Below are 114,027 nucleotides of genomic sequence, written 5' to 3'. Positions count from 1 at the left end.
GCGGCAGGCACCTTAAATGGCATTGACTGCATACCTCGCGAAATTTTTTTGACCCCGGGTTTGCAGGTTTGGCGTGCCTTGAGCGGCATACCAATGAACCCGCTGAGCGCCCAGAAGAATCCATGCCATCCGCCACCCCTGCCTGCCTGGCCCGTGCCGCGCTGCTGAGCGCTGCGCTGTGCGTGGCCGTGGCCGGCCCGGTGGCCCAGGCCCAGCCGGCCCCGGCCGCAACTGCAGACCAGGCGCCCGGCGGCGACACGGCGCGCGCATATGCCATTGCCCCCGGGCCGCTGGCCGTGGTGGTAAGCCAGTTTGCCCATGCTGCTGGGGTGGCGCTGTCGTTCGACGCGGCCCAGCTGGGGCCACAGCAATCGCCCGGGCTGCAGGGCCGGTACACGGTGGAGGCCGGCTTTGCCCGGCTGCTGGAGGACAGCGCCCTGCAGGCCGTGCGCGCATCGAGCGGCGTCTACACCCTGCGCGCCATCCCAAGAGCAGTTGCGCCCGAGGCCAGCGGCGCGCAGGTGCTGGCCCCGGTCACGGTGACGGCCACCGCGCCTACCGCCCGCACCGAGCAGTCGGGCTCGTACACCGCCAGCACCGCCACAGTCTTTGCGGGCCCGCAACCGGTGCGCGGCATAGCGCAGCCGGTCACCGTGCTCACGCGCCAGTGGCTGGACGACCGCGCCCTGCCGGACCTGCACGCGGTGATGCAGCACACCCCCGGCATCACGGTGGACTACACCGACAGCGAGCGTGTGAACTACTACGCCCGGGGTCACCAGATCGATGCGCTGCAGGTGGACGGCATGGCGCTGAGCCAGAACACCTCGGCCTCGATCTTCATCCAGCCCGACACCGCAGTGCTCGACCGGGTGGAAGTGCTGCGCGGCGCGGCGGGCCTGTTGCGCGGCGCGGGCAACCCCTCGGCCACCGTCAACATGGTGCGCAAGCGCCCTGAGCGTGGATTCGAGGCCTCTGCAGGTGTGACGCTGGGCACCTGGAGCCGCCGCCGTATCGACGCGGACATGTCCACCCCGCTCAACGATGCAGGCAGCGTGCGCGGCCGGCTGGTGGCCGTGGCCGACGGCAAGAAGTTCTTCCAGCAGGCGCGGGCCGAGGACCGCCAACTGCTCTACGGCGTGGTCGAGGCAGACCTGGCCCCAGGCACCACGCTCACGGCGAGCCTGCAGCACACCGCACTGGATGCGACCGGCGCCTGGGGCGGGCTGCCCGCAGGCATCGACGGCACGCAACTGCACCTGCCGCGCAGCACCTACCTGGGCACCGACTGGAATCGGTGGGACCGGCACAACGACCAGGCCTTCATCGAGCTGGCGCACCGCGCCGGCAACGGCTGGAGCATGCGCCTGAGCGCCGCCCACAACCGGCTGCGCTCAGACGGTTTCAAGCAAACCTCGTTCACCAGCGCGAGCAGCACCGACCCGTACCTGGTCGACGTGAGCACCTCCATCTACGGCGCAGAAGCCAGCGACCAGGGCGCCCTGGCCCTGTCGACCACCGGCCCGTTCGAGCTGCTGGGCCGCACCCACACCCTGAGCCTGGGCGCCGACACCCTGCACATCCGCACCACCGGCACCAGCGGTCACTGGGACGTAAGCCCCCTGCAGGGTGTGGACCTGCGCACCTGGAACCCCGCCACCAGCTACCCCGAGCCCTTCTACAGCCCCGGCAACGGCACGGCCTACACCGCGCCGTCGTCGCGCACAGGGCAGCAGGGCGCGTACGCCATGGCCCGCGTGTCGCTGAGCGACCCGCTCTCGGCGATCGTCGGTGCGCGCATCAGCGGGTGGCGCTACCGCGTGCCTGCCGCCCCCGCCAGCAACTACAGCGTGGCGCACGAAGTCACGCCCTACGCAGGCCTGGTCTACGACCTGGGCGACCACCTGAGCCTGTACGGCAGCTACGCCGAAACCTTCACGCCGCAGGACGCCAAGGGCGCGGACGGACGGCTGCTGGCTCCCATCCGTGGCAAGGACGTCGAGGCGGGCGTGAAGGGCGAGTTCATGGACGGCCGGCTCGCGGCGTCGCTGTCGCTGTTTCGCATCCACCAGGTGGGCCGGGCCATGGACGACCTGGGCAGCCCGCAAGGCTGCCCCAGCAACCCCGCCGGCCACTGCCAAGTGGCGGGCGGCAAAACACGCAGCCAGGGCCTGGAGCTGGAGGTGTCCGGCGAGCCACGGCCCGGCTGGCAGGTGCTGGCGGGCTACACCCACACCCGCACCCGTTACCTGCGCGATGCGGACCCCGCCAATGCCGGCCAGCCACTGCGCAGCATCGACCCGCGCCACGCGCTGCGGCTGTTCGCCAAGCACCGGCTGGACGGCGCACTGCGGGGCTGGAGCATCGGCGCCGGCGCGCGGGTGCAGAGCGATGGCTATGTGACCGCTGGCGACGTCACGTCGCGCCAGGGCGGGTATGCGGTGATCGACGCCATGCTCGGCTACCGCATCGACGCCAAGTACTCGGTGCAGGTCAACGTGAACAACGTTCTGGACAAGGTGTACTACGCCAAGTTCGCGCCCAACGCCCGCTATTTCAACAACTACTACGGCGACCCGCGCAACGTGGTGGTCTCGCTGCGCGCCAACTTCTGACATGGGGACTGTAGACCACCACCCTCCCCCCGCATCCGTCATCCCGGTTGCCGCTCTGGCACCTCTGACCGCGGCCGTCCCCATTCCGTTTTCTTCAACCCAACCATGACTGTCATGAACCACCCTTCACACGCCCGCCACGCCCGCCGTGCCGACTTGCACTTCGCGCCCACCCGCCTTACCCGCCTGGTCCGGCAATGCCTGGGCGCGGGCTTTGCCATCGCCGCGGTCGGCGTGGGCGCGCAGACCGCCAGCAAGACGGCCCTGGACGAAGTGGTCGTCTCCGACCAGGCCGAGGCCATCGGCGGCCTGCAAAAGACCTACTCCGGCGGCCAACTGGCGCGCGGCGGCGACCTGGGCCTGCTGGGCAAGGTGGATCTGATGAACGTGCCCTTCAGCACCACCAACTACACGTCCGAACTGATCCAGAACCAGCAGGCACAAAGCGTCTCCGACGTGGTGATGAACGATGCCTCGGTGCGCCCCATGGCGTCGCGCGGCGGCTTCGGCGACGATTTTCAGGTTCGCGGCTTCACCGTGGGCAATGGCGACCTCGCCATCAACGGCCTGTACGGCCTGGCCCCGTCCACGCGCATTCCCCTCGAAATGATCGAGCGTGTGGAAGTGCTGAAGGGCCCCGGCGCGCTGACGAGCGGCGTCGGCCCCAATGGCAGCGTCGGCGGCAGCATCAACACGGTGCTCAAACGCGCGGGCGACGCGCCGCTCACGCGCCTGACCAGCACCTACATGAGCAAGTCCAATTTTGCAGCCCACCTGGACATGGGCCGCCGCTTCGGCCAAGACAACGAATGGGGCGTGCGCCTCAACGGCCTGGTGCGCGGTGGTGAAGGCACCACCGACAACGGCAAGCAGAACCTCAACCTCGGCTCCATCGCGCTGGACTACGCGGGCGCACGCACCCGCTGGTCGCTCGACGCCACCGCCACGCGCGGAGAGACCGACAACTTCCGCAACCACATCACGCTGCCCACCGCCGGCGGCATCCCTGCCGTGCCCGACACGCGCTCGGTCTGGTACCCAGGCACCGAACTCAAGGACAACTTCAAGCTCGTGACCTCACGCCTGGAGCACGACCTCAACGACAGCACCACGGTCTACGGCAGCGTGGGCTGGTCCAAGCTGGATTACATGCAGGACTTCCCCGGCGGTTCGGGGCTGGCCGCCAACGGCAACTTCAGTGTGCGCAACGCGTGGTACGACCAGTACACCGACTCCAAGGCCGCCGATGTGGGCCTGCGCAAGCGCTTCAACACCGGCGCCGTCAAGCACACCGTGGCCATAGGCATGAACTACATGGCGCAGGAGACCGGGTATTTCTATGCCACCTCGGCCGGCACCAATCCGTCCAACCTGTACAACCCCGTTCCCGCCCCGGCCATGACGGGCGTGCGCGGCGCACCGGCCAAGAGCGTTGACAACCACCAGCACAGCTTCGCCATCGCCGACACCATGGGCTTCTTCAACGACAGCCTGCTCGTGACCGTGGGCCTGCGCCGGCAGACGATGGACTACGAAGGTTTCAACGTGGCAACGGGCGCATCGACCAGCCAGTACAAGGCCAGCAGCACCACGCCGTTGGCAGGCGTGGTGTTCAAACCCGCCAAGAACATCTCTGTCTACGCCAACTACACGGCCGGCCTCTCGCGCGGCAGCAAGGTGTCCGAGACAGCGACCCCCGCCTACGACAACGCAGGACAGACCATTCCACCCTTCAAGTCCAAGCAGATCGAAATGGGCGTGAAAGCAGACTGGGGCCGCATCACCACGCAGGCCGCGGTCTACGAAATCAAGCGACCCAGCGCCTACACCACGACGTCGGCCATCGACCCGAGCCTGAACCACTACGGCTTTGACGGCGAGCAGCGCAACCGCGGCCTGGAACTGACGGCTTATGGTGAAGTGCAGCGCGGCCTGCGCCTGATGGCCAGCGTCGCCTTCACCGACGCCAAGCTCACCCGCACGCAAGGCGGCGTCAACCAGGGCAAGAAGGTCTCGGGTGTGCCTGAGCACAACTTCAACCTGGGCCTGGACTGGGACACGCCCTGGATGCAGGGCCTGAGCCTCAATGGCCGTGTCGTCAGTTCCTCGTCCGTATACCGCAACGCCGACAACACGCTCAGCACGCCGTCCTGGACGCGGCTGGACATCGGCGCACGCTACACCACCAAGCTGTCGGGCAAGCCGCTCGTGCTGCGCGCCAATCTGGAAAACGTGAGTGAAAAGGCGTACTGGATTACCGGCATCAACGGTTACTCGACCACCGGCCTGCCGCGCACGCTGACACTGTCGGCCCAGATGGACTTCTGAGCACCCGGTTCGACCGAGAAACCCAGCTGAGGGCCGCTGCTTGACCTGGTGGAGGCAGCGGCCCAATGCGAACGCTTCTGATCCCCGGACGCATGCAAAGCGCAGGTACGGGGACATTGCATCGAATGATGCCTTCTGGCGCGATACTCCCTGCCCTGAATCCAAGGACAACAACATGCAGGGAAACCCCCAAGTCATCGACTATTTCAAGGATCTGCTGCGCGGCGAGCTGGCCGCGCGCGACCAGTACTTCGCGCATTCGCGCATCTACGAAGACCAGGGCTTCACCAAGCTCTTTACCCGTCTCGACCATGAGATGCAGGAAGAAACCCAGCACGCAGACGCCCTGCTGCGCCGCATCCTGATGCTGGGCGGCCGCCCCGACATGCGCCCCAAGGAGTTCACGCCCGGCGAGACCGTGCCCGAGATGCTGCGCAAGGACCTGGCCACCGAATACGAAGTCCGCGCCGCCCTGCAGCAGGGCATTGCACTGTGCGAAAGCGTGCGCGACTACGTGAGCCGTGACCTGCTGCTGCTGCAACTGCGGGACACGGAAGAGGACCACGCCTACTGGCTGGAAAAGCAGATTGGTCTGATCGAGAAGGTGGGCTTGCAGAACTATCTGCAATCGCAAACGGTTTGATCTGCCGCCGGGCGCATGCACCTTCCGATGATGGACACAGGGGAGCGATGACATTGATTTTTTGGGAAAGTCATCAACACCCAAACTGAGGAAGCGCCCGAGTTTCCGACATTGAAAGTTCGATTCGCGCGCCATTGCAGATGCGTTTGTGCAGATTGCTCCACTGATCTTCAGGCCCTGTTGGAGGTTCGGCGTGGGTCTTGAACAAACAGCAATGCCGACGCCGATGCGATGACTCAGATCGGCCAGCGGACACAGCAAAAACCTGTCCAAATTGGACGCCAAGGGCGATCATCTCTCCACCACCGAGCGAATACCATTCGCCCGCAAGCAGTCATTGACAGGATAGGTCTCGCATGTCGGTCGCTTGGTCTTCGCTCACATTTACTCCTCCGCTCGAGGCCCTCCAAGAACTCGCAGCGTCGTGGGGCTGGCTCCTTCGCGAGCCGTTCATGCCGGTGCTCTTTTCATCGCTCGGCGACGTGTTCATCGAGCCCGATTCCGGGGGCGTCTGGTGGTTGAACACAGGTATCGCCGAGCTGACGCAGGTAGCCGACTCCGTCGAGCATTTCGAAAGCCTTCTGAAATCGGAACTGGCGGACGAGTGGTTCCTGCCGAACTTGGTCGAGCAGCTCCACGCTGCCGGCAAGGTGCCCGGACCTGGCGAGTGCTACACGTTCGTTACCATGCCGATTTTCCGCGAAGGAAAGTACGAAGTTGACAATATCAACCCGGTCCCAGCGCGCGAACACTACGGACTTACCGGCTCAATGCACAAGCGGCTGCGCGAGCTCGTGGACGGCGCGCACGTGCAAGTCAAGGTGGCCACGTCGTGACAAGTGTGATGACCAGCCGGCCGGCAGGACGCGGCCAGAAGCCGTCTGTGGCAACCGAAAAAAACGGACACTCAACGCTTAAGCGGCAGTTTAAGCATCGCGACCTCTCCGCAAATAGTCGGCGTACTCATCTTGGACCATGAACTCGTTTGTCAATCGCGATGTGGCGCTAGACCAGCGAGTTTCGAGCGTTTTTAGGCACTCCTCAAAACTCGAAAAGGTCAGCACCTCATTTGCCTCGGACTGCTCCAGTTCTGGGTCCAACGGACCGAACTCATACACGTCCGTGTAGTCCTCTGACCCAAGATCCGCCGTCTCATAAAGATGAAGTTCGCACCCATTTGGCAAACCTCGAATCTGCACCCAGCGAATGCCGTGACAGTCTGAGCGTGAACACGCACCGAGAAACACTTCGATGGCCTTACCACGGCGAAGCGCAGCATGTGCTTCGCTGGAGGTGAGATAGCGGCGTGGCATGTCACGAGTCATAACGATTGAGTTCCGCTGACCAGGGTTGAATGCAATGCAAGATGAGATTGCATTTATAGCGCCCCTTTGGTTGAACTGATTCCATTTTGAGTGCCAACTCAGACCAGATAAGGCCTGCGGCTCGATGCGCTCTACATTACGATAGGCCACATCATGCTATCTAAAGATCGCCGCCGGACACTTTACGTGATTCTCGTCTTTGCAACCCTTGTGGGCCTCATGCTGTTATTCAGTTTTATTCCGTCCACGGAACAACGATGCAAGGCAACCTGTAGTCAAACGGGGAGTGATTCACGCATCGTTTTTAAATATCCGCCGGAGATGACCGCGGGAATGAGTGGCAGGGGACCGTCTGAATGTCAGTGCATTCGTCAAACGCCCTGACCCGCCTACGGTGGGCCGCTTACCTACTTCGTTGAGCGTCTGCTTTGACTAAACGTCACCGGCTGCTTCTGGCCGATAGCGGAAGTCTAGCCCCGTCGCACGCCTGCTAGGCGGCACTAACCGGGCGCCGCCGTCTCGCAAGGTACCTTTTTTCAGGCTCTGCCAAAGCTAAGACGAATTTGGCCAAATGTGTGGGATGGTTGTCATTGCAGTCAACAGGGCAAACACCGACACTGATTCCATGCCCCCATCCATCCGCACCGTGGCGTGCTTGATCTACCCCGACGTGATGAGCCTGGACGCGGTCGGCCCGCTGCAGGTCTTCGGCTCAGCCAATGCCGAGCGCACGGGCCACGGCCTGCCACCTGCGTATGCACTTCACGTGGTGGCCGAGGCCGCGGGGCCCGTCACCACATCGGCAGGGTTCGCGCTGGTGGCCGATGCCGGCTGGGCCACGCTGGACCCGGCGCAGCTGGACACCGTGCTGGTCGCTGGCGGCGATGGCGTCATGGCGCAATTGGGCAACACCGCGCTGCAGCAATGGCTGCGCGGCGCAGAGCCGCAGGTGCGCCGCATGGGCTCGGTGTGCTCGGGCGCGCTGCTGTTGGCGCATGCCGGGCTGCTCGATGGGCTGCATGCCACCACCCACTGGTGCCGTACCGACCTGATGCGCCGCAACTACCCTGCGGTGCAGGTGGACGATGACTGCCTGCACACCTACGATGCGGCCAGCGCGGTGTACGGCCACCTGTTCACATCGGCTGGTGTCACGGCGGGCATCGACCTGGCACTGGCGCTGGTGGAGGCCGACCTGGGCCGGCCCATGGCGCTGGCCGTGGCGCGGCGGCTGGTGATGTTCATGCGACGCCCGGGCGGACAGGCGCAGTTCAGCGCGCTGCTGGCGCCCGAGACGCGGCATGCGCCGCGGCTGGCGGCGCTGCTGGAATGGATCCCTTCACAGCTGGGCGGCGACCTGTCGCTGGATGCACTGGCCGAGCAGGCCTGCATGCCGCCGCGCACTCTGACGCGCGTGTTCCAGCGCGAGCTGGGTACCACGCCCGGGCGGTATGTGGAGCGCGTTCGCGTCGAGGCCGCCTCCAACCTGCTTTCGCAGGCCCAGGCATCGGTCTCCACCGTCGCGCGGTTGTGCGGCTTCGAGCACCCCGAGAACCTGCGCCGCAGCTTTCACAAGCACCGCGCCGTGAGCCCGCAGGCGTATGCGCAGCGCTTTGGCGCGGGGGCGCTGCTCGACTGACTCTCGCCCCACCGCGCCCTCTCTCTCACCCACCGCCCTTGCTTTGCGCCCGTACGGCGCGCCATCGAAAGTCGATCCATGCTGCTCTTGCGCAATGCGTCCGTTCGCCTGCTGTTCGCGGGCCAGGCCCTGTACTGGGGCTGCTCCATCATCGGCATCACGCTGACCTCCATCGTGGGCGCGCGGCTGGCGCCCTGGCCGGTGCTGGCCACGCTGCCGCTGGCGCTGCTGGTGCTGGGCAACCTGGTGGTGGTGCAGCCGCTGTCGCTGTTCATGCAGCGCCGGGGGCGGCGTGCGGGGCTGCAGGCCGGCGCGCTCTTTGGCGTGGCGGGCGGGCTGGTGAGCATGGTGGGCGTGCAGTGGGGCAGCTTTGCCGTGTTCTGCGCGGGCACGCTGGCCATCGGCGCGTATCAGGCCTCGTCGGGCTACTACACCTATGCGGCGCTGGAGGCGGTCGATCCCATGCAGAAAGGCCGTGCCACGGCCTGTGTGGTGGCGGGTGGCCTGTGTGCGGCGGTGTTTGCGCCGCCGCTCGCGTTGTGGTCGCGCAATGTGCTGGCCACGCCGCTGGCGGGCGCGTACCTGGCCATTGCGGTGCTGGCCGCGCTGGGCTGGGCGGTGATGGCGCTGCTGCGCGAGGGCGTGGCGCCCAAGCCGGCGGCGGGCGGCATGGCAGCCATGCGCAGTCTGCTCGTGCGGCCCGGCCTGCGGGCAGCGGTGGTGATGACGGCCATCGGCCACGGACTGATGATTCTGGTGATGAACGCCACGCCGCTGGCGATGGAGGTGTGCGGGTTTTCGGCAGCATCGGCGGCGCAGGTGATCCAGTGGCATGTGATCGGCATGTTCGCGCCTGCGCTGTTCTCGGGTGTGCTGGTGGACCGCTTCGGCAGCCGCAGCGTGGCGGCGGTGGGCGCGGCGTGCCTGGCGGCCAGCGCGGTGGTGGCGTTGTCGGGCCTCTCGTTCACCGAGTTTTTGGCCAGCTCTTTTCTGCTCGGCACGGGCTGGAATCTGATGGTGATCTCGGGCACCACCCTGCTGGCGGAGAACCACGCACCCGGGGAGCGCGGACAGGCCCAGGCGCTGATGCAGCTGGCCAACGGCATCGTGGCGGCGATGATGTCCTTTGCCTCTGGCGCGCTGCTCAGCGGCGCGGGCTGGACGGCGATCAACGCGGTGGCGCTGCCGCTGCTGGCCGTGGCGGCGGGCCTGCTGTTCGTGCGGGGGCGCGGCGCACCGGCTGCCGCGGGCTGATCAGGCCGCCATCGAACGCTCGCGCACGAAGTCGATGAAGCGCGCGAGGGCCGGGTTGTTGAGCGCGGCGGGCCACACCAGGCTGGTCTCACACACGGGCAGCAGCGGCTCGGCAGGGGATTTGGCTGCCTTAGCCCTGGCCTTGGCGGGTGCAGGCCCAAAAGCATCGGCCCCGCGGTACACCACGCCCTCGCGGCGGAACTGGGTCACGCTCTCGGGCACCCAGGCCACGCCCAGGCCGCCCCACACTAGGTTGACGATGGTCTGCATCTGGATGGCCTCTTGCGCCACCACGGGCACGCGGCCCGCCGCGTGGTACAGCGCGAAGACGGCATCGTGCAGCGAGGGGACGATGCGGCGCGGAAAGATCACCAGGGGCTCGGCCAGCACCTCGGGCAGATCCAGGCGCGGCGCCAGCGCCAGGGGGTGGCTGGCCGGTAACGCCAACACCAGCGGCTCTTCGGCCACGGCCAGGCGCGCGAGTTCGGGCGGCGCGAAGCCCGGCGAATGCAGCATCAGCCCCGCATCGAGTTCACCGCGCGAGAACAGCGCACGCTGCACATCGCCCGTGGCCTCCACCAGCTCCAGCGACACCTGCGGGCACAGCACCCGAAAGTCGCGCACCCATTCGGGCAGCCGCTCAAAGCCGATGGTGGAGACGAACGCCAGCCGCACCCGCCCCACCTCGCCCGCCGCTGCCGCACGCGCGCGCACCGGAAGCGCCTGCGCGCGCTCCAGAAAGTCGCGCACATCAGGCAGCAGCGCCTCGCCCGCCGGTGTCAGCGCCACGCGGCGGCGCGTGCGGTCGAACAGCATCACGCCCAGCGACCGCTCCATCTGCGCGATGGCCTGGGTCAGCGGCGGCTGGGTCATGTGCAGGCGGATGGACGCGCGGCCGAAGTGCAGCTCTTCGGCCACGGCCACGAACTGGCGCCAGGCGCGCACGTCGATGAGTGGTTCTTTCATGCGGTTTTGATCCAGTGATATGTTTTATATATTACTGAAGCAGTCGAAAGGGATTGGAAACGCCCGTCCAAACCTCGCATACTTGCACCCCGACAGCCAAAGACCCGCGCGCCCGTCCCTGCGGCGTCTTCCCACTACAACGATTCACTCCCCCACCAGGACCAACGCCATGGCAGACAGCAAGACCATCCCGATCCAGCCCATCAACCACCGCAGCGCCAACATCACGCAAGGCAAATCGCGCGCGCCCAACCGGTCCATGTACTACGCCATGGGCTACGAAGAGGGTGACTTCGTCAAGCCCATGGTCGGCGTAGCCAACGGCCACAGCACCATCACCCCGTGCAACAGCGGCCTGCAGAAGCTGGCCGACGCAGCCATCGCAGGCATCGAGGAAGCAGGCGGCAACGCCCAGGTGTTCGGCACGCCCACCATCTCGGACGGCATGGCCATGGGCACCGAAGGCATGAAGTACAGCCTGGTGAGCCGTGAAGTCATCAGCGATTGCATCGAGACCTGCGTGGGCGGCCAGTGGATGGACGGCGTGCTGGTGGTCGGCGGCTGCGACAAGAACATGCCCGGCGGCCTCATGGGCATGCTGCGCGCCAACGTGCCTGCCATCTACGTGTACGGCGGCACCATCCTGCCGGGCCGCTACCAGGACAAGGACCTGAACATCGTGAGCGTGTTCGAGGCCGTGGGCGAGAACGCCGCCGGCAAACTGAGCGACTTCGACCTCAAGGAGATCGAAAAGCGCGCGATCCCCGGCACCGGCTCGTGCGGCGGCATGTACACCGCGAACACCATGTCCAGCGCCTTCGAGGCCCTGGGCATCAGCCTGCCGTATTCGTCCACCATGGCCAACCCGCACGACGAGAAGATGAACTCGGCCAAGGAATCGGCCAAGGTGCTGATCGAGGCCATCAAGATGGACCTGAAGCCCCGCGACATCGTGACCAAGAAGGCCATCGAGAACGCCGTGGCCGTGATCATGGCCACCGGCGGCTCCACCAACGCCGTGCTGCACTTCCTGGCCATCGCGCACGCAGCGGGCGTGGAATGGGACATCGACGACTTCGAGCGCATCCGCAAGCAGACCCCCGTGCTGTGCGACCTCAAGCCCAGCGGCAAGTACCTGGCCGTGGACCTGCACCGCGCAGGCGGCATTCCGCAGGTCATGAAGGTGCTGCTCAATGCTGGCCTGCTGCATGGCGACTGCATCACCATCAGCGGCAAGACGATTGCCGAAGTGCTCAAGGACGTGCCCGATGTGCCGCGTGCCGACCAGGACGTGATCCGCAACATCGACAACCCCATGTACGCGCAGGGCCACCTGGCCATCCTGAAGGGCAACTTGAGCCCCGAAGGCGCTGTCGCCAAGATCACCGGCCTGAAGAACCCTGTCATCACTGGCCCGGCCCGCGTGTTCGACGACGAGCAATCGGCCCTGGAAGCCATCCTGGCCGGCAAGATCAAGGCGGGCGACGTGATGGTGCTGCGCTACCTGGGTCCCAAGGGCGGCCCCGGCATGCCCGAGATGCTGGCCCCCACGGGCGCGCTGATCGGCGCCGGCCTGGGCGAAAGCGTGGGCCTGATCACCGACGGACGGTTCTCCGGCGGCACCTGGGGCATGGTGGTCGGCCACGTGGCGCCCGAAGCGGCAGCGGGCGGCACCATTGCCTTTGTCAACGAAGGCGACAGCATCACCATCGATGCGCGCCAGTTGCTGCTGGAGCTGAACGTGCCCGAAGAAGAAATCGCCAAGCGCCGCGCCGCCTGGACGGCCCCCGCTCCGCGCTACACCCGCGGCGTGCAGGCGAAGTTTGCCTTCAATGCATCGAGCGCGAGCAAGGGTGCTGTCCTGGACGCCTATTGAGCGTTTATCGATGGATGGGCGGGTAGGCAGGCCTCGGGGCCAGCCCGCCGTGCACACCGGAAACAAAAAAACGCCCACGGCACGTTGTCATGGGCGTTTTGTTTTCTAGCGGTTGTTCGCGGCAGCCTTGCGCACTGCAACGGTAAGCAAAACTGCCCGACGGACGCGCGGCCCCGGGGCGAGACCGCAGCGCGCCTCAGCGAGGCTTGCGTGGACGAATGCCCAGGGCTTCCTTGTTCTTGTTGATCCGGTCCTGCTTGCGCTGGTCCATCTTTTCCATGGCTTTACGTTTGGTATATCCGGTGGAATCAGCCCAGGCCCACCATAGGACAGTGGCACCGAAAGGCGCCATGATCCACCACCAGGACCAGTTGGCGACAGGGCCGATTTCGAAGTATTTCAGCGCCAGCAAAATCAGTGAAAGGCCCAGCAGATACATCGCAATCTCCAGAAAATGCCATCAAAGGCTCGATTGACCGGGCACGCAGGCATGTCAACCCAAGTCACTACAATCCCATTAAAAGAACTGTAACCCAACCCACAGGAAAACCCACCATGAAGCGCACCCTGATCACACTCGCGATGACACTGTCGGTTGCGGCCCCCGCGATGGCCGACCAGGCGCTGGCCACGGCCAAGAACTGCATGGCCTGCCACGCGGTGGACAAGAAGCTGGTGGGTCCGTCGTACAAGGACGTGGCAGCCAAGTATGCAGGCCAGAAGGACGCCGTGGACAAGCTGGCCGCCAAGATCATCAAGGGCGGCGCGGGCGTATGGGGCCCGGTCCCCATGCCCGCTAATGCGCAGGTCAACGATGCCGATGCCAAGAAGCTGGCGGCCTGGGTGCTGACGCAGAAGTAACCACCACTGCCGGTTTGACGGCCATCTTGAGCCCGACGGCCTGAACCTCGTTAAAAAACAGCCGCGTCACTTGAAAAGGTGACGCGGCTGTTTTCATGGTGGTTGGCCATGTTGAGGTGGCTGGCTGCTGGCCAGCCACACTTGCGGCTACACGATGGGCGTGACCACCTGATGTGCTTGATCGCGCGTGCGCAGTTGATGCTCCAGCTGGCCCACATAGGCGGCCGTGGCGTTGTCCGACTCTTCGACGCGGGTGGCCAGGCGCTGCTCCAGGGTGTCGAGCCGCGCGAGCACGGCCGTGTGGGCCTGGCCCTGCTGGATTTCCAGGAAGTGCCGCAGTTCAGTGAAGCGCGAGGCCTCGGCCTTGTCGGCCAGTTCACGCTGGACCTGCATTTCCTTGGTGTGGCGGCGCGTCTCCAGCAGCACGGAGCCCTGCAGCGACAGCACGTAGGCCACGAAGAAGATGGCAAGCAAGGTGGTGAGGCCGAGCATCAACAGGCCCAGGGGCGCCTCGACCGTGGTCAGCCCGAGCGACACCGTGGTGGGGACGGCCAGCATCGGCCAGTTGAGGAAGGCCAGTGCGGCGATGGCCAGCACGACGAGAAACAGGACGGCAGAACGAAAGTGCATGGTGAAATCTCCGGTAGGCAGCGTGCGACCTTGCCAGAATGGGCGGGCCGGTCACGCGGTGCCGCCGTTGTAACGCATGCCAATGGGGTTGGCGCGGCCGGGCCGGCGATTTCAGATGGTGTCCTACAGGGGCAGCAGGATGTGCCGGCTGTGAAGCTCCGACATCGCACTTTTCGATCCATGGGCTGCGGCGTCGATCACCGTTGGTGGGTGATCGAGCCGGGTTTTGTGGCCACGTCACATCGCTGCGCGATATGAGTGGCCACGCACCCTGCAAGCGCTCCGCGCGGGCGCCGTTGCACGGCGCCCTTCTCGATCAGTTGGCCTTGGCCAACTGATCGAGAATTGCAGGATTCTCCAACGTACTGGTGTCCTGCGTGATGGCCTCGCCCTTGGCAATGCTGCGCAGCAGCCGGCGCATGATCTTGCCGCTGCGGGTCTTGGGCAGGTTGTCGCCGAAGCGGATGTCCTTGGGCTTGGCAATCGGGCCGATTTCCTTGGCGACCCAGGCGCGCAGTTCGTTGGCGATCTGCTTGGCCTCCTCGCCGGTGGGGCGCGAGCGCTTGAGCACCACGAAGGCGCAGATCGCCTCGCCGGTCACGTCGTCGGGGCGGCCCACCACGGCCGCTTCGGCGACCAGGTCGGTCTTGGAGACCAGGGCCGATTCGATCTCCATCGTGCCCATGCGGTGACCCGACACGTTGAGCACGTCGTCGATGCGGCCGGTGATGCGGAAGTAGCCGCGGTCCGCACTGCGCACCGCGCCGTCGCCGGCCAGGTAGTAGCCCTTGAGCTCTTCGGGGAAGTAGGCCTTCTTGAAGCGCTCGGGGTCGTTCCAGATGGTGCGGATCATGCTCGGCCAGGGCTTCTTGATGACCAGGATGCCGCCCGCGCCGTTGGCGACGTCGTTGCCGGTTTCATCCACGATGGCGGCTGCGATGCCGGGCAAGGGCAGCGTGCAGCTGCCAGGCACCAGCGGGGTTGCGCCAGGCAGTGGGGTGATGACGTGGCCGCCGGTTTCGGTCTGCCAGAAGGTATCGACGATGGGGCAGCGCTCGCCGCCCACGTTCTTGTGGTACCACATCCAGGCTTCGGGGTTGATGGGCTCGCCCACGCTGCCCAGGATGCGCAGGCTCGTCAGGTCCGAGCGCGCGGGGTGCACCGCGGCGTCGCCTTCGGCGGCCTTGATCAGCGAGCGGATGGCCGTGGGTGCGGTGTAGAAGATCGAGACCTTGTGCTTCTCGATCATCTGCCAGAAGCGGCCTGCGTTGGGGTAGGTGGGGATGCCTTCGAAGACCACCTGCGTCGCACCCGCCGCCAGCGGACCGTAGGCCACGTAGGTGTGGCCGGTGATCCAGCCGATGTCGGCCGTGCACCAGAACACATCGTCGGGGCGCAGGTCGAAGGTCCAGTCCATCGTGAGCTTGGCCCACAGCAGGTAGCCGCCCGTGGCGTGCTGCACGCCCTTGGGCTTGCCGGTGGAGCCGCTGGTGTACAGGATGAACAGCGGGTGCTCGGCACCCACGGGCACGGGAGCGCACTCGGTGCTGTGCCCGGCCAGGATCTCGTCGAAGGTCTTGTCGCGCCCGGCCACCATGTTGCAGGCGGTGGCAGTGCGCTGGTAGACGAACACGTTGCGGATGGTGTCGCAGCCGCCGGCAGCCAGGGCCTCGTCGATGATGGCCTTGAGCGGCAGTTCCTTGCCGCCGCGCATCTGGTAGTTGGCGGTGATCACGGCAACCGCGCCCGCGTCGATGATGCGCTCCTGCACGGCCTTGGCACTGAAGCCGCCGAACACCACGCTGTGCGTGGCGCCGATGCGCGCGCAGGCCTGCATGGCGACCACGCCCTCGATGGTCATGGGCATGTAGATCAGCACGCGGTCGCCCTTGGCCACGCCATGGGCCTTGAGCGCGTTGGCGAACTGGCTCACGCGGGCCAGCAGTTCCTTGTACGTGATCTTGGTGACCGTGCCGTCGTCGGCCTCGAAGACGATGGCGGTCTTGTTCTCGGTGGGCGTACCGATGTGGCGGTCCAGGCAGTTGGCGCTGGCGTTGAGTTCGCCGTCGTCGAACCATTTGAAAAACGGGGCGTTGGATGTGTCGAGCGTGCGGGTGAAGGGCTTGCTCCACTGCACGTTCTCGCGCGCCAGGCGGGCCCAGAAGCCTTCGAAGTCCCTGTCGGCCTCGGCGCACAGGGCGTCGTAGCCCGCCATGCCCGAGACGCGGGCGGCTTTGACGATGGCGTCCGACGGCGGGAACACGCGGTTCTCAACCAAAACGGATTCGATCGCGGATGTGGGCGCACTCATGGTGTTGTCTCCTGGTTTTTGATGGAATGGTCTGACAGGCACCGGCCGGCGGGAGCGGCTGTGCGCGCCCCGCGTCGCCTGCCCGGCCTGTCTTTTCTGTGAATTGGGCGGTACTGTCGGACGCCGCACTTACAAGCCACTGACTGGCACGAAGCTTACAGAAAGAGCGCCCCCTGCGCGCCGCGCCGCCATGAAAACTGCGTTGTGGCCTTCGCTGCCTGCGCCTTCGCCGCCAGCCGCTATCCCAAGGCCGGCGAGCGGTCATGCGCTTCTTCTAGAATCGCGCGACCCGATCCAACCCCACCGCCCATGTCCCTCCCCAAAAAATCCGGCACGCCGGTCGCTATGCGTCCCCTTCCTTCCTTGATCTTTGCCAGCCGCTGGCTGCAGCTGCCCCTGTACCTGGGACTGATCCTGGCGCAGGCGGTGTATGTCTTTCACTTCTGGGTGGAACTGGTGCACCTTATCGAGGCGGCGTTCGGCAACACCGCCGCGCTCAAATCGCTGGTCTCCAGCATCGGCTACAAGAGCGACTTTGAAGTCACCGCGCTCAACGAGACCATCATCATGCTGGTGGTGCTGGCGCTGATCGACGTGGTGATGATCTCCAACCTGCTGATCATGGTGATCGTGGGCGGGTACGAAACCTTCGTGTCGCGCCTGCACCTGGAGGACCACCCCGACCAGCCCGAGTGGCTCAGCCACGTGAACGCCTCGGTGCTCAAGGTCAAGCTGGCCACCGCCATCATCGGCATCAGCTCCATCCATTTGCTCAAGACCTTCATCAACGCCGCCAACTACGACGTCAAGGTGCTGATGTGGCAGACCATCATCCACGTGGTGTTCCTGCTCAGCGCACTGGCCATCGCGGCAACCGACCGGCTGATGGCGCACTCCACACCGCCGGTTCGCCACTGAACTGCTGCAGCAGGACGAGGTGCCTGCGTCTTCAACGCCTCCGGCGCGCTGGTGCGGCCCCAGGCGCTTTCCCCCGCGCCAAACTGCAACAGAACGCTTCACCTTCCCGAAGCGTCGATCTCGACCTGAGCGCCCCGGACCGAACCGCCAATGCTGCTGACACACAGCATCGGCCGGGATACCGGGGCGTTTTGTCGTCTCCGCAGCTCCTTGCCAAGCGTAGGCAACGCGCGGATTGCCGTACATCTGATTACGCATTGGCAGCGGTCGAGAGGAACTTTGAGCCTTCATCAACGCAGAATTCTGGCGCCACGCCCATGACCATTGGACGTGGGCACGAGGCACCCGCCACCCTTTTCTGCGCTTTTCCTTGAATCCCATGCACACCAAGTTCTCTGCCCAGCGTTTCCTGGGTTTAGCTCCGCTTTTGCTGATCGCCTTGATGGGATGCGGCCCCAAGCCGGACGCGGCCACAGCCGACACCCCGGCGGCCCCTTCCGCCAACCCAGCCGCTGCCAATTCGGCCACAGCCAACACCGCCGCCGAGCCCGCCCCGCCCGCTGCGGCAGACAACCTCAACGCCAAGCTGCAGACCTACATCAACTGCTACAACCGGCTGGACGAGCGCGCCCACCGCGCCATCAGCCGGTATGCCAGCTGGGTCAAGAACATGCAGGCAGGCCCCACCGGCAACGAAATGGTGGTCTACGGGCTGTACTCCATCTCCAGCGACGACGTGACCGCCTGCGCGGCCCAGTTCACGCAGGCGGCCGCCCTGTCCCCGGCCCTGCCCGCACTCGACGCCGCTGGCAAGAACTACATGGCCTCGCTCTCGGCCATGGACAAGCTCGTGGCGGACGCCTACACCTACTACGACCGCGAAAACTACAAGGACGACAAGTTCGCCAAGGGCAAGGCCATCCACGGCCCCCTGGTGGCCAGCTTCGAAAGCTTCGACCAGGCCAGCACCGTGTTCTCGAAAGCGCTGGATGCCGAAAACGACAACCTGCTGGCCGCGCAGCTCGCGCAGATCGAAAAGACCCAGGGCCGCAAGCTGCCGTACTACCAGATGGCGTTGATGAACAAGGCCAAGGGCCTGGCCGATGTGCTGGGCGACGAGACCTTCGATGCCGCCGCTGCTGCGCCGCGCCTGCAAGCCTACGAGGCCATGGCCGATGAGGCCATGGCGTTCGCCAAGCCGATCAAGGACGAGGTGCCGCACGGCTGGTCGAGCTTCGAGCGCAGCGCCGAAGAGTTCCGCAAGGCGTCCAAGGAGCGCTTTCGGCGCGTGCGCGACAAGGTGCCCTACAACGACGGCGAGCGCATGATGCTCAAGCCCGGCAGCGGCTGGATGGTGGAAGGCAGCAGCGAAAAGCTGGTCAAGGCCTACAACGACCTCGTGAACGCCAGCAACGCGCTGTAGCAGTGGCACCCGGGCCCCGGGCACCTGCGCAGGCGGGCGGCCCGGCTCCCAGATTTCTCCGCAATCGGTGGGCACAGTGCAGGCCATACCCACTTGCAGGAGAACTACCATGGCCCGATTTTCTGCCGCCATTGCGCCCACCACCACTTCGTCATCGCCGGCCGCGACAGTCGCACCACCGAGTTCAACACCCGCCAGCCGCCGTTTCGCCCTGAACGCCCTGGGCTCGCTGGGCATGGCCACCTTGCTGGGCTGCGGCGGCGGGGGCAGCGACAGCGAGTCCACCGACACCGCCGGTAGCGGTAGCGGCACGGACACTGGCACGGGAACGACCACCGATACGGGCACCGGTACGACAGGAACGGGCACCACGACCACCTGCTCGGTCGTGCCCGAAGAGACCGCCGGCCCCTACCCGGCCGATGGCTCCAACGCCAGCAACAACACCTACAACGTGCTCGCGCTCAGCGGCATCGTGCGCTCGGACATCCGCTCCTCCATCGGCTCGTCCACGCAGGTCAGCGGCGTGCCGTTCACCATCACCATCACGCTGACCAACACCAACGCCAGCTGCGCCGCGCTGTCGGGCTACGCCATCTACCTATGGCACTGCACGCAGGACGGCAACTACTCGGTCTACAGCTCCAACAACATCGCCGACAACTACCTGCGCGGCGTGCAGGCCACCGATGCCAACGGCACGGTCACCTTCACCACCATCGTGCCGGGCTGCTATGCGGGCCGCATGCCGCACATGCACCTGGAGGTCTACCGCAGCCTGTCTGCGGCCAGCAATGCCAGCAACAAGATCAAGACCACGCAACTGGCCTTCCCCACCGCGCTGCTGAGCACCATCTACAACGCCAATTCGGGCTACAGCGCCAGCGTGCGCAACCTCGCGTCCATGTCGTTCGCCACCGACAACGTGTTCAGCGACGGCACCACGCTGGAGATGACCACCATGCAGGCCAACAGCGGTGGCGGGTACTCGGCCCATATCACGATCTCTGTGGCTGCATAGGCTCCCCCTGAGTCGCCTTCGGCCCCCCGGAGGGCGACGCGCCCGATCGCCCGGCAAAGCCGTTTCAGTCCCTGACCCCCCTGAGTCGCCTTCGGCGCCTTCCCCCGGAGGGGGACGCACCCGATGGCCCGGCGAAGCCGGTTCCATGGGTGCACGTGGCTGGGGCGCGCCGGTTTCGACCAGTGTGCGGAGTGTGCGGACCGTCGCTCCTCGCCAAGCGTCGCCAGCGCCGCTGCCGCCCACAACGGCTCACCAGTTCACCAATCCATGCGGGCCGCGACGGTCTCGCTTTTTTCTTTTCTTCAACCACCTCAAGGAATCTGCACCATGCTTCTTCGTTCTCTTCACCACTGCAGCCTCGCACGCGCAGCGCTCGTGGCCGTGCTCGCCGCAATGTCCGCGACACCGGTGCTCGCGCAACCCCAGGGCCGCCAGGGTCCGCCCGCGCCGCCGCCCGAGGCGTATGCCGCCTGCCAGGGCAAGGCCGAGGGCGCCAGCGTCACGCTGACCATGCCGGACGGCAAGTCGCTCGCGGGCACATGCCGCACAATGGACGGCACCCTGGTGGCCATGCCTGCGGGCGGGCCCGGCGGTGCAGGCGGCCCGCCGCCCGCACGCTGACCTCCTTTGAAGCCGTTTCGCTGTCCCGATGCCTTCACTCACCCTGCACCGCAAAGCCTTTCTGGCCCTGGCCGCCTTGCTGGTGGCCTTGCTGCTGATCTTTGCGGGGTTTTCGCGGCTGGGGCTGCAGCGCGGGCTGGGGCCGTATGTGGCCGAGATCGAACTCGCCCGCATGGACTGGCTGGCAGAGCGCCTGCAGGCACACTACCTGCAGGTGGGTGGCTGGGACACGCTGCGCAACCAGCCCGGCCTGTGGGGCCGGCTCAGCCACCCGGGCGGCGGCCAGCGCAGGGCGGGTGGTGGCGCGGCCGACGGCTTCGCCCCGCCCCCGTCCATGGGCAACGCGCCCTCCGGCACCACTTCGTCGGCCGAGAGTGCCAACCCATTTGCGGGCCCGTACGGCGGCCCTCCCCGCGCCGCCACCGGCGAGCGCAGCGGTGGCTGGCAGCCCCCACCCCAAGGCGCCGCGCCGCCGGACGGGCCACCGCCCGACCAGCGCGGCAACAGCATGGGAATGACGGGCCCGTCGGCCGACGGCCGCCCGCCCCTGCCGCCGCAGCGCCACCCCGACGACCTCTTTCCCCGCCTGGGCCTGCTGGATGCGCAGGACGGGCTGGTCGCGGGCACCGCACCACAGCCCGGCGGCGCACGCCTGGCCTTGCGGGGTGCCAACGGCGCCACCATCGGCCACCTGGTGCTGGCGCCACCCCAAGGCGTGCGCAGCGAAGCCGACCAGGCCTTTCTGGCGCAGCAACTGGGCTTTGTGGTCTGGACGGGCCTCGCGGGGCTGGTGCTGGCGCTGCTGCTCTCGGGCTGGCTGGCACGGCGGTGGCTGGCACCGGTCGATGCGCTGGCCAGCGGCGCACGCGAGATTGCACAGGGCCACCTGCACACCCGCGTGCCGGTGCACGGCCACGACGAAATGGCCCAACTGGCCCGCACCTTCAACACCATGGCCGAACAGCTCGGCAGCATCGAGGCCTCGCGCCGCCAGTGGCTGGGCGACGTGGCCCACGAGCTGCGCACGCCGCTGGCGGCCATGCGCGCAGAGATCGAGGCCGTGCAGGACGGCGTGCGCACCTTCGACGACAAGACCGCGCTGCGCCTGCACCGGCAGGTGATGCGCCTCATCCAGCTGGTGGGCGACCTGCGCGCCAGCCTGGACGCAGCGGGCACCAGCGCGCCGTCGGCCCAGGTGCCGGTGCACCCGCTCTCGCTGCTGTCCGAAGCCCTGGCCTCGATGCGCCCGCGCCTGGCGCAGGCCCGCATCGCCGTGGACACCATGGGCCTCGACGCGCTGGCCACGCAGTCGCCCGCGCCGCTGGTGCGGGGCGACGCGCAGCAACTGCACCAGGTGTTCCTGAACCTGCTGGAAAACAGCCTGCGCTACACCGATGCGGGGGGCCTGCTGCGCATCGCGGCATTCGAAGCCGAGGCCCCGGGCGGCGCACCGCTGCTGCGTATGCAACTGGACGACAGCGCGCCTGGCGTCGCCGCACACGAGCTGCCCCGCATCTTCGAGCGCCTGTACCGGGCCGACACCTCGCGCAACCGCGACCACGGCGGTTCAGGCCTGGGCCTGGCCATCTGCCGGGCCATCGTGCTGGCGCATGGCGGCACCCTGGCGGCCGAGGCGTCGCCCCTGGGCGGCCTGCGCATCACGCTGGACCTGCCCCTGCTGGACAACTCCCCATCCACCCCGTGACATGACCCACCGCATCCTCGTCGTCGAAGACGAACCCGACATCGCCGCCATCGTGGTCGACTACCTGCGCCACGCGGGCTACGCCGTCGAGCACCACGCCGACGGCCGCACGGCGCTGGCCAGCATGCTGGCGGCGCCGCCCGCGCTGACCCTGCTGGACATCATGCTGCCCGGCATGGATGGCCTGGAGGTGCTGCGCCAGGCCCGCCGCCACACACAGCACCCCATCATCATGCTGACCGCCCGCGTGGAAGAGGTGGACCGCCTCATCGGCCTGGAGCTGGGCGCCGACGACTACATCTGCAAGCCGTTCTCGCCGCGCGAGGTGGTGGCCCGCGCCAAGGCCGTGCTGCGCCGCGCCGCGGCCACGCCGCCGCCGCCGCCGGGCACCACCACCACCGTGGCGGCGCTGGTACTCGACGAGCTGCACTGGCAGGCCACGCTGCACGGCACGCCGCTGGGCCTCACGCGGCGGGAGTTTCGGCTTCTGCAGGTGCTGGCCCGCCACCGCGGGCGCATCTTCTCGCGCGCGCAGCTGCTGGACCAGGCGTACGACGACACGCTCGATGTGAACGAGCGCGCCATCGACAGCCACATCAAGAACCTGCGCAAGAAGCTCAAGGCCGCCAGCGCCGACGGCAGCGACTGGATCCGCTCGGTGTACGGGGTGGGCTTTGCGCTGGACCCGAGCGCGACTGCAGGTGAGTGACAGGGCGCGCAGCGGGACGCACAGGCCGCGGCATGCGGGCAGGAGCGCCCGCGCAGGGGCTGCTTGCGCAGACCCGCCCACACAGCACGCATCCCATCGACGCTGCCGCATCCCCGGTTGCTATCAATTAAATAGCTGGTAGCGCCCGTCCATCAAGCGGCAGGGCCATTTTTTACTCGGATGGATGGCGCCATCATCGAAGAGTCCGGCCGATGTCTCACTTTGCCGCACGCAGCGCACCTACACCGCCGCAGACCAGGCACGGGTCTGATCGGGCCACACATTGGTCCATCCTCCATACCGCCCCGATGCCCGCTACATCCTCTTCGACCCGCGCATCTGCGCCCCCCAAAACCACAACCCCCCGCCAGCCCAGGCTGCCCGGCGGCCTGGTGTACGTCACGCCCGACATGCCCGGTCTGTCGCGGGTGCCCAGCGGCGAAAAGGCGTTTCGCTACCGCCAGCCCGATGGGCAGTGGCTCAAGGATGCGGAAGAGATCGCCCGCATCCAGCGCCTGGCCATCCCGCCGGCGTACACCGACGTGTGGATTTGCCCGCGGCCCAACGGCCACCTGCAGGCCACCGGGCTCGACGCGCGCGGACGGCGCCAGTACCGCTACCACGCGCAGTGGCGCGCGCAGCGCGACGAGGGCAAGTTCGAGCACATGCAGGCCTTCGGGCGTGCCCTGCCGCGCATCCGCGCCCGTGTGGCACGCGACCTGGCCGCGCACCGCAGCGGCCAGCCGCTGTCGCGCACGCTGGTACTGGCCACACTGGTGCGCCTGCTGGACACCACCTATCTGCGCGTGGGCAACGAGGAATACGCCGCCACCAACAAATCGTACGGCCTGACCACGCTGCGCACGCGGCATGTGCAGGTCAAAGGCAGCCAGCTGACGCTGCGGTTTCGCGGCAAGAGCGGCGTGCAGCAGGAGGCCGAACTCAGCGACCCCCGTGTGGCCCGCGTGGTGCGGCACTGCCAGCAGTTGCCGGGGCAGGAGCTCTTCCAGTACGAAGATGAGGACGGCACCCCGCGCACCGTGGGCTCGGGCGACGTGAATGACTACCTGCGCGAGATCACGCACGGCGCGTCCGACACCGACGGCGATCACTTCACCGCGAAGGACTTTCGCACCTGGCACGGCACCACGCAGGCGCTGGAGCTGACGCGCCTGGCGTGCACACAGGCCGACGCCGCAGACCCCACCGACAAGAGCGTGCGCTACACCGCCAAGACCATCCTCGCCGAGGTGGCGCGCCAGCTGGGCAACACGCCCGCCGTGTGCAAGAAGTCGTACGTGCATCCCGCGGTGCTGGAGCTGGGCTCGCGCCTGGCATCCGACGCCGGGCCCGGCATGCAGGACGTGTGGGACCGCATCGGCGGCAGCGCGTCGCCACGCGGCCTGAGCGCGGCAGAGCGCCGCTTGCTGGCGTTCTTGCGCAAACCGCGCAAGACACCCAAGACGCCGAAAGCCTCCAAAGCCGGCAAGGTACAGGTGCGCGCACAAGCCAAGGCATAGGTGACACGCGGGAGGCAGGCACGCAGGCAATTTTCGTCAACAGGCCGCGGGGTGTCGCGCAGGTGCCGCGCGCCCCCTGATGCCGCAAGCCGGATCGCTAAACTGCGAAGCTGCGCTTTTCTCCACCGCCCTTCAGCCCGGCCCTGCGCACAGGCCGGCTCCGTTCATCTGCAGCCTGCCGCCATGTCCACAGACACGCTTTCCACGCCAGAGTCCGCGAATCTCCTGGCCGACCGCCACCAGCAACGCCCCTTCCTGAGCCTGCCCGAACGCGAAGCCATCAACCGCGGCCGCTGGTTCGCCGCGCTCACGCCATCGCTGCGGCACGACATCTTTCGGCTGGGCCGCGTCACACGCTACACCCACGGCCAGATGATCGTAGAGCAAGGTGACCTGGCGCAGGACTGGTTTGCGTGCGCGAGCGGCGCCATCCGGTTTCGGCGCACCACGCCGTCGGGCAAGCAGGTGACGCTGGCCTATGTGGAGCCCGGCATCTGGGTGGGCGAGGCCGAGGTGCTGCACCGCGGCCCCAACACCTACGACGCGCACGCCCATGGCCCCACCACGGTGCTGAGCGTGGCCGAGGGCGTCTTCCGCCAGTTGCTGCGCGAACATTCGGAGTTCGGCGAGGCGCTGCTCACGCTGCAGGCGCGCCGCATGCGCTACCTGTACTGGATGATGGAAGACATGGCCACCCTGCCCCTGCGCGCGCGGCTGGCCAAGCAGCTGCTGCACGTGCTGCGCCGCTTTGGCGAGCGCGCCGCCGTGCCCGGCCAGCGCGGCGCCATCGGGCTGTCGCTGGTGCAGGACGAGCTGGCGCAGCTGCTGGGCGGTTCACGCCAACGCATCAATGTGGAATTGAAGTGGATGGAGCGCGAAGGCATCATCGGCATCCACCAGCGCAGCATCGTGGTCTACCAGCAGGAGCAGCTCGAAGCACTGGCGCAGCAGGAAGCGTCGCAGCACGGTGACTGACGGTCACGGCACTGCACGAGCGCACGAATGGCGAGGACGGCGGATATCGCGCCAACAGTGTGCGGCCCCGATACCCTGGCTCTTTTCTCGACCCCGGCCTGCGATCAACGCCCGACCATGTGGCCCGGCACCACCCACTGGTCGAACTGCTCGCCCGTCACGTGGCCCGAGGCCACAGCCGCTTCGCGCAGGCTCGTGCCTTCCTTGTGCGCCTTCTTGGCAATATAGGCCGCCTTGTCGTAGCCGATGTGGGTGTTGAGAGCGGTCACCAGCATGAGCGAGCGGTCCACCAGCTCGGTGATGCGCTCGCGGTTGGGCTCGATGCCCACGGCGCACTGGTCGTTGAAGCTCACCATGCCGTCGGCCAGCAGGCGCACGCTCTGCAGGAAGTTGTGGGCCACCATGGGGCGGAAGACATTGAGCTCGAAGTTGCCCGAGGCACCGCCGAAGTTGATGGCCACGTCGTTGCCGAACACCTGGGCAGCCAGCATGGTCACCGCCTCGCTCTGCGTGGGGTTGACCTTGCCGGGCATGATGGACGAGCCGGGCTCGTTCTCGGGGATGCTCAGCTCGCCGATGCCGCTGCGCGGGCCGCTGGCCAGCCAGCGCACGTCGTTGGCGATCTTCATCATGCTGGCCGCCAGCGTCTTGAGCGCGCCGTGGGCGTGCACCAGGCCGTCCACCGAGGCCAGTGCCTCGAACTTGTTGGGTGCGGTGACGAAGGGAAGGCCCGTGAGGCGCGCCAACTCGGCTGCGGACTGCTCGGCATAGCCCTTGGGCGCGTTCAGGCCCGTGCCCACCGCGGTGCCGCCCAGGGCCAGTTCATACAGGTGGGGCAGCGCGGCGCGCACATGGCGCTCGCCATGGTCCAGTTGCGCCACGTAGCCCGAGAACTCCTGGCCCAGCGTGAGCGGGGTGGCATCCTGCAGATGGGTGCGGCCGATCTTGACGATGCCATCGAAGTCCTGCGCCTTCTTCGCCAGCGTGGCGCGCAGCTTGGCGATGGCGGGCAGCAGCTTGTGCGTGAGGGCCTCCACCGCGGCCACGTGCATGGCAGTCGGGAACACGTCGTTGCTCGACTGGCTGCGGTTCACGTCGTCGTTGGGGTGGACCAGGCGGCCTTCGCCGCGCTCGCCGCCCAGGATCTCGCTGGCGCGGTTGGCCAGCACCTCGTTGACATTCATGTTGGTCTGCGTGCCCGAGCCCGTCTGCCACACCACCAGCGGGAACTCGCCCGCGTGCTGGCCGGCGATGACCTCATCGGCCGCAGCCACGATGGCGTCGGTCTTCTTCGCATCCTGCAGGCCCAGGGCCTGGTTGACCACGGCCGAGGCACGCTTGACCTGGGCCAGCGCCTTGATGATCTCGCGCGGCTGCTGTTCGCCCGAGATGTCGAAGTTCTGCAGCGAGCGCTGCGTCTGCGCGCCCCAGAGCTTGTCGGCAGGGACCTCGATAGGGCCAAAGGTGTCGCGTTCGGTACGGGAGGTCATGGGCAGCGGTTCTCCAAGAAAAAAACAGAAAGCGGGCGGGCAGACGGCGGGGCCCCGGCGAGGCCGCGATGGGGACCGGGGGGAGGGCTTGCGTCTGACGCCCAAGAGCAGCCGGAACACCGGCGCGCCCGGCAGCATAATGCAAAAACGAACCATTCTCATTTGTTAGCCTGGATGGCCTGTGCACGAGCATGGCGCGGCCAGTGTGCGGCAAGCCCCGCCACAGCGGGCAGCCGACCGCGCCGCCACCACTGCTGGCGGGGGCATGGCCGGCGAACGGTCCCTTCAGCACCACCCAGCCCGCCAAGCCCCCACGCCAGCGCGCCTTGGCACCGGTCGATACACTTCGACGCGCGCGGACGTGCCCTGACCCCTGCATGGCGCTGCCGCTGCGTATCTGCCCTGGGCCCCTTGACGGCGCCGCGCGCCCGATGCACCCTGCCCACTCCATCACAGCTTTCTTCGCACCATGAACACGTTCATGCCCTCCAGCTACAACCTGTTCGTGGTGGCCGCCTCCTTTGCCATTGCCATGCTGGCGTCGTACGTGACGCTGGACCTGGCGCGCCGTGTGCGCACGGCACAGCGCCGCGTAGGGCTGGCCTGGTGGGCCGCAGGCTCCATCGTCATGGGCACGGGCATCTGGGCCATGCACTTCCTGGGCATGCAGGCGTTTCGGCTGCCCATCGAGATCGGCTTTGCCGGCGGCCCCACCCTGCTGTCGTGGCTGGCCGCCGTGGCCGCGTCGGCCATGGCCCTGCAGCTGGCCAGCCGCGAAACCTTTGGCCGTGTGCAACTGGCCATGGGTGCGCTGGTGATGGGCGCGGGCATCAGCGGCATGCACTACATCGGCATGGCGGCGATGGAGATGGCGCCGGGCATCGTGTGGGACCCGCTGCTGGTGGCGCTGTCGGTGCTGATCGCGGTGCTGGCATCGGCCACGGCCTTGCTGATCTTCAAGCTGCTGCGCCGCGTGCAGCCCGGGCAGCGCCTGGCGTACCAGGTGGCCGCATCGTTCGTGATGGCGGTGGCCATCTGCGGCATGCACTACACCGGCATGGCGGCGGCCAGCTTTGCCAAGGGTGCGGTGTGCCTGAGCGCGGGCCAGCTCGGCGGCCCGGGTCTTACGGCCATGGTGCTCATGGCCACGGGCATGCTGTTGGTGAGCACGCTGTTCACCTCCATCCTGGACGCGCGCCTGCAGGCCACGGCCGAGCGCCTGACGAAGTCGCTGACCGACAGCAACACCCGCCTGCAGGCCGCCAATGACGAGCTGCAAAAACGCGCTTTCGCCGATGCGCTGACCGGCCTGCCCAACCGGCTGCTGTTCGAGGACCGCTTGATCCACGCACTCCTTCGGCTGGACCGCACCAACCACCACCGCGTGGAAGACCGCCTGGCGGTGCTGTTCGTGGACCTGGACGGCTTCAAGCCCATCAACGACTCGTTCGGCCACGCGGCGGGCGACGTGATCCTGCGCAGCGCGGCGGAGCGGCTGCAGCGCCAGGCGCGCGAGTCCGATACCGTGGCCCGTGTGGGCGGCGACGAATTTTTGATCCTGCTCGAAGACGTGACCGACGTGGCCGCCTGCGTGACCATGGCCAACCGGGTGCTCGCGGCCCTGTCGGAGCCGTTCGAGGTCTCGGGCAAGAAGGTGCAGATCGCGTGCTCCATCGGCATCGTGGTGCATCCCGACCATGGCGAGCGCGGCAAGCTGGTCGCCAATGCCGACGCGGCCATGTATGCGGCCAAGCGCGCTGGCGGCGGCTGTTATGCGCTGTTCGAGCCCCACATGGGATCGGACGCGTCCGAACAGCTGGAGCTGCAGAACGACCTGCGCCAGGCCATCGACCGCGGCCAGCTGGCCCTGCACTACCAGCCCAAGATCGACGGCACGCGCGGCCAGATCAGCGGGGTGGAGGCCCTGCTGCGCTGGAACCACCCCAAACACGGCATGGTCAGCCCGCTGGTCTTCATCGCGCTGGCCGAACGCTTCGGGCTGATCGGGCGGCTGGGCAACTGGGTGATCAACGAAGCCTGCCGCCAGACCGCAGAGTGGGCCGACAGCGGCCTGCGCATGCGCGTGGCCATCAACCTGTCGGTGCACCAGCTGCGCGAGGCCGGGCTGGCCGAGCGCATCGAGCAGGCGCTGCTGCGCCACGGGCTCGATGCCTCGCAGCTGCTGTGCGAGATCACCGAATCGGTGGCCATGGAGGACATCAAGGCCACGCAGCGCACCTTCGAGGGGCTGGCGCGCATCGGCGTGTTCCTGTCCATCGACGACTTCGGCACCGGGTATTCGAGCCTGAACTACCTGCGCCAGTTGCCGGCGCAGCAGCTCAAGATCGACCGCAGCTTCGTGAACGACCTGGAAAGCAGCGAAGACGCCCGCGCCGTGGTGGCGGCGGTGGTGAGCCTGGCGCATGCCCTGGGCTTGCGCGTGGTGGCCGAGGGCGTAGAGACCAGCGGCCAGCGCGACATCCTGCTGGGCATGGGCTGCGATGAACTGCAGGGCTTCTTCTACGCCCGCCCCATGCCGGCCGACACCCTGCTGGCCTGGTCGCAAGGCGACAAGCCCGCCGGCGGTGCGGACTTCACGCCATCCGTCATCGGGTCGCTGCCGGACCTGTAGCCCGCCCTGCCCCGGGTCTGGCGGAGGCTCCGGCGAAGATGGACGACGCCCATGTCAGCGGCGCCTGACATGGCGCGGCGCGTGGGAGGCCGACGATGGACTGATGGCGGTTTTCCCGCCCCGCAGCGCGCCCTTCCCGGGCCCGCGGCGCATCACCCATCCATCGGAGCACACCATGGCCACCAGCAGCCTTCTCGGCATCGACAGCGACAACCTTCCGCCCGCGCACAGCGCGACCGGCATCGACAGCCTGGGGCCCAGCGATGCGTCCGATTCGGGCAGCGACAGCGCAGGCGCCTACAGCGCCGACTCCGACAGCGACACCGACCGATTCGGCACCGGTGAGCGCAGCAGCGTGAACCCCGACACCGAAGCCACGGCCCGCGACATCCTGCCCGACCATGTGGAATCCATGGCCACCGGCGGCCCCGGTGAAGACGACGCCGATGCCGATGACGGCATGGTCGGCGACGACGAGGGCCAGGACGTGGACACCGAGCGCGGCGGCCGCGAGGCCCAGGCCCCCTTGAGCGCGGACGACCTGCCCGGCGGCAACGACACCGATGACGCGGTCGAGGCCGACGAGGACGACGCCAACGGCACCGCCTGAAGCCCCGCCCGGCGCGGTGGCAAGGGCCACCGGCGACCACCGTGGGATCTCACCAAAGGCCGAACGCAGGCGGCGGCCTTTGGCATCGCGCAGGGCGCCTGCGGTGGGGTCTGTCAAAATACGGTCCGCCTGCCTTCGGCAGTGCGGTCTGCGGCCCAGCGCTGGTTGCCGGACGGCGCTTGCGGGGGGTGGGAGAGGGGTGCATCAGCGCCCTCCATAAAAGACTCCCCACGAACCGCCATGACCACCTCCATCCGCCAGGACGATCTCATCGAATCCGTAGCTGCCGCGCTGCAGTACATCAGCTACTACCATCCCACCGACTACATCGCCCACCTGGCCCGCGCCTACGAGCGCGAGCAAAGCCCCGCGGCCAAGGACGCGATCGCGCAGATCCTCACCAACAGCAAGATGAGCGCCACCGGCCAGCGCCCCATCTGCCAGGACACCGGCATCGTCAACGTGTTCCTGAAGGTGGGCATGGACGTGCGCTGGGAAGGCTTCACGGGCAGCCTGGACGACGCCATCAACGAAGGCGTGCGCCGCGGCTACAACCACCCCGACAACACCCTGCGCGCCAGCGTGGTGGCCGACCCGCAGTTCGACCGCAAGAACACCAAGGACAACACGCCCGCAGTGATCTTCACCGAGATCGTGCCCGGCAACACCGTGGACATCACCGTGGCGGCCAAGGGTGGCGGCTCGGAGAACAAGTCCAAGATGTACATGCTCAACCCCAGCGACAGCGTGGTGGACTGGGTGCTCAAGACCGTGCCCACCATGGGCGCCGGCTGGTGCCCGCCCGGCATGCTGGGCATCGGCATCGGCGGCACGGCGGAAAAGGCCGTGCTGATGGCCAAGGAAAGCCTGATGGACGACCTGGACATGTACGAGCTGCAAGCCAAGGCCGAAGCCGCCAAGACCGGCGGCCCCGCGCTCGACAAGGTCGAGGCGCTGCGCCTGGAGCTGTTCGAGAAAGTCAACGCGCTGGGCATTGGCGCCCAGGGCCTGGGCGGCCTGACCACCGTGCTGGACGTCAAGATCAAGATGTACCCCACGCATGCGGCCAGCAAGCCCATCGCGATGATCCCCAACTGCGCCGCCACGCGCCACGCGCACTTCGTGCTGGACGGCTCCGGCCCCGTGTACCTCACGCCCCCCAGCCTGGACCTGTGGCCCAACGTGAACTGGGCGCCCGACTACAACAAGAGCAAGAAGGTCAACCTCGACACGCTGACCAAGCAAGAAGTGGCCGGCTGGAAGCCCGGCGACACGCTGCTGCTCAGCGGCAAGATGCTCACCGGCCGCGACGCCGCGCACAAGCGCATCCAGGACATGCTGGCCAAGGGCGAGAAGCTGCCCGTGGACTTCACCAACCGCGTCATCTACTACGTGGGCCCAGTGGACCCGGTGAAGGACGAGGCCGTGGGCCCCGCCGGCCCCACCACCGCCACGCGCATGGACAAGTTCACCGACATGATGCTGGAGCAGACCGGGCTGATCGCCATGATCGGCAAGGCCGAGCGCGGCCCGGTCGCCATCGAGTCCATCAAGAACCACCAGAGCGCCTACCTCATGGCCGTGGGCGGCGCCGCCTACCTGGTCAGCAAGGCCATCAAGACCGCCAAGGTCGTGGGCTTCGAGGACCTGGGCATGGAAGCCATCTACGAGTTCGACGTGGTGGACATGCCCGTGACCGTGGCGGTGGACTCCGGCGGCACCAGCGCACACATCACCGGCCCGGCCGAGTGGCAAAAGCGCATCGCATCCGGCGAGTTCAAGGGCATCGGGGTCGCCGCCGCCTGACGCCTGACGCCTGACGCCTGGCGCGTGACGCTTGGCGCTTGGCGCTTGGCGTCGCTGTATTGCAGCGAGCCAGCACCTTGCGCAGCCCGCACGCAGCGCGCAGACCAAAAGACCGCCTTCGGGCGGTCTTTCTACTTGTGGCCGCTCCAGGCCGCCGTGCCGGCACGGGGTCGGTGCCAACCGTCTGCGCTGCCCCGTGGGCCCCGCCGGTCAATCCATGCTGCCGTGCTCGCCGGGCCTGTCTTTTCTACAATCGTGCGTTATGTCCCCCCTTTGCACCATGCCATGCCGCTGACCTCTTCTCCCATCGGTGTGTTCGACAGTGGCGTGGGCGGGCTGAGCGTGCTGCGCGCCCTGCGGGCTGCCCTGCCTCATGAAAGCTTCGTGTACCTGGCGGACAGCGCCAATGCCCCGTACGGCGAGCGCGGCGATGCCTACGTCAGCGCGCGCACGCACGCCATCACCCGGTACCTGCGCGATCAGCACCACATCAAGGCGCTGGTGGTGGCCTGCAACACCGCCACGGCGGCCGCCATCCATGAAGTGCGCAGCAGCTACCCCGACCTGCCCCTGGTGGGCCTGGAGCCGGCCATCAAGCCTGCGCTGGCTGTGACCCGGACCGGGCGCGTGGGCGTCATCGGCACCCGGGGCACGCTGACCAGCAGCAAGTTCGGCAAGCTGCTCGCGTCGCTGGACGGTCAGGCCCGGTTTGTCGTGCAGCCGTGCGACGGCCTGGCCCATGCCATCGAGCGGGGCGTGGACCTGCCCGACCCCGCCCCGGGCAGCGCAGTCGGTGCCACCGAGACCGGCGCCCTGTGCGAACGGTACATCCACGCGATGGGCGCGTTCGGCACCGCGCCGGGGCAGATCGACACCTTGGTGCTGGGCTGCACGCACTACATCTTCGTGGAGCACGAGTTGCGCACGCTGGTGGGGCCTGGCGTGCAGTTCATCGAAACCGGCGAACCCGTGGCACGGCAGACCCGGCGGCTGCTGGAGGCCGCGGGCCTGCTGCGTGCGCCGGTGCAGGCCTTGGCGGGTGCGGGGGCCTCCGGCACCGAAGACGACGCGCAGGACGCACCCGAAACACGCCTGCTGACCACCGGGCCCGTGGCCATGCTGCAGGCCGGCGCGCGCCGCTGGCTGGGTCTGCCTGCGGATTGCTGCGAGACGGTGTCGGTGCCCTGAGCCTGAGCGCCCGGCCAGGGTCCGCACAGCGACCGGACTCCAAGGCTTTTTCAGCACCTACCGCTCGATGGACGGACGCAAGCAGCTATTAAATTTATAGCAATACGCAGGGCGTCGCTTTGATGTGATACCCGTCGCTCACGCAGCAGGCTCCGCCGCGCCCCACAGCCGCTCCCCCGACTGCTCCACGTGCGTGAGGTACAGCCGCAGGTCGAACTCGTACTGGTGGTAGTTCGGCTCCATGTGCGCGCAAAGCTGGTAGAAGGCCTTGCCGTGGTCCTTCTCGCGCAGGTGGGCCAACTCGTGCACCACGATCATGCGCAGGAACTCGTCCGGCGCCTGCTTGAACATCGCCGCGATGCGGATCTCGTGCTTGGCCGCGAGCTTGTTGCCCTGCACGCGGGACACCGCCGTGTGCAGGCCCAGGGCGTGGCGCACCACGTGGATCTTGTTGTCGAACAGCACCTTGTTGATGGTGCCCGCGTTGCGCAGATAGCGCGCCTTGAGCTCCTGGGTGTAGTCGTACAGACCCTTGTCGCTGCGCACCGCATGGGGTCGCGGGTACTTGCCCAGCAGCACGGCGCCCAGCCGGCCCTGCACCAGCAGCGACCGTGCCTGCTCCTGCAGGGATTCGGGGTAGGCGCGCAGGTAGGGAAGGTCAGTGGTCATCGTAAAAAAACCTCGGGCTGTGCAGGGGCGATCAGGGGCCATCAAGTGCCATCAGGCGCCATCGCCAGAGCGGCCCGGGGACTTCGACGATTCATCGCCAGGCCGCTGCACGGCCCCACAAAGCACAATGGCGCTGCCTGTCGCAACGCCATCGTCGGGCGGCCCGCGCTGTCGTGCGACGGGTCAGCGCAGCTCAGCTCAGTGCAGATGCCGCGGACGGCGGCCACCGCCGCCGTGGCCGCTGCCGCCCGCGCCGCCACTGCCGGGGCCACGCGGTGGCTTGCCGATCTCCAGCGAATTCACGAGCGCATCGAAACGCTGGCTGAAGAGCTTGTCGATCTCGGCCACCACGCCGCCGAGCTCGGCGCCATCGAAATGGCGCTCCATCATGTTCACCACGTCCTGCACCAGCAGGTCCCGCTGCACCTGCATGATGGCGGCGGGCGTGGGGCCCACGAACAGCATCACGAAGTCGTCGCGCGACTCGGCGCCCTCGCCCTCTTCTTCCTCGTCGAAGTCGGCGTCGTAGAACGTGACCTCGATGGCCGCGCCCAGCTCGGCCAGCTCGTTGAGCGACATGCACATCTCGTCCAGCGACTGGCGAAAGTCCTCGTCACCGCGCACCGTCCAGCAGATCTGCAGCAGATGCTCCTGCGCGTCGAACTTGATGCCAGGCTCTTCCTCGTAAGCGCTGGCGGCACCATCGGCCAGCGAGCGGGCTCCGGCGTACTTCCACAGGGGCTTGAGCGCCTCCTGCAGCTGCTCGAAACTGGTATCGGCCCGCAACTGGACCTGCCCGTGGACATGGATTTCGAAGGGAGCGTTGTAACTTGACATGGGTTTAGCCTAGAAACGGCAGTGGGGTGCGCGAGCCGGTACGGCTGTCGGAATGCAGGCGAGGCACAGGCACCACGGCGCGGCGGACGGCGCCGCGCGAAGAGGCGCAACACCGCTGCAGGGCGCCATGTGCTTCACGGAGGAAGGCGATCGACACAGGCGAAATGGGCAGCCATGCGGCCTGTGGGAGGTGAGCAAGCAAGCGGTCCATTGCCATTTTCAGGTTCATCGTCGTGGTGCCCCGAGCCGGGGTCGAACCGGCACGCCCCTTTTCAGGAAAGCGGCGGATTTTAAGTCCGCAGTGTCTACCAATTTCACCATCGGGGCGCCGGTTGCCCAACGCACACCTGCGTTGCAGCGTAACCCGGGCGACGCATGCGCGCAATGCCCTGTTTCTTGGAGTTGCGGGTCTGTAGCAACATGCCAGGACCTGCACCGACCAAGAAAAAAGGGAAGCCGAAGCTTCCCTTTGGAATATGGAGCGGGAAAAGAGTCTCGAACTCTCGACCTCAACCTTGGCAAGGTTGCGCTCTACCAACTGAGCTATTCCCGCATTTGCTGTGATTCTTGACGCTTCCGTCAGTGCGAATCAGCAAGCCTCAAATTATATCGCCATTTTTCAGCACTGCAAATCTGCCTGCCAAAAAATTTTCCAATCTCTTTCTCCGACCAGCTCCTGCCTGAGGCAAGGGCCAGATCCGACCTGCACAGCGAACGCTGCAGAGCCCGGAATATCTGGAGGCGCGGTCCGGAGTCGAACCGGACTAACCGGATTTGCAATCCGGGGCATAACCGCTTTGCTACCGCGCCAGGAATTCACATTCCTCTGACAAAAAAGGGAAGCAGATGCTTCCCTTTTTGTGGAAATTGGAGCGGGAAAAGAGTCTCGAACTCTCGACCTCAACCTTGGCAAGGTTGCGCTCTACCAACTGAGCTATTCCCGCATTTACCGAAGCCTAACATTCTACAACGTTTGCTGCGATGGAGTGAATTGTAGCGCATTTTTTGGGGCTCTCCAAAAAATTTGCATCAATGTTTGAGTCCATCGCCTGCAGGTGCCGGAGCACGGGCTTTTTCGGCCGCTGCGGCGGCCACTTCGGCCACCTCTTCGTCCGTCAGCGGCTCGGGCTTGCGCTCCAGGGCCACTTCCAGCACCTTGTCGATCCAGCGCACCGGCACGATCTCAAGGCCGCTCTTCACGTTGTCTGGAATCTCCTGGAGATCCTTCACGTTCTCTTCGGGGATCAGCACGGTCTTGATACCGCCGCGCAGCGCGGCCAGCAGCTTTTCCTTGAGGCCACCGATCGCGGTCACTTCACCGCGCAGCGTGATCTCGCCGGTCATCGCCACATCGCCACGCACCGGGATGCCGGTCAGCGCAGACACGAACGCCGTGGTCATGGCAGCGCCGGCACTCGGGCCGTCCTTGGGCGTGGCTCCATCGGGCACGTGGATGTGGATGTCGCGCTTCTCGAAAATGTCGTCCTTGATGCCGAGCAGCCGGGACCGGCTGCGCACCACGGTGCGGGCGGCCTCCACCGATTCCTTCATCACATCGCCCAGCGAGCCGGTGCGGGTGATCACGCCCTTGCCGGGCATGGTGGCGGCTTCGATGGTCAGCAGATCGCCGCCCACCTCGGTCCACGCCAGGCCCACGACCTGGCCCACCTGGTTTTGCAGCTCGGCGCGGCCGTAGGTGTACTTGCGCACACCCAGGAAGTCGGGCAGGTTGTCGGCCGTCACCACCACCTGGGGCGTGAGCTTCTTGAGCTGCAGGCCCTTGACGACCTTGCGGCAGATCTTGGACAGCTCGCGTTCCAGCGACCGCACGCCCGCTTCGCGGGTGTAGTAGCGCACCATATCGCGCACGGCAGGCTCGGTGATCAGCAGCTCTTCGTCCTTCACGCCGTTGTTCTTGAGCTGCTTGGGCAGCAGGTACTTCATGGCGATGTTGGTCTTCTCGTCCTCGGTGTAACCCGACAGGCGGATCACTTCCATGCGGTCGAGCAGGGCCGGCGGAATGTTCATCGAGTTCGACGTGGCGACGAACATCACGTCGGACAGGTCGAAGTCCACCTCGACGTAGTGGTCGCCGAAGGTGTGGTTCTGCTCGGGGTCCAGCACCTCCAGCAGCGCACTCGATGGGTCGCCCCGGAAGTCCGTGCCCAGCTTGTCGATCTCGTCCAGCAGGAACAGCGGGTTGCGCGTGCCCACCTTCGACAGGCTCTGCAGCACCTTGCCCGGCAAGGCGCCGATGTAGGTGCGGCGGTGCCCGCGGATCTCGGCCTCGTCACGCATGCCGCCCAGTGCCATGCGCACGTACTTGCGGCCGGTGGCCTTGGCGATCGACTGGCCCAGCGAGGTCTTGCCCACGCCAGGAGGGCCCACCAGGCACAGGATGGGCGCCTTCACCTTGTCCACGCGCTGCTGCACTGCAAGGTACTCAAGGATGCGGTCCTTGACCTTGTCGAGGCCGTAGTGGTCTTCGTTCAGCACGTCCTCGGCGTTGAGCAGGTCGTGCTTGATCTTGGTCTTCTTGCTCCAGGGCAGGCCCGTGAGCACGTCGATGTAGTTGCGCACCACCGTGGCTTCGGCCGACATGGGCGACATGAGCTTGAGCTTCTTGAGCTCGGCATCGGCCTTCTTGCGCGCCTCTGCAGACATCTTGGCGAGCTTGATCTTCTTCTCGATCTCCTCGATGTCGGCGCCTTCGTCGCCCTCGCCCAGTTCCTTCTGGATGGCCTTGACCTGCTCGTTCAGGTAGAAGTCGCGCTGGTTCTTCTCCATCTGGCGCTTCACGCGGCCGCGGATCTTCTTGTCGACATTGAGGATGTCGACTTCGCGGTCCAGTTGCTCGAACAGGTTTTCCAGGCGCGCCTTCACGTCGGCCAGATCCAGCACCACCTGCTTGTTCTCGAGCTTGAGCGGCAGGTGGGCGGCGATCGTGTCGGCCAGGCGGCCCGGGTCGTCGATGCTGGAGATCGAGGTGAGGATCTCGGGCGGGATCTTCTTGTTCAGTTTGACGTACTGGTCGAACTGCTGCATCACCGCGCGGCGCAGGGCCTCGATCTCGCTGGGCTTGTTGGCGTCGGGCGTGGCCTCGACCGGCGTCACCGTGGCGGTGAAGTGGGTCTCGCCGTCTTCGATGGATGTGACCACCGCGCGCTGCTGGCCTTCGACCAGCACCTTGACGGTGCCGTCGGGCAGCTTGAGCATCTGCAGGATGGTGGAGACACAGCCCACATCGAACATGTCCGAGACGGAAGGCTCGTCCTTGGCGGCGGCCTTCTGGGCCACCAGCATGATGCGGCGGTCGGCCTCCATGGCCATCTCAAGCGCCTTGATGCTCTTGGGGCGGCCCACGAACAGCGGGATCACCATGTGGGGGAACACGACCACGTCACGCAGCGGCAGCAGCGGCAGGTCGAGTGGGGTGGCAGGCAGGGGGGTATGTCCGGACATGGAAATCCTCAGTTAACTCAGTGGAATATGGTCCACCAGTGGGGATTTTCAACCCCTTCTTCCGGCCGTACCGCAAGAAGGGTTGAAGGGCAGCACCAGCGGCCACCCCGTGCGGTGCATGCCTTCGATGGCGTGCACCGCGGAGACGTCAGACATGAAGGACGCCGCGCGTCATTCATCACAGCGCGTGAGCCTGGCGCGAAGCAGGCCATTGGCCGCCGCGCCAGGGCTGCCCCGCCGCGCTGGCGGGGTTCCCTGGAGGGGAACGCCGCTGCGCGACTCAGGGCGGGCGCCATGTCTTTCAGGCCTTCTTGGCCGCCTCGCGGTACACGAGCAGCGGCGGCTTGTTTTCTTCGATGGTGGACTCGTCCACCACCACCTTCTCGACGTTGCTCGTATTGGGCAGGTCGAACATCGTGCCGATCAGCGACTGCTCCAGGATCGAGCGCAGACCACGGGCACCGGTCTTGCGGGCCAGTGCCTTGCGGGCGATGGCCTTGAGCGCCGCAGGACGGATCTCCAGGTCCACGCCTTCCATGGACAAGAGCTTGCTGTACTGCTTGACCAGCGCGTTCTTGGGCTCGGTCAGGATCTCGACCAGCGCGTCCTCGCTGAGCTCGGCCAGTGCCGTCACCACGGGCATGCGGCCCACCAATTCGGGGATCAGGCCGAACTTGATCAAGTCCTCGGGCTCGATCTCGGTGAACACTTCGGTCAGCGAGCGCTGCTTCTTGCTCTTGACCGATGCGCCAAAGCCGATGCCCGATGCCTCGGTGCGGTTCTCGATGACCTTCTCCAGGCCCGCGAAAGCGCCGCCGCAAATGAACAGGATGTTGGTCGTGTCGATCTGCAGGAAGTCCTGGTTCGGGTGCTTGCGCCCGCCCTGGGGCGGCACGCTGGCCATGGTGCCTTCGATGAGCTTGAGCAGCGCCTGCTGCACGCCCTCGCCCGACACGTCGCGGGTGATGCTGGGGTTGTCCGACTTGCGCGAGATCTTGTCGATTTCGTCGATGTAGACGATGCCGCGCTGCGCGCGCTCGACTTCGTAGTTGCAGCTTTGCAGCAGCTTCTGGACGATGTTCTCCACGTCCTCGCCCACATAGCCGGCTTCGGTCAGCGTGGTGGCGTCGGCCATCACGAAAGGCACGTCCAGCATGCGCGCCAGCGTCTGGGCCAGCAGCGTCTTGCCCGAGCCCGTGGGCCCGATCAGCAGGATGTTGCTCTTGGACAGCTCCACATCGTCCTTGTGGGCCTTGTCCTTGTGGCGCAGGCGCTTGTAGTGGTTGTACACCGCCACTGCCAGCGTGCGCTTGGCCACGTCCTGGCCGATCACGTAGTTGTCCAGGTTGGTCTTGATCTCCACCGGCGTGGGCAGATCGCTGCGGCCTTCACGCGCCACGTCACCGGCCGGCAGCTCATCGCGAATGATTTCGTTGCACAGGTCAATGCACTCGTCGCAGATAAAGACGGACGGACCGGCGATCAGCTTCTTCACTTCATGCTGGCTTTTGCCGCAGAAAGAGCAGTAGAGGGTTTTTTCGCTGGAAGAGCCTTTTTTCTCGGCCATGGGGGCAATGCCTTGTTACGTACGGAAAGTTGTCGGGATGATAACCAAATAAAAAACGGCGTCTTCCCCGGGGGAAAACGCCGCCGCGCCGCCTGGGCGAATCAGGAACGCTTGTTGATCACCTGGTCGACCAGGCCGTATTCCTTGGACTCCTCGGCCGACAGGAAGTAGTCGCGCTCGGTGTCGCGCTGGATCTTTTCCAGCGGCTGGCCGGTGCGCTCGGCCAGGATCTTGTTGAGCTGCTCGCGGGTCTTCAGGATCTCGCGCGCATGGATCTCGATCTCGGTCGCCTGGCCCTGCATGCCGCCCAGGGGCTGGTGGATCATGACCTTGGAGTTGGGCAGCGCGAAACGCTTGCCCTTGGCGCCTGCGGCCAGCAGGAACGCGCCCATGCTGGCGGCCATGCCGGTGCACAGCGTCGACACGTCGGGCTTGATGAAGTTCATGGTGTCGTAGATCGCCATGCCCGCGCTCACCGAGCCGCCGGGCGAGTTGATGTAGAACGACACGTCCTTGTCGGGGTTCTCGCTTTCGAGGAACAGCAGCTGCGCCACGACGAGGTTGGCGGTCTGGTCATTGACCGGGCCCACCAGGAAGATCACGCGCTCCTTGAGCAGGCGCGAGTAGATGTCGTAGGACCGTTCGCCACGGCCCGACTGCTCGATGACCATCGGCACCATGCCCAGGCCTTGTAATTCCAATGCGCTCATTTTTTCTCCAGTCAAGCAGGTACTGTACCCAGAAATGAATTGGGGCTTGTGCCCGAAAGCACAAGCCCCTGGTGTGTCGCCCACCACCGGAAACTCCGACAAGGAGACACCGGCGGGGTGTGGCACAGGCTATCAGCCTTGTTGAGCCATCAGTTCGTCGAAGGATACGGCCTTTTCTACCACCTTGGCCTTGCCCAGCACGAAATCGGTCACGTTGTTTTCGATGACAACGGCTTCGACTTCAGCCAGACGCTGACGGTCGCCGAAGTACCAGCGCACGACGTCTTCGGGCTTCTCGTAGCTGGCAGCCAGCTCGTCGATGTGGGCCTTGAGCTGCTCGGGCTTGGCCTGCAGGTTGTTGGCGCGCACCAGTTCGGCCACCACCAGACCCAGGCGCACGCGGCGCTCGGCCTGGGGGCGGAACACGTCTTCAGGGATCTCGGCCTTGTCGGCGTCCTTGATGCCGCGCTGCTTGAGCTCGGCACGGGCGCCTTCCAGCAGGCGGGCGATTTCAGCCTGCACGCTGGCGTTGGGCAGATCCAGTTCGGCCTTGCCGACCAGGGCGTCCATCACGGCCTGCTTGTTGCGGGCCAGCAGGCGGAACTTGACTTCGCGCTCCAGGTTCTTCTTGATGTCGGCGCGCAGGCCGTCCACGGAACCGTCGGCGATGCCCAGCGACTTGGCCAGGGCGTCGTTCACTTCGGGCAGGTGGGCGGCTTCGATCTTCTTGACGGTCACGAGGAAGTCGGCGGTCTTGCCGGCGACGTCCTTGCCGTGGTACTCAGCGGGGAAGGCCAGGGGGAAGGTCTTGCTTTCGCCGGACTTCATGCCACGCACTGCGTCTTCGAATTCCTTGAGCATCTGGCCTTCGCCGACCAGGAACTGGAAGTCTTCTGCCTTGCCGCCGTCGAAGGGTTCGCCGTCGATCTTGCCTTCGAAGTCCACGGTCACGCGGTCGCCGTCTTGTGCAGCGGCGTCGATGGCGCGCTGGGCGAAGCTGCGGCGCTGCTTGCGCAGGATGTCGATGGTCTTGTCGATGGCGGCATCGGTCACTTCGGCCGACAGCTTTTCGACTTCGGCGTCCGACAGGTCGGCGATCTGGACTTCAGGGAACACTTCGAAGATGGCATCGAACGTGACCTGCCCTTCGGGAGCGCCTTCCTTTTCGGTGATGCGGGGCTGGCCGGCCACGCGCAGGTTGGCTTCGTTGGCAGCCACGGCAAAGGCTTCACCGACCTTGTCGTTGAGCACTTCGTACTGCACCGAGTAGCCGTAGCGCTGTGCCACCACGTTCATGGGCACCTTGCCGGGACGAAAGCCATCCATCTTGACCGTGCGGGCCAGGCGCTTGAGGCGCGTGTCGACTTCGGACTGGATCAGGGTGACGGGCACGCTCAGCGTAATCTTGCGCTCGAGCTTCTCAAGGGTTTCAACAGTAACGGCCATGGCTATTCCTCTTATGGATGTGGATCGTGCTGGCTGCAGCGCAGCAGCGCCGTGTTCCGCAAAGTCTCACAGGGGTGGTGCGCGGGGGGGGACTCGAACCCCCACACCATTGCTGGCGTCAGGACCTAAACCTGGTGCGTCTACCAATTTCGCCACCCGCGCGGTTCTACAACAAACAAACAGGCGGCAACCGGAGCTGCCGCCTGTGTGAAATCGGTCAACCTTCTATTTTACCCTGATGCGGGCAGGCTGGGAATCATCTCCCTCCAAGAAGCTCCGGCGCGGGTCGTTTCACACGGAACCACGCAGCGTACATCGCAGGCAGCGCGAGCAGCGTGAGCACGGTGGCCACCACCAGCCCGCCCATGATGGCCACGGCCATCGGGCCCCAGAACACGCTGCGCGACAGCGGGATCATGGCCAGCACCGCGGCGGCCGCCGTCAGCACGATGGGACGCAGGCGGCGCACGGCCGACTCGACGATGGCGTCCCACGCGGGGATGCCCTTGGCGCGGTCCTGCTCGATCTGGTCGATCAGGATCACCGAGTTGCGCTGGATCATGCCCATGAGCGCGATCACGCCCAGCAGCGCCACGAAGCCGAACGGACGGTTGAGCAGCAGCAGTGCGGCCGAGACCCCCGCGATCCCCAGGAACCCGGTGATGTACACCAGGAACGCACGGCTGAAGCTGTGCAGCTGCAGCATCAGCAAGGTGAACACCAGGAACAGCATGACAGGCACTCCCGCCATGATGGAGCTGGTGCCCTTGGAGCTTTCCTCCACCGCGCCGGCCACTTCGATGCGGTAGGCGCCCTGCCCTGCAGCGTGCCATTTGTCCTCGATGGCCTTGAGTGCCGGCTGCAGCGCCGCCGTCACGGTGGCGCCCTGCAGGCCTTCGGTCACGTCGCCCTGCACGGTGATGGCGTAGTCGCGGTTCTCGCGCCACATCACGCCTGGCTCCCAGGTGAACACGGGCTTGGCGATCTGCGTGAGCGGGATCGACTTGCCCGAGGCCGTGGGCAGGTAGGCGTTGGCGATGTCGGTGATCGCGTTGCGCTCGTCCAGCGGCTGGCGCAGCACGATGTCGATCAGCTTGTCGCCCTCGCGGAACTGGCCCACCTGCGTGCCCGACAGGATGGTCTTGGAGGCCTGCGCGATGGACTGGCTCGTCACGCCCAGAGCGCGCGCCTTGGCTTGGTCGACCTCCAGGCGCAGCACCTTCACGGATTCGTTCCAGTTGTCGTTCACGCCACGCATGTCGGCGTTCTGGCGCAGCACGGCCTTGACCTCGTCGGCTCGCTCGCGCAGCACCAGCGGCTCGGGGCCCACCACGCGGAACTGCACGGGGTATGGCACCGGCGGCCCGTTGGGCAGCAGCTTCACGCGGCCGCGCACTTCGGGGAACTCTTCGGCCAGCAGGGCCGGCAGCTTGACGCGCAGCGATTCGCGCAGCGCCAGGTCCTTGGGCAGCACGATGAACTGCGACACGTTGCTTTGCGGGAACACCTGGTCCAGCGGCAGGTAAAAGCGCGGCACGCCCGACCCCACCCAGGTGCTGACCGACGTCACGCCGGGCTCGGCCATCAGGCGCTGCTCCACGCGCTTGGTGACCTCTTCATTGCCCGCGAACGACGTGCCTTCCGGGAACCAGATGTCCACCAGGATCTCGGGCCGGCTCGAATCCGGGAAGAACTGCTGCTGCACCTTGCCCATGCCGACGATGCCCAGCACGAAGATCAAAATGGTGATGCCGATGGTGATCCAGCGGTGCAGTACGCACCAGTTCACCAGCCGGCGGAACGCGCGGTAGAACGGGCTGTCGAACACCTCGTGCGCGCCCTCGGCGGTGCCGTGGTGCTCCTGCGCATGCAGCACGTGCTCGGGCACCTTCAGCAGCAGCGTCCCCAGGTAGGGCACGAAGTACACCGACACGATCCAGCTCAGGACCAGCGCGATCACGGTCACGGCGAAGATGGCGAAGGTGTATTCGCCCGTCGTCGACTTGGCCAGGCCGATGGGCAGAAAGCCCGCGGCGGTGATCAGCGTGCCGGTGAGCATGGGCATGGCGGTGATCTCGTAGGCGAAGGTGGCGGCGCGCACCTTGTCGTAGCCCTCTTCGAGCTTGAGCACCATCATCTCGACCGCGATGATCGCGTCGTCCACCAGCAGGCCCAGCGCGATGATGAGCGAGCCCAGCGAGATCTTGTGCAGGCCGATGCCCCAGTACCACATGGCCAGGAAGGTCACGGCCAGCACCAGCGGAATGGTGATGCCCACCACCATGCCCGGGCGCGGGTCGATGTACCAGCGCTTCCACAGCGGCTGCTTGCCCGGCCGCCGGTGAAAGCCCAGCGCGATGAAGCTCACGGCCAGCACGATGACCACGGCCTCGATCAGCACCTTCACAAACTCATTGACCGACGTGGACACCGCCGTAGGCTGATCCTGCACATTGACCAGCTTGACCCCGGCGGGCAGCGACGCGGCGATGCGGTCGGTGGCCGTGTGCAGTGCCTTGCCCAGGGCGATGATGTCGCCGCCCTTGGTCATGGAGACACCCAGCGCGATCACCTCGCGCCCCTGGTGGCGCACCTTCACGGTGGCCGGGTCCACATAGCCGCGCTTGATCTCGGCGATGTCCGACAGGCGCAGCTGCGCGCCCGAGGGGCCGCGGATCGGCATGGCGGCCAGGTCTTCCACCGCATTGAACTGCCCCTCGACCCGCACCTGCACCTGGTCCTGCGGCGTCTGGATGGCGCCCGCGCTTTCCACCGCGTTCTGCTGGCCCAGCTGCGCCAGCACTTGGTTCATGTCCAGGCCCAGCTGCGCCAGGCGCTTTTGCGAGATCTCGATGAAGAGCTTCTCGTCCTGCACGCCAAACTGCTCCACCTTGGCCACGTCGGGCACGCGCAGCAGCTGCTGGCGGGCGTCGTCGGCAAATTGCTTGAGTTCGGCGTAGCTGAAGCCCTCGGACTCCAGCGCGTAGATCACGCCGTACACATCGCCGAAGTCGTCGTTGAAGAACGGGCCCTGGATGCCCTGCGGCAGGGTGTAGCGCATGTCGCCCACCTTCTTGCGCACGCTGTACCAGACATTGGCCACGTCGCCGGGCTTGGAGGAGTCCTTGATCTGGAAAATGATCTGCGACTCGCCGGGCTTGGAATAGCTGCGGATCTTGTCCGCATACGGCACCTCTTGCAGCGTGCGCTCGATCTTGTCGGTGACCTGCTCGGCCACCTGCTGCGCCGTGGCGCCCGGCCAGTAGGTGCGGACCACCATCGCGCGGAAGGTGAACGGAGGGTCTTCGTCCTGCCCCAGCTGGAAGTAGGCCATGAAGCCCAGCAGCATCAGCACCAGCATCAGGTAGCGCGTGAGCGCGGGGTGGTCGAGCGCCCACTTGGAGAGGTTGAACCCCTCCTTCGGTTGTACTTGCGTCATGGCAGCGGCCCTTACTTGGCGTTCGCGCTGGCGGCGGGCGCCGTGGCGGGAGCCGCGGCCGGGGCCGGGGCCGGCACGGCGGCCGGTGCAGGGGCTGCTACGGTATTGGTAGCTGCTTGCGCTTTACTGGAGGGCGCTGCAGCCGTTTTTGGCTGGTACACCACGACCTTCTGCCCTGGCGACAGCACATGCACGCCCGTCGCCACCACCTGCATGCCCGGGGTGAGGCCCCCGGCCACCACCGCCTCGTTGCCATCGGCCGTGGCGATCTGCACCGCCTGCGACTTGACGGTGCCGCTGGCGGCGTCGTAGACCCACACCGCCGTGGTCTGGCCTTCCTGGCGCAAGGCGCTGGTGGGCAGCTTGATGGCGGGAATGCCCACATGGCTCAGCGCCTTGGGCTTCACATACACGGTGGAGCCCAGTGGCGGCACGTCGGCGCCGTCGATGGCGACCTTGACCTGGTAGGTGCGGGTGGCGGCGTCGGCGCTGGCGGCCACTTCGCGCACGCGGCCCACCAGCTCGGCCCCGGTGGACCAACCGCGCACCGTCACCTCGGAGTCCGGAGCGATCACGCCGACCTTGTCCTCGGGCACCGCAAACACCACATCCCGCGGCCCGTCCTGCGCAATGCGCACCACCGGAGTGCCGGCGGTCACCACCTGGCCCGGCTCGGCGTCGATGCCGGTGATCACGCCCGACACATCGGCCACCAGCGTCGTGTAGGCGGCCTGGTTGCCCTGCGAGGACAGCTGCGCGCGCGCCTGGTCCAGCGTGGCCTGCGCGGCCTTCAAGGTGGCATCGCGGCGCTCCAGCTCGGCACCGCTGATGAAGTTCTGGTCCTTGAGCGCCTGGTAGCGCTTGTAGTCGGCGGCGGCCAGGTCGCGCTGCGTGGTGGCCGATGCCAGTTGCGCCCGCGCGGCGTCGGTGGCCAGTTGGTAGTCCTTGGGGTCCAGCTGCGCCAGCACCGCGCCCGCGCGCACCCGCTGGCCCAGCTCGGCCTGTCGCTTGACGATCTTGCCCGCCACCCGGAACCCCAGGCGCGACTCCACGCGCGCGCGCACTTCGCCCGAATACTCGAGGCTCGATTGCAGCGCCCCCACGCCCACCGTCAACAGCTTGACGGAGCGCACAGGCTCCTCAGGAGGGGCCGGGCGTGAGCAAGCGGCCAGCAAGGCCGCGGTGGCCAGCACCAGCAGCGACCTGCGGGGCCATGGGGAAGACCGCTTGGCGGAGGGAGTGCGCATGGGAGATCCGTTGAAATTGATGAAAGCAGCCAGGAATTGCACGCACAGCGCAAAGCAGACAGCCCGCGCCGAAGGGCGGACGAACGATCCGCTCAGGATGTGTTTTTGTTTAATGACTGACCGGTTAGTAATCTATGAGAACCGGCCCCGTCTTGTCAAGCGACAATTCGGGGTGTGAACGACCGCCCCAGCCCTCCCCCCTCACCCGCCCAGGCCCCAGCCACGATTGCGGCCTCGCCATCTGCGGCCAACGCTGCCGACGCCGTGGCAGCCCCCGTCACGCACTACGAGAACTTCCCCGTCGCCTCGGTGCTGTGCCCGCCCCACCTGCGCCAGCCGATTGCCGCCATCTACGGTTTTGCCCGCACGGCCGACGACATCGCCGATGAAGGCGACGCCCCCGCCGCCGACCGCCTGGCCGACCTGGCCGCTTTTCACGCAGACCTGATGGCGATTGCCCAGGGCCAGCCGCCATCGCCGCGCTGGGCCAGCGTCTTCCTGCCGCTGCAGGCCGTGCTGCGCAGCCACCAGCTGCCGGTGCCGCTGTTGGCCGACCTGCTCAGCGCCTTTGCGCAGGATGTGGAAAAAACGCGCGACGCCGAGGGCTACGCCGACCGTGCAGAGCTGCTGGACTACTGCCGCCGCTCCGCCAACCCGGTGGGCCGGCTGCTGCTGCACCTGTACGGCGTGCACGGCGACGAGGCGCTGCGCGAGAGCGACGCCATCTGCACCGCCCTGCAGCTCATCAACTTCTGGCAGGACCTGTCGGTGGACATTCCCCGGGGCCGCCACTACCTGCCGCGCGCCGACTGCGTCACCCACGGCGCCAGCCAGGCCGACCTGCTGGCACTGCGCAGCACGCCCGAAAACGTGCGGCTCATCGTGAACAGCGCCCGGTGGGCCCGCGCCAGCATGCACAGCGGCGCGCCCCTGGTGCACCGGCTGCCCGGCCGCGCGGGCTGGGAGCTGCGCTTGGTGGTGCAAGGCGGCCTGCGCATCCTCGACAAAGTCGACGCACTGCAGGGCGGCAGCCTGCACACCCGCCCGCGCCTGAATGCGTGGGACTGGTGCGTGATGCTGGCGCGCGCCGTGGTGATGTGATGGGACCGGAGGCGGCGGCTCGGCGCAGGGCCGCGCCCGCAGCCTCAGGCTGCCGACAGCCAGTCGCAGAACGCCACCGACGCCGGGTCCTGCGCGGCGCGGGCGGGCCGCAGCCAGTAGTACTTCTTCTCGCCCGACAGCACGTCGGCGAACGGCATCACCAGCAGCCCGCTGGCCAGCGCATCGCCCAGGAAACGCGGGTTGCCCAGCGCCACGCCCAGGCCCTGGATGGCCGCCTGCACGCTCAGGTGGGCATGGTCGAACACCAGGTCGCCCGCGGGCTGCAGGCCGGGCGCGCCCGCCTCGCCCAGCCACTGCTGCCACACCAGCGGCGTGGAGCGGCTGTGCAGCAGCGTGAAGCGCGCCAGTCCCTCGGGCGACGCCACGGCCCGGCCGTCCGCCAGCAGCGCGGGGCTGCACACGGGCGTGAGCGCGTCGGGGATGAAGGCGCCCAGGCTCACATCCCGCCACCCGCTGCGCTCGGGCAGCGCCGCCAGGTCGGCATCGGCAAAGCAGCGGATCGACACGTCGTACTGCGCCGGCTCGAAATCCATGAACCCCACCGTCGTGACCAGCTGCACATCCAGCCCCGGGATCTGCGCGCAAAAGCCCGCCAGGCGCGGAATGAGCCACTGCGACGCCAGCGTGGCCGTGGCGTTCACCACCAGCGTGTTGCGGCGGGTGAGCCGCTCGATGCCGGCGGTGGACTGCGCCATCAGGTCGAGCGCGCTGGTGATGCCCGGCAGCAGCGCGGCGCCCGGCGTGGTCAGCGCCAGGCGCCGGCCGTCGCGCCCGACCAGCGCCACGCCCAGCCATTCCTCCAGCGCCTTGATCTGGTGGCTGACGGCGCTTTGCGTCACGCTCAACTCGCGCGCCGCGTGGGTCACGCTGAGCAGCCGCCCGGCAGCCTCGAAGGCGCGCAGCATGTTCAGCGGCGGCAAGCGGCGTGCGGCGCTGCCTGCAATTGGGGTGGATGCGGCAGACCCAGCGGCCAGCCGCGCGTCGGTCACATGAGATGAATTCATGATTGGCGGAAATATTGTCGATAGTCGCGCGCCGCACTGCCTCGTACGATGAGGCCCATGCATGGAAACACGCCGACCGACTGGATAGATTTACTCATTATGTGCCGTGCCTGCACGGCCCCGCTGCGGCCGGCCCGCAGGCCGAGCGGGCCCGGCCCCGCGCAGCGTGCTGCAGGCCCTGATCAGCGCACACGGCCTGTGGGTTGGGCGATGTGGGCGATGTGTGCGGGGGCGGTGCGCACGCCGGCAGCCACGCCCCGGGCCCCTGCTGCATGACGGGCATCGCAACGCCCCTGCCCCCAAACGCGGCCCGGGTGCCGCTGTGCGTGGGCGTGCGGCACACGCCCGGTGCGCTGTCCGTGCGCGTGGCGTACATCGCAGGGGGTGCACCGGCCGGGGCGGACCCGCAGGATGCCCCGCGCCAGTTCGCCCAGGTGCTGGCCGCCACGGAGCGCCTGGTGCACGAGGCCGGAGCCAGCCTGGACCGGATGGTGTCGTGCGAAGTCTTCGTGCGCGAGCCTGCCGCCTGCCCGGCGGTCGAGGCCTTGCTGCGCACCTGGGCCGCACGCCGCTCTGGCTGCACGCGCCTGGTGCGGCAACCACCCGGCGCCACGCCGCACGCCGACCTGGGGATGGCCCTGGTGGTCGCCCGGCCCGCCACCCCGGCGGACTGACCGGCTGCTGACGGCTGAACGACCGATCAGCGCGCCCGCCGGCCGACTGTAAGAAACATTCATGGGCGGCAAGCGCGGCCATTCGGCGGCCGATTTGCGCTGGAAATATTGATCAAAAACCGCCGCTACCGCGCTCCTGGAAAGCGCTAGCTGCTATCATTTTTGACATTTTGATGGGATGCGCCAACAGCATCCGGCGGAACGCCTTCGCCCCACTCAGGGTTTGCGCGTGTGCCGGCCAGCCCCGGCGCAGTTAGCCTCGCGCCCACTCCAGCACCAAGAGCGCTGGCGGTACGAAGGATGTTGTTTCAGACCCTGTTCTCAAAGACAGACAGACCGGCGGTGGCGCCACCCGCGCCACCGCTGCTTTCCATGCCCGGCATGGCATCCACGCAGCCTCGGCCCTACCCGGACCCCCCGGACACCCGCACACCACCATGTCTGTCAGCGTTTTCGACCTCTTCAAGATCGGCATCGGCCCGTCCAGCTCCCACACCGTGGGGCCCATGATCGCGGCACGACAGTTTGCCTGCCACCTGCAGGCCGGCCCGGGCTTGGCCGCGGTGCAGGGCATTGCGGTCGAACTGTTCGGCTCGCTGTCAGCCACCGGCGTGGGCCACGGCACCGACAAGGCCGTGCTGCTGGGCCTGGCGGGCTTCGAGCCCGACACCATCGACCCCGACCAGATCGACCCGACCATCGCCGCCATCCGGGCCAGCCAGACGCTGAACCTGCTGGGCGAGCGCACCGTGCCCTTCATCGAAAAAGAGCACCTGCTCTTTCGCCGCAAGAGCCTGCCCCTGCACCCCAACGGCATGTGCTTTCACGCGTTCGATGCCCAGGGCACGGAGATCGCCCAGCGCGAGTACTACTCGGTAGGCGGCGGCTTCGTCATCGACGCCGCTGGTGCACGGGTGCTGAACCAGGCCGGCAGTGCACAGCCCGGCAGCGCCGGCCACGCGCAGGGCCTGCCCCACCCCTTTCGCACCGGCGCCGAACTGCTGGCCCAGTGCCAGGCCACCGGCCTCACGCCGGCGCAACTCATGGCCGTCAACGAAGCGCACTGGCGCAGCGCCCCCGAGGTGCGGCGCCAGCTGCTGGCCATCTGGCGCACCATGGCCGGCGCCGTGCAGCGCGGCTGCGCCAGCAGCGGCCACCTGCCCGGGCCGATGCGGGTACGCCGCCGCGCGGCCGAACTGCACCGCAACCTGAAGGCCCATCCCGAGGCCGCGCTGCGCGACCCGCTGTCCATGCTGGACTGGGTGAACCTCTACGCCATGGCCGTCAACGAAGAAAACGCCGCGGGCGGCCGCGTCGTGACCGCCCCCACCAACGGCGCCGCGGGCGTGATCCCGGCGGTGCTGCACTACTACGTCAACTTCTTGCAAGGCGCCCGGGAAGGCAGCGCCGCCAACGAGGACGGCATCGCCACGTTTTTGCTCACCGCAGGCGCCATCGGCATCATCTACAAGGAAAACGCGTCCCTGTCAGGTGCCGAGGTGGGCTGCCAGGGCGAGGTGGGCGTGGCCTGCTCGATGGCCGCAGGCGCCCTGGCCGCCGTGATGGGCGGCACGCCCGAGCAGATCGAGAACGCCGCCGAGATCGGCATGGAGCACAACCTGGGCATGACCTGCGACCCCGTGGGCGGCCTGGTGCAGATCCCCTGCATCGAGCGCAACGCCATGGGCGCCATCAAGGCCATCAACGCCGCCCGCATGGCGCTGCGCGGCGACGGCCAGCACGTGGTGTCGCTCGACAAGGTGATCAAGACCATGATGCAGACCGGCGCCGACATGAAGGTGAAATACAAGGAGACCTCGCGCGGCGGCCTGGCGGTGAATGTTGTGGAATGCTGACGCCCGCCACCGGCCACGCATACAACTGACGCGGCGCCGGTACACAATCCGCGCTCAGCACACCGGCCCACTCGGGCGCAGGGTGTCCCATCAGGCGCCCTGCGGCGCCGTTCACAGCTTCGCTGCTTCTTCTGCTTCTTCTTCCTCCGTTGGTCTCCTTCATGAAAATCTCCTCGATGCTGCGCCCGTGGGCGCTGATGGCCGCCCTGGCGTGCGCCGCCGCCGCACCCGCCTGGGCCGAAGACACCCTGGGCCGCATTGCCAGCGCGGGCGAACTGCGCCTGGGCCACCGCGAAAAATCCCTGCCGTTCTCGTACAAGGACGCCAACTCGGGCAAGGTGCAGGGCTACACGGTGGACATCTGCCTGCAGATCTTTGAAGAGATCAAGAAAGAGCTCAAGCGGCCCGACCTCAAGCTGACCTACCTGCTGGTGGACGGCAAGAACCGCATCACCGACGTGAAGAACAACGTGGTGGACCTGGAGTGCGGCGGCACGGCCAACACCGCCGCGCGCCAGAAGGAAATCGCCTTCAGCCACCACATCTTCGTGGCGTCGTCCGCGTTTTTGGTGAAAAAGACCTCCGGCATCAAGACGCTGGACGACCTGCAGGGCAAGAAGATCGCCGTGCAGGGCAAGACCACCAACGAAAACCTGCTCAAGGCCAACGAACGCACCTTTGCGCGCAAGTTCAACTACGTGCCGGTCGACAGCACGCTCGACGCAGTGAACGCCCTGGTCAAGGGCGACGCCGACGCCGCGTTCGCCGATGACGCGGGCATCTGGATTCCGCTCACCCGCCTGGGCAAGTCCATGGACGAGTACCAGTTCCTGGAAAAGCGCCTCTCGGTCGAGCCCTACAGCATCGGCCTGCGCCGCGAAGACCCCAAGTTCAAGGAACTCGTGGACCGCGTCACCCGCCGCATGATCCAGAACGGCGAGTTGACCGCGCTGTACAAGAAATGGTTCAGCTCGGAACAGGGCACGCTGCTGCCCATGAGCGTCTTCATGAAGGAAGCCCTGCGCCGGCCGAGCGACATCGGGGTGGAGCAGATCGCGTTCTGAAGCCCCCCTGAAAGGCGTCGACTCCCCCTGAGTCGCTTCGCGCCTTCCCCCGGGGGGGACGCACCCGGTGGCCTGGCGAAGCCAGTTCCACGGGTGCACTGGCCTGGAGAGTGCCAGTTTCGTAGGCGGCGCGGTGAACGAAGCCTCCGCCACCAAACGGGACGCATCCTGTCTCTGGCACCGCCTCCTTTCCCACGAGAACACGGGCTGCCGGCAATTTGGCTCACCAGCCGCCGCGCCGGCCCATGGGACAATCTCACCCCATGACCCCACAGCAATACGTACAGCAAAAAGCCGTGGCCTCGGGCAGCAGCTTCTACTACGCCTTCCTGTTCCTGCCGGCGCCGCGCCGCGCCGCGATCACGGCGTTTTACGCGTTCTGCCGCGAAGTGGATGATGTGGTGGACGAAGTCTCCGACCCGGGCGTGGCCCGCACCAAACTCGCCTGGTGGCAGGCCGAAGTGGCCAAGTCCTATGCCGGCCAGCCCACCCACCCCGTGATGCAGGCGCTGATGCCGCACACGGCCGAATACGGCATCGAGCAACGCCACCTGCAGGCCGTCATCGACGGCTGCCAGATGGACCTGGAGCAGACGCGCTACCTCGACTTTGCAGGCCTCAAGGGCTACTGCCACCTGGTGGCAGGCATCGTGGGCGAGGTCACGGCGCGCATCTTCGGCCAGACCGACGAGCGCACCACGCAGTACGCCCACACCCTGGGCCTGGCCTTCCAGCTCACCAACATCATCCGCGACGTGGGCGAGGACGCCATGATGGGCCGCATCTACCTGCCCGTCAGCGAACTGCAGCAGTTCGACGTGAAGGCACACGAGATCTTGAAGCGCACGTATTCCGACCGCTTCACCGCGCTGATGCGCTTTCAGGCGGAGCGTGCGCACCGCCTCTACGACGAGGCCCTGGCCCTGCTACCCGCTGCCGACCGCCGCGCGCAAAAGCCCGGCCTCATGATGGCCAGCATCTACCGCACGCTGCTGCGCGAGATCGAGCACGAAAACTTCCAGGTGCTGCACCAGCGCATCCGCCTCACCCCCCTGCGCAAGTTCTGGCTGGCGTGGAAGGTGCAGGCCCTGGGCCGGATGTGAGCGCGTCCCCTCCATCTGAACGACTGGAAGTACTGAGATGAAAGTCGCCGTCATCGGCGCCGGCTGGGCCGGCATGGCTGCGGCCATCGCGCATGCGCAGGCGGGGCGCGATGTCACGGTGTTCGAAGCCGCTCGCACCGTGGGCGGCCGGGCGCGTGCCGTGCCCGCCACCCTGCCAGGGGGCGAGGCTGCCACGCTCGACAACGGCCAGCACATCCTCATCGGCGCCTACGCTGAAAGCCTGCGCCTGATGCGCCTGGTGGGGGTGGACGCCAGCACCGCACTGCTGCGCCTGCCGCTCACGCTGCAGTTTCCGGACGGCCAGGGGTTGCAGCTGCCCGACCTGCCACCACCGCTGGATGCGCTGCTGGGCATCGTGCGTGCCAAGGGCTGGAGCTTTGGCGACAAGCTGGCGCTGCTGCGCACGGCCACCGCGTGGCAATTGAAGAGCTTCCGCTGCCCGCCCGCCACCTCGGTGGCCGACCTGTGCGCGCCGCTCACGCCCCGCCTGATGGCCGAGTTCATCGACCCGCTGTGTGTATCGGCCCTGAACACCCCCGCGCACCAGGCCAGCGGCCAGGTGTTTCTGCGCGTGCTGCAAGACAGCCTGTTCAGCGGGCGCGGCGGCTCCAACCTGCTGCTGCCACGCATTGACCTGGGCGCGCTGTTCCCCGAGCCTGCGGTGCGCTGGCTGACGGCCCAGGGCCGCCACCAGGTCATCACCGGCCAGCGCGCACTGCGGCTGCAGCCGCAGCCCGGGGGACGCTGGCAGGTCATCGGTGCGGCCGGGCTCTTGGGCGCCGCTGACGACGCCCCCGACGTCTTCGACCACGTGACCCTCGCGTGCCCGTCGTGGGAGGCCGGCAGGCTCGTGGCGGCTGTCGCCGGTGAGGCCGGTTTGGCGAGCGCCCGCCCGTGGAGCACGTTGGCAGGCGCCCTGCTTTTTGAGGCCATCACCACGGTCTACGCCCATGCCCCAGGCGCACGCCTGCCCCAGCCCATGCTGGCATTGCGCAGCACGCCGCACAGCCCCGCGCAGTTCGTTTTCGACCGCGGCCAGTTGGACGGCCAGCACGGGCTGCTGGCCTTCGTGGTGAGCGCCAGCGACGGCGAGCGCTCTCACATCGAGCAACAGGTGCTGCAGCAAGCCGCCGCGCAGCTGGGCATCAGCGCCTTGCAGCCCGTGCAGACCGTGGTGGAAAAACGCGCCACCTTCGCCTGCACCCCCGGCCTGGCGCGCCCCGGCCTGCAGGTGCTGCCCGGCCTGACGGCCTGCGGCGACTATGTGGACGGCCCCTACCCCGCCACGCTGGAAGGCGCGGTGCTCAGCGGCACCGCGGTGGCGGCCAGCGTCTGACGGCCGCGCCCCCGGGAAAACCCCAGGCCGACTGACAGCATTCCGAAAGCCCGCAGCGCGCACCATCGCGTTCTGTCATGCCTACCTGGCTTTCTCGGAGACACACATGCCCATCGACCCACAATTCCCCCACCACCTGCACCCCACCCGGCGCCACCTGCTGGGCGCTGGCGGCGCCCTCGCGCTCGGCGGCATGCTGCCCACGCTGGCATCGGCCCAGGCGGCCTGGCCTGCCAAGTCGATCCGCTTCGTCGTGCCGTTTGCACCGGGCGGCAGCTCCGAGATCGTGGCGCGCTCCACCGCGGCCGAGCTGACCAAGACGCTGGGCCAGAGCGTGTTCGTGGACAACAAGCCCGGCGCCGCCGGCAACATCGCGATGTCGGAGGTGGCGCGCGCCGACGACCAGCACACTGTCATCCTGGGCCACATCGGCACGCTGGCCGTCAACCCCTACATCTTCGACAAGCTGCCCTATGACGCCAACAAGGACTTCAAGCCCGTGAGCCTGCTGGCCAAGGTGCCCAGCCTGTACGTGGTGCACCCCGACGTGCCGGCCAAGAACCTCAAGGAGTTCATCGCCTACGCCAAGAAGAACCCCGCCAAGCTCAGCTACGGCTCGGCAGGCAACGGCAGCGCGGGCCACCTCGCGTTCGAATACCTCAAGATGACGGCCGAGATCTTCATGCTGCACGTGCCCTACCGCGGCACCGGCCCCATGATGACCGACCTGCTCTCGGGCCGCCTCGACGCCGCCGCCGTGGGCGCCGCGGCCCTGCTGCCTTTCATCAAGTCGGGCAAGGTGCGCTGCATCGCCACCGGCTCGGCCCAGCGCCTGCCCCAGCTGCCCGACGTGCCCACCGTGGCCGAGCAGGGCTTCCCGGGCTTTGAGATGACGCAGTGGTACGGCATGCTGGCCCCGGCCACCCTGCCCAAGGAGCACCTGGACAAGCTGGCCATCGAAACCGCCAAGGCCGTCAAGGCGCCCGACTCGCTCAAGCGCCTGAACGGCGACGCGGCAGAAGCCATCGGCGGCACGCCCGCACAGTTTGCGCAGTTCATCGCGGCCGAGCAGGCCCGTTGGCAAAAGGTGCTCAAGCGCGCGCAGGTAAAACCAGACTGACCCGGGGCCTTGGCACTGCCCTGGCCTCAACGCAGCAGAGTCCAGAGAATGCTGAGCGCCACCGCATACAGCGCACCGAAGACGGCGCAGGCCGTCAACCAGCCATCGTTGCGCGGCGCCTCGGGCGGTTCACCACCGCCCCAGGCCGCGATCCACCCCATCAGAAAATACGACAGGCCCGCGATGGCTTTGATCAGCATCTCGGGCGCTGCCGCACCGCCTGCGGCGCCGGCCAACGCACCAGCGAGCAACAACGACTGCATCTGCGCAAAAGACTGACCGATGCTCATCCCTACGGCGACGATCAACAGCGCCATCACCAACCCGCACGCCAGCCCCAACAGGCTGCAGGCAGCGCGGAACACCAGGCCCGATGCCCACCAGGTCGCGGTGTCAACCTCACCCGGTACCGCCGACTGGCGCCGCCGAACCTTCGATACCAATCCGTCTTCCTTGCCCATCCGCTGCTCCTGCGCCGTGATCGACAGAGTATGTCCGGTCTCGGCTTTCATGGGCTGCGGTTTCAAGGTGCCGCGTTAGCATCCCACCCATGCGCATCCTCCTGGCCGAAGACGAACACAGCCTGGGCACCTGGCTCAGCCGGGCGCTGGAGCACGCCGGCATTCAGGTGGAATGGGTGAGCGACGGCCGCGTGGCCGACAAGTCGCTGCAGCAGCATGACGACTACGACGCGCTGGTGCTGGACCTGGGCCTGCCGGGCCTGGACGGGCATGCGGTGCTGCAGCGCCTGCGCGATCGGGACCAGCGGCTGCCCACGCTGATCCTCACCGCGCGCGATTCGCTGGACGAGCGCGTGCGGCTGCTCAACGCGGGGGCCGACGACTTTCTGGCCAAGCCCTTCGAGCTGGCCGAGCTGGAGGCCCGGCTGCACGCGCTGGTGCGCCGCGCGCGCGGCACCGACCCACCACGCCTGGCCTGCGGCCCACTGGCCTACGACACCGCCCGCAAGCAGTTCGTGCTGCACGGAGAGCCCCTGGCCCTGTCGCCGCGCGAGCAGGGTGTGCTGCGGGTGCTGGTGCAGCGCAGCGGCGAGCCGTTTTCCAAGCAGCAGATCCTGGACCGCGTGTTCGTGGGCGATGAAGACGTGCACCCCGAGGCGGTGGAAGTGTTCGTGCACCGCCTGCGCAAGCGGCTCGACGGGAGTGGCGTGCGCATCGTCACGCTGCGGGGTCTGGGCTATGCGCTGGAGGCTGGTGATGTTCCCCCCTGAGCCGCTGCGCGTCTTCCCCCCTGGGGGGGGACGCCACCGGTGGACTGGCGGAGCCAGATCCACGGTGGCGCTCGCAGGGACTGAGCGCCCATCGACGGCTGCTGCTGATCGCCATCACGGGGCGTCGCTGTGCCCCTGATGCAGCGCCTTCGCCGTGCCAGCCTCTGGCGCCTTCTCGCCTGCCTGCTGCTGCCGCTGCTGGCGGTGGTGACCGGCGTGGAGCTGTGGATGACGCGGCACGACGCGCTGGAGGCCGCCAACGCGGCGTACGACCGGTCGCTGCTGGGGGCGCTCAAATCCATCGATGCCAACATCTCCACCGCGTCCGGCGGGCTGTCGGCCGAGCTGCCCTACACCATGCTCGAATTCTTTGAGCTCACGGCCAGCGGGCGCGTGTACTTTCGTGTGGCATCGTCCGATGGGCTGGTGGAGCTGGGCAACGCCGACCTGCCCCTGCCGCTTGGCGCGCTGGAGACCGGCGTGCCGCGCTTTTACGACGCCACCTACTTCGGCGAGTCGGTGCGGCTGGCCGCGTACCGCCGCGCGGTGGACGGGCCTGCCGCAGCCACGGGCTCGAACCCCGGCGCGACCACCGCGTCGCCCCCTGAGTCCGCCAGCGTGCTGGTGCAGGTGGCCGAAAGCACGCAGTCGCGGCAGGACTTCACCCGCCGCTTCGTGCGCCGCGCGGCGCTGCGCGACGGCCTGGTGCTGGCGCTGATGGTGCTGGGCACAGGGGCCACGCTGGCCCTGGCGCTGCGTCCCCTGGCCCGCCTGGCCCGCGAGGTCCAGGCCCGCAGCCCCGACGACATGACGCCCATCGCCGGCGATGACCTGCCCGCCGACATCCGCCCGCTGGTCACCGCCGTCAACGCGCAGATGGGCCGCACGCAAGGCCTGGTGGCGCAGCAGCGGCAGTTTCTGGACGACGCATCGCACCAGTTGCGCACGCACCTGACCACGCTGCAGATGCAGATCGACTACGCGCGCCGCGAGCCCGACGCGGCCCGGGTGCAAGACACGCTGGCGGCCCTGGGCAACGAGATCGCGCGCGCCACGCGCAGCACCCAGCAACTGCTGGCCCTGGGCCGCAGCGATACCGCCGCCGTGGACCTGGCCCCGTGCGACCTGGCCGCGCTGCTGCGCACCGTGGCGCTGGAGCTGCTGCCGCAGGCCCGCGCCAAGCAGATCGACTTCGGCATCCACACCGCCACGGCCGACATCGCCGCGGTGGCCGACAGCGGCCTGCTGCGCGAGGCGCTGACCAACCTGGCCGCGAACGCCATCGCCTACACCCCGCAGCGCGGCACCATCACGGTGTCGGCCGCCGGCGACAGCCTGGGCTGGAGCCTGAGCGTGGAAGACAACGGCCCCGGCCTGTCGCCCGAAGAACGCGACGCGCTGGGCCACCGCTACCGGCGCGGCTCGCAGGCCGTGGCCGGCGGATCGGGCCTGGGGCTGGCCATCGCCCGCTCCATCGCCGAGCGCCACCGCGGCCGCCTGCGGCTGGAGGCGCGCAGCGACGGCCCGGGCCTTTTGGCCATACTCTGGTGGCCACGTTCATGAAACATATGGCCCCCGCGCTCCCTACCCTGTCGGATTCGCTGCCCGCGAGGACGCCGTTTTCATCCTGGGGCGGGCCGAACCCGGGCGATACCACCGCGCTGCCGAGCCGCCGAAAGGTGCTGGTCGCAGCGCTGGCTGCGGGCGCAGGCGCCGTCGGCCCCGTGCCGGCCCTGGCGGCGGTGGCCGACGCCTCCACCGAGCCCGCCGAATGCATCGCCCCGTCGCGCCCCGGCGGCGGGTTCGACCTGACCTGCGGCCTGGCCGGGCAGGCACTGCAGGCCGTGCGGCCCACGCGCACGCCGCTGCGCACCCGCTACCTGCCCGGCGGCATCGGCGCGCTGGCATTCGACCAGGTGGCCACCGGACGGCTGGGCGGGCCCGGCACGCTGGTGGCGTTCTCCAGCGGGTCGCTGCTCAACATCGCGCAGGGCCGGTTCGGCCCGCACCCCGTCAGTGCCGTGCGCTGGATCGCGACGCTGGGCACCGACTACGGCGTGGTGGCGGTGCACCGCGATGCGCCCTACCAGCGCCTGCAGGACGTGGCTGCCGCGCTGCGCAAGGACACCAACCGCGTCGTGTTCGGCGCGGGCGGCACGCTGGGCAGCCAGGACTGGATCAAGGCCGCCCAGCTGGTGCGGTCCGCAGGGCAGGATCACAAGCGCATGCGCTTCGTGTCGTTCGAAGGCGGTGGCGAGGCGCTCAAGGCCCTGCGCGGCGGGCACATCGACGTGTTCACCGGCGACGCGGCCGAGGCCATGCAGGCCGCGGCACAGGGCGCACCGCTGCGCGTGCTGGCCGTGTTGTCGAAAGAGCGGCTGGCGGGCAACCTGTCGGGCCTGCCCACGGCCCGCGAGCAGGGCGTGGACCTGATCTGGCCCACCGTCCGGGGCGTGTACATGGCCGCCAGCGCACCAGACGCCGCGGTGCGCGCCTGGACGGCGGCACTGCACGACGCCCTGGCCGCCCCGGGCTATGCCGCCCTGTGTGCCCAGTACGGGCTGTACCCGTTTGCGCTCACGGGCGCAGACCTCGAGGCCTTCGTGCAGCGCAGCCTGGCGGAGTACCGGCGCCTGGCGCAAGACCTCGGCCTGCGGACCTGGGTGCGCTGAGGCCGCGCGATGGCAGCCGTGTAGCGGCGACGTAGCGACGTAGCGACGTAGCGACGTCGGGGCGGCGTGGCGGCGTGGCGGCGTGGCGGTGCGCAGCCGCAGCCCTGAAGGACTGCGCCTGCACGGCACTACAGGCTTTTCCTACTTGCCGCCTGGGCACACCGGGCGAGGCTGCATGAACAGACCGCCCCACGCACACGCCGACCACCGGAGAAGCCCATGTCCGACCATCTGACGCCGGCCACCGAACTGGCCCGCCACGCCCACACCCCCTTCCCCGGCGCATCGCCGCAGTACGAGTCAGCGCGCCGCGCCCTGCTGGCCGACGAGATCGAATTGCGCCGGCACATGACGCGCGTGGCCGAGCAGCGGCGCGCCCTGCCACCCGGCCCGGTGATCCGCAAGGACTACCGCTTCAAGGACGAGCATGGGGCCGATCTGGGCCTGGCCGACCTGTTCGGCGACAAGACCACCCTGATCACCTACTTCTGGATGTACGGGCCGCAGCGCGAGCGCCCCTGCCCCATGTGCACCAACTGGCTGGGCGCGGTCAACGGCAATGCCGCCGACGTGCAGCAGAAGGCAGCCCTGAAGGTGCTGGGCCGCTCACCGGTGGAGCGCCAGCTGGCGTTTGCGCAGGAGCGCGGCTGGCGGGACCTGCGCTTTGTACAGACCGTGGGCGACGACTACGCCCAGGACCTGGGCATCCTGCTGCCGGACGGCAGCGAGTACCCCGCGCTCATCGTGTTCCAGCGCACAGGCAGCGAGGTGCGCCTGTTCTGGGCCAGCGAAATGACGCGCGAGATGGCAGACCCCGGCCAGGACCCGCGCGATGCACCGGACATCGCCGCGTTGTGGTCGCTGCTGGACCTGACGCCCGAAGGGCGCGGCAAGGACTGGTATCCCAAGCTCAGCTACTAGCCGGCCCGCACAGCCCCTCTTTGATCTGCCGTCCACCGGCTTTCACTTGCCACACCACCCTATTACCGGCGCCCCATCATGCCGCCGGAGCACGCACCCGCCATGCCAAGAATTCGCTATTTGCCCCCTACCCTGGCAAGGCTCCATGGCCCTCTCAGCCGCCGCCGCGGCCCGCCCCGCAGCCACGTACCGCAGTCGCACCTGGGCGCTGGTTGGTGGGCGCCCCGCACCAGCCAGCTGGCACGGCACGCTGTGCATGCCGACGGCCTGCCCGCCAGTGCCTACTGGCCTGCGCCGCAAGGATGGCGGGGCCCCGCCCAACCGCGCGTCGCTGCATCGGCAGGGTTGTTGCGCCAGGCCGCACGCCAGGCACAGCACCGGCGCACCGCCACGCGCAGCCCATCATCGAGCCGACCCGTGCGGTCCACATTGCGCAAGCCCAAGGCTGGTTGAGCACAACGCCTCGGTGGCACTTCTGCTGCCGGTCTACTTTTCAAGCCACCACTGGATGACCACCTTGGCCAGGAAACCGATGAAGCCCACGCCCAGCCCCAGAAACAGCACGAAGGTGCCGAACCGGCCGGCCTTGGACTCCCACGCCAGCTGGCCGATGATGAACAGCATGTACGCGATGAACGCGCCCACGCCGTAGGTCAGAAAGAAGCCCGATATCTGCGCCTCGGTGAAGCCGAAGATCACGGCGCCACCCCGCTGTCGCGTGGTGCAATCGCGCCGGCATCCCGCTCGGGCAGGCTCGACGCATCCACCAGGTCCCTGTACGCATGCCAGCTGGCGTGGCCCAGCATGGGCATCACAGCGACCAGGCCGAGCAGCAGCGAACCCAGCCCCAGCAGCGTGAAGCCAAGGATCAGCGCCGCCCAGAACGCCATGGGCAGCGGGTTGCACAGCACGGCCTGCCAGCTGGTCAGCACCGCCTGCCGCAGCGTGGCACGCCGGTCCAGCAGCAGCGGCATGGCCACCACGCTGGACGCAAAAATCGGCGCCGCCATCAGGCTGCCCAGCGCCAGCCAGATCTCGAACAGCCAGCCCTCGCGGGCCAGCACTACATAGCGCAAAAAGTCGAGCGGCGTGGCGATGGGCACGGGCGCCAGCAACGTGATGAGCGCGGCCGACGTCAGCACCCAGCCCGTGGCGGCCAGAGCCAGCAGTGCGCCGAACTGCAGCATGCACCAGTAGTCGCTGCCCCACTTTTTGGTGTGGTGGTTCTGCCAATTGAGCCAGGTCTTGAGCACCACGCCCCAGGTGGCGGGCTCGGCCCGCTCCAGCGCGCGGCTCAGCGCATACAGGCTGGTGGCCAGCACCGGCGCCACCACCAGAAAGCCCGACAGCGCCCCGGCCAGCAGCCAGAACCGGTGGTGGCCCACTGCCAAGATCGCGGCGCCGACCAGCGCCAGTACCAGCCCGTGCGCAAAGCTCACCCAGCCCGCGCGGCCCATGTCGCGCCAGGCCAGCACCAGCCAGGTCATGGGCTGCATGAGCCCGATGGTGCGCACGGTAGGCAAGGCAGGCAGGTCAGGGGGGTTTCGCGGCATGGCCTGCAGTGTGGCCGGGCCGCTGGCCACGATCAAGGCGGCGGATACGGCGTCTGGCGTGTTCTTGACCTGGGACAAGAAAATGCCCCGTCGCGCGGGGCATGGTGCATTGACGGCGCAGCTACAGCGTCAGGCCAGCAGCCGGCACAGTTCGGTCAGGCTGCTCACCGTAGCGTGCGGCGGCGTGTCGTACGGCCAGGCGGCTTCGGCAGGGTTGAGCCACACGGCCTGCATGCCGGCATCCATGGCGCCGCGTGCATCCAGCGTGGCGTCGTCGCCCACGTGCAGTACCTCGTGCGGCTGCACCTGCACGGCCTGCGCAGCCGCCTGGAAGATGCGTGCATCGGGCTTGGCCACACCGAGCACCGACGCACTCAGGCTGTCCTTGAAGTAATGGCCGATGCCCACCTTGTGGATGTCGGCATTGCCGTTGGACACCGCCACCACCGGGTAGCGCGACGACAGGAAGGCCAGCGTCTCGTGCGCATCGTCGAACAGCGTCACGCGCTGGCGCTCGGCAAAGAACAGATCGAACGCAGGCTCGGCCAGCGCGCCATCGTCGCCCGCCTGGGTCAGTGCCAGGCGGATGGATTCGCGGCGCAGCGCGCTCAGGTCGTGCTGCAGGTCGGGCCGCAGGTTCACCATCTGGTTGCGGATGGCGCGCAGCGCCTCGGTGCTCTGAAACAGGCGCGCCGTGGCGGGCGCGTGCTCGGTCATCCACTGCAGCAGCACGGCTTCGGCCCGCTCGATGGTGGGCCAGATGGGCCACAGCGTGTCGTCCAGGTCGATGGTGATGGCGCGGATGCGGGGGATGTCCAGGGAGGGAGTCAGCACGGGGGCGCACCTGCAGAAAATCAGCGTGGGTGGAGGGCCCGGCGGGGGGCCGGACTGCGATGGCACAGCATAACGCAGCGATTTGCTGCGGCGGATGGACTGCGCTGTGCGAGGCTTCGACAAGCTCAGCCCGAACGGCATGGGGTGAACGGTATGGGGCGGTGGTACGGACAGGCTGGTACCGGGTAGGCGGTATGCAATCGAATGACGGACCGCCAATCCCGATCACACGCCCAGTGACGAACCCCGCACGATCAGCGTGCCCGGCAGCAGGTTCTCACGCACGGCGCCCTGCAGCCCGCCAATGCGCTCCAGCAGGCACTGGGCGGCGCGCTGGCCGATGGCGTCGGTCGGCTGGGCCACGGTGCTCAACCCCGGGCGAATCAGCGGCGCCCATTCGGGGTCGTCGAAACCCACAAAGCCCAGCTCCTGCCCGAAGGTCCACTGCAGCCTTGCCACCGCCGCCGCCACGCGCAGCGTGACGACCGAGTTGCCGGCCACCACGGCGCAGCGCCCCTTTGCAACGTTTGCAACGTTTGCACCGGCACGTTCGCGAAAGTCCGCCAGCGCCCGGGCCAGGGCGTCCTCGCCCTGCTGCGCATCGATCTCCAGCACCTCGCCGCGCACATTTGGACCCTGCGCCGAAATGCACGCCCGAAACGCCGCGGTGCGCTCCAGCCGCGAGCTCACGCCCTGCAGGGGCTGGGTGACATACAGCAGGCTCTGCCAGCCCTGCGCCACGAGGTGCGCGCAGGTTTCGCGCATGGCCGCTTCATTGTCCAGCGCCACAAAATCCGCGTCGAGGCCCGCGTGCCGGCGGTCCACCAGCACCGCGGGCTTGCCGTGCAGCGTGTTCACGTCGGCCAGGCCCTCGCCCTGCCCCAGCGTGTTGAGGATGAATCCGTCCACCTGGTAGCTCGCCAGCGCATCGATGGCCGCGCGCTCGCGTTCGCGGTCGTTGCCCAGGTTGAACAGCATCACCAGGTAGCCTGCCTCCTGGCACGCCTTTTCGGCGCCGCGCAGCACGGCCACCGAATACGGGTTGGTGATGTCGGCCACCACCAGGCCGATGAGGCGCGAGCGGCCGTGGCTGAGCGCCTGGGCCATGGGGCTGGGCACGTAGGCCAGCTTGGCGATGGCGGCCTCGACGCGGGCTGCGATGTCGGGGCTGAGCAGGCGCTCGCGGTGGTTGAAGTAGCGCGACACCGTGGCCTTGGACACGCCCGCCTCGGCCGCGACATCGGCGATGGTGGGGCGGGCGCGGGGCGTGCCGGGTGTCGCGGATGGTGCGGGTGTCGGTGAGGTCATGCTTGCGCGGCGTTATACACGGCGGCGGGCCGATCACCGGCCAGCGCCTGCAGCAAGTTGGTGGTGGCCAGCACGGCCATGGCGTGGCGCGTGCCGTGCGTGGCCGAGCCGATGTGCGGCAGCGGCGTCACCCGCGGGTGGGTGCGCAGGGGCGAGTCGAGCGGCAACGGCTCGGTGGCAAACACATCCAGGCCCGCTGCGCGCAGCGTGCCGTGGTCGAGAGCGTGCAGCAGGTCCTGCTCGACCACCGTGGCGCCGCGCCCGCCGTTGATGAAGATGGCGCCGGGCTTCATGGCGGCAAAGACGTCGGCATTGACCAGGCCCCGCGTGCTGCCAGACAGCGGCAGCATGGCCACTACAAAATCGGGCTGCGCCAGCAGTTCGGCCAGCGGCAAGTGCGCAGCCTTGCCCACCAGTTCAGGCGCAGTGGCGGCCAGGTCCACCGGCCGGCGCGCGTGGTAGACCACGGGCATGCCAAAGCCCAGCGCCGCACGGCGCGCGATGGCCTGGCCGATGCGGCCAAAGCCCAGCAGCCCCAGCGTCTTGCCATGCACATCGCTGCCGAACAGGTCTTCGCCGATGTTCTTGGTCCAGCGGCCCTCGCGCACCAGTTGCGCCAGCTCCACCACGCGACGGCTGGTGGCCATGAGCAGGGCGAACACGGTGTCGGCCACGGTTTCGTCCAGCACGCCGGGCGTGTGGCACAGCACGATGCCGCGGGCCTGCAGTGCGTCGAGGGCGTAGTTGTCCACGCCCACCGACACGCTGGAGACCACCTCCAGCCGGGGCGCCCGCGCCAGCAGCGCGGCATCGACGGGGTAGCTCGACCCGATGAGCCCCTGCGCCTGGCCCAGCGCTGCGTCGAACAGTGCACGCTCTTCGGGCTTGCGCGGATTGGCCACCGTCACGTCGTGCAGGGCCTGCAGGCGCGCCAGCTGATCGGGCGGCAGTTCACGAAAGACCAGCACCTTCTTGCGCTCGGGCCTGCCCTGCACCGCCGGTGCGGACACGTTCACAGGCCGGCCTCCTGCAGCTGCGCCCGCGTGGGCAGGCCTTCGGTGTCGCCCAGCACCTGCACCGCCCGCGCGCCAATCCAGGCGCCGCGGCGCACGGCCGCGGGCACGGGCAAGCCTTCGAGCAGTGCGCTGATGACGCCCACCGCAAAGCCATCACCCGCGCCCACGGTGTCCACCACCTGGGCTACGGGCACGCCGGGCACGCGGCCGGTCCCGGCCACGTCGCTGTCGTAATAGGCGCCCTCGGGCCCGAGCTTCACGACCACCAGCCTGGCGCCGCGCTCGCGGTAGAAGCGCGCCACGCCTTCGGGCGTGGTTTCGCCGGTCAGGAACACGCCCTCTTCCAGGCCCGGCAGCACCCAGTCGGCATAGCCGGCCAGGGTGTTGATCCAGTGGCGCATGGCCTCGGGCGATGCCCAGAGCGTGGGGCGCAGGTTGGGGTCGAACGAGATGGTGCGACCCGCGGCGCGCGCGACCTCCAGCGTGCGGATGGCCGCCTGCAGGCTGGTGTCCGAGATGGCCGCGAACACGCCCGTGGCGTGCAGGTGGCGCGCAGACCGCAGCCAGGGCTCGTCCACATCGGCCGGCCCCATCTGGCTGGCGGCCGAGCCCTTGCGGTGGTATTCGACCTGCGGGTCGCGCCCGTCGGTCACGCGTTCCTTGAACTGAAAGCCCGTGCGCTGGGCCGCATCGCACACCACGTGCGAGCAGTCGATGCCTTCGCCGCGCATGGCGGCCAGCAGCGCGCGGCCCATGGAGTCGGTGCCCAGGCGGCTGGCCCAGCCCACCTTCAGGCCCAGGCGTGCCAGGCCAATGGCCACGTTGGTCTCGGCCCCCGCGGTGCGCTTGTGAAAGCCCGTGGCGTTCTCCAGCGGTCCGGGCTCGTTGGCCACCAGCAGCAGCATGGCTTCGCCGAACAGCGCCACGTCGAATGTGGTGTCGTTGGATTTGGAAACAGCGTCGCTCATGCAGCACCTCGCACGGCACGGATGAAGTCCACCTGCTCGCGCGTGACGGCCACCAGGTCGTCGCCCGCCAGCGGGTATTCGATGGCATGCGGCGCATCGGCCGGCAGCGCGCGCAGCACGGCACGCCAGGGCGCCACCGACTCCGCCAACGGCACCGCGATCCACTTGGCCGGCAGGCGCTGCACGCCCTTGCAGTGCACGTAGCGCACATGCTGTGCCAGGGCCTGCGCGGCCTGCAGCGGGCATTCGCCCTGCCAGTGCCAGTTGCCCATGTCGAAGGTCATGCCCAGGTCGAGCCCGGCCTGCGCCTGCGCGGCAAAGAACGCCTGCAGGGCGGCCAGGGTGCCGGCCGTGGCGGTCTGGTCGTTCTCGATGACCAGCTCCACCTGCGGGGCCGCTGCCAGCAGCGCCTTCAGCTGCTGCAGCGATGTCTGCGATGTCTGCAAGCTCGCACCAAAGCCGCCGATGGACATCTTCAGCCGCGGTGCGTGCAGCACGCGCGATGCGTGAATGCCGCGCTGCAGGGCGGCCTCGTCCAGCAGACCGTCATGGGTCCACAGCCCTTCGGGGCTGGAGTACACCGCGGCCCGGCCGGCCAGCGCGGGCAGCTCGGTGGCGGCATCGCGCAGCAGCTCGCCGCGCACTTCCACGCCGTCGGCGCCCGCCTGGCGGGCCAGGTCGGTGCACCACAGCTGGCCGTGGCGCCCGGTTTCGGCGGCGCCGAAGGAGGACAGGGAAATCAATACCTTCATGGGTGTTCTTTCAAGCCCGTGGATCGGGCTTTCACAGGGCTTGGTGTCTGTCGGGACTTGCGCCACCAACGCTCAGCCCATTCAGTGGGCGTTGTGCGAGCTCAATATCTGGCCCAGGAACTGGCGGGTCTTCTCATGCTGCGGCTGGCCGAAGAACTGCGCAGGCGGGGCCTGCTCCAGAATTTTTCCTTCGGCCATGAAGATCACGCGGTCGGCCACGCTGCGCGCAAAGCCCATCTCGTGCGTCACACACAGCATGGTCATGCCGTCCTCGGCCAGGCCGATCATGGTGTCCAGCACTTCCTTGACCATCTCCGGGTCCAGCGCCGACGTGGGCTCGTCGAACAGCATCACCTTGGGGGCCATGCACAGCGCGCGGGCAATGGCCACGCGCTGCTGCTGCCCGCCCGACAGCTGGCTGGGGTGCTTGTGCGCCTGCTCAGGGATGCGCACGCGCGTGAGGTACTTCATGGCGACCTCTTCGGCCTCGGCCTTGCTCATGCCGCGCGACCGCATGGGCGCCAGCGTGCAGTTCTCCAGGATGGTGAGGTGCGGGAACAGGTTGAACTGCTGGAACACCATGCCCACCTCGGCACGCACCGCGTCCACGTTCTTGCCGCCGGCGGTGAGGTCGATGCCGTCGACCACGATGCGGCCCTTTTGCACCGTCTCCAGTCGGTTGATGCAGCGAATCAGCGTGGACTTGCCCGAGCCCGACGGCCCGCAGATCACGATGCGCTCGCCGGCCCGCACCGACAGGTCGATGTCGGTCAGCACCTGAAAGCTGTCGTACCACTTGTTCACACCCTCCATCGTGATGATGGGGGGTGCACCGGCGGTGGTCGTCGTCGTGGCTGCGTCCGTCATTGTCAAAGGCTCCTGGGGTGGCTGGGGCTCACGCTCAAGCGATATGGATTACTGAAGCTTGGGCAGATCCGCGCCCAGCCACTTTTGATACAGCTTGTTCAGCTCGCCGTTGGCCGTGTTGCGCGCCACGAAGTCGTTCACGGCGCGGGTCAGCTCGTCCTGGCCGGGGCGCAGGGCGATGCCCATGGCCTGCTGCAGCAGGTTGAACTTGTTCTCGAAGGTGTTGGCGGGCACGCGCTTGGCGATCTGTGCGGCCACGGTGACCGAGCAGCCGATGGCATCGACCTGGCCGGAGATCAGCGCCTGCATGGCCGATGCGTCGTCGTCGAAGCGGCGGATCTCGGTGCCCTCGGGCGCGGCCTTGGTCACGGCCACATCCTGCGTGCTGGCACGGGCCACGCCCACGCGCACGCCCTTCAGGTCCGCCGCGCTCTTGATGGCGCTGCCGGTCTTGCCGTACAGCACGATGGTGGCGGCCGCGTAGGGCTGCGAGAACTGCACCTGCTTGGCGCGCTCGGGCGTGATGGCGAGCGACGCCACCAGCACATCGACCTTGTTGGTCAGCAAAAACGGAATGCGGTTGGGGCCGGTGACGGGCACGATGTTGGCTTTGACGCCCAGCTCCTTGGCCAGCAGCTTGGCCACGTCGGCGTCGTAGCCGTCAGGCTGGTTCTGCGCGTTGGTCGTGCCGTAGGGCGGAAAGTCCACCAGCATGCCGATGGTGAGCTCGCCCTTCTTCTTGATGTCGGCCACGGACTGTGCCGAGGCCAGCGGCGCAAACGCCGTGAGCGCGGCGCCCAGGCCCAGTGCGGCCAAGGCGGTGGTGACGGTGCGGCGGTGCAGAGAAAAGGTCATGGCATGTCTCCTGGTAGTGGTTGTGAACGAGAGATAAAAAAGCAATGAATGAACGAAGGCGCTGTTGGCGTTGGCGGCGCTGCCGTCAGCGCGCGAGCGCCCGGGCCCGCTTGCGCTCCATGCGCGCCGCCAGCAGCGACAGCGGCCAGCAGATCACGAAGTACAGCGCCGCCACGGTCGTGAACACATGCAGCGGCTGGAAGGTCGCGTTGTTGATGATCTGCCCGGCCCGCGTGATCTCGGTGAAACCGATGATGGCGGCCAGCGAGGTGCCCTTGATGATCTGCACCGTGTAGCCCACGGTGGGCGGCAGCGCGATCTTGAAAGCCTGCGGCAGCACCACGAAGCGCATGCGGTTGATGTAGCTCAGGTTCAGGGCCTGCGCGGCCTCCCACTGGCCGCGCGGCACCGCCTCGATGCAGCCGCGCCAGATCTCGGCCAGGAACGCCGCGCTATTGAGCACCAGCGCCACACCCGCCGCCACCCAGGGGTTGATGTCCAGGCCCAGCACCGGCGCGCCGAAGAAGATCAAAAACAGCTGCAGCAGCAGCGGCGTGCCCTGAAACACCTGGATGAACACCCGCGACGCATTGCGCGCCACGGCGTTTTCAGACGTGCGCGACAGCGCCACCACCAGGCCCAGCAGCGCCCCGCCCACGAACGCGATGGCCGACAGCGCCAGCGTCCACTGCGCGGCCTGCACGATGAAGAGGAATTCGGAGAGTCCGAAGGTACGCATGACTTGATTTCCTCAGCGACGGTCGGGGTAGTTGAGCGCGCGCTGGTAGATCAGCTTGAACAGCGCCGAGAACGACAGCGCCAGCGCCAGGTAGATCACCGCCACCACGATGTAGATCTCGAAGCTGCGAAACGTCTGCGACTGCAGGTTGGCCGCCACCGACGTCAGGTCGTCCGCCGAGATCACCGACACCACGGCCGAGCTGAGCATCAGCAAAATGAACTGGCTGGTGAGCGCGGGGTAGATGGCCTTGAGCGCGGGCTTCAGGATGACGAAGCGAAAGATCTCCCAGGGCTTCAGGTTGAGCGCCTTGCCCGCCTCGATCTGCCCCTTGGGAATGGACTCGATGCCCGCCCGCACGATCTCAGCCGCGTACGCCCCCAGGTTGACCACCATCGCGGTCAGCGCCGCCGTGTAGGGCGACCAGCGCAGGCCGATGGAGGGCAGCGCGAAGAAGAAAAAAAACAGCTGCACGATGAACGGCGTGTTGCGGATGACCTCGATGTACGCATTGATCAAGAACCGCAGCCACGCGGGCCCGCCCGTCTTGCCCCAGGCGCAGAACACGGCCACCACCAGCCCCAGCACGGTGGCGGTGAGTGACAGCTGCACGGTGATCCACGTGCCTTTGAGCAGCAGCGGCCATGCGGCAAAAACGGCGTCGAACTGGAACTGGTAATTCACGGCGTGGGTGGTTCGGATGGAATGCGCAGAGTTTATGAAACCGGTTTCATAGCCGCATTGGGGATTACCCGACTGCCGTCAAAACGGCCCCTGCGATGGCGTTGAAGCCCTGTTGGACACCAGGCACCACGCGTGGGCGAAAATGCCGCATGCCCTCCTTCCGCCCCGAACCCCCTTACACCCACGGCCAGGCCGAGCGAACCGCAGTGCTGCTGTGCAACCTGGGCACGCCCGACGCAGCCACCGCGCCCGCCGTGCGGCGTTACCTGGCGCAGTTCCTGGGCGACCACCGCGTGGTGGAGATCCCCAGGCTGGCGTGGCTGCCCATCCTGCACGGCATCATCCTGCGCACCCGCCCCGCCAAGTCGGCCGCCAAGTACGCCAGCATCTGGACGGCCGAAGGCTCGCCCCTGGCGGTGTGGACGGCCAGGCAGGCCACGCTGCTGCGCGGCTGGCTGGGCGAGGCCGGGCACGCGGTGCTGGTGCGCCACGCCATGCGCTACGGCAACCCCTCCATCGACAGCCAGCTCGACGCCTTGAAGGCCGAAGGCGCCACGCGCATCCTGATCCTGCCGCTGTACCCGCAGTACTCCGGCACCACCACCGCCAGCCTGTTCGACGCGGTGTACGCCTGGGCCGCACGCACCCGCCACGTGCCCGAGCTGCGCTTCGTCAACCGCTACCACGACGCCCCCGGCTACATCGACGCGCTGGCCCGCACCATCGAAACCCACTGGAAGCACCACGGCCAGCCCGACCAGCTGGTGATGAGCTTTCATGGCGTGCCCGAGCGCACCCTGCACCTGGGCGACCCCTACCACTGCGAGGCCCGCAAGACCGGCCGCCTGCTGGCCGAGCGCCTGGGCCTGCGCGAAGAGCGCTACCGCATCACCTTCCAGTCGCGCTTTGGCAAGGCCAAGTGGCTGGAGCCCTACACCCAGCCCACCATCGAGGCGCTGGGCAAGGCCGGCACGCGGCGCGTGGACGTGGTGTGCCCGGGCTTTACCAGCGACTGCCTGGAGACGCTGGAAGAAATCAACATGGAAGTGCGCGAGGCTTTCCTGCACGCGGGCGGCCAGGAGTTTCACTACATCCCGTGCCTGAACGACAACAACCACTGGATCACCGCCCTGTCGCGCATCGCCCAGCAGCACCTGGCCGGCTGGCCCACCGAGATGCCCGGCGCCGCAGCCCTGGCCGACGCCAAAAGCCGTGCGCTGGCCGGTGGCGCCCCTGCGGGCCAATGCCCGGTGGCGCGCGGCTGAGGCCCAGGCCCGCACGCGGTCTGACCGTGGCCCGCTCAGACCAGCGCCCAGACCGCCCTTCGGATTACTATCATTTTGATAGCTGCTACCACCCTACCATCCAGCGGTAGGCAGCTATTTGACTTCATAACCCCAAGCAGGCGCCGTGTGACGCACCCGCCTGCCGCCCGCCCGCCCCCATGCCCGCCTTGCCCCTTGCTCCCCACCAGCTGCGGCTGACCATCGACCCCTCCACCCTCGGCTTTGCCAGCACCGCCGAGCTGCAAGACCTGCCCCTGCCCTGGATCGGCCAGGAGCGCGCCCACGCCGCCGCGCAGTTCGGGCTGAACATGCTGCAGCCCGACTACCACCTGTTCGTGCTGGGCGAAGTGGGCAGCGGCCGCGCGTCGCTGCTGCGCCAGGCCATGCAGACGGCCGCCGCCGCGCGGCCCGTGCCACCCGACCTGTGCTACCTGCACAACTTCGACCAGCCCGACCGCCCCCGCGCCCTGCGCCTGCCGCCCGGCCAGGGCCGCGTGCTGCGCCAACGCATGGCCGACATGGGCAAGAACCTGCAGGCCGACATCCCGCGCCGCCTGGCCAGTCCCGACTTCAAGGCCGACGCCGAGCGCATCGAGCAGGCCTGGCAAGAGCAGGAGCGCAGCGCGTTCGCCACGCTCGACGCCTTTGCCGAAGCCCGCCAGGTGCGCCTGTCGCGCGAGAACGGGCAGATGGTGTTCACCCTCATCGGCCCCGGCGGCCTGCCGCTGTCCGAAGCCGAAGCCCGCGCCCTGCCCCGCGAGCGCCGCGCCGAGATCGACACCGCCGAACACGCGCTGCGCGCCGAGATCACCCGCTTCATCGAGACCACCCGCCCGCTGGAGCGCGCCCGCGACGAGGCCCTGGCCCAGTTGCGCCGCCAGACCGTGCAGCCGCTGGTGCAGCACGCCCTGCACGACATCCGCCAGGGCCTGAGCGAGCCCGTCATCAAGGACGCCGTGAAGCTGGGCCAGTGGCTGGACCAGGTGGAACACGCTGTGCTGCAGAACATCGAACTTTTCGAGAGCGGCGACGACAGCGATGCCGGCGACGATCGCAATGACCGGAACGGTAACGACGGCAGCAGCAGCAACAACAGCAACAGCGAAGACGCCGAGCAGGACCGCCAGGACGCGCTCGACGACCTGCTGGCGCGCTGCAGCGTGAACCTGGTGGTGGACCACCACGGCCAGACCACCGCCCCTGTGCTGGTGGAAGACCACCCCACCCTGCGCAGCCTGTTCGGCGGCATCGAGCACGGCAGCGATTCCGACACCGTGCAGGCCGACCATGCCGCTATCCACGCGGGCAGCCTGCTCAAGGCCCATGGCGGCTTCATCTTGCTGCACTTGTACGACCTGGCCGCCGAAGAAGGCCTGTGGGCGCGCCTGCGCCGCTTTCTGCGCTGCGGCCGGCTGCAGATCGACGAAGGCAATGCCGGATCACATGCAGGCGGCGGTGGTGGCGGCGGAGGCGGCGGTGCTGCCGCGGCCCTGCAGCCCGAGCCCGTGGATGTGGACGTCAAGATCGTGCTCATCGGGTCGGTGGACGAGTACTACGCCATGCAAGAGTCCGACCCCGACGCCGCACGCCGCTTTCGCGCCAAGGTGGACTTTGCCGAGCGCTTTGCCGCCACGCCCGCCACGCGCCAGGCCACCGCGATCTTCGTGGCGCACAGCTGCCAGCGGCGCGGCCTGCCCCACTTTGCGGCCGGCGCCGTGGCCCTGCTGCTGGAGCAGACCCACCGCGACGCCGACGACCAGGGCCGCCAGAGCGCGCTGTTCGCCCACACCGAGGCCCTGCTCATCGAAAGCGCCGCCCTGTGCCGCGCCCGCGGCGGCGCGCTGGTGGAGGCGCCCGACGTCGCGGCCGCGCTGGCCGCCCAGCGCCTGCGCCACAACTACCCCGAAGAGCAGCTGCACGAATCCATCACCGAGGGCGAGCGCCTGATCACCCTGCAGGGCGCCGTCACCGGCCAGATCAACGCCATGACGCAGATCGACCTGGGCGACTACCGGTTCGGCTTTCCGGTGCGCATCACCGCGCGCACCTTTGCCGGGCAAGAGGGCCTGCTCAACATCGAGCGCGAGGTCGACATGTCCGGCCCCATCCACGACAAAGGCGTGCTCATCCTGCACAGCTACCTGACCGCGTTGTTCAGCCACGTGGCGCCACTGGCGCTCAATGCGTCCATCGTGTTCGAGCAGGAATACAGCGGCGTAGAGGGCGACTCCGCATCGTGCGCCGAGCTGTACGCCCTGCTGTCCAGCCTGTCGGGCCTGCCCCTGCACCAGGGCATTGCCGTGACCGGCGCGCTGAACCAGCACGGCGAGGTGCTGCCCGTGGGCGGCATCAACGAAAAGATCGAAGGCTGGTTCCAGGCCTGCGTGGCCGCCGGCCTGGACGGCACCCAGGGCGTGCTGATCCCCACCCGCAACCGCCGCCACCTGATGCTGGACCGCAGCGTGCTCGACGCCGTGGAGCGCGGCCTGTTCAGCGTGTACACCATGGGGCATGTGAGCGAGGGCATTGCGTTGCTGACCGGCGAGGCATCGGGGATGAGCCCGGCGGAGTTGCTGAGCCCCGTGGCCGATGCCCATGGGAATGCCCGTGAGAATGCCGCCCATGCCCCCCATGCTGCGGGCGCTGCGGGCGCTGCGGGCGTTGCGGATGTGCAGGCGACGGCCGTGGAAGCCACGGTGCTGCAGCGGGCCGAGCAGACGCTGCGGGCGTACCGGCGGGCGTGCCAGACTGCGGGGTACACCCGGCGGGCAAGGGGCCAGGGACGGTGAACGGATGCCCGGCGTGTGCGATAAAGTCGTCACTCGACCTTCCCGATACGCCATGAGACCCACACCCCTCGACGCCCCAGCGCGGGACACCGCGCGTGAGCAGGAGCGCATCTACGTCCTCGAGTGCACGCAGCTTCTGGACACGGAAGACAGCGAGACATTCGATCGCATCACCCGGCTGGCAACGCATGTGTTCGACGCGCCCATCGCCCTGGTGTCCCTGGTGCATCAAGACCGCCAGTGGTTCAAGTCACGCTGCGGGTTCGATCTGAGAGAGACGGACCGAGACTCCGCGTTCTGCGACCGCACCATCGAGCTGGGCAGCGTGCTGGTGGTGGAAGACACGACCCAGGACGCGCGCTTTCACGACAACCCGCTCGTCGTGGGCCGCCACGCCATCCGCTTTTACGCCGGGGCGCCCCTGGTGCTGAACTCCGGCCACGCCCTGGGCAGCCTGTGCATTCTCGACCGGCGGCCCCGCACCTTCGACCGTGCGCAGCGCCAGCGGTTGGCAGAGATGGCCGCCATGGTCGTCACGCAGATCGAGCTGCACCAGCGCGCGGGCCGCGTCAACGAAGTGACCCGGCTGCCCAACCGCGCACAGCTGGTGGACGACCTGGAGCACCTGTGCCGGGACTACCCCGGGCAGCAGCGCGTGCTGATGCTGGTGGACGTGATTGGGCAGGCAGCACTGCACGCCGCCGTGCGGGCCATGGGCATCGAGCCCCTGGAGCATGCCCTGCGCAACATCGCGGCACGCCTGGCCGCTGCGCTGCCGCCCGGCACCATGCTCCACCACGTCAGCGAAACCCGGTTCTCGATCCTGCTCGGCGCCGGACCGCGCGAGTCCAGCGAGCGCGCCGCCATCGACCTGCTCAACCACATGCGGGAGCGGTTTGACAGCGGGGGCGTGTCCATCGAGCTGCGCGTGCAGGCGGGCCTGGTCGAGTTCGACCTCAACGCCGCCAGCGCAGCCGACGCCCTGCGCAAAGCCAGCTCGGCCATGCACGAGGCCGCGTCCAGCGAGCAAAGCCACATGTGGCACGACCCGTGTTTCGACACCGCACACCGGCGTGCCTTCAATCTGGCCCGGGGCGTCTCGGCCGGGTTGGTGCGCGGCGAATTCCGGCTGGTCTACCAGCCCAAGCTCAACCTCTCCCTGGGCGCCTTCTCTGGCGTGGAAGCCTTGGCGCGCTGGACCCACCCCCGATACGGTGTCGTGCCCCCGGGCGACTTCGTGCCGCTGGTCGAAGAAACCGCCCTGATCCACGAATTCACCGAATGGGTCTTGAACACCGCCCTGGCGCAGCTGGCCCTGTGGGAGCGCAGCGGCATCTCGCTGACGATGGCAGTGAACGTCTCGTCGAAGAACCTGGAGCGGCCCGGTTTCGTGGACTTCGTCCGCGAGGCCTGCGCACGCCACGGAGTCTCGCCGACGCATCTGCACATCGAATGCACCGAGAACGCGATCATGACCAGCCAGGCGACGCTGGATGCCCTGGGGCACCTGAAGGCCCTGGGAATCCAGATTTCGCTGGACGACTTCGGCACGGGCTACTCCAACCTGGCGTGCCTGTTCGATTTGCCCGTGGGCATGTTGAAGCTGGACCAGTCGCTGGTCATGCCGATCGAGACCAGCCCGAGGGCGCTGAAGCTGGTGCGATCGCTCATAGACCTGGGCCACTCGATGGGCTACCGCATGCTGGCGGAGGGCGTCGAGACACAAGGCGTCCTCGACCTGCTGGTGGCGGCCGGGTGCGACGCCATCCAGGGCTACTTCCTGTCCAAGCCATTGGAGGCAGACAGCATTCCCACGTTTCTCGGCACCCACCGCGTGGGCGACCTGCTCCAAGCCGCCGGCAGCTCACCCCGATCTCCGCTCCCCAACACCTGATCGCCCAGGGCCGGCGTAGCCCGGCCGCCTGCGCAAGGGCTTCGGCAAGGCGCCCGGTTCAGACCCACTGATCGTTGGCCACGGTGCGTGCCCCCGGCGCGCCGTCGCCCGTGTTCACCACGCCCCGCGGCTCGATCAGCAGCATCTTCACTTCGGCATCTGCGCAGGGCTGGTGCTCCACGCCCCTGGGCACCACCGCCATCTGCCCCGCGCGCAGTACGATAACCCCTTCGCCGCCCGAACACTCGCCATCGCCAGCGCCACCGCGGGTGGCGATCTTCAGCTCGCCTTCCAGCACGACGAATGTCTCGTCGGTGTCGGCATGCACATGCCACGGAAACTCGCCCTGCACCTTCACCACCTTGAACTGGTAGTCGTTCATCTCTGCGACGACGCGCGGCTGCCAGTGGCCATCGATGCCGTCGATCTTCCGGACCAGGTCAATGGCCTGGCTTTGACCACGCCCGGCCGGAGCCGCCGTGGGGTTGAGGGGCATGGACATGGGTCGCTCCTTCCTTGGAAAAAGAAGCCGAATCTACGCAGCGTTGTTCACCCTGTATTGAACGTTCGTGGCTCGCCCCTTCATCCATCCATCCATCCATCCGTCCGTTCATTCATCCATCCATCCATCACTGCGCAACCCGCCCGCCGGAGGCCATGCGCAGCCACCGACCCGGGGTCAGCCCGAAGGTCTTGGTGAAGTGGCGGGTCATGTGGCTCTGGTCGGCAAACCCGGCGGTCGCGGCAGCGTCGGCCAGCGACGCACCGCCCATCAACATGCGGCGCACCACATCGAGCCGCCGCATGGTCTGAAAGCGATACGGGCTCGTGCCGAAGAAGATGCGAAAGTCGCTCGACAGACTCCACCGGTCACGGCCCGTGGCTGCCTCCAGCTCGTCCAGCGCAATGACCCGGGCCTGGTGGGCATGCAGATAGTCGTAGGCACGCTGCGCGGCCAGAAAGTCGCCCTGGGGCAGCCGCGCAGGGGCGCCCGCCACGGCTTGCAGCGCATGCGCCAGCTCGGCCACGGCATGGCTGTGTTCCAGCGGCTCCGGCACCGTGTCGATGTGCCGCAGCAGGTGGTGGGTGGCCAGCGCCAGGCGCGGGTCGGTGGTCACGCCCCCTTCGATGAACGGCAACGCGCGCCCCTGGAGCACCGCCTGGATGAGCGCGGGCTCCACATAGACCATGCGGTACTGAAAGCCCTCGTCGGTACCGGCCTGACCATCGTGGACTTCATCGGGGTGCAACACCATCGTGTGGCCCGGCAGGCTGTCGCGCCGGCTGTGGCGGTAGTTGAAGCTTTGGACACCTGCCAGCGTGCTGCCGATCGCGTAGGTGTCGTGGCGGTGCATGGCATAGGCCTTGCCATGAAAGCGCGCCTCGATGCGCTTCATGCCATCGATGGGTTCTGCGTGCCTGACCCACTCGAGGGGTGCGGGTGCTGGGGGCCGGCTCATCACGGCATTGTAGGCAGGGCATGGGGGCAGCGATGTCGATAAGCCAACGCATACCGAGCAAGGTGAACGGCGACACCCGCGCACAGTCGTGCATGCACGCATGCAGAGTCGCCCACCCAGCTTGCACCGGTAGATCGGTACCGCCACGCCACAGGCCGGTTCACCCCTGGCATTCGACACGAGGCGGCTGCGAGCGCTGCACGACGAACCCCACCCTGCACCCGCTGTGCGTTCTGCTCTGCTCGGCTGGGGCCGCATGTGGCCGCGTGTGAAGCCCCGAAGGCTGGTGGCGCCCTTCATAATCCAGCGCCGCCCCCGCCCGTTAGAGATGCCGACGTTTGATGATCATCATGGATAAATTCTTGCTGCAGCAGCAGGTACTGGAACGCCTCGCCGAAGACCTGCTGCAAGCCGAGGAGGCCGTGCGGGCGGCCCATGAAACCGCGACCCACGAAGAGAACATCGCCGAAAACAAGTACGACACATTGGGCCTGGAAGCCGCCTACCTGGCCACCGGCCAGGCCCGCCGCGCCGATGCCATCCGCCAGGCGATGGCCCATTGGCGCCAGTTCCACCCGCACCCCTATGACGCCAGCAAAGGCATACAGCTGGGTGCGCTGGTCTGCCTGGTCGATGCTGATGACCAGCAGCAGCAGCAGCAGCAGCAACAGTTGCTGCTCTTTCTGGGCCCGCAGGGAGGCAGCATGAAGCTGGCCTGCGGCGGTCACACCGTGCAGGTGATCAGCAGCGATGCCCCGTTGGGCAGGGCTGTATTGGGTAAGTGCGAGGGGGATGCAGTGTGGATACAGGTTGCACTGGTCCGGCAGGAGTTTGAGGTGCTGCGGGTTGATTGAGCGGACGGTAAGCGCACGCCGGATTGATCAGCAATGCCGGTCTTGGTTGAGATGGGGCGTGAATTGAGCCACCTTCAAAAAAACAGTCCCGTGGACCGATGGAGGTGTGCTGGCTGAACATCGACCGCGACGATATCTGCAGTGCAGCGATTGCAGACCTTGGCGGTCAGTACCTGTGTACAGCATTGTTCGCTGAAAGCCGTCCTTGCAAGACGCCGGTGCGTTGAGCTTCCGATCCGTCCGGCTCAACAGTGAGCGGTGCAACCGCCACAGATCGATGGCATGCATACCTGGGCGTGCCTGGTTCAAAGAGTCGTGTGTCTATCAATGACGACTAAAGCTGATACGCGCCGACAGGGACTGATTCCTGCGCCGACGCGGCACTGGGCAAACACCACACAGCCCGCTTGAACTCTTTGGTTGACGACCGCTTGAAACTGGTCGAACCGGCGTCACAGGTTCTTGGCATAGAAAGGGGCCAGCTTGGCCAAGACAGCATCCACGTACTTGGGGACCCAGTAGGTCTCGATGTGCGTGGCGCCCTCAACGAGAAACAGTTCCTTGTTTTTCGCGCCCGTTGCCTTCGCAAACGCGGCCTCGGTCATGTAGAGGCTGTCGGCCCTGCTGCCGGCAATCATCAGCAAGGGCTGCTCGATCATGTCGATCTGGTCCGTCGCGTCCCAGCGCATCAGGTCCAGCAGGCTGCTGGTGGTGTACTTGAAGGTCGAACCCGGATGGGCGTGGGTACGCCAGTAGTATTCGTAGCCTTGCCGGTACATCTCGAAGGGCAAGGCAGCGATCTGCGCATCCGTCATATCGGCGTCGCCGGAGTAGAGAAGCTTCCCGCCAGCCATCTGCTGGGCGCGTGCGTCCGAAGCCTGCTTCAGACGCTGCTGAATCGTGGCGAGCTGCGAGTCGGCGAAGCCGTTGCGACGGACCCGACCCGAGTTGAACATGCTGAGCGTGGCCAGCGACTTGAAGCGTTTGTCGGTCTTAGCTGCGGCCAGCGAATAGCCGCCACCGCCGCAGATGCCCAGCAACCCAAGGCGCGCCGCGTCGACGCCGGGGTAGCGGGTGATGAAGTCGGCGGCGCCATGGATATCCTCGGTGCGGTTTCCCGGCGTATCCACCGAGCGTGGCAGCCCGCCGCTGCCGCCCTGGTAGGCGGCATCCATGGCCATCGCGACGTAGCCCAGCTCGGCCAGCCGCTGCGCATACAGGCCGGCGGTCTGCTCTTTGACCCCGCCATTGGGGTGTGCGACCACCACGGCGGGGTACTTCTTGGCCGGATCGAAGTTTGCGGGGGCATAGACGTTGGCGACGATGTCCAGGCCATTGAGCTTGTACGTCACCGGATGGATATGGACCTTGCCCGGCTCGTTGGCGGTAATGGCATCGCCGTACACCAGGGTGAAGGGGTTCTTCTTGTAGTCGGCCGCGGCTGCCGAGGTCGAGAGGGCCATTGCTGTAACGCCCAGGCTTGCTGCGGAAATTGCGAGTGCCGAAGTCCCGAGGAAATCGCGGCGCTTTGCGTTGAAGGCTTCGTGGGTCATAGAGGTTTCAATCGTGTGAGTGAACGGGCTGGGCGCGGGCTCCATCGAGCTTCTTCTGCGCCAGGAAGGCAGACACCAGGTCGGCGATCTGCACGTTGTTCAGGTCGGACATGAGGAAATGGGTGTTCCCGCGGATGCCCGTCTCCGGCAGGTGCACCACGCGCGCATCGCCGCCATGCTTGTTGACGGCGTCCGCCCAGAGGCGAGCCATGGCGAGTCGCACCCGCCAGTTGTCCTGGCCGCGTTCCGTCGTGGGCTCGGTCGGGAAGTTGTCGCCGTAGTAGATGACGATGGGAACCCGGGTCAGCTTCTGGAAGTCCTCGGCCGACACCGCCTCCGGTGCCAGGGTTCCCGCCGCGCTGGGCATGGCTGGCGGCAGTTCACCCGGTGGAAAGATGAATCCACTTCCAGGCTCGAACGCAACGATGGCCTTCACGTTGGGGCTCTTGATGGCTGTCAGCCAGCCTGGCCCGCCGCCCTGCGAGTGAGTGAATAGAACGGCCGGGCCGGTCTTGACCAGCAGCGCCGACATGGCATCCGCAATCACAGTGGCGTCGTAAGGCCCGGTGTTGGGCGTGACCGAGCGGAAGAATTGCTCCAGCGTCTGCGGCTTGCGGTCGAACTGGACGTTGTCGAAGTAGCTGGGCCACTTGCCGATGCGGAACTGGTCGAAGAACAGCTGGTCGTTGGGGGCGGGCGCGAGCGAGGCGGCCACCGTGCTGTTGCCCGCGCGTCCACGGCGCGGCTGATCGACCAGATAGACCGGCCAACCTCGGCGCACGAACAGGGTCTGAAAGCCCTCACGGCCATCCGGCGTGGACTCCCAGCTGCGTGCCGACTGGAACGCGCCGTGGAGCATCACGATGGGCAGGGACCTGGGGTGCAGCGGGACCTGGTAGAAGGCGTAGAGGTGGTCGCCGTGAAAGCTCTGTCCAGCCGCAGTGGGCTGATTGTTGTCATACGTGCCGGGTGTCTTCAGCACCGTGCCGCCGACGGCGAAGCTGCCTTGCGACTGAAGAATGACCAAGTCGCCATGGCCGGCGCCTCCAGGCGCCGCACAGCCGGCGAGCAGGCTGGCAATCACCAAGATCGAGGCGAAGGTCGAGGCCAAAGTCGAGCTGAAGCGGGGGCGTGTGATGTTCATGCTCATCCTTTCGATGCCAGAGCCAATGCTTGTGTGAGGGCTTCGCGCGCGCGCAACGCAGCTTGGTCGCCGACCTCTTCTGCCAGCGCTTGCGTGAGCTGCTGCAGCTGGGCGGGCGCCAGGCCCACGCGCAAGCTGGCGCGCATGTGCGAGCGCAATTGCGCCTCTGCGCCCGGCGTGGCGGCCAATGCACCGACGGTGGCCAACTCGCGGCTGGGCCAGTCGAGGTTGTCGCGCTCGAAGATGTCGCCGAACAGATGGGCCTGAAGGAACTGGTTGATGACGGGCGCAAAGTCGAACACCGGGCCTTGAACCGGCCCGCCGGAGATTTCCGTCTGATTGGCCCGGCCGGCTCGCAGCAACTCGTCACCGGTGGACACGGCGCGGCTGGGTTCTCGTCCCGGTGCGTCCTGGATGCCGCGCTGGCGGCGTGCTTCGACCACCTTCAGCAGTTCACCCAGCGCATTGAGGCTGCGCGGGAAGCCGGCATAGGCATAGAGTTGCACGAGCACCTCCTTGGCCTCGCCGACGCTGAGACCTGCATCCAGGCCTTGGTTCAGCGCGGCGCCGAGCCTGGGCATGTCGCTGCTCGCCGCGAACGCCGCGATCAGCGGGATGGCGCGCTGCCTGGGCGACAAAGTCTCGGCGGGCGCCTGCGACTTGACGTGGCTGCGCTCAAGGCCCAGCCCGGTACTAACCCAGGCAGCCCGGTAGTCCGCGTCAGCGACCTTTTCCTGCCAGCGAACCGAGATGCCGTTGTCCTTCTCGGCGATGGCCACATGCGTCATCACGGTCTCGGGCGCGGCACCATGCCAGTGGCGAACGTTGGCAGGAATGGTGACCACGTCGCCGGGGCGGATGACCTGTACCGGCTGACCTTGCTGCTGCACCAAGCCCAGGCCTGCCGTGACGATGAGGGTCTGTCCTAGCGGGTGGGTATGCCATGCCGTGCGCGCGCTGGGCTCAAAGCTCACGGTCGCGCCGCCGGCCCTGCCGGGGGGCAGCGCCTGGAAGGGAGAACTGATGCGGGCGACCCCACTGAAGTTCTCGGCGGCACCGGTGGCAACCGGCGCGGACGACGCGGCCCGCACCTCCACCACGGGTGCAGCGGTAGCGGTGCCGTCGGCAGGCTGCGCACCAGCAGAGGCGGCTGCGGCGCCCATGGCCAAGCAAAGCAATGTTTTCACGAAAGTACCTCCTGAGCTTGTTGTCGCGCGTGGCGACCGGGCAAGAAGATGAAGGCCCAGGACACGAGCAGGGCCAGGCCGAGCAACAGAGCGCCCACATCCATCACGGCAGAAATCCGCTGTGCCAGCGCGGCGCTGTCCTGTGCGCCGACGACCGGCGCCGAATGGGCAAAGACGAGCACCAGCAGCCCCAGCCCCAAGGCCCCGCCCAGTTGGTGCGCGACGTTGACCATGCCGGAGGCGGCACCGGCATCTTCACGGGCCACCCCGGCGACACCGGCAGCGGTCAATGGGGCCAGCAGCAGGCCCTGGCCCAGGCCGATGAGCAGCATGGGCGGCGCCACGTCGGCCCAGTAGCTGGCATCGGCACCGGCCAGGCCGAGCCACAGGAGGCCGATGACACCCAGCAGCAGGCCCACGAGCAGCAGGCGCTCGTTGCCAAAGCGGCGTGCCAGCTTGGGCACGGCCAGGGCCGACACGAAGTTGGGCAGGGTCACCGGCAGGAACGCGATGCCCGCCTGCAGCGGACGCAGGTGCAGCACGCCCTGCAGGAACTGCGTGGAGAAGAACCAGAAGCCCACGGCGCCGCCCAGGAAGAGCATGCGCGCGAGATAGGCTCCCGCGCGCTCCCGGCTGGCCAGCAGGCGCATCGGCAGGATGGGCTGGCTGACGCGGCACTCGATCCCGATGAAGGCAACCAGCATCAGCACGCCAGCGACCAGAGCCACTTGCGCTTGCGCATCCGACCAGCCCGCGTCGGCCGCTCGAACCAGCCCATAGACCAGCGCCGTCATCCCCAGGGTGGAGCTCAGCGCACCACCCAGGTCGAAACGGCCCCGATGACGCGGCGTCTCCGCGATATGCCGGCGGGCCGCGACGATCAGCAGCAGCCCGATGGGCAGGTTGATGAAGAAGCCGGCGCGCCAGGACAGCAGGTCGGCGAACAAGCCGCCCAGCACCAGCCCCAGCGTGGCACCAACGCCAGCCGCTGCGGCGTACAGGGACAGAGCGCGGGTACGCGCCGGGCCTTCGGCGAAATGCGTGGACAGCAGGGCCAAGGTGGAGGGCGCCAGGACCGCTGCGCCGACGCCTTGGACGGCGCGGGCCGCGAGCAGCCAAGCGGCCGATCCGGCCAGGCCGATCGCCACCGAGGCCAGCGTGAACAAGGCCAGTCCCAGGATGAACATGCGCCGGCGACCGAGGATGTCGCCGGCACGGGCCCCCAGCAGCAGCAGGCCGCCGAAGGCCAGGGTGTAGGCATTGGTCACCCAGGACAGCTGGGCCGCGCTGAAACCCAGACTGGCTTGGATGCGAGGCAGGCCGGTGATGACGATGGAGATGTCCACCACGATCATCAGGTAGCTGGCCACGATGATGGCCAGCACGGTGCCCGCCTTGCCGGAGTGTGCTGGAGGTGCCGACGTGTTCACGCAGCGCCTCAGAGGTCCAGCCTGCGTTCTGACATCCACTTGACCATGGCCGGATCGCGGTGCGAGAAAAAGCTGCTGGTGTTGGTGTCGAGCGCCGCGATGCGGGCCATGTCCTCATCGTCCAACGAGAAGTCGAAGATGGCGATGTTCTCGGCCATGCGCTCCTTGCGAACCGACTTTGCCAGTGCGACGATGCCGCGCTGCACCAGCCAGCGCAGCACGACCTGGCCGGCCGACTTGCCGTAGCGCGCGCCAATGGCCAGCAAAACCTCGTTCTGGAACAGGCCGTTGCGCCCTTCGGCGAAGGGCGCCCAGGCTTCGGCCTGCACACCGATCTCCTTCATGAAAGGCACACTCTCAAGCTGCTGCTGGAAAGGGTTCACCTCGACCTGGTTGACCGCTGGCGCAATCTCGTTGAAGGCCTCAATGTCCATCAGCCGGTCCGGATGGAAGTTGCTGACGCCGATGGCGCGCAGCTTGCCGGCGCGGTAGGCCTCTTCCATCGCACGCCAGGCGCCGTGGACATCGCCGAAGGGCTGGTGGATCAGGTAGAGGTCCAGGTAGTCGGTCTGGAGTCGGCGCAGCGACTTGTCGATGGCCTGCCGGGTGCGATCGTAGCCGGCGTCCTGCACCCAGAGCTTGGATGTGACGAAGAGCTGGTCGCGGGCGACGCCGCTGGCCTTGAGACCCATGCCGACGGCCTCTTCGTTCATGTAGGAAGCGGCGGTGTCGATCAGCCGGTAGCCCGTCTCGATGGCATCGACCACGCTGCGCGCGCACTCCTGAGCATCGGATATCTGGAAGACGCCAAAGCCCAGGATGGGCATCTGGACACCGTTGTTCAGGGTGACGTGTTGCATGGCGGGTTCTTTGGGATTCAATGGAACGGACTGTAGGCACTCAACTCGCATCCGAATAGTGACAAGAAGGTTGTTTGATTGGCATCAAAATGGTGACAATTCAGGCAGGAGGCAGCATCCCATGGCCATCAACGAGCTTCGTTCCATCTCCACCTTCATCCAGGCGGCCGAGCTGGGCAGCCTGCGCAAGGCCGCACTGGCGCTGAACATCAGCCCCCAGGCGGCCAGCAAGGCGCTGGCTCAGCTGGAGGAGCACTTGAACGCGCGGCTGTTTCACCGCACGACGAGGGTGATGTCATTGACCGATGCGGGACAACGCCTGCTCGATGACGTACAGCCGGCGCTCATGGGCATGCAGCGGGCGCTGCAGAACGCCCGCATGGCACGGGATGAGTTTGCCGGGCCTCTGCGCATCGCCGGACCACGCACGACGTTCCAGCCCATACTCTGGCGCCTGGTGGAGGAGTTCTGCGAGCGCTACCCCGGCATCCAGCCCGACGTGCTGCTGGACGACCGCGTCGGCAACTGGGTCGAAGACCGTGTGGACGTCGGCTTCAGGCTCGGTCCTTCGCCCCACGAGGGCGTCATTGCGCGCAAACTGTTCCCGCTGCAGTTGCTCATCTGCGGTGCACCGGCCTACTTCGAACGGCATGGCGTTCCCGACTCATTGGGCGCACTCGCTTCTCACCGCTGCAGCGCCTTTCGCCACCCTGGCACGGGCAAGGTCGCGCCGTGGCACGTCAAGCTCGACGAGCAAGTGGTCGACCAGCCGGTGGTGCCAGCCATCTGCAGCAATGACGAAGTCTTCGAATTGCAGGCCGTGCTGGCAGGCAAAGTGCTGGGGCAGTTGGCCGGAGTGACGGCCGCACCATACATCCGGGCGGGCCAACTGGTTCCCATCCTGGTCGACCACATGCCAGAGTACGCCAGCTACTTCGTGTACTTCGGCAGCAGGACCTCGCAGCCCGCGCGCGCGCGGGCCTTCATCGACCTGGCCGTGCAACGTCTGACCGAGAACTCCGAGTACGTGTTGAGCAGCAAGGAATTGCTTGGTGGTCGACGCGAGCCCCGAGGCTCGGCGTCAAGGGCCAAATTGTCTGCAAAGAGCAAACGCGGCGAGTCCTAGTCGAACAGAGGGCAGGCGGCGCGCAATGTCCCGCCGTCTGGTCGCCGTCTTCGAGGCTGCGAGGCTGCAAGGCGGCCGTTGGCGACATCGCCTATCAGCCTGAAACCGCCCTCCCCTCACCAAGGCAACTGCTCACCGCCATAGCCATAAAAACCGCCCGTCTCCCCCGCCTCCAACCCATCCAACACCCGCAACATATCGCCCGCCGCATCGCTGGCCCGGCGGCCGATTTCCGCACCATTGAACGGTGCCGACAGCGCCGAATCGACGGTGCCCGGGTGCAGCGCCACCAGCACGGCCTGCGGGTGGGTGCGGGCCACTTCGATGGACGCCGTCTTGAGCAGCATGTTGAGCGCGGCCTTCGATGCGCGGTAGCTGTACCAGCCGCCCAGGCGGTTGTCGCCAATGCTGCCCACCTTGGCTGACAGCACGGCCAGCAGGCCGCGCTCTTGCTTGGGCAGCAGCGGCGCAAAGTGGGCCAGCACCAGCGCAGGGCCGAAGGTGTTGGTGCGGAAGGTGGCCTCCATCTGCGCGTAGTTCATCCGGCCCAGGCGCTTTTCAGGCAGGCCGTGGGGGCCATGCAGCATGCCTGCGGCGTGGATGATGCAGTGCCACGGGCCCTGGGCCTTGAGGTGCTGGGCGGCATGAGCAATGGTGGACTCGTCGTCCAGGTCGATCGCCGGGCTGGTGTGGCGACCCAGGCCCACGGCCAGGGCGCAGCGCGGGTCGGCCTGCAGGTGCGCCAGAAAGGCGCTGCCGATGGCGCCGGTGGCTCCGATGACGATGGCGCGGTAGCCGTGGGGGAGTGAGTTCATGGGGATGACCAGTCGCCTGGCTGTGTGTCTTGCGCATAGAGCAGGACGCCATTGCAGAGCACTTTGGCCTGATGGTGCGGAAACACATGGTGGCCGCAGTGCTCGGTGAAAACGGCGACGGTGCGGCGGGCTTCGCTCACCAGTGCGAACGCGTAATTGAATTCCACGGCGGATCCATCCATGAGTTCGATGCGAAGGGTTTGGGAGGGGAAAAAGATCAAATGGCCGGGCTTGGCCATGAACGTTTCCACGGTGCAGCCATAGCGGACTGCAAGCTCTTCAGCCCACTCCTGAATGATCTGGGCAGACATACGCGGCACAGGGTACTGATGGAGTTGCATGGCTGGTACATGGGGCGAAATCAAAGCGCACCCAGTCTAGTGCGCAAGCCAGCCGCATGCTCGCGCAGCGCATCGAGTTGCGGGCCCTGCATCTTTTGCAGCTGGCGGTACACCATGCCCAGACGCAGGTTGCTACCCAGCACTGCTTCGTTGCGCGCAAAGAAGTCCCAGTACAGCGCGTTGTACGGGCACGCACGCTCCCCCACCTTCAGCTTCTTGTCGTAGTGGCAACCGGTGCAGTAGTCGCTCATGCGGTCGATGTACGCGGCGCTGCTCACATACGGCTTGGTGGCCAGCAGGCCGCCGTCGGAGAACTGGCTCATGCCCACGGTGTTGGGCACCTCCACCCATTCGAACGCGTCGATGTACACGCCCAGGTACCAGCGGTGCACGGCGGCGGGGCTCAGGCCTGCCATCAGCGCGAAGTTGCCGATGACCATGAGGCGCTGGATGTGGTGGGCGTACGCGTGCTCCAGCGACTGGCCCACGGCGTGCTGCATGCAGCGCATGCGGGTGTGGCCGGTCCAGAACCAGTCGGGCAGCGGCGCGGTGTGGCCCAGGGCGTTGCGCTCGTCGTACCCGGGCATGTGGGCCCAGTAGATGCCGCGCACGTATTCGCGCCAGCCGAGGATCTGGCGGATGAAGCCCTCCACCGCGGGCAGCGGTGCGGTGCCTGCGCGGTAGGCGGCCTCCGCACGCTGCACCACCTCGCGCGGGTTCAGCATCTTGGTGTTGAGGGCAAACGACAGCAGCGAGTGGAACAAGCGCGCGCTGCGCGTGCTCATGGCGTCTTCGTAGTCGCCAAAGTGCGGCAGCGTAGCGGTGATGAAGTGGTCCAGCCACGCCAGCGCCTCGGCACGATTGACGGGCCAACGCAGCTGCGCGGCCTGGGGGTTGCCAAAGCTTTGCACGCCTGCGGCCACGATGGTGGCCCACAGCGCGCTGTGGTCGTGCGTGGGGCGTGCATCGGGCGGGGTGGCGGGCGTGCCGGGCCAGGGCTTGCGGTTGTCGTGGTCGTAGTTCCAGTGGCCGCCTTCGGGCTCGCCCACCTCGTCCATCAGCACGCGGTGGCGCTGGCGCATGCGGCGGTAGAAGTGCTCCATGAGCCACTGCGGGCGGCCCCGGAACGTGTCGGCCACCTCGGTGCGCGATGTGTAGAAGTGCTCGCTGCCCACGGCCTCGACGGCAAAGGTTTGCTCCGCGCCCCAGGTGCGCAACTGCTCGTCCAGCCGCCATTCGTCGGGGTGCTGGTACTGCAGGCGCTGCGCGCCGTAGTGCGCCATGAGCGCGGCCAGGTTGCCGGGCAGGGACTGGCGGTTGCTGGCGTCGTCGATGGCGACGTAGCGCACGCGGTGGCCGGCCGCGCGCAGCTGGCGCGCCAGGTCGCGCAGGGCGGCGAAGATGGCCAGGATCTTCTGCGCGTGGTGCATCACGTAGTCGGTTTCTTGCCGCACTTCCATCAGCACGTAGACCACGCCGGCATCGTGCTCGGCAAACCAGCTGTGCAGGGGGTTGAGCTGGTCGCCCAGCACCAGGCGCAGGGTGTGGGCGCGGGGCGGGGGTGGGGTCATGGATGTGGTCAAAGGGGCGTGGTGTGGCGCTGCCGCTGGATTATGTTCGGGCGGCGCCGCGGGGCGCGATGGGCAGGCCCAGTTGCACACGCGCGGGCAGCCAGGACGCGGTCCGGGGCCAGTCTCCAAGGTGACGCGCGGGGCGGTGCAGCCAGTGTTTTCCCCGACCGGTGCGGGCCGGGCGGCGCTGGATACTGGCCGCGCCGCCAGCGGCGGGTGCGCCCTGTGCGGGCCCGGCTGGCAGGACACAGAACGACAGGAGACCTGGCCCATGCCCACCCTTCCAGCCCCTTGCGCTCCGCCGCCGCTCACGCGCCGCCGGCTGCTTACTGCCGCTGCGGCGGCCTCGGCCGCCACGGCCCCTGCGTGGGTGCACGCGCAGCCTGCCGAGGCCTGGCGCATCGGCCAGACGGCGGCGCTCAGCGGGCCGCTGGCGTTTCCGTTTGTGGAGATGAACAAGGGCATCAACGCCGCGTTCATCGAGGCCAACGACAAGGGCGGCGTGGACGGGCGCAAGCTGGAGCTGGTGAGCCTGGACGACGGCGGCGACCCGGCCAAGGCCACCGACAACGCCCGCAAGCTCGTCGAGCAGGAGCGCGCCTTTGCGCTGCTGGGCTGCGGCGGCACCACCAGCGTGATGGGCGCCCTGCCGGTGGCCATGGCCGCCAAGGTGCCGGTGATAGCGCCGGCCACGGGGTCGGACGCGCTGCGGCCCTTCAACCCGCTGGTGTTCCATGCGCGCGCCAGCTATGCGCAGGAGCTGAACAAGATCGTGCAGCAGCTGGGCTCCACCGGGTTCACCAAATGCGCGGTGGCGTACTTCGACAACCCGTTTGGCAAGGCCACGCTGGCGGCGTTCGACGCGGCGGCCAAGGCGCATGGCAACACGGCGTGGAAGGCGTTCCTCGTGACCGAGACACCCGAGGGCATTGCCCGTGCGGTGGACGAGATTGCGGCGTGGCAGCCCAACGCGCTGACGTCGCTGTCGGTGGGGGCGATGGGCATTCCGTTCTACAAGGCGCTGCGTGCGCGGGTGAAGGCGCCGGCGTTCTCGATTTCGTTCCTGGGCTCGCGCCCGCTGCTGGCCGCGCTGGGCGAGTCGGCCAAGGGCATCACGGTGGCGCAGGTGGTGCCCAACCCCGACAGCGTGGCGATACCGCTGGTGAAGGCCTACCAGGCCGCGCTCAAGCGCGTGGAGGGCAGCGCGCCGGGGTATTCGTCGCTCGAAGGCTATGTGAGCGGCCGCCTGATGATCGAGGCGCTGCGCCGCGCGGGCCGCGCCGCGTCGCGCGAGAAGCTGATGGAGGCGCTGCACTCCATGCGGCCGTACGACATGGGCGGCTTCGAGCTGCGGTATGGGCCGCAGGACCACAACGGGACGGATTTTGTGGAGCTGACGTACTTCAATGGGGACCGGTTCAGGCGCTGACGCCGTCAGGTGGTGAAGCGGTGAAGCGGCGAGGCGACCATGCTTCCATCTGCGAAACGATCCATCGGCCGGTGTGTGGGCTGACCGCCGCAGCGCACTGGCCGGTCAGGGGCCGGCACTGCCGCCATCGGCCGGGCGCTGGCGCTTGTGTTCGCTGCGGCAGCGGTCCGAGCAGTATTTCACCTCGTCCCACACCTTCTCCCACTTCTTGCGCCAGGTGAAGGGCAGGCCGCAGTGCAGGCAGGTCTTGTGCGGCAGGTCGTGCTTCTTGCGCATGCGCATGGGTGTGCAGAGATACCAGGGTACGGGGGCTGGGCGCGCGGATTGAACAGACAGTTGAACAGGGCGGCTGACTGCGGTGACGGCAGGTGGTGCATGGTAAGCCCGGCACCAGGCCGCAACCCCCCTGCCGCCGCCATTGTGCCGCAGCGGGCAGATGCCCCCAGCCGCGCAGGCGGGCAGCGGCGCCCGTAAACTTGCGCCCATGACGCTCAAAATCACCGTGTATTCCAAGTCCGCCTGCCCGCAGTGCGACTCCGTCAAGAAGCTGCTGCAGTCGCGCGCCCTGCCCTTTGAAGAGATCAAGATCGACGACGAGGCCGAGCGCCTGGCTTTCTACGCCAAGTGCGGACCGTCGGTGCGGCAGATGCCGCAGGTCTTCATCAACGACCAGCGGGTCGGCGGCCTGGCGGGCGTGCAGGCAGCCCTGGCGCAACTGGCCCAGCAGCAACCGTAACCACGGCTGCGGCAACCGCCAAAGCCCCGACAGCCACCAACGGGTTGCGCACCGCTAGCGGTACTGCGCTGCGGTGATGAACTGGCCGAAGGTCTCGCACCACACGACCACGGTGTTGAACCTGGCAGGGTCTGCGCCCTGCGGCACCGGGACGATGAAGTTGTCGAAGGTCTTGACGTCGCCGATGCGCAGCATCTGCGGCTTGATGCGCAGAAAGTCGGCCTCGGTCTCCACGAACTGGGGCGACAGGTACAGCTTGTAGTCGGGCCCGGGGGCCAGCCGGCCCTGCAGGCTGATGCTGTGCGGGCCGATGTGGACCGTGCCCTCGCCCCAGTGCAGCGCGTCGCTGCCTTTGAGGTCGCGGCGCAGCGTGGCCGTCCACTGCGCGGTGGACGCGCTGGGCTGCAGGTCTTGCGGCGTGGGGCTGGCCGGCGCGATGAGGATGGGCAGCACATACACCCCCGCGCCAAAGCCCACCGCCACGGCCAGCAGGTGCGAGGCGGTCAGCGCCAGCAGTTTCTTCATCGCTGTGCCACAGTCATCACAGTCATCACAGTCATCACAGCCATCACGGCCACTGCAGGTGCGTGGCGGCGCGGTACTGCACCGGCGCCTTCGCATGCAGGCCCGCACCGCCGGCAGACCGCACCATGGCGGGCTCGGCCGGGCCGGGGTCCTTCACGCCGTGCACCAAAAACCGGTCGACCAGCGCGTAGTGCGCGGGCACGTTCAGCGCCGGGGCATGGCCGCAGCCGGCCACTTCGATGACCTGGGCCTGGCCGCGCGCGCCGGGGCCGCGGGTCAGCATCTCGGCGGTGACGTCGCGCAGCACCAGGTCGGACTGCTCGCCGCGCAGGCACAGCACGGGGATGTCCAGCGCGTCGTAGTGGTCCCAGATCAGGTAGTCGTTGGTGTGGTGGGTGAACTGCTGCACCATGGCCGGATCATAGTGCGGCGTCACGCGGCCGTCGGGCAGGCGGCGGGTAGAGGTCTCGGTCAGGCGGCGCCACTGCTCGTCGCTCAGCCAGCCGTAGGGCTGGTACACCTGCCGGAAGAACGCTTCGAGCTCCTGCACCGTGCCGAACGATGGCGGGTGGCCCGCATAGGCCTTGATGCGTTCGAGCGCCGCATCGGCCAGGCGGGGCGCGTTGTCGTTGAGCAGCAGGCTGGTGATGCGCCCCTTGAGCTGCGGCTCGAACAGGCCCGACGCGCACACCGTGCCGATGGCCCCGCCCATCGATGTGCCCACCCAGTGCGCCTTGTCGATGGAGAGCTGGTCGAACAGATCGGCCGCGATGCGTGCGTAGAACGACAGCTGGTATTCGTCCCCTGGCACGCGGGCCCACTGGCTCAGGCCCCGGCCGATGGTGTCGGGGCAGATCACGCGAAAGCGTGGCGCCAGGTGGGCGGCCAGCTCGTCCATGTCGCGCCCGGTGCGCGCCAGGCCGTGCCAGGCGATGACTACCGGCGCATCGGGTGCGCCCCACTCCATGTAGTGGATCTCATAGCCGGCGCAGGTGGCGTAGCGCGAAGTGGGGGACATGGTGGCAACCTTTGGGGACGAAAACGAAAATGGAAAACGGCGGGCGGCTGCGTATGCGGGGCGGCATGGACGGATGTGCATTCGACCGTTCAACTAGGCGGGAGCCGCAGACAGTGCTGTAGCACGGCAAGGCGAACCAACGACGTTCAACGGTTGAAGGCATATCCGTACTATTTCATCAGGCGGCCGTTGCTGCCGATGACGGTGACCTCCACATAGCGCGAGCCGATGCGGTTGGTGGGCGAATAGCCGAGCGTGATGCCGCCCAGGTCGTAGCTCTGCAGCGACTCCAGCGCCTTGACCACCCGGGCGCGCGAGGGCGCGGGCCCCGCGCGGCGCAGGGCCTCCACCAGCACCTTGGCGCCCAGGAACTGCTCGAAACTGGTGTAGTTGACCTCGGCCTCGGGCGCGTATTTCTTGAGCAGCGACTGGTACTCGCGCACCACGGGCAGCTGGGGCCGGTAGGGGTAGGGCACCACCTGGCTGATGCCCAGGCCGTGCGCGTTCTTGATGCCCGCGAGCTTGACCAGCTCGGTCGGGTCCACCACCGAGATGTTGTACAACTGCGCGCCGCCGCCCTGCTCGCGGTAGCGCTGGATGAACGCGGCGGCGGGCTTGTTGATGGCGATCATGATGACCGCGTGCACATCGGCGGCCTTGATGGCCTTGACGGCGTCATCGACCTGGTCGGTGTTGCGCTCGTAGCCCGCGGCCACCACGAGCTTGAGGTTGCGCTTGGCCAGCGCCGCCTCCACGCCCGCCAGGCCCGCCTTGCCGAAGCCGTCGTCCTGGTACATCACGGCCACGCGGTTCATGCCCAGGGTGGTGAGCTGCTGCACCATGTGCTCGGTCTCGTCCACGTAGCCCGCACGCACATGAAAGATCCAGGGGTTGAACGGGCTGCGCAGCGACTCGCCGCCCGTGTACGGCGCCACCAGCGCGGCGCCGCCCTGCTCCAGCACGCCGTCGGCCAAGAGCTGCGTGATGTTGGCGGTGCCCGCAAAGCCGTACAGCGCCACCACGTCGGGGCGCGCCAGCATGCCGCGGGTCAGGCGCACGGTGTCTGCGACCTTGTACGCGTCGTCCACCACCTCCTGGCGGATGGTGGCGCCGTGCACGCCGCCCTGGGCGTTGACCCAGTCGAAGTAGATCTTGCCGCCCAGCACCATCTGCGCGCCGGTGCTGGCCAGCACGCCCGACAGCGGGGCCACCTGCCCCACCACGACCTCGGCCGCGTGCAGCGGGGGCGCCAGGGCGGCGCTGCACACGGCCACCGTCATTGCCGCCATTGACGCCAGCCTGGAGGCTGCGCAGCGGCTCCATCGTTTGAGTTGGTCCATCGTGTCGTGTCTCCGTTCGGATGTCGTTCGCGCAGCCTTCCGGTGAGCGCGGGCACGGGGCCTGTGCTCAACCGGGGGGGCTGGACTGCGGTGGTCTTGCGAAGCTCCTTGCGGTCAGTCGGGGATGGTGATGGCGCCTGCTGCCGTGACGGCAATGGCGTTGGCGGCCACGGGCGTGGCGGCCATTGGTGGCACGTTGGCCGCGGTGATGGCGGGCGCGCTGCCGGCCACGCCGCCGCGCGGCACGGTGCGCACCACCTGGCTGGCGGGCAGTGCCTTGCCGTTGGCCAGGTGCTCGTACACCGCGTCGAGCGCGTGGTTCAGGTACACGTGCAGCGGCACGTAGCGGGTGTCGTAGCCGGGCAGCACCGTGGGCAGGCCGATGAAGCTGTCGAAGTGCTGGGCGTTGGCCACTTCCACATAGCTGAGCTTGCTGCCCGCGCCCTCGACCTTCTTGTTCAGCGCGGCGTAGGGGCGCGAGGTGTGGCTCACGGGCAGCAGCGCATCGGCGCGGCCGTGCACGATGATGGCGGGCTTGCCGCGCAGGTTGCCGTTGCGGCGGGTCTCGTCCACGCCGGCCTGCAGCTTCTTGGCGGCGGCGTCGGTGCCGGTGACCAGGTTGCGCAGGCACAGCGCGCCCGGCGTGTTCCAGTCGGCCACGCCGGACTCGGACACCGACAGGAAGTCGCGCGCCGCGCCCAGCCTGCCCTGGTTGTTGATGAGCTGGATGCCGCCCGATGGCGGCACGCCGTTGCCCGTGGCGAACATGCCCGCCAGCGCGGCGGGTGCGAGCGGCGCCACCGCACCGGCTGCCGTGGCACCGGCGTAGCTGAAGCCGCACAGGTGGTCCTTCACGCTGGCGCGCGAGAGGCTGTTGGCAAAGGTCACTGCCACGGCGGGCGCGACTTCGAACGCGGCCAGCGATGCGTGCAGGTCGTTCGACTCGGGCTCCCAGCCGTAGTCGCGCAGTTTTTGCAGCGCCTCTTCGGCCTGCGTGGCGGTGGTGGATGCCGACAGCAGCCCGGCGGTCTTCAGTGCCGCGCAGCGGTTGGGCGCAATGGGCAGCGCCGCGCTGGCAAAGCCCGCAGCGTACGCAGCCGCATAGGGGCTGGTGCTGACCGAGGCGGCCAGCGACGCGCAGGCCTGGTACAGGTTGGCATAGGTGGTGAAGTCCACCAGCGTCTTGCCCGTGACGGCGACGGTGGTGCCGCCGCGGCGCACGGTGACGCCGGGGTTGGCCGGCAGCTCGAGCGCCGGCTCGGACACGGCCACGCCGCTAATGAGGCCCTGCGTGTCCTGCTCGGCCGCGGCAATGGCGGCGCCGCCGCCGTTGGAGATGCTGGACGCGATGACGATGGTGTTGGCGGGCGTGAGTGTTTTGAGGCGCTGGCCGGCGGCGTCGGTGTTGCCGTAGCGCTGGTTGAGCACGTAGTAGCCGAACTCCACCGCCTGCAGCGTGGTGGTGCCCCAGTCCTTCTCGGAGTTCTGGCCGGAGTGCGCGTGCTTGAAGGCGAAGCGGTTGGGCGTGGCGGTGTTGAAGGCAGCCAGCTCGGTGGCCGTGAGGCCGGCGTTGAAGGCCGCGTTCTTGCCCGCCGCGGCAGCGGTGGCGCGCGTGCCGTCGATGAGCGGCACGGTGTCGTTCTGCAGGTCGTGCGGTGCGCCGCCCGTGCCCTTGTCCGAGTAGGCCACGGCGCAGCCCTTCTTCAGGCCCCATTCGCCGGTGGAGATGCCGCCGTACACGCCGCGCGAGCCCGAGGTGGTGGCCGTGATCATGCAGGGCTTGGCCGGGTTGAACGTGGTGGGCACCTGCACCATGAGCGTGACGTTCTTGCGGCCCGTGCCGTCGTCGGCAAAGGCGATGTACTCGGTGCCCGCCACCTTGCCCTCGCCCGTGGTGACCTTGCCCTGCGCATCGACGTTGGGGCCGTACAGCAGGCCGTAGCCGCCCGCGGCGGTCATGTCGAGCATGCCGCGGTAGTTGGTGTGGATGGCCGTGCGGCGCAGCTCGGCCGCCGTGGGCTTGAGCGGGTCGGCATAGGCCGGCGGCAGGGCTGCGGCCAGGCCGCTGGCCCCGAGGCCTGCGGTCAGCAGGTCGTTGCTGGTGCCGTCGTAGCTGGTCTCGCTGATGGCGCCCAGGTACGCGGGCTTGGCGTTGAGGGCGGGTGCGTTGTTGTTGCTGCTGTCACCGCCATTGCCGCCGCAGGCCGCGAGGACCGCTGCCGCCAGGGCCGCGGGGACGAAGGGGCGCAGGCCCCCGTGGATGCTTTTCTTCACCATGTGCTTGTCTCCTGTTTTTTGTCTTCACTTTTTTACACAGCTACCCCGCACCTCACCCACGCCCGCTCCTGCGGGCGCCACCCACGTCCGCGCTGGCGGACGTGTGGTGCTCAGGCCTTGCGCGCCGCGGCCGCGCGCAGGCGCCCCACCACACCGGTGGGGAAGTAATAGACCGACAGGACGAACAGCACGCCCAGCCACAGCAGCCAGCGGTCGGGCGACAGCAGCCCGGACAGCCAGGGCAGGCCCGACGCGGCCTCGCTGCCCAGGCGCAGCAAATCCTGCAGGTAGCTTTGCGCCACGAGGAACAGCACGGCGCCGATGGCCGAGCCGTAGATGGTGCCCATGCCGCCGATCACGACGATGAGCAGGCAGTCCATCATGATCTCGAAGCTGAGCGAGGTGTCCGGCCCGTTGTAGCGCAGCCAGAGCGCGAGCATGGCGCCCGCGCAGCAGGCGAACAGGGCCGACAGCACGCTCGATGTGGTGCGGTACACCACCACCCGGTAGCCGATGGCCTCGGCGCGGAACTCGTTCTCGCGGATCGCCTGCAGCACGCGGCCGAAGGGCGAGTTCACGATGCGCAGCAGCGCCAGCACCAGCGCCACGGCCACCACGAAGAGCAGGTAGTAGCACAGCAGCCGCCCATCCAGCGTGACGCCCAGGAAGGGCTCGTCGAACGGCTCGAAGCTGGGCGACAGGATCTCGGGCACCTTGAAGGTCAGGCCGTCTTCGCCGCCGGTGATGTCCGACAGCTGCGACGCCAGCGTCTGGAACGCCGCGGCCACGGCCAGCGTGATCATCGCGAAGAAGATGGCGCGCACCCGCAGCGAGAACAGCCCTACGGCCAGCGACAGCAGCAGCGAGAGCACCAGCGCGCCACCCAGGCCCACGCCCAGCGCGGTCCAGGTGGGCCCCATGCGCGTGGTGGCCACCGCAATGCCATAGGCCCCGATGCCGAAGAACATGGTGTGCGCAAAGCTCACGATGCCGGTGTAGCCCAGGAGCAGGTCGAAGCTGGCGACCAGCACCACGAAGATCAGCACCTTGGCCGCGACGGACAGCGCCTTGACGCCCGGGAACAGGAACGGCGCGAACGCCAGCCCCAGGAAGATGGCCACGAGGATCACCGCCAGCACCTTGCTGCGCGGGTAGTCGCCGGAGAGAAGTCGGTTCAGCATGTTGTGGGGCTCCTCATCAACGGTTGGCGACCGGGTAGACGCCCTGCGGACGCCACAGCAGGATGGCCACCATCAACGCGATGTTGGAGAACAGCGCCACCTTGGGCAACAGAAAGCCGGTGTAGTTGGCCATCAGCCCCACCAGCAGCGCGCCGATGAGGGCGCCGCCCGTGGACCCCAGGCCGCCGATGATGATCACGATGAAGATCAGCACGTTGACCTGCGCGCCCATCTGCGGGATCACGTTCTGCTGGTACAGGCCCCACATCACCCCGCCCAGGCCCGCCAGGGCCGAGCCCACGACGAACACGCCCACGAACAGGCGGCGGATGCGGTAGCCGAGCGACTCGACCATCTCGCGGTCCTGCACGCCCGCGCGGATGAGCAGGCCGACCTTGGTGCGCGACAGCGTCCAGGCCAGTACGCCGAAGACCACCAGGCCCACCGCCACGGCGATCAGTCGGTATTTCTCGATGGCGGCGTCACCAATCAGCAGCGAGCCGCGCATGCCTTCGGGCAACGGCAGCGGGATCTGCGCGGGGCCCCAGATGACCTTGATCAGCTCTTCGCCGATGATCATGCCGCCCATGGTGATGAGGATCTGCTTCAAGTGCTGGCCGTACACGGGCCGCACGATGAAGCGCTCGAACGCCAGGCCCACCGCCCCGGCGACGGCCATGGCCACCAGCATGGCGGGCAGCACCGCCATCAGGTTGCGCCACAGGTCGGCGCTTTGCGTGTAGTCGCCCATGGCGCCCAGCACGCTGGTGGCCACGAAGGCACCGAGCGCGATGAACACGCCGTGGCCGAAGTTGAGCACGTCCATCAGGCCGAACACGAGCGTGAGGCCCGAGGCGATGATGAAGATGATCATGCCCATGGCCAGGCCCGCCACCGTGAGCGTGAGCCAGGTGCTGGGCGAGCCGATGAAGGGCAGCACCAGCAGCGCGAGCGCCGGCACCAGGGCCAAGGGTTTCCAGTCGAAGTCGCGGGCGATGATGCTCATGCCGGACCTCCTGGGCGTGTGGGTGCTGCGACGGGCTTTGCTACCATTTCGATAGCTGCTTGCGCTTGCCCATCCAGCGGTAGAGCACCAAAAGGCTTGAAATTCAGAGTGTTTGTCATAGTGCCAGCCCCAGCAGCGACCGCTGCAATGCCTCGTCTTGCGCCAGCGCGGCCATGCTGCCTGCATGCACCACCTGGCCGTTGTCCATCACGGCGACGGTGTCACCCAGCCGCTTGGCGAAGTTGATGTTCTGCTCGACGAGCAGGATGGTCACGCCGCTCTTCTTGAGCTGGTCGAACGCCTCGATCATGTTGTTGATGATGGCGGGCGCGAGGCCCTTGCTGGGCTCGTCCACGATGAGCAGGTCGCGCGGCTCGACGATGGCGCGGCTCACGGCCACCATCTGCTTTTGTCCGCCGCTGAGCTTGCCCGCGGGGTGGTTCCAGAACTTCTCGACGGCCGGGAAGAGCCGGAAGATCCATTCCAGGCGCGAGCTGTCCATCTGCGCAGCGTTCTTGGCGCCGCGCGCGGCCAGCAGCATGTTTTCCTTCACCGTGAGGTCCGCGAAGATGCCCATGTTCTCGGGCACGTAGGCGATGTTCATGCCGGCAATGGCGGGCGTGTTCATGGCCGTGATGTCGCGGCCTGCGAAGTGGATGCTGCCCTGCGACGCATGCCACAGGCCCATGATGGTGCGCAGCGTGGTGGTCTTGCCCGCGCCGTTGCGGCCCAGCAGCATGGTGAGCTGGCCCTTGGGCACGGCCAGGTCGACGCCGTGCAGGATGTGGTACGCGCCGATGTGGGTGTGCACACCTTTGAGTTCGAGCAGGTTGCCCGTGTTGTTGGGGGTGTTGGGGGTCGTCATGCGGCCGCCTCCTTCGTCACGCCGAGATAGGCTTCCTGCACCACGGGCGATGCGATGACTTCGGCGGGCACGCCGTCGGCCACCAGGGTGCCGTTGGTCAGCACGATGATGCGGTCGGCCAACTCACGCACCACGTCCATCTTGTGCTCCACCAGCAGGATGATCTTGGTCTTGTCCTTCTTCAGCTCGCGGATCAGGTTCAGGATCACGGGGGCCTCGTCGTGGCTCATGCCGGCCGTGGGTTCGTCGAACATGTAGACCTGCGGCTCCAGCGCCATGAGCAGCGCCACTTCGAGCTTGCGCTGGTCGCCGTGCGGCAGGCTCGCCACAGGCGTGTCCTGGCGGTCGAGCATGGCCACCGCCTGCAGGATGGCGCGGGCGCGGTCGGTCAGGTCGCGGTGGTCGCTCCAGATGCTCCACAGGTTCAGGCCCCGGCGGTGCTTGCCCTCTTGCGTGGCCTGCACGGCCAGGCGCACGTTCTCCAGCACGCTGAGGTTGGGGAACAGGTTGGTGAGCTGAAACGCCCGGCCCAGGCCCGCATGCGTGCGCGCCGAGACGGACTGCCCCGTGAGGTCCTGCCCACCCAGCGTGACGCTGCCCGCCGTGGCGCGCAGTTGCCCCGAAATGAGGTTGAAGTACGTGGTCTTGCCCGCGCCGTTGGGGCCCACGATGGCGGTCAGCGTGCCGGGCTCGAAGGAGCAGGTCACGGCGTTGACCGCCACGTGGCCGCCGAAGCGGATGGTCAAGTCCTTGGTGGACAAGGTGCTCATGGGTAGTGCGTCACTTTCACGGTCGTCGTCTTTCAGGGGTACCGCGCGCCCTGCCCTGACATGGACAGAGCGCGCGGTGTTCAGCGCATGGTCAAGGGCATGTGCCGATGACGTAGTAGTTGGGACTGGTCTGCTTCAAGGTGTTGTTCACGAAGATGTTCCACAGCCCCATGCTCTGGTTGGAGCCCAGCGCGAAGGTGTAGCCGCCATACACATACGCCCGGCCGGCCATGGTGTGGGCGTAGTTGCTGGCAGTGGTGCAGGTGGCGCCACCTCCCGGTGCAGCGAGCGTGGTGCCCGTTGCGGCGGCCGATGCAGCGCCCTCGGCGCCGTTGGCGTCGGCGGCGCGCACCGTCCAGCTGTAGGTGGTGGAGGCTGCCAGGGCGGTGTCGGTGTAGCTCGTGCCGCTCACCGGCAGCGCGTTGACCTTGTTCGCATTGCGGTAGACGTTGTAGCTGGCCGCGCCCGAGACGGCGCCCCAGCCCACCACCATGGAGCTGGCCGTGGCGCCCGAGGTGCTCACGCCCGCGGGGGCGGGCAAGGCCGGGTTGGTGGGCGGGTTGGTCGTGCCGCCGCCGCTGGAGACCTGGTCCACCATGGCCTTGATGGCGGCCATCTGCGGGCCGGACTTCTTGGCGTAGTTGGCGTTGTCGTAGCCCCACCAGTCAAAGCAGCTGTTGGTGGCTGCGGTGCTGGTCTGGGGGTAGAGCATCACGATGTTGTTGGTCTCGGCCCAGCGGTTGTAGCCGGTGTTGCGCACGTACTGCTGCTGCACATCGCTGATGTTCTGCTTGCAGCCGTGCAGCACCACGTGCAGCTTGCAGGTGGCCGTGCCGCCCGCCTGGCAGGCCTGCGGAATGTAGGCCCAGCCGGTGGTGGCCATGCCATGGTTGGTGATGAACTGGTTCTGGTTGAACTCGACGTAGTTGCCCGTGGGCAGCGCAGCAGTGCTGCGCGGGCTCAACGTGCCGTACAGGTGCTGCAGCATGGCGCCGGCCAGGTCGAAGTTGCAGTCGCTGATGTAGGGCGCGCCCTTGGTGGAGCAGCCGTTGCCATAGTCGTCGGTGACCATGGCGTGCTCGGCCGCGATGTCCTTCTTGTAGACCACGTTGGCCGCGGGCACGAAGCTGTTGTAGTAGGTGCGCAGTGCGTCCATCACGCCGGTCTTGACCACGCTGTCGAGCGTGCCCGAAAACAGGTAGACCTTGGAGTTCTGCAGGTTGGCCACCGGGTCGATCAGGCCCTGGCTGGCCCAGGTGTTGGTGGTGCTCACCAACGTGCTGGTGGGGATGCTGGCGGGGCTGGCCATGCAGCGCCCGGTGGCGTTGACAATGGAGCCTTCGGCGCAGTAGAACGGCCCGCCGGCGACCACGCCCGCGCCCTTGGCAAAGGTGGCCGAGTACGCCACGTGCAGCTGCACGGCCATGAAGCCGCCGGCCGACAGGCCCGACACGGTGGTCTGTGTCTTGTCGATCTTGAGTGCGGGGAGGTTGACGGCAGCGTGAGCGCCGCCCGATGCGCACAGTGCCAAAGCAGCCCCTGCTGCAGCCGCCCGGATGAAATTGAAAGCCATGTTGTCTTGTCTCCAAATAATTTTGAGAAAGTCTGACCCAGCCTCCGTGTAGACCCGGAGGTTCATGCATCAATCCACTGGAAAAAAAGGGGCGGCCGCCCCCGCGAGGATGGATCCCCGCCGGACTGAACGGACGTCAGCCAGCGGGGCCACGCAAACCGTTTATCGCTTGTTGCGAATCGGCACTTGCATCTCTTCAGGCTTGATCTCGCGCACCAGCTCGGGCACGCCCCAGGCAAAGGCCGGGTCCACCTTGATCTTGAAGTGGTACATGCTCTGCATGGCCTGGTGGTCTTCCTTGCGGAAGGTCATCTTGCCCTTGGGGGTCTCAAAACTCATGCCTTCCATGGTCTTGATGAGCTTGTTGGTGTTGGTGTCACCCCCCGTGGCCTTGAGCGCGGTGACCAGCGCCATGGCCGAGCTGAAGCCACCGGCGGTGAAGAAGTCCGGCGGGGTCTTGAACTCCTTGTAGTGCGCGGCCACCATGGCTTCGTTCACCGGGTTCTTCGGGATGCCGAAGTAGTAGTAGGTGGCGCCTTCCATGCCGGGGAAGTTCTTGTAGCTGGCCATGGCCGGCAAGATGTTGCCGCCCGTGGCGATCTCGATGCCGTAGCGCTTCAAGTCCAGGTCGGCGATCTTGAACGGGTTGCCGGCGCCGGCCCAGACGATCCAGATGATCTTGCGGCCGGGCTGGTCTTTGAGCTTGTCGATCAGGCGCTGGGCACCGGCGGTGAAGTCAGTGGTGGCGGCGGGCAGGTATTCCTCGTGCGAGAGCTTGGCCTTCTTGATGGAGTCCTTGAAGGCCTTGACGCCGTCGCGGCCGAAGGCGTTGTCCTGGGCCAGCGTGGCCACCGTCACGCCTTCCTTGTCGATCGCCACGGCGTTGGAGATGGCGTCCTGGCTGCTGTTGCGGCCGGTGCGGAAGATGTACTTGTTCCACTTGTCGCCGGTGATCGAGTCGGCCACGGCGGGCTCGACCAGCAGGATCTTCTTGTATTCCTCGGCCACGGGCAGCAGTGCCAGCGCCACGCCGGACGACGTGGGACCCACGGCGATGTCGGCCTTGTCGTCGGAGTACGCGGTAGCCAGCAGACTCTTGCCCAGGTCAGGCTTGCCCTGGTCGTCCTTTTCGATGACGACGAGCTTCTTGCCATTGACGGTCATGGTGCCGCCGGTAGCGTAGTTCAGGCCCATGATCAGGCCGGTCTGGGTCTGCTTGCCATAGGCCTCCAGCGGGCCGGTCTTGCTGTAGATGTGGGCGATGCGGATCTCGCCGGACGACTGGGCGAACGCGGGGGCGGACAGCGTGGCGGCTGCGGTGACTGCGGCGGCAGCGAGGGCGACCAGGGTGCGACGGTGCATGGCGATGTCTCCTTTGTGTTGATGCCTGAACATTGCACAGTTCGTGCCAAGGCACAAGCCGTTGATTCTTAAGAAAATTTCCTCAGCGCCGCCAAGGTCATGCCTGAAATCAATACAGTCAAATTGCCTGAATTTCAGACACTTGCCTGAAATTTATTCAGGGTTTTCCAGACGTCCATAGAGCGTTGCGCGCGAGATGCCCAACTGCCGTGCGGTGGCCAGCTTGTTGCCGCCATGGGCCTTCATGGCGGCGTGGATGGCGCGCTGCTCCAGCTCGGCCACCTGCTCGGCCAGGGGGCGCAGGTAGCGCGATTCATCCTCGGCCTCGACCACCACGGCGGTGGTGTCCTGCACGGGTGCTGCGGGCTCCACGCCGGCCTCGCGCAGCACGCGCTCGAGCTGTGCGGCGTCTATGGACTGCGAGTCCGAGCGCATCACGGCCTGCTCCAGCACGTTGCGCAGCTCGCGGATGTTGCCGCGCCAGGGCTGGCCGGCCAGCAGGGCCAGCGCGTCGGGCAGCAGCTCGGGCGGGGGCGTGCCGTTGCGCAGCGCCAGGTCTTCGCCCAGGGCTTCGACCAGCGCGGGGATGTCGCTGCGCCGCACCCTGAGCGGCGGCACGCGCACCGGCAGCACGTGCAGGCGGTAGAACAGGTCTTCGCGGAACTTGCCCTCGCGCACCAGCGCGGCCAGGTCGCGCGAGGTGGCGGCCAGGATGCGCACGTTGAAGGGCACGAGCTTGTTGGAGCCCAGGGGTTCGATCTCGCCTTCCTGCAGCGCCCGCAGCAGCTTGGCCTGCAGGCTTTGCGGCATGTCACCGATCTCGTCGAGGAACAGCGTGCCGCCATCGGCCAGCTTGAACTTGCCGTCGCGGCCCTTGCGGTCGGCGCCGGTGTAGGCGCCGGGGGCCACGCCGAAGAACTCGGCCTCCAGCAGGGTGTCGGGCACGGCGGCGATGTTGACGCTGACGAAGGGGCCGCCCGCGCGGCTCGACGCAGCGTGGATGGCGTGGGCCAAAAGCTCTTTGCCGGTGCCCGTCTCGCCCAGCAGCAGCACGGGGCTTTGCGACTGCGCCGCGCGCCGCGCCTGGCGCTTGACCTCGGCGGCGGCAGGGCTCGATCCGATGAAGCTGGCAAAGGTGTACTTGGAGCGCCGCTCGCCGTCGCCCGCCACGGCCAGGCTGCGCCGGCGCTGGCTGGCCAGCTCGCGCCGCGCGTCGTCCAGGTCGCGCTGCAGCAAAGCGAACTTGCTGATCAGCGGCTGCAGCGTGGTCTCGGGGTGGTCGAACAGCACGATGCCGATGGCACCGATCACGCGGTCGGCATCGTCGCGCAGCGGGATGCGGCTGACCACGAAGGTGCCGGCCTTGTTGGTCAGCAGGTCGATCAGCACGGGCTGGCCGGTCTCCAGCACGCGGCGCATCTGGGTGTTGGGGATCACCTCTTCGACCGTGCGGCCGACGAACTGGTCGACCGACGAGAACCCCAGGTCGGGCAGAAAGCGCTGGTACCCCTCGTTGACCCACACGATGCGCCCGCTGCGGTCCACCAGGAACATGCCCTGGCTGACGCTGGAGAACAGCTGGAACATGGAGCGCGCCGCCAGTTCCAGAATGCCCTGGGCGTCCAGCGGCAGGGCGGGGGCGTCATCGGTGAGCAAAGACATCCGCGGATGGTAGCGCGGTGGCGCTGGGCGGGGCCGCACCACCGCGGCGGCGAGTGCAGGTACTGCAAGCACCATTTGCTATACAAAATATAGCTGCTGGCGCTTTACCATCCAGCGCTAGGTGGCATTTTCATTCAAAAGTGCAGATGCCTCGATGCCTCCGGCCACCCCCGCCGGATACTGCGACCGCGTCATCCGCAGCACCACCATGGGCTGGATCGCCGCGAGCACCTCAGCCTCGCGCACGGCCAGGGGTTGGTCTACCAGGATGCAGGGCTTGCCGGTGCGGCGGCAGTGGTCCTGCACGCGCCAGTACTGGTCGTGGCTGATGCAGCCGGTCTGGCAGATCACCAGGTCGGCAGCGGCGAGGTTGGCGTCCAGGGCCATGTGCTCGGCCGCTTCGGCATCGTCGCGCGCGATGGTGTGGGGCGTGGGGTGAAAGGCATGCACCGCAAGCGGGAGCGGTGCGGCATGCAGCGGCGCGGGGACGTGCGCTGCTGCGGTGGATGGCGGATGGACCAGCCCTGCCTCACCCTGCCTTGCCGTGCTGGCGCCCTGCGCCGCCGCCTGGCGCCAGCGCAGGCACTCGCGCGACAAGGCGGTGATGCGCTCTGCCAGCTGGCCGATGTGCCGCGCCATGGCCTTGCGGCGCGGCAGCCCGGGGTGCGCGGCTTGCAGCTGCTCCAGCTCGTCCCGGGCAATGGCCAGGCGCGTGTCGCGCAGCACGACCGCCCCGCGCAGGCGCACCACCTCGGCGGTCAAGGCATCGATCTGCGCAGCCTGCGCCGCAATTGCGGCACTGCAGCGCTGTTGTGCGTCACCCAGTTGGCGGCACAGCGCCAGAAACTCCTGCGGAAGTGAATGCATGCACCACCTTTGCAAATAAGAACTATTCGCATTTTATGATAGAATCTGCCCTCGTTGAGCAAGCCTCCTGGTGGGGAGGGCATCGAAGGACGTCAGGGCCTTGGGTGTCTGGCTTGCGATGACTTTGCTGCTGACCCATAAAAAAACCGCGCTGGGAGGCGCGGTTTTTTTGTTGCTGCAGCGCAGACTGCAGAGCGTGTCTGCGCCCGGGCCTAGCCCTGCGCCTGCGCGAGTGCCAGCTTGCGGGCAGCCCAGCGGCGTGCCAGGCGAGGCAGGATCAGCACGGCCACGACGATGATCATCAGCGTGAGCGAACCGGGGCGCTCGAAGAAGATGGTCCACTTGCCTTCGCCGATGGCCACCGCATTGCGCATCTGCGCTTCAGCCAGGGGGCCGAGGATCATGCCCACCACCACAGGCGCTGCAGGGAAGTCGAAGCGGCGCATCACCACGCCCAAGAGGCCGATGGCGTACAGCAGCACCAGGTCGAACGCGCTCTGGCGCATGCCGTACACGCCCAGCGTGGCGAACACCAGAATGCCCGCGTACAGGTACGACTTGGGGATCTTGAGCAGCTTGACCCACAGGCCCACCAGCGGCAGGTTCAAAATCAGCAGCATGACGTTGCCGATGTACATCGACGCGATCAGCGCCCACACCAGTGCGCCGTTGCTGCTGAACAGCTGCGGGCCGGGCTGGATGCCGTAGTTCTGGAACGCGCCCAGCAAAATCGCCGTGGTGTTCGACGTGGGGATGCCCAGCGTGAGCAGCGGGATCAGCGTGGCCGTGATGGCTGCGTTGTTGGCGGCTTCGGGGCCGGCCACGCCTTCGATGGCGCCGGTCGTGCCGAACTCTTCCTTGTGCTTGCTCAGCTTCTTCTCGGCCGCGTAGCTCAGGAAGGTCGGGATCTCACTGCCGCCGGCCGGCACGGTGCCGAACGGGAAGCCGATGGCCGTGGCGCGCAGCCACGCGGGCCACGAGCGGCGCCATTCCTGCTTGGTCATGTGCGTGCTGGTCAGCTTGTTCTGCGTCTCTTCGGTCTTGCCTTCGTACATCACGTTGTACAGGGCTTCGCCCACGGCGAACAGGCCCACCGCGATCAGCACCACCTCGATGCCGTCCATCAGCTCGGGCACACCGGCGGTGTAGCGCGCTTGTGCGGTGAGCTGGTCGATACCGATCAGGCCCAGGGCCAGGCCGACGAACAGCGCCACCATGCCGCGCAGCGTGCTCTTGCCCAGCACCGCGCTCACAGTGGTGAAGGCCAGCACCATGAGCATGAAGTACTCGGGCGGGCCCAGGCGCACGGCGTATTCGGCCACCACGGGGGCGAAGAAGGTCACGAGCACGGTGGCGATGGTGCCCGCCACGAACGAGCCGATGGCCGCGGTGGCCAGCGCCGCTCCGGCGCGGCCGTTCTTGGCCATCTTGTTGCCCTCCATGGCCGTCACCATGGACCCGGCCTCACCGGGCGTGTTGAGCAGGATGGAGGTGGTGGAGCCACCGTACATGGCGCCGTAGTAGATGCCCGCGAAGAAGATCATCGATGCGGTGGCTTCCACCTTGACGGTGATGGGCAGCAGCATGGCCACGGCCACTGCGGGGCCGATGCCGGGCAGCACGCCCACGGCGGTGCCGATGACACAGCCCACGAAGGCCCACATCAGGTTGATGGGGGTGGCTGCAGTGATGAAGCCCTGCAGCAGAAGGTTCCAGGTATCCATGGTGTGCGGGCTTTACAGCCATCCCGTGTTCGTGAGGCCGGGCAGATTGATCGCCAGCAGTTGGGTAAACATCCAGAACACCGGCGCGGCCACGGCCACACCGATGAAGAGGTCCTTGATCCAGGCCTTGGCACTCAGGTCGAGCCGGCCCTCGGAGCTCTTGAAACCCCGCACCGCGAGCACGAAGCACAGCGCACAGCTCAGGATGAAGCCGATGGTGGTGATCAGCAGCGCATTGAGCAATAGGCCTGCAGACACCCAGACGAAGCCCTTCCAGTGGGCCTGCTCGTCGCCAGACGCTTCTTCCAGGTCACGAAAGCCGCCCGTGCGGGCATGCAGGATGGACAGTGCCCCGCAGAACACGAGCACGATGGCCACCACCCAGGGAAAGAAATTGGGGCCCACGCCGCCATAGCCCGCCTCGGAGCTGATGGAGGTGGCGCCCCAGGCCAGCAGGCAGCCCAGCACCAGAACGCCGGCGCCGACCACCGTCTGCAAGCCCGTGGAGCGAGAGGAATGTTGTTGTGTCATGTTTTTATTCCGCGAAAACAACGACAGGGCTGCATGGAGCCCTGAATGGCGCGCTGCCCGGAGCGGCGGCGCGGCGCAGTGCGCGCGCCGCCCCCGGGCGTGCAGCCGGTCAGATCATTCCGGACTTGGCCATCGTGGCGCGCAGGCTGGCGAACTCGGCATCCACGAAGTTGGCGAAATCATCGCCCGCCAGCCAAGCCGGCGTCCAGCCGTTCTTTTCCATGGCGTCCTGCCAGGACTTGTGCTTGTAGGTCTTGGACAGCGCGTCGACCAATTCCTTGCGCTGCTCGGCGGTGATGCCGGCTGCGCCGTACACGCCGCGCCAGTTGCCGATCTCCACGTTGATGCCCTGCTCCTTGAGCGTGGGCACGTTCACGCCCTTCAGGCGCGTGGCAGAGGTCACGCCCACGGCGCGCATCTTGCCGGCGGTGATGTATTCGGCGAACTCGCTGTAGCCGCTGCCGCCCACGGTGACGTTGCCGCCCAGGATGGCCGCAGTGGCTTCACCGCCCCCACGGAAGGCCACGTAGTTGATCTTGGCAGGGTCCACGCCCACTTCGCGGGCGATCATGGCCGCTGCGATGTGCTCGGTGGATCCGCGGGAGCCGCCGCCCCACTTCACGCTGCCGGGGTCCTTCTTGAGCTGGTCGACCACGTCCTTCATCGACTTGAAGGGCGAGTTGGCCGGCAGCACGAACACGTTGTATTCGCTGCTCAGGCGCACCAGGGGGGTCACCTTGTCCAGGCCGACCGGTGGCTTGCCGGTGATGATGCCGCCCAGCATCACGGCGCCCATGGTCATCAGCGCGTTGGGGTCGCCCTTGCTGGCGTTGGCGAACTGGGCCAGGCCGATGGCGCCGGCAGCGCCGCCCTTGTTGTCATAAGTGACCGAGCTGGCCACGCCGGCATCCTGCATGGCCTTGCCCAGGGCACGGCCCGTGGTGTCCCAGCCACCACCAGGGTTGGCAGGAATCATCATCTTGATGGCTGCCGCGGCATGGGCAGCCAGCGGCAAGGCACCCACGGCCGCCATGGCGGCCAGGGACTTGAGGAAGGTATCGCGACGCATCAGAGTCTCCTTATGGTTTGTCGAACCTGTCGATGATGCGCGCCCTGCCTGTCAAACGGCTGTCCACAAAGTAAGGGAAAACCCCCTGAGGCGCTGCGCGCCTTCCCCCCTGAAGGGGGACGCACCCGGTGGCCTGGCAAAGCCAGTTCCACGGGAGTGATTGAATCCCCCCTGTGGCGCTGCGCGCCTTCCCCCTTCAGGGGGACGCACCCCGCGGCCTGGCAAAACCAGTTCCGCGGGTGCACTGGCCTTGGGGCGCGCCGGTATCGCAGCGCGGCTGTCGGTAGATAGACTCTGTGAAGGGCCGGAGATGCCTTTTTGCAAATCTGGCTGGATGCACACAGCCAGCCCGTCACAGTGATATGGTCCCGCGCATGAAATTGCTGCTCGTAGAAGACGACCCCACCATGCAGGCCACACTGCACCGGGCCCTAACCCGGCGCGGCATGGAGGTGACGCCCGTGGGCGACGGGCGGGCTGCGCTGGCGCAGTGGGCCGCCCAGCCGCCCGATGCGGTGGTGCTGGACCTGACCCTGCCCGGGCTCGACGGCCTGCAGGTGCTGCAGCAGGCGCGCACGCGCGGCCTGCGCACGCCGGTGATCATCCTCACCGCGCGCGGCACCGTGGGCGACCGCATCATGGGGCTGAACTCGGGCGCCGACGACTACCTGCCCAAACCCTTCGACCTGGACGAACTCGAGGCCCGGCTGCGGGCGCTGGTGCGGCGCAGTGCGGACCCGGTGGCCAACACCGCCCTGCCCCCCAGCATCCTGCAGATCGGGGCCATCCGCTACGACACCAACAGCGGCGCCATCTACCTGAACGGCGAGGTCATGGAGCTGACCCCGCGCGAGCTGGCCCTGATGCACGCCCTGCTGGCCCAGCCCGGCCACGCGGTGACCAAGGAGCGGCTGTACGAGCTGGTCTTCCCCGGCCAGCTCGACGTGCAGTACGAAGCCATCGAGGTGGTGGTCTACCGGCTGCGCAAGAAGCTGGTGGGCACGGGCCTGACGCTGATGACGCTGCGCGGCCTGGGCTACCTGCTGCGGACAGACGCATGACGGACCGCGAGGCACCCACCGCCACGGCCCGCACGCCGCGGGAGCCCCGACCGCATTCGCTGCGCCGGCGCCTGCTGCTGGGCATTTTGGTGCCCGTGGCGGTGTTCATCACCTACAACACCTACAGCCTGTACCACCAGACCCTGGCCTCGCTGCACACGGCTTACGACCGCACCCTGCTGGCGTCGGCCAAAAGCATCAGCGAGCAACTGGACGTGACGGGCTACGACGACAACGCCCACCTGCGCGCCACCGTGCCCTACTCGGCGCTGGAAGCGTTCGAGGCAGACAACCAGAGCCGCATGTACTACCGCGTCTCCAACCTCAAGGGCGAGGTGATCTCGGGGTTCGACGAACTGCCGCTGTGGCGCGGCACCATCCCTACCCGTCCGCCCTATGCCGCGCTGGTCGATTTCTACGACGACACCTTTCGCGGCCTGCCGGTGCGCGTGGCCGTGCTGCTGCAGCCGGTGGCCAGCTCCAGCGGGCGCGCCATGGCCGTGATCCAGGTGGCAGAGACGCTGGAGGTGCGCGAAACCCTGGCGCTGCAGATCCTGCGCAACACCCTGCTGCGCCAGGCGCTGCTGATCGCCGTGGTGGCCTTGACCGTGGCACTGGTCGTGCAGCGCGCCACCAACCCGGTGCGCCAGCTCAGCCACCAGCTGCAGGCCCGCAGGGAGGGCGACCTGAGCCCCATCGCCGCCCCGTCCGCCCCGCGCGAACTGCAGCCGCTGATCGACGCGACCAACGAAGTCATGCAGCGCCTGCGCCACCTGCTGCGGCACCAAAAGCGCTTTGTGCGCGACGCATCACACCAGTTGCGCACGCCGCTGGCCGTGCTCAAGACCCAGGTGCAATCCGCATTGCGCGGCGACGTGGAGCCACGCCAGGCGCTGCACGAGATCAGCGACACGGTCGACCGCGCCACGCAACTGGCCAACCAGATGCTGGCCCTGGCCAAGGTGGAGCAACTGCGCCAGCAGAGCGCGCCGCCCATCACGCGCATGGACGAGATACTGCGCACGGTCGCGCTGGAAATTTCTCCGCTGATCGCCCAGCGCGACCTGGACTTCGGCATCCACACCGAGGTGGCGCGCGTGCAGGCGCACGAATGGATGCTGCGCGAGCTCAGCCGCAACCTGCTGCACAACGCCGTGCGCCACGCGCCGCCGGGCAGCGAGCTGACCGTGGACCTGCGCACCGACGGACGCCATGTGGCGCTCACGGTGAGCGACCACGGCAGCGGCATCGACGACGAGCTGGCAGCGCGCCTGTTCCAGCCCTTCTCCGCCGGTGACGTGCGCACCGGCAGCGGCCTGGGCCTGGCGATCTGCCACGAGATCGTGCAGGCGCTGGGCGGCAGCATCGTGCTGACCAACCGCATGGCAGGCAGCCGCGTGGCGGGCCTGGACGCCGTGGTGCGCCTACCCCTGTCGCAACCCTCGGCTGACAATGCTGACGCCGCACACACGGCACAATCTGCTGCATGACGACCATGATGGAGACAATGCGCCTGGACAAGTGGCTCTGGTGCGCCCGCTTTTACAAGACACGCAGCCTGGCCACGGAAGAGATCGTGAAAGGCCGCGTCACCGTCAACGGCCAGGCGGTCAAACCCGCGCGCGACCTGCGCTGCGGCGACACGGTGGCCCTGCGCCAGGGCCCCGTGGCCCGAACGGTGCTGGTGCGCGGCCTGAGCGGCGCCCGCGGCCCCGCGCCCGTCGCACAGCAACTCTACGAAGAAACCCCCGACAGCATTGCCACCCGCGAGCAGGCGGCAGAGCAGAGGCGCCTGGCACCGGAACCCGCAGCCACCCTGCAGGAAGGCCGTCCCACCAAACGCGACCGCCGCGAGATCGCTCGCGTCGGAGCCCGGGGCTGGGGTGATCGGTGGAGTGCTTCGATCGAAGAGTGATGGCGGGCTGATGCCCTCTGGCAGCAGAAGCCCTTTTTCGTTCGAAGCCCTTGGGGTTGAATAGCGGCGAATGCGTCGTGGGTCGTTGGGCCAATAAACACGTGCAAACGTGGACACGAACGCTGCGGGTCAAGCTGCGAATCATTCGACGGCTTGATGGCGTGGCGTGCTGCACGCCCCATCTCGCGCTCAACCTCACCGCAACGCCAACCCCATACCAAGCACCAACAGCAAAGCCCTGCGCATCGACTGCGGCAGGGCTTGCATCGTCATGCTCCAAGACCAGGTCCCCGAAGCATGCAGTTCAAATCAAGGTTACTTCGCAGCGTCCTTGATCGCTTCCTTGGCGTCGCCATAGTTCTTCTGCACGTTGCCTTCGACTTGCTTGGCCGCACCCTTGGCTTGTTGCTCGGGGCTGTTGATCACTTCGCCCGTCTTTTGCTGAACCTTGCCAGCTACTTCCTTCAGTGCGCCCTTGACTTGATCGGTGTTCATGGTGATTCCTCCAGAGTTTGTGCAAAGCAAAATGGCCTTGCATCACCGACAGGTTAGGTGCGGGCGGGCGACCACGAAGCGGGTCAAAACCGCTGGGTGACGTCAGCTTGAGCCTACGCCCTTGTGGGTCTGGCTAAACGTAGCTCTGGGCGAAGGCAATCTGCATCCAATGGATCGGGAATGCCGCTGCCCGGACGCCGCGCAGCAAATGCCCTGTGACCCACGATTCACAGGGCATGTTCTGGCGGAAACGGAAGGATCGGTCAGCTCCGTTGTGGTGAGGATCCGAACGGATCGACACCAGTTTGTGGGTCATATGCAGTTGCTGGCTACCGATCCGTCAATCCCTTGCCTCATATACTCGCCGCTGCATAAAAATGGGATCAAGAAATGCAGTTCTCGCGCGCAATATCAATCGGAGCAGTGGCAAGCGTGATGCTTCTCAGCACGTTCAAACTTCACGCTCAAACCATCTCGCAACCTGTGGGTATCGCGACATACGGGGTGGCTGGAACTGGGCAGAGCTTCACGGCTACTTTGACGGGTGTAGTCAATCGTATCGACGTTCGCAGCCGTACAACAGGGGGCGGAACTCTGTACATCTACAACGGCGCCAATGGTAGCGGCACCGTCGGCGCAGTGGGTGCGCCCGCTTACACCCAGGCTGTTGCGCTGACCGACTCTGGAAGTGACGCAGCAGGGTTTTCGTCCATCGTCCTCACTACGCCTTTTCCTGTGACCGCCGGTTCTCAGTATTCATTCGCGTTGAGCGGATTTGCGTTGTCTGGTACCAACACGAATCCATACGCTGGCGGTACGAAGTTAGACGATTTCGCAGGTCCCTCGCCCAGCCAAGATATCCCATTTCAAATCTTTGAAGCACTTGCGGCCCCAGCTCCCGCCACTTCCGCGGCCATCCCCACCCTGTCCGAATGGGCGCTGATCAGCATGTCTGCAATCCTTGGGCTGTATGGCGTCGCACGGCTGCGGCGGCGCCGGTATTGAGCGTCAGACACAACTCATTGGCTCAAAACCCGAAATCCCAAACGATCCACGAACGACTCGCGGGGCGGCGCGGGGCTTGGCGCAGGTATCGAGCGGCACACTCGAAAAAAACGACTCATGAAGCAAGCGGGCGCGGCGGGGTCTAGACCGCGCGCCCGGGAATGGGTCGCGCGGGCCAGAGCGCGCTGGCCGGGTGGCCGGAGCGCGGCGATGGGGCCGGACGCCAGGCGTGCCGCTGAGGGCATTCAGCGGGGCCGGGTGGGCGCGGCGGAGGGCCAAGAAAAGCCCGCGCTGGGCGGACTGTGGCGTGCCGGGGCGGGCTGCAGCGCAGGGCGGGAGCGGCGGCTTGTGCTTCCTCCAGGACTTAGGGCTTTGACGTGCAGACCGTGCGGCCGGCTCAGGTGTCGATGGCGGGGACCATGCGCGCCTGCAGCGGAGCGATTTCATTGCGGGCCAACGCCACCCTACATCATTGTCAGTTGCTCGCGCATCTTGTCCACATCGCCCTGGGATTGCGCGGCATCGGTCACGTAGAAGATGAGGCCGGCGTGGCTGCCGTTGTTGTAGTAGCGACGGCGGAACAGCTGGCCGATTCATTCAGCATGGCCGACTGCAGCGCGCCCAGGTAGGGCGGCAGGCCGTAGATTTCCTGATGAATGTCCTGCTCGCGCAGCTGGAACACGTCGTGGCGCGGAAATTCGTGCGGGCTCTGCAGGTCCGTGACGAAGAAAAAGCGGCCGGCCTCAAGGCCGCGCCGGATGTACTTGACCAGCGCGGGGCGCAGTTCCCAGCAGATCGCCCAGCCGGTTGCGACGTCGCTCCGAGTAGGCATCGCCCAGCACCATGCAATCCAGCGCGAACCCGCCGAAGGCCTCAACGCTGAGAGCCTGCGAAGGGATGAAGGTGCTGGATAGAACGTTGATCTTGAAGCGCAGCGCGGATTCCAGGTGCGCCCGCACGCGCAGCAGCCGAGCCGGTGCAGCGAGGCTCGCGAGGGAGATCGCACCGATCCTGTTCGTTGGGGATGCAGCACTAACAAACCATGCGGGTGATGATGATTCGCGACTACGTGCGCGGTGGACTGCGTCTGCCGAATACGGCCAGAATCTCACTGCTGCAACACGTCTCAGGGAGCACTACAAAGCCACCGTGTATGAATCGCC

At 67.4% G+C, this 114,027-nt stretch carries 98 protein-coding genes and 5 tRNA genes; 42 read left to right on the top strand and 61 right to left on the bottom strand.

The window, feature by feature from the left end; all coding sequences use genetic code 11:
- The first annotated feature begins 122 nt into the window (after positions 1-122).
- The 4 genes from ACSQ3D_RS05915 (at position 123) to ACSQ3D_RS05900 (ending at position 6,422) form a co-directional block, all read left to right on the top strand.
- On the top strand, positions 123-2,615 hold the full coding sequence (locus tag ACSQ3D_RS05915) for a TonB-dependent siderophore receptor (RefSeq protein WP_436126229.1): 2,493 nt from the start codon (positions 123-125) through the stop codon (positions 2,613-2,615).
- A gap of 114 nt (positions 2,616-2,729) precedes the next feature.
- Positions 2,730-4,943 carry a TonB-dependent receptor gene (locus ACSQ3D_RS05910; RefSeq protein WP_156370792.1) on the top strand — a complete coding sequence of 738 codons (2,214 nt, stop codon included), beginning with the start codon at positions 2,730-2,732 and terminating at the stop codon, positions 4,941-4,943.
- Between the two features lie 175 nt (positions 4,944-5,118).
- Complete coding sequence (gene bfr, locus ACSQ3D_RS05905; RefSeq protein ID WP_056418614.1) at positions 5,119-5,586, top strand: bacterioferritin; 468 nt, start codon at positions 5,119-5,121, stop codon at positions 5,584-5,586.
- 356 nt (positions 5,587-5,942) lie between these two features.
- Positions 5,943-6,422 (top strand): T6SS immunity protein Tdi1 domain-containing protein, encoded by a 480-nt coding sequence (locus ACSQ3D_RS05900; protein WP_436126228.1) that lies wholly within the window; start codon positions 5,943-5,945, stop codon positions 6,420-6,422.
- Between the two features lie 90 nt (positions 6,423-6,512).
- Here the strand turns inward: ACSQ3D_RS05900 and ACSQ3D_RS05895 are convergent, their stop codons facing one another.
- The gene (locus ACSQ3D_RS05895) at positions 6,513-6,899 is read right to left on the bottom strand and encodes a hypothetical protein (RefSeq protein WP_156370794.1); all 387 of its coding nucleotides are present in this window, start codon (positions 6,897-6,899) and stop codon (positions 6,513-6,515) included.
- A gap of 637 nt (positions 6,900-7,536) precedes the next feature.
- Between ACSQ3D_RS05895 and ACSQ3D_RS05890 the strand changes: the two genes are divergently transcribed.
- Complete coding sequence (locus tag ACSQ3D_RS05890) at positions 7,537-8,550, top strand: GlxA family transcriptional regulator (RefSeq protein ID WP_056418622.1); 1,014 nt, start codon at positions 7,537-7,539, stop codon at positions 8,548-8,550.
- A gap of 78 nt (positions 8,551-8,628) precedes the next feature.
- On the top strand, positions 8,629-9,804 hold the full coding sequence (locus ACSQ3D_RS05885; RefSeq protein ID WP_056418625.1) for an MFS transporter: 1,176 nt from the start codon (positions 8,629-8,631) through the stop codon (positions 9,802-9,804).
- On the opposite strand, the gene ACSQ3D_RS05880 is transcribed toward ACSQ3D_RS05885, so the two are convergent.
- Complete coding sequence (locus ACSQ3D_RS05880) at positions 9,805-10,770, bottom strand: LysR family transcriptional regulator (protein WP_056418627.1); 966 nt, start codon at positions 10,768-10,770, stop codon at positions 9,805-9,807.
- 169 nt (positions 10,771-10,939) lie between these two features.
- On the opposite strand from ACSQ3D_RS05880, the gene ilvD reads away from it, so the two are divergent.
- The gene (gene ilvD / locus ACSQ3D_RS05875; RefSeq protein WP_056418630.1) at positions 10,940-12,646 is read left to right on the top strand and encodes a dihydroxy-acid dehydratase; all 1,707 of its coding nucleotides are present in this window, start codon (positions 10,940-10,942) and stop codon (positions 12,644-12,646) included.
- 196 nt (positions 12,647-12,842) lie between these two features.
- Here the strand turns inward: ilvD and ACSQ3D_RS05870 are convergent, their stop codons facing one another.
- Positions 12,843-13,085, bottom strand: coding sequence for a TIGR04438 family Trp-rich protein (locus ACSQ3D_RS05870; protein ID WP_056418634.1), 243 nt, complete (start codon positions 13,083-13,085; stop codon positions 12,843-12,845).
- Between the two features lie 116 nt (positions 13,086-13,201).
- Between ACSQ3D_RS05870 and ACSQ3D_RS05865 the strand changes: the two genes are divergently transcribed.
- Positions 13,202-13,507, top strand: a complete 306-nt coding sequence (locus ACSQ3D_RS05865; RefSeq protein ID WP_056169700.1) for a c-type cytochrome — start codon at positions 13,202-13,204, stop codon at positions 13,505-13,507.
- A gap of 147 nt (positions 13,508-13,654) precedes the next feature.
- On the opposite strand, the gene ACSQ3D_RS05860 is transcribed toward ACSQ3D_RS05865, so the two are convergent.
- On the bottom strand, positions 13,655-14,137 hold the full coding sequence (locus ACSQ3D_RS05860; RefSeq protein ID WP_056169702.1) for a hypothetical protein: 483 nt from the start codon (positions 14,135-14,137) through the stop codon (positions 13,655-13,657).
- Positions 14,138-14,453: 316 nt separating this feature from the next.
- On the bottom strand, positions 14,454-16,448 hold the full coding sequence (acs, locus tag ACSQ3D_RS05855; RefSeq protein WP_056418637.1) for an acetate--CoA ligase: 1,995 nt from the start codon (positions 16,446-16,448) through the stop codon (positions 14,454-14,456).
- A 309-nt stretch (positions 16,449-16,757) separates the two neighbouring features.
- Here acs and ACSQ3D_RS05850 point away from each other — a divergent pair, with 309 nt between their 5' ends.
- From ACSQ3D_RS05850 to ACSQ3D_RS05815, 8 genes are all read left to right on the top strand, one after another.
- Entirely contained in the window at positions 16,758-17,366 is a 609-nt protein-coding gene (locus tag ACSQ3D_RS05850) for a TIGR00645 family protein (protein ID WP_056418639.1), read from the top strand.
- A 379-nt stretch (positions 17,367-17,745) separates the two neighbouring features.
- Positions 17,746-18,789: a YiiG family protein gene (locus tag ACSQ3D_RS05845; protein ID WP_056418643.1), complete on the top strand. Its 1,044-nt coding sequence runs from the start codon at positions 17,746-17,748 to the stop codon at positions 18,787-18,789.
- A gap of 109 nt (positions 18,790-18,898) precedes the next feature.
- Positions 18,899-19,810, top strand: coding sequence for an intradiol ring-cleavage dioxygenase (locus ACSQ3D_RS05840; RefSeq protein WP_056418646.1), 912 nt, complete (start codon positions 18,899-18,901; stop codon positions 19,808-19,810).
- 327 nt (positions 19,811-20,137) lie between these two features.
- Positions 20,138-20,431, top strand: a complete 294-nt coding sequence (locus ACSQ3D_RS05835; RefSeq protein WP_056418648.1) for a hypothetical protein — start codon at positions 20,138-20,140, stop codon at positions 20,429-20,431.
- Positions 20,432-20,459: 28 nt separating this feature from the next.
- A complete protein-coding gene (locus ACSQ3D_RS05830) occupies positions 20,460-22,136 on the top strand; it encodes an ATP-binding protein (RefSeq protein WP_436126227.1) in 1,677 nt (558 codons plus the stop codon).
- 1 nt (position 22,137) lies between these two features.
- Positions 22,138-22,845, top strand: a complete 708-nt coding sequence (locus tag ACSQ3D_RS05825; RefSeq protein ID WP_056418654.1) for a response regulator — start codon at positions 22,138-22,140, stop codon at positions 22,843-22,845.
- Between the two features lie 308 nt (positions 22,846-23,153).
- Positions 23,154-24,365, top strand: coding sequence for a DNA topoisomerase IB (locus ACSQ3D_RS05820; protein ID WP_056418657.1), 1,212 nt, complete (start codon positions 23,154-23,156; stop codon positions 24,363-24,365).
- Positions 24,366-24,548: 183 nt separating this feature from the next.
- Positions 24,549-25,340 carry a Crp/Fnr family transcriptional regulator gene (locus ACSQ3D_RS05815; RefSeq protein ID WP_056418659.1) on the top strand — a complete coding sequence of 264 codons (792 nt, stop codon included), beginning with the start codon at positions 24,549-24,551 and terminating at the stop codon, positions 25,338-25,340.
- Positions 25,341-25,444: 104 nt separating this feature from the next.
- On the opposite strand, the gene fumC is transcribed toward ACSQ3D_RS05815, so the two are convergent.
- Complete coding sequence (gene fumC / locus ACSQ3D_RS05810) at positions 25,445-26,830, bottom strand: class II fumarate hydratase (RefSeq protein WP_056418662.1); 1,386 nt, start codon at positions 26,828-26,830, stop codon at positions 25,445-25,447.
- Between the two features lie 469 nt (positions 26,831-27,299).
- On the opposite strand from fumC, the gene ACSQ3D_RS05805 reads away from it, so the two are divergent.
- The 4 genes from ACSQ3D_RS05805 (at position 27,300) to murI (ending at position 33,066) form a co-directional block, all read left to right on the top strand.
- Positions 27,300-29,462, top strand: coding sequence for a putative bifunctional diguanylate cyclase/phosphodiesterase (locus ACSQ3D_RS05805; RefSeq protein ID WP_056418665.1), 2,163 nt, complete (start codon positions 27,300-27,302; stop codon positions 29,460-29,462).
- 175 nt (positions 29,463-29,637) lie between these two features.
- On the top strand, positions 29,638-30,072 hold the full coding sequence (locus ACSQ3D_RS05800) for a hypothetical protein (protein ID WP_056419137.1): 435 nt from the start codon (positions 29,638-29,640) through the stop codon (positions 30,070-30,072).
- A 240-nt stretch (positions 30,073-30,312) separates the two neighbouring features.
- Positions 30,313-31,878 (top strand): fumarate hydratase, encoded by a 1,566-nt coding sequence (locus ACSQ3D_RS05795; protein WP_056418668.1) that lies wholly within the window; start codon positions 30,313-30,315, stop codon positions 31,876-31,878.
- 285 nt (positions 31,879-32,163) lie between these two features.
- Positions 32,164-33,066 carry a glutamate racemase gene (gene murI, locus ACSQ3D_RS05790; protein WP_056419140.1) on the top strand — a complete coding sequence of 301 codons (903 nt, stop codon included), beginning with the start codon at positions 32,164-32,166 and terminating at the stop codon, positions 33,064-33,066.
- Between the two features lie 138 nt (positions 33,067-33,204).
- Here the strand turns inward: murI and ACSQ3D_RS05785 are convergent, their stop codons facing one another.
- The 13 genes from ACSQ3D_RS05785 to ACSQ3D_RS05725 form a co-directional block, all read right to left on the bottom strand.
- Positions 33,205-33,735 carry a M48 metallopeptidase family protein gene (locus tag ACSQ3D_RS05785; protein ID WP_056418669.1) on the bottom strand — a complete coding sequence of 177 codons (531 nt, stop codon included), beginning with the start codon at positions 33,733-33,735 and terminating at the stop codon, positions 33,205-33,207.
- Between the two features lie 198 nt (positions 33,736-33,933).
- A complete protein-coding gene (locus ACSQ3D_RS05780) occupies positions 33,934-34,572 on the bottom strand; it encodes a DUF6806 family protein (protein WP_056418672.1) in 639 nt (212 codons plus the stop codon).
- A 234-nt stretch (positions 34,573-34,806) separates the two neighbouring features.
- Positions 34,807-34,899 (bottom strand) — tRNA-Leu (locus ACSQ3D_RS05775).
- Positions 34,900-35,049: 150 nt separating this feature from the next.
- A tRNA-Gly gene (locus ACSQ3D_RS05770) sits at positions 35,050-35,125 on the bottom strand.
- Positions 35,126-35,308: 183 nt separating this feature from the next.
- Positions 35,309-35,382, bottom strand: a tRNA-Cys gene (locus ACSQ3D_RS05765).
- Positions 35,383-35,440: 58 nt separating this feature from the next.
- Positions 35,441-35,516, bottom strand: a tRNA-Gly gene (locus ACSQ3D_RS05760).
- A gap of 85 nt (positions 35,517-35,601) precedes the next feature.
- On the bottom strand, positions 35,602-38,034 hold the full coding sequence (lon, locus tag ACSQ3D_RS05755; protein ID WP_056418675.1) for an endopeptidase La: 2,433 nt from the start codon (positions 38,032-38,034) through the stop codon (positions 35,602-35,604).
- A 301-nt stretch (positions 38,035-38,335) separates the two neighbouring features.
- A complete protein-coding gene (gene clpX / locus ACSQ3D_RS05750; protein ID WP_056169758.1) occupies positions 38,336-39,601 on the bottom strand; it encodes an ATP-dependent Clp protease ATP-binding subunit ClpX in 1,266 nt (421 codons plus the stop codon).
- Positions 39,602-39,702: 101 nt separating this feature from the next.
- Complete coding sequence (gene clpP / locus ACSQ3D_RS05745) at positions 39,703-40,311, bottom strand: ATP-dependent Clp endopeptidase proteolytic subunit ClpP (RefSeq protein WP_056169761.1); 609 nt, start codon at positions 40,309-40,311, stop codon at positions 39,703-39,705.
- Between the two features lie 132 nt (positions 40,312-40,443).
- The gene (gene tig / locus ACSQ3D_RS05740) at positions 40,444-41,757 is read right to left on the bottom strand and encodes a trigger factor (protein WP_056418677.1); all 1,314 of its coding nucleotides are present in this window, start codon (positions 41,755-41,757) and stop codon (positions 40,444-40,446) included.
- A 75-nt stretch (positions 41,758-41,832) separates the two neighbouring features.
- A tRNA-Leu gene (locus ACSQ3D_RS05735) sits at positions 41,833-41,919 on the bottom strand.
- Between the two features lie 94 nt (positions 41,920-42,013).
- Complete coding sequence (locus ACSQ3D_RS05730; protein ID WP_436126226.1) at positions 42,014-45,196, bottom strand: efflux RND transporter permease subunit; 3,183 nt, start codon at positions 45,194-45,196, stop codon at positions 42,014-42,016.
- Positions 45,197-45,207: 11 nt separating this feature from the next.
- Entirely contained in the window at positions 45,208-46,443 is a 1,236-nt protein-coding gene (locus tag ACSQ3D_RS05725; RefSeq protein ID WP_436126225.1) for an efflux RND transporter periplasmic adaptor subunit, read from the bottom strand.
- 174 nt (positions 46,444-46,617) lie between these two features.
- Between ACSQ3D_RS05725 and hpnC the strand changes: the two genes are divergently transcribed.
- Positions 46,618-47,544 carry a squalene synthase HpnC gene (gene hpnC, locus ACSQ3D_RS05720; RefSeq protein ID WP_436126224.1) on the top strand — a complete coding sequence of 309 codons (927 nt, stop codon included), beginning with the start codon at positions 46,618-46,620 and terminating at the stop codon, positions 47,542-47,544.
- A gap of 44 nt (positions 47,545-47,588) precedes the next feature.
- Here hpnC and ACSQ3D_RS05715 read toward each other — a convergent pair whose 3' ends face one another.
- Positions 47,589-48,569 (bottom strand): LysR substrate-binding domain-containing protein, encoded by a 981-nt coding sequence (locus tag ACSQ3D_RS05715; protein WP_436126223.1) that lies wholly within the window; start codon positions 48,567-48,569, stop codon positions 47,589-47,591.
- 272 nt (positions 48,570-48,841) lie between these two features.
- Here ACSQ3D_RS05715 and ACSQ3D_RS05710 point away from each other — a divergent pair, with 272 nt between their 5' ends.
- From ACSQ3D_RS05710 to ACSQ3D_RS05685, 6 genes are all read left to right on the top strand, one after another.
- The gene (locus ACSQ3D_RS05710; RefSeq protein ID WP_436126222.1) at positions 48,842-49,243 is read left to right on the top strand and encodes a RidA family protein; all 402 of its coding nucleotides are present in this window, start codon (positions 48,842-48,844) and stop codon (positions 49,241-49,243) included.
- Between the two features lie 437 nt (positions 49,244-49,680).
- Positions 49,681-51,099, top strand: coding sequence for an L-serine ammonia-lyase (locus ACSQ3D_RS05705; RefSeq protein ID WP_436126221.1), 1,419 nt, complete (start codon positions 49,681-49,683; stop codon positions 51,097-51,099).
- Positions 51,100-51,260: 161 nt separating this feature from the next.
- On the top strand, positions 51,261-52,163 hold the full coding sequence (locus ACSQ3D_RS05700) for an amino acid ABC transporter substrate-binding protein (protein WP_235504066.1): 903 nt from the start codon (positions 51,261-51,263) through the stop codon (positions 52,161-52,163).
- 263 nt (positions 52,164-52,426) lie between these two features.
- A complete protein-coding gene (hpnD, locus tag ACSQ3D_RS05695; protein WP_056418691.1) occupies positions 52,427-53,266 on the top strand; it encodes a presqualene diphosphate synthase HpnD in 840 nt (279 codons plus the stop codon).
- A 37-nt stretch (positions 53,267-53,303) separates the two neighbouring features.
- Positions 53,304-54,623 (top strand): hydroxysqualene dehydroxylase HpnE, encoded by a 1,320-nt coding sequence (gene hpnE, locus ACSQ3D_RS05690; RefSeq protein ID WP_436126220.1) that lies wholly within the window; start codon positions 53,304-53,306, stop codon positions 54,621-54,623.
- A 106-nt stretch (positions 54,624-54,729) separates the two neighbouring features.
- On the top strand, positions 54,730-55,743 hold the full coding sequence (locus ACSQ3D_RS05685) for a Bug family tripartite tricarboxylate transporter substrate binding protein (protein ID WP_056169784.1): 1,014 nt from the start codon (positions 54,730-54,732) through the stop codon (positions 55,741-55,743).
- Positions 55,744-55,769: 26 nt separating this feature from the next.
- Here the strand turns inward: ACSQ3D_RS05685 and ACSQ3D_RS05680 are convergent, their stop codons facing one another.
- Complete coding sequence (locus ACSQ3D_RS05680; RefSeq protein WP_056418697.1) at positions 55,770-56,255, bottom strand: hypothetical protein; 486 nt, start codon at positions 56,253-56,255, stop codon at positions 55,770-55,772.
- Between the two features lie 38 nt (positions 56,256-56,293).
- Here ACSQ3D_RS05680 and ACSQ3D_RS05675 point away from each other — a divergent pair, with 38 nt between their 5' ends.
- From ACSQ3D_RS05675 to ACSQ3D_RS05660, 4 genes are all read left to right on the top strand, one after another.
- A complete protein-coding gene (locus ACSQ3D_RS05675) occupies positions 56,294-56,974 on the top strand; it encodes a response regulator (protein WP_056418699.1) in 681 nt (226 codons plus the stop codon).
- Positions 56,975-57,112: 138 nt separating this feature from the next.
- Positions 57,113-58,537: a sensor histidine kinase gene (locus ACSQ3D_RS05670; protein ID WP_436126219.1), complete on the top strand. Its 1,425-nt coding sequence runs from the start codon at positions 57,113-57,115 to the stop codon at positions 58,535-58,537.
- A 5-nt stretch (positions 58,538-58,542) separates the two neighbouring features.
- Positions 58,543-59,646, top strand: a complete 1,104-nt coding sequence (locus ACSQ3D_RS05665; protein ID WP_436126720.1) for a tripartite tricarboxylate transporter substrate binding protein — start codon at positions 58,543-58,545, stop codon at positions 59,644-59,646.
- A 219-nt stretch (positions 59,647-59,865) separates the two neighbouring features.
- Positions 59,866-60,567 (top strand): DUF899 family protein, encoded by a 702-nt coding sequence (locus ACSQ3D_RS05660; RefSeq protein ID WP_436126218.1) that lies wholly within the window; start codon positions 59,866-59,868, stop codon positions 60,565-60,567.
- Positions 60,568-61,053: 486 nt separating this feature from the next.
- On the opposite strand, the gene ACSQ3D_RS05655 is transcribed toward ACSQ3D_RS05660, so the two are convergent.
- From ACSQ3D_RS05655 to ACSQ3D_RS05605, 11 genes are all read right to left on the bottom strand, one after another.
- Entirely contained in the window at positions 61,054-61,266 is a 213-nt protein-coding gene (locus ACSQ3D_RS05655; protein ID WP_056169798.1) for a DUF2788 domain-containing protein, read from the bottom strand.
- Positions 61,263-62,120 carry a DUF2189 domain-containing protein gene (locus ACSQ3D_RS05650; protein ID WP_436126719.1) on the bottom strand — a complete coding sequence of 286 codons (858 nt, stop codon included), beginning with the start codon at positions 62,118-62,120 and terminating at the stop codon, positions 61,263-61,265. The genes ACSQ3D_RS05655 and ACSQ3D_RS05650 overlap by 4 nt, the downstream gene beginning before the upstream one ends.
- A 129-nt stretch (positions 62,121-62,249) precedes the next feature.
- A complete protein-coding gene (locus ACSQ3D_RS05645) occupies positions 62,250-62,954 on the bottom strand; it encodes an HAD family hydrolase (RefSeq protein ID WP_436126217.1) in 705 nt (234 codons plus the stop codon).
- Positions 62,955-63,179: 225 nt separating this feature from the next.
- Positions 63,180-64,262, bottom strand: a complete 1,083-nt coding sequence (locus tag ACSQ3D_RS05640) for a LacI family DNA-binding transcriptional regulator (protein ID WP_436126216.1) — start codon at positions 64,260-64,262, stop codon at positions 63,180-63,182.
- Positions 64,259-65,272 (bottom strand): 2-hydroxyacid dehydrogenase, encoded by a 1,014-nt coding sequence (locus ACSQ3D_RS05635; protein ID WP_436126718.1) that lies wholly within the window; start codon positions 65,270-65,272, stop codon positions 64,259-64,261. Before ACSQ3D_RS05635 ends, ACSQ3D_RS05640 begins: the two co-directional genes overlap by 4 nt.
- Positions 65,273-65,274: 2 nt before the next feature.
- A complete protein-coding gene (locus ACSQ3D_RS05630) occupies positions 65,275-66,246 on the bottom strand; it encodes a sugar kinase (protein ID WP_436126215.1) in 972 nt (323 codons plus the stop codon).
- Positions 66,243-66,998 (bottom strand): sugar phosphate isomerase/epimerase family protein, encoded by a 756-nt coding sequence (locus ACSQ3D_RS05625; protein WP_436126214.1) that lies wholly within the window; start codon positions 66,996-66,998, stop codon positions 66,243-66,245. The genes ACSQ3D_RS05630 and ACSQ3D_RS05625 overlap by 4 nt, the downstream gene beginning before the upstream one ends.
- An 81-nt stretch (positions 66,999-67,079) precedes the next feature.
- Positions 67,080-67,865, bottom strand: a complete 786-nt coding sequence (locus ACSQ3D_RS05620; RefSeq protein WP_436126213.1) for an amino acid ABC transporter ATP-binding protein — start codon at positions 67,863-67,865, stop codon at positions 67,080-67,082.
- Between the two features lie 48 nt (positions 67,866-67,913).
- On the bottom strand, positions 67,914-68,720 hold the full coding sequence (locus ACSQ3D_RS05615; protein ID WP_396506906.1) for a transporter substrate-binding domain-containing protein: 807 nt from the start codon (positions 68,718-68,720) through the stop codon (positions 67,914-67,916).
- 85 nt (positions 68,721-68,805) lie between these two features.
- On the bottom strand, positions 68,806-69,459 hold the full coding sequence (locus tag ACSQ3D_RS05610; RefSeq protein ID WP_056169818.1) for an amino acid ABC transporter permease: 654 nt from the start codon (positions 69,457-69,459) through the stop codon (positions 68,806-68,808).
- A gap of 12 nt (positions 69,460-69,471) precedes the next feature.
- On the bottom strand, positions 69,472-70,143 hold the full coding sequence (locus ACSQ3D_RS05605) for an amino acid ABC transporter permease (RefSeq protein WP_056418724.1): 672 nt from the start codon (positions 70,141-70,143) through the stop codon (positions 69,472-69,474).
- A gap of 149 nt (positions 70,144-70,292) precedes the next feature.
- On the opposite strand from ACSQ3D_RS05605, the gene hemH reads away from it, so the two are divergent.
- The 3 genes from hemH (at position 70,293) to ACSQ3D_RS05590 (ending at position 76,112) form a co-directional block, all read left to right on the top strand.
- On the top strand, positions 70,293-71,408 hold the full coding sequence (gene hemH, locus ACSQ3D_RS05600; protein WP_436126212.1) for a ferrochelatase: 1,116 nt from the start codon (positions 70,293-70,295) through the stop codon (positions 71,406-71,408).
- A gap of 179 nt (positions 71,409-71,587) precedes the next feature.
- A complete protein-coding gene (locus ACSQ3D_RS05595; RefSeq protein ID WP_436126211.1) occupies positions 71,588-74,218 on the top strand; it encodes a Lon protease family protein in 2,631 nt (876 codons plus the stop codon).
- Positions 74,219-74,270: 52 nt separating this feature from the next.
- On the top strand, positions 74,271-76,112 hold the full coding sequence (locus ACSQ3D_RS05590) for a putative bifunctional diguanylate cyclase/phosphodiesterase (RefSeq protein WP_436126210.1): 1,842 nt from the start codon (positions 74,271-74,273) through the stop codon (positions 76,110-76,112).
- A gap of 58 nt (positions 76,113-76,170) precedes the next feature.
- Here the strand turns inward: ACSQ3D_RS05590 and ACSQ3D_RS05585 are convergent, their stop codons facing one another.
- Positions 76,171-76,614 carry a cupin domain-containing protein gene (locus ACSQ3D_RS05585; RefSeq protein ID WP_436126209.1) on the bottom strand — a complete coding sequence of 148 codons (444 nt, stop codon included), beginning with the start codon at positions 76,612-76,614 and terminating at the stop codon, positions 76,171-76,173.
- Positions 76,615-76,741: 127 nt separating this feature from the next.
- Positions 76,742-77,572: an AraC family transcriptional regulator gene (locus ACSQ3D_RS05580; protein ID WP_396506895.1), complete on the bottom strand. Its 831-nt coding sequence runs from the start codon at positions 77,570-77,572 to the stop codon at positions 76,742-76,744.
- A gap of 350 nt (positions 77,573-77,922) precedes the next feature.
- On the opposite strand from ACSQ3D_RS05580, the gene ACSQ3D_RS05575 reads away from it, so the two are divergent.
- Positions 77,923-78,426 carry a GreA/GreB family elongation factor gene (locus ACSQ3D_RS05575; protein WP_436126717.1) on the top strand — a complete coding sequence of 168 codons (504 nt, stop codon included), beginning with the start codon at positions 77,923-77,925 and terminating at the stop codon, positions 78,424-78,426.
- A 452-nt stretch (positions 78,427-78,878) separates the two neighbouring features.
- Here ACSQ3D_RS05575 and ACSQ3D_RS05570 read toward each other — a convergent pair whose 3' ends face one another.
- From ACSQ3D_RS05570 to ACSQ3D_RS05550, 5 genes are read right to left on the bottom strand one after another with little or no spacing between them, the layout of a single operon-like run.
- Positions 78,879-79,979 carry an alpha/beta hydrolase gene (locus ACSQ3D_RS05570; RefSeq protein WP_436126208.1) on the bottom strand — a complete coding sequence of 367 codons (1,101 nt, stop codon included), beginning with the start codon at positions 79,977-79,979 and terminating at the stop codon, positions 78,879-78,881.
- Between the two features lie 7 nt (positions 79,980-79,986).
- Positions 79,987-81,123, bottom strand: a complete 1,137-nt coding sequence (locus ACSQ3D_RS05565; protein ID WP_436126207.1) for an alpha/beta hydrolase — start codon at positions 81,121-81,123, stop codon at positions 79,987-79,989.
- A gap of 2 nt (positions 81,124-81,125) precedes the next feature.
- Positions 81,126-82,310: a (R)-mandelonitrile lyase gene (locus ACSQ3D_RS05560; RefSeq protein WP_436126206.1), complete on the bottom strand. Its 1,185-nt coding sequence runs from the start codon at positions 82,308-82,310 to the stop codon at positions 81,126-81,128.
- On the bottom strand, positions 82,307-83,740 hold the full coding sequence (locus ACSQ3D_RS05555; RefSeq protein ID WP_436126205.1) for an MFS transporter: 1,434 nt from the start codon (positions 83,738-83,740) through the stop codon (positions 82,307-82,309). The genes ACSQ3D_RS05560 and ACSQ3D_RS05555 overlap by 4 nt, the downstream gene beginning before the upstream one ends.
- Positions 83,741-83,748: 8 nt before the next feature.
- On the bottom strand, positions 83,749-84,600 hold the full coding sequence (locus ACSQ3D_RS05550; RefSeq protein WP_436126204.1) for an aldo/keto reductase: 852 nt from the start codon (positions 84,598-84,600) through the stop codon (positions 83,749-83,751).
- Between the two features lie 121 nt (positions 84,601-84,721).
- Here ACSQ3D_RS05550 and ACSQ3D_RS05545 point away from each other — a divergent pair, with 121 nt between their 5' ends.
- On the top strand, positions 84,722-85,726 hold the full coding sequence (locus ACSQ3D_RS05545; RefSeq protein WP_436126203.1) for a LysR family transcriptional regulator: 1,005 nt from the start codon (positions 84,722-84,724) through the stop codon (positions 85,724-85,726).
- Positions 85,727-85,842: 116 nt separating this feature from the next.
- Here the strand turns inward: ACSQ3D_RS05545 and ACSQ3D_RS05540 are convergent, their stop codons facing one another.
- The 3 genes from ACSQ3D_RS05540 to ACSQ3D_RS05530 are packed head-to-tail and all read right to left on the bottom strand — an operon-like array spanning position 85,843 to position 88,453.
- The gene (locus tag ACSQ3D_RS05540; protein WP_436126202.1) at positions 85,843-86,541 is read right to left on the bottom strand and encodes an SDR family NAD(P)-dependent oxidoreductase; all 699 of its coding nucleotides are present in this window, start codon (positions 86,539-86,541) and stop codon (positions 85,843-85,845) included.
- Positions 86,538-86,852 (bottom strand): hypothetical protein, encoded by a 315-nt coding sequence (locus ACSQ3D_RS05535; RefSeq protein WP_436126201.1) that lies wholly within the window; start codon positions 86,850-86,852, stop codon positions 86,538-86,540. Before ACSQ3D_RS05535 ends, ACSQ3D_RS05540 begins: the two co-directional genes overlap by 4 nt.
- Before the next feature lie 50 nt (positions 86,853-86,902).
- Complete coding sequence (locus tag ACSQ3D_RS05530) at positions 86,903-88,453, bottom strand: cryptochrome/photolyase family protein (RefSeq protein WP_436126200.1); 1,551 nt, start codon at positions 88,451-88,453, stop codon at positions 86,903-86,905.
- A 271-nt stretch (positions 88,454-88,724) separates the two neighbouring features.
- On the opposite strand from ACSQ3D_RS05530, the gene ACSQ3D_RS05525 reads away from it, so the two are divergent.
- Positions 88,725-89,882 (top strand): ABC transporter substrate-binding protein, encoded by a 1,158-nt coding sequence (locus ACSQ3D_RS05525; RefSeq protein ID WP_436126199.1) that lies wholly within the window; start codon positions 88,725-88,727, stop codon positions 89,880-89,882.
- Between the two features lie 105 nt (positions 89,883-89,987).
- On the opposite strand, the gene ACSQ3D_RS05520 is transcribed toward ACSQ3D_RS05525, so the two are convergent.
- Positions 89,988-90,164 carry a DUF2256 domain-containing protein gene (locus tag ACSQ3D_RS05520; protein WP_436126198.1) on the bottom strand — a complete coding sequence of 59 codons (177 nt, stop codon included), beginning with the start codon at positions 90,162-90,164 and terminating at the stop codon, positions 89,988-89,990.
- A 202-nt stretch (positions 90,165-90,366) separates the two neighbouring features.
- Here ACSQ3D_RS05520 and ACSQ3D_RS05515 point away from each other — a divergent pair, with 202 nt between their 5' ends.
- Positions 90,367-90,618, top strand: a complete 252-nt coding sequence (locus ACSQ3D_RS05515; RefSeq protein WP_056169887.1) for a glutaredoxin family protein — start codon at positions 90,367-90,369, stop codon at positions 90,616-90,618.
- A 54-nt stretch (positions 90,619-90,672) separates the two neighbouring features.
- Here ACSQ3D_RS05515 and ACSQ3D_RS05510 read toward each other — a convergent pair whose 3' ends face one another.
- From ACSQ3D_RS05510 to ACSQ3D_RS05440, 15 genes are all read right to left on the bottom strand, one after another.
- A complete protein-coding gene (locus ACSQ3D_RS05510; protein ID WP_056418751.1) occupies positions 90,673-91,143 on the bottom strand; it encodes a DM13 domain-containing protein in 471 nt (156 codons plus the stop codon).
- A gap of 43 nt (positions 91,144-91,186) precedes the next feature.
- Positions 91,187-92,161 (bottom strand): alpha/beta fold hydrolase, encoded by a 975-nt coding sequence (locus ACSQ3D_RS05505; RefSeq protein ID WP_436126197.1) that lies wholly within the window; start codon positions 92,159-92,161, stop codon positions 91,187-91,189.
- Between the two features lie 170 nt (positions 92,162-92,331).
- Complete coding sequence (locus ACSQ3D_RS05500; protein WP_436126716.1) at positions 92,332-93,450, bottom strand: ABC transporter substrate-binding protein; 1,119 nt, start codon at positions 93,448-93,450, stop codon at positions 92,332-92,334.
- Positions 93,451-93,615: 165 nt separating this feature from the next.
- Complete coding sequence (locus tag ACSQ3D_RS05495; RefSeq protein WP_436126196.1) at positions 93,616-95,778, bottom strand: D-(-)-3-hydroxybutyrate oligomer hydrolase; 2,163 nt, start codon at positions 95,776-95,778, stop codon at positions 93,616-93,618.
- Between the two features lie 110 nt (positions 95,779-95,888).
- On the bottom strand, positions 95,889-96,959 hold the full coding sequence (locus tag ACSQ3D_RS05490) for a branched-chain amino acid ABC transporter permease (protein ID WP_056418758.1): 1,071 nt from the start codon (positions 96,957-96,959) through the stop codon (positions 95,889-95,891).
- A gap of 16 nt (positions 96,960-96,975) precedes the next feature.
- Complete coding sequence (locus tag ACSQ3D_RS05485) at positions 96,976-97,965, bottom strand: branched-chain amino acid ABC transporter permease (RefSeq protein WP_436126195.1); 990 nt, start codon at positions 97,963-97,965, stop codon at positions 96,976-96,978.
- Positions 97,966-98,080: 115 nt separating this feature from the next.
- Positions 98,081-98,830: an ABC transporter ATP-binding protein gene (locus tag ACSQ3D_RS05480; RefSeq protein ID WP_436126194.1), complete on the bottom strand. Its 750-nt coding sequence runs from the start codon at positions 98,828-98,830 to the stop codon at positions 98,081-98,083.
- A complete protein-coding gene (locus tag ACSQ3D_RS05475; protein ID WP_218384666.1) occupies positions 98,827-99,600 on the bottom strand; it encodes an ABC transporter ATP-binding protein in 774 nt (257 codons plus the stop codon). The genes ACSQ3D_RS05480 and ACSQ3D_RS05475 overlap by 4 nt, the downstream gene beginning before the upstream one ends.
- A 91-nt stretch (positions 99,601-99,691) precedes the next feature.
- Positions 99,692-101,173, bottom strand: coding sequence for an extracellular catalytic domain type 2 short-chain-length polyhydroxyalkanoate depolymerase (locus ACSQ3D_RS05470; protein WP_436126193.1), 1,482 nt, complete (start codon positions 101,171-101,173; stop codon positions 99,692-99,694).
- A gap of 162 nt (positions 101,174-101,335) precedes the next feature.
- Positions 101,336-102,535 carry a substrate-binding domain-containing protein gene (locus ACSQ3D_RS05465; protein WP_056169913.1) on the bottom strand — a complete coding sequence of 400 codons (1,200 nt, stop codon included), beginning with the start codon at positions 102,533-102,535 and terminating at the stop codon, positions 101,336-101,338.
- A 153-nt stretch (positions 102,536-102,688) separates the two neighbouring features.
- Complete coding sequence (locus ACSQ3D_RS05460) at positions 102,689-104,197, bottom strand: sigma-54 interaction domain-containing protein (protein WP_056170676.1); 1,509 nt, start codon at positions 104,195-104,197, stop codon at positions 102,689-102,691.
- Positions 104,198-104,314: 117 nt separating this feature from the next.
- Positions 104,315-105,064: a DUF2325 domain-containing protein gene (locus tag ACSQ3D_RS05455; protein ID WP_436126192.1), complete on the bottom strand. Its 750-nt coding sequence runs from the start codon at positions 105,062-105,064 to the stop codon at positions 104,315-104,317.
- A gap of 212 nt (positions 105,065-105,276) precedes the next feature.
- Positions 105,277-106,788 (bottom strand): tripartite tricarboxylate transporter permease, encoded by a 1,512-nt coding sequence (locus ACSQ3D_RS05450; RefSeq protein WP_396506851.1) that lies wholly within the window; start codon positions 106,786-106,788, stop codon positions 105,277-105,279.
- 12 nt (positions 106,789-106,800) lie between these two features.
- A complete protein-coding gene (locus tag ACSQ3D_RS05445) occupies positions 106,801-107,319 on the bottom strand; it encodes a tripartite tricarboxylate transporter TctB family protein (protein ID WP_436126191.1) in 519 nt (172 codons plus the stop codon).
- Positions 107,320-107,428: 109 nt separating this feature from the next.
- Entirely contained in the window at positions 107,429-108,388 is a 960-nt protein-coding gene (locus tag ACSQ3D_RS05440) for a Bug family tripartite tricarboxylate transporter substrate binding protein (RefSeq protein ID WP_436126190.1), read from the bottom strand.
- Positions 108,389-108,750: 362 nt separating this feature from the next.
- Between ACSQ3D_RS05440 and ACSQ3D_RS05435 the strand changes: the two genes are divergently transcribed.
- Genes ACSQ3D_RS05435 through ACSQ3D_RS05425 form a run of 3 tightly spaced genes read left to right on the top strand, consistent with a single transcriptional unit; the run spans position 108,751 to position 111,364 of the window.
- Complete coding sequence (locus ACSQ3D_RS05435) at positions 108,751-109,449, top strand: response regulator transcription factor (protein ID WP_056169927.1); 699 nt, start codon at positions 108,751-108,753, stop codon at positions 109,447-109,449.
- Positions 109,446-110,939 (top strand): sensor histidine kinase, encoded by a 1,494-nt coding sequence (locus ACSQ3D_RS05430; protein ID WP_056418788.1) that lies wholly within the window; start codon positions 109,446-109,448, stop codon positions 110,937-110,939. The genes ACSQ3D_RS05435 and ACSQ3D_RS05430 overlap by 4 nt, the downstream gene beginning before the upstream one ends.
- Positions 110,936-111,364, top strand: a complete 429-nt coding sequence (locus tag ACSQ3D_RS05425) for an RNA-binding S4 domain-containing protein (protein WP_056418791.1) — start codon at positions 110,936-110,938, stop codon at positions 111,362-111,364. The genes ACSQ3D_RS05430 and ACSQ3D_RS05425 overlap by 4 nt, the downstream gene beginning before the upstream one ends.
- A 315-nt stretch (positions 111,365-111,679) precedes the next feature.
- On the opposite strand, the gene ACSQ3D_RS05420 is transcribed toward ACSQ3D_RS05425, so the two are convergent.
- Positions 111,680-111,859: a CsbD family protein gene (locus tag ACSQ3D_RS05420; protein ID WP_056418794.1), complete on the bottom strand. Its 180-nt coding sequence runs from the start codon at positions 111,857-111,859 to the stop codon at positions 111,680-111,682.
- Between the two features lie 133 nt (positions 111,860-111,992).
- A complete protein-coding gene (locus ACSQ3D_RS05415; RefSeq protein ID WP_436126189.1) occupies positions 111,993-112,175 on the bottom strand; it encodes a hypothetical protein in 183 nt (60 codons plus the stop codon).
- A gap of 119 nt (positions 112,176-112,294) precedes the next feature.
- Between ACSQ3D_RS05415 and ACSQ3D_RS05410 the strand changes: the two genes are divergently transcribed.
- Complete coding sequence (locus ACSQ3D_RS05410) at positions 112,295-112,864, top strand: IPTL-CTERM sorting domain-containing protein (protein ID WP_436126715.1); 570 nt, start codon at positions 112,295-112,297, stop codon at positions 112,862-112,864.
- A gap of 526 nt (positions 112,865-113,390) precedes the next feature.
- Here the strand turns inward: ACSQ3D_RS05410 and ACSQ3D_RS05405 are convergent.
- Positions 113,391-113,696, bottom strand: a complete 306-nt coding sequence (locus ACSQ3D_RS05405) for a hypothetical protein (protein ID WP_436126188.1) — start codon at positions 113,694-113,696, stop codon at positions 113,391-113,393.
- Positions 113,697-114,027 lie beyond the last annotated feature (331 nt).

Source organism: Acidovorax sp. LjRoot117, assembly GCF_964252695.1.
Lineage (GTDB): Bacteria > Pseudomonadota > Gammaproteobacteria > Burkholderiales > Burkholderiaceae_C > Acidovorax.
Note: the sequence above shows the minus strand (reverse complement) of the source record. Positions and strands in the feature narration are given on the sequence as shown.

Bases quoted from the DNA above. Each gene is read 5' to 3' on its own strand.
- ACSQ3D_RS05915 (WP_436126229.1), top strand. From the start codon at position 123: ATGCCATCCGCCACCCCTGCCTGCCTGGCCCGTGCCGCGCTGCTGAGC.
- ACSQ3D_RS05910 (WP_156370792.1), top strand. From the start codon at position 2,730: ATGAACCACCCTTCACACGCCCGCCACGCCCGCCGTGCCGACTTGCAC.
- bfr (WP_056418614.1), top strand. From the start codon at position 5,119: ATGCAGGGAAACCCCCAAGTCATCGACTATTTCAAGGATCTGCTGCGC.
- ACSQ3D_RS05900 (WP_436126228.1), top strand. From the start codon at position 5,943: ATGTCGGTCGCTTGGTCTTCGCTCACATTTACTCCTCCGCTCGAGGCC.
- ACSQ3D_RS05895 (WP_156370794.1), bottom strand. From the start codon at position 6,899: ATGCCACGCCGCTATCTCACCTCCAGCGAAGCACATGCTGCGCTTCGC.
- ACSQ3D_RS05890 (WP_056418622.1), top strand. From the start codon at position 7,537: ATGCCCCCATCCATCCGCACCGTGGCGTGCTTGATCTACCCCGACGTG.
- ACSQ3D_RS05885 (WP_056418625.1), top strand. From the start codon at position 8,629: ATGCTGCTCTTGCGCAATGCGTCCGTTCGCCTGCTGTTCGCGGGCCAG.
- ACSQ3D_RS05880 (WP_056418627.1), bottom strand. From the start codon at position 10,770: ATGAAAGAACCACTCATCGACGTGCGCGCCTGGCGCCAGTTCGTGGCC.
- ilvD (WP_056418630.1), top strand. From the start codon at position 10,940: ATGGCAGACAGCAAGACCATCCCGATCCAGCCCATCAACCACCGCAGC.
- ACSQ3D_RS05870 (WP_056418634.1), bottom strand. From the start codon at position 13,085: ATGTATCTGCTGGGCCTTTCACTGATTTTGCTGGCGCTGAAATACTTC.
- ACSQ3D_RS05865 (WP_056169700.1), top strand. From the start codon at position 13,202: ATGAAGCGCACCCTGATCACACTCGCGATGACACTGTCGGTTGCGGCC.
- ACSQ3D_RS05860 (WP_056169702.1), bottom strand. From the start codon at position 14,137: ATGCACTTTCGTTCTGCCGTCCTGTTTCTCGTCGTGCTGGCCATCGCC.
- acs (WP_056418637.1), bottom strand. From the start codon at position 16,448: ATGAGTGCGCCCACATCCGCGATCGAATCCGTTTTGGTTGAGAACCGC.
- ACSQ3D_RS05850 (WP_056418639.1), top strand. From the start codon at position 16,758: ATGTCCCTCCCCAAAAAATCCGGCACGCCGGTCGCTATGCGTCCCCTT.
- ACSQ3D_RS05845 (WP_056418643.1), top strand. From the start codon at position 17,746: ATGCACACCAAGTTCTCTGCCCAGCGTTTCCTGGGTTTAGCTCCGCTT.
- ACSQ3D_RS05840 (WP_056418646.1), top strand. From the start codon at position 18,899: ATGGCCCGATTTTCTGCCGCCATTGCGCCCACCACCACTTCGTCATCG.
- ACSQ3D_RS05835 (WP_056418648.1), top strand. From the start codon at position 20,138: ATGCTTCTTCGTTCTCTTCACCACTGCAGCCTCGCACGCGCAGCGCTC.
- ACSQ3D_RS05830 (WP_436126227.1), top strand. From the start codon at position 20,460: ATGCCTTCACTCACCCTGCACCGCAAAGCCTTTCTGGCCCTGGCCGCC.
- ACSQ3D_RS05825 (WP_056418654.1), top strand. From the start codon at position 22,138: ATGACCCACCGCATCCTCGTCGTCGAAGACGAACCCGACATCGCCGCC.
- ACSQ3D_RS05820 (WP_056418657.1), top strand. From the start codon at position 23,154: ATGCCCGCTACATCCTCTTCGACCCGCGCATCTGCGCCCCCCAAAACC.
- ACSQ3D_RS05815 (WP_056418659.1), top strand. From the start codon at position 24,549: ATGTCCACAGACACGCTTTCCACGCCAGAGTCCGCGAATCTCCTGGCC.
- fumC (WP_056418662.1), bottom strand. From the start codon at position 26,830: ATGACCTCCCGTACCGAACGCGACACCTTTGGCCCTATCGAGGTCCCT.
- ACSQ3D_RS05805 (WP_056418665.1), top strand. From the start codon at position 27,300: ATGAACACGTTCATGCCCTCCAGCTACAACCTGTTCGTGGTGGCCGCC.
- ACSQ3D_RS05800 (WP_056419137.1), top strand. From the start codon at position 29,638: ATGGCCACCAGCAGCCTTCTCGGCATCGACAGCGACAACCTTCCGCCC.
- ACSQ3D_RS05795 (WP_056418668.1), top strand. From the start codon at position 30,313: ATGACCACCTCCATCCGCCAGGACGATCTCATCGAATCCGTAGCTGCC.
- murI (WP_056419140.1), top strand. From the start codon at position 32,164: ATGCCGCTGACCTCTTCTCCCATCGGTGTGTTCGACAGTGGCGTGGGC.
- ACSQ3D_RS05785 (WP_056418669.1), bottom strand. From the start codon at position 33,735: ATGACCACTGACCTTCCCTACCTGCGCGCCTACCCCGAATCCCTGCAG.
- ACSQ3D_RS05780 (WP_056418672.1), bottom strand. From the start codon at position 34,572: ATGTCAAGTTACAACGCTCCCTTCGAAATCCATGTCCACGGGCAGGTC.
- lon (WP_056418675.1), bottom strand. From the start codon at position 38,034: ATGTCCGGACATACCCCCCTGCCTGCCACCCCACTCGACCTGCCGCTG.
- clpX (WP_056169758.1), bottom strand. From the start codon at position 39,601: ATGGCCGAGAAAAAAGGCTCTTCCAGCGAAAAAACCCTCTACTGCTCT.
- clpP (WP_056169761.1), bottom strand. From the start codon at position 40,311: ATGAGCGCATTGGAATTACAAGGCCTGGGCATGGTGCCGATGGTCATC.
- tig (WP_056418677.1), bottom strand. From the start codon at position 41,757: ATGGCCGTTACTGTTGAAACCCTTGAGAAGCTCGAGCGCAAGATTACG.
- ACSQ3D_RS05730 (WP_436126226.1), bottom strand. From the start codon at position 45,196: ATGACGCAAGTACAACCGAAGGAGGGGTTCAACCTCTCCAAGTGGGCG.
- ACSQ3D_RS05725 (WP_436126225.1), bottom strand. From the start codon at position 46,443: ATGCGCACTCCCTCCGCCAAGCGGTCTTCCCCATGGCCCCGCAGGTCG.
- ACSQ3D_RS05715 (WP_436126223.1), bottom strand. From the start codon at position 48,569: ATGAATTCATCTCATGTGACCGACGCGCGGCTGGCCGCTGGGTCTGCC.
- ACSQ3D_RS05710 (WP_436126222.1), top strand. From the start codon at position 48,842: ATGACGGGCATCGCAACGCCCCTGCCCCCAAACGCGGCCCGGGTGCCG.
- ACSQ3D_RS05705 (WP_436126221.1), top strand. From the start codon at position 49,681: ATGTCTGTCAGCGTTTTCGACCTCTTCAAGATCGGCATCGGCCCGTCC.
- ACSQ3D_RS05700 (WP_235504066.1), top strand. From the start codon at position 51,261: ATGAAAATCTCCTCGATGCTGCGCCCGTGGGCGCTGATGGCCGCCCTG.
- hpnD (WP_056418691.1), top strand. From the start codon at position 52,427: ATGACCCCACAGCAATACGTACAGCAAAAAGCCGTGGCCTCGGGCAGC.
- hpnE (WP_436126220.1), top strand. From the start codon at position 53,304: ATGAAAGTCGCCGTCATCGGCGCCGGCTGGGCCGGCATGGCTGCGGCC.
- ACSQ3D_RS05685 (WP_056169784.1), top strand. From the start codon at position 54,730: ATGCCCATCGACCCACAATTCCCCCACCACCTGCACCCCACCCGGCGC.
- ACSQ3D_RS05680 (WP_056418697.1), bottom strand. From the start codon at position 56,255: ATGAAAGCCGAGACCGGACATACTCTGTCGATCACGGCGCAGGAGCAG.
- ACSQ3D_RS05675 (WP_056418699.1), top strand. From the start codon at position 56,294: ATGCGCATCCTCCTGGCCGAAGACGAACACAGCCTGGGCACCTGGCTC.
- ACSQ3D_RS05670 (WP_436126219.1), top strand. From the start codon at position 57,113: ATGCAGCGCCTTCGCCGTGCCAGCCTCTGGCGCCTTCTCGCCTGCCTG.
- ACSQ3D_RS05665 (WP_436126720.1), top strand. From the start codon at position 58,543: ATGGCCCCCGCGCTCCCTACCCTGTCGGATTCGCTGCCCGCGAGGACG.
- ACSQ3D_RS05660 (WP_436126218.1), top strand. From the start codon at position 59,866: ATGTCCGACCATCTGACGCCGGCCACCGAACTGGCCCGCCACGCCCAC.
- ACSQ3D_RS05650 (WP_436126719.1), bottom strand. From the start codon at position 62,120: ATGCCGCGAAACCCCCCTGACCTGCCTGCCTTGCCTACCGTGCGCACC.
- ACSQ3D_RS05640 (WP_436126216.1), bottom strand. From the start codon at position 64,262: ATGACCTCACCGACACCCGCACCATCCGCGACACCCGGCACGCCCCGC.
- ACSQ3D_RS05630 (WP_436126215.1), bottom strand. From the start codon at position 66,246: ATGAGCGACGCTGTTTCCAAATCCAACGACACCACATTCGACGTGGCG.
- ACSQ3D_RS05625 (WP_436126214.1), bottom strand. From the start codon at position 66,998: ATGAAGGTATTGATTTCCCTGTCCTCCTTCGGCGCCGCCGAAACCGGG.
- ACSQ3D_RS05620 (WP_436126213.1), bottom strand. From the start codon at position 67,865: ATGACGGACGCAGCCACGACGACGACCACCGCCGGTGCACCCCCCATC.
- ACSQ3D_RS05615 (WP_396506906.1), bottom strand. From the start codon at position 68,720: ATGACCTTTTCTCTGCACCGCCGCACCGTCACCACCGCCTTGGCCGCA.
- ACSQ3D_RS05610 (WP_056169818.1), bottom strand. From the start codon at position 69,459: ATGCGTACCTTCGGACTCTCCGAATTCCTCTTCATCGTGCAGGCCGCG.
- hemH (WP_436126212.1), top strand. From the start codon at position 70,293: ATGCCCTCCTTCCGCCCCGAACCCCCTTACACCCACGGCCAGGCCGAG.
- ACSQ3D_RS05595 (WP_436126211.1), top strand. From the start codon at position 71,588: ATGCCCGCCTTGCCCCTTGCTCCCCACCAGCTGCGGCTGACCATCGAC.
- ACSQ3D_RS05590 (WP_436126210.1), top strand. From the start codon at position 74,271: ATGAGACCCACACCCCTCGACGCCCCAGCGCGGGACACCGCGCGTGAG.
- ACSQ3D_RS05585 (WP_436126209.1), bottom strand. From the start codon at position 76,614: ATGTCCATGCCCCTCAACCCCACGGCGGCTCCGGCCGGGCGTGGTCAA.
- ACSQ3D_RS05580 (WP_396506895.1), bottom strand. From the start codon at position 77,572: ATGAGCCGGCCCCCAGCACCCGCACCCCTCGAGTGGGTCAGGCACGCA.
- ACSQ3D_RS05575 (WP_436126717.1), top strand. From the start codon at position 77,923: ATGGATAAATTCTTGCTGCAGCAGCAGGTACTGGAACGCCTCGCCGAA.
- ACSQ3D_RS05570 (WP_436126208.1), bottom strand. From the start codon at position 79,979: ATGACCCACGAAGCCTTCAACGCAAAGCGCCGCGATTTCCTCGGGACT.
- ACSQ3D_RS05565 (WP_436126207.1), bottom strand. From the start codon at position 81,123: ATGAACATCACACGCCCCCGCTTCAGCTCGACTTTGGCCTCGACCTTC.
- ACSQ3D_RS05550 (WP_436126204.1), bottom strand. From the start codon at position 84,600: ATGCAACACGTCACCCTGAACAACGGTGTCCAGATGCCCATCCTGGGC.
- ACSQ3D_RS05545 (WP_436126203.1), top strand. From the start codon at position 84,722: ATGGCCATCAACGAGCTTCGTTCCATCTCCACCTTCATCCAGGCGGCC.
- ACSQ3D_RS05540 (WP_436126202.1), bottom strand. From the start codon at position 86,541: ATGAACTCACTCCCCCACGGCTACCGCGCCATCGTCATCGGAGCCACC.
- ACSQ3D_RS05535 (WP_436126201.1), bottom strand. From the start codon at position 86,852: ATGTCTGCCCAGATCATTCAGGAGTGGGCTGAAGAGCTTGCAGTCCGC.
- ACSQ3D_RS05530 (WP_436126200.1), bottom strand. From the start codon at position 88,453: ATGACCCCACCCCCGCCCCGCGCCCACACCCTGCGCCTGGTGCTGGGC.
- ACSQ3D_RS05525 (WP_436126199.1), top strand. From the start codon at position 88,725: ATGCCCACCCTTCCAGCCCCTTGCGCTCCGCCGCCGCTCACGCGCCGC.
- ACSQ3D_RS05520 (WP_436126198.1), bottom strand. From the start codon at position 90,164: ATGCGCATGCGCAAGAAGCACGACCTGCCGCACAAGACCTGCCTGCAC.
- ACSQ3D_RS05515 (WP_056169887.1), top strand. From the start codon at position 90,367: ATGACGCTCAAAATCACCGTGTATTCCAAGTCCGCCTGCCCGCAGTGC.
- ACSQ3D_RS05510 (WP_056418751.1), bottom strand. From the start codon at position 91,143: ATGAAGAAACTGCTGGCGCTGACCGCCTCGCACCTGCTGGCCGTGGCG.
- ACSQ3D_RS05505 (WP_436126197.1), bottom strand. From the start codon at position 92,161: ATGTCCCCCACTTCGCGCTACGCCACCTGCGCCGGCTATGAGATCCAC.
- ACSQ3D_RS05500 (WP_436126716.1), bottom strand. From the start codon at position 93,450: ATGGCGGCAATGACGGTGGCCGTGTGCAGCGCCGCCCTGGCGCCCCCG.
- ACSQ3D_RS05495 (WP_436126196.1), bottom strand. From the start codon at position 95,778: ATGGTGAAGAAAAGCATCCACGGGGGCCTGCGCCCCTTCGTCCCCGCG.
- ACSQ3D_RS05490 (WP_056418758.1), bottom strand. From the start codon at position 96,959: ATGCTGAACCGACTTCTCTCCGGCGACTACCCGCGCAGCAAGGTGCTG.
- ACSQ3D_RS05485 (WP_436126195.1), bottom strand. From the start codon at position 97,965: ATGAGCATCATCGCCCGCGACTTCGACTGGAAACCCTTGGCCCTGGTG.
- ACSQ3D_RS05480 (WP_436126194.1), bottom strand. From the start codon at position 98,830: ATGACGACCCCCAACACCCCCAACAACACGGGCAACCTGCTCGAACTC.
- ACSQ3D_RS05475 (WP_218384666.1), bottom strand. From the start codon at position 99,600: ATGAGCACCTTGTCCACCAAGGACTTGACCATCCGCTTCGGCGGCCAC.
- ACSQ3D_RS05470 (WP_436126193.1), bottom strand. From the start codon at position 101,173: ATGGCTTTCAATTTCATCCGGGCGGCTGCAGCAGGGGCTGCTTTGGCA.
- ACSQ3D_RS05465 (WP_056169913.1), bottom strand. From the start codon at position 102,535: ATGCACCGTCGCACCCTGGTCGCCCTCGCTGCCGCCGCAGTCACCGCA.
- ACSQ3D_RS05460 (WP_056170676.1), bottom strand. From the start codon at position 104,197: ATGTCTTTGCTCACCGATGACGCCCCCGCCCTGCCGCTGGACGCCCAG.
- ACSQ3D_RS05455 (WP_436126192.1), bottom strand. From the start codon at position 105,064: ATGCATTCACTTCCGCAGGAGTTTCTGGCGCTGTGCCGCCAACTGGGT.
- ACSQ3D_RS05450 (WP_396506851.1), bottom strand. From the start codon at position 106,788: ATGGATACCTGGAACCTTCTGCTGCAGGGCTTCATCACTGCAGCCACC.
- ACSQ3D_RS05445 (WP_436126191.1), bottom strand. From the start codon at position 107,319: ATGACACAACAACATTCCTCTCGCTCCACGGGCTTGCAGACGGTGGTC.
- ACSQ3D_RS05440 (WP_436126190.1), bottom strand. From the start codon at position 108,388: ATGCGTCGCGATACCTTCCTCAAGTCCCTGGCCGCCATGGCGGCCGTG.
- ACSQ3D_RS05435 (WP_056169927.1), top strand. From the start codon at position 108,751: ATGGTCCCGCGCATGAAATTGCTGCTCGTAGAAGACGACCCCACCATG.
- ACSQ3D_RS05430 (WP_056418788.1), top strand. From the start codon at position 109,446: ATGACGGACCGCGAGGCACCCACCGCCACGGCCCGCACGCCGCGGGAG.
- ACSQ3D_RS05425 (WP_056418791.1), top strand. From the start codon at position 110,936: ATGACGACCATGATGGAGACAATGCGCCTGGACAAGTGGCTCTGGTGC.
- ACSQ3D_RS05420 (WP_056418794.1), bottom strand. From the start codon at position 111,859: ATGAACACCGATCAAGTCAAGGGCGCACTGAAGGAAGTAGCTGGCAAG.
- ACSQ3D_RS05415 (WP_436126189.1), bottom strand. From the start codon at position 112,175: ATGACCCACAAACTGGTGTCGATCCGTTCGGATCCTCACCACAACGGA.
- ACSQ3D_RS05410 (WP_436126715.1), top strand. From the start codon at position 112,295: ATGCTTCTCAGCACGTTCAAACTTCACGCTCAAACCATCTCGCAACCT.
- ACSQ3D_RS05405 (WP_436126188.1), bottom strand. From the start codon at position 113,696: ATGCCTACTCGGAGCGACGTCGCAACCGGCTGGGCGATCTGCTGGGAA.